Origin of the sequence: Glutamicibacter sp. 0426, from assembly GCF_001906485.1 — a bacterium.
Lineage (GTDB): Bacteria > Actinomycetota > Actinomycetes > Actinomycetales > Micrococcaceae > Glutamicibacter > Glutamicibacter nicotianae.
Map to the genome: position 1 here is coordinate 918537 of NZ_MPBI01000001.1, position 114439 is coordinate 1032975.

The following is a 114439-nucleotide window of genomic DNA, read 5'->3' on the forward strand; positions in this document are numbered from 1 at the left end:
AAGAGGTCCTCGACGATTTCCTTGAAGATCGGCAGCAGGCCTGCGTGGTGCGAGGCAAATCCGCGAACCAGTCCATCGCGCCAAGACCAGAATTCGAGAACGTCCAGGTCTTCGCTGGGGATCCGGTAGGCAACTTCATCCAGAGCCTGGGCAATCTCGGCCGCTTCTTCATTGGTCGTCAGGCGCAGGTCCGCCATGGCGCACTGCTGGACCGCCATATCGCAGCCCTTGCGCGAAAAAATGAAGAAAATCGCTGGAAGCAAAGCGGCACGGTCGAGCTTGCCGATCACCGCAGGGCGGCTGATGCGATGCCCCATCCCGGATCCACGCTGGGGTCCGCGGCCGCCACGGCCTCGGCCGCCGTTTCCGCGGCCGCGCTGCACGCGTCCTCCAGGACTGTGCGAGCGGACGAGCTTGCGCAGTTCGGGGTTGACCGAGGCTTTTGATTCGTCTTCGGCGACCTTGTCGAAGGCCACATCCTCGGCAAACAAGTCCACCACATTGGGGCCGACCATGACATGCTGGAACAGCGGCACCGGACGATGCTCGGAAACGATGATGTCGGTCTGGCCACGGACGGTATCCAGCCAGCCGCCGAATTCTTCGGCGTTGGATACGGTAGCCGAGAGCGAAATGATCTGCACGTTGGACGGCAGATGGATGATGACTTCTTCCCAGACGGCGCCGCGGAATTTATCCGCAAGGTAGTGGACCTCGTCCATGATCACGTAACCCAAGCCGTCGAGGGTCTGGGAATCCGCATAGAGCATGTTGCGCAGCACTTCGGTAGTCATCACGACGATCTGCGCCTCGGAGTTGATCGACGTGTCGCCGGTCAGCAATCCGACCTTCTGGGCACCGTAGCGGTTGACCAGTTCCGAATACTTCTGGTTGCTCAACGCCTTGATCGGCGTGGTATAGAAAGCTTTGCGGTTCTCAGCCAGCGCCTGGTAGATGGCGTATTCGCCAACTACGGTCTTGCCGGCGCCGGTGGGTGCGGCGACCAGGACGCTGTGCCCTTCTGCGACCTTCTGGCAGGCTTCGGCCTGGAACGGATCCAGGTCGAAGGAGATGCTGGCTCGGAATTCCGGAAGTGCAGTGCCGTTTTCGACCTGCCGTGCCTTGGAAATCGCGTAGCGTTCCGCGGGTGAAGTCACTTGTGGTCGTTCACTTTCTCGCCCTGGATCAGAGCTGGGATTTCGGTTCGTCAATCGGGCTTGGGGTATCAATGCCAGAAGTTTCGCCACTGGCCAAGCGCTCATTCTCGGCTTCCTGCGCCGCCAGCTTCTTCGCGCGCTTCTTGTCATTGAAGTGGCAGATCAAGGTAGCCACCGCGAAGGTGATGAACAATGGCCCAGCCAACGCGAACATCGTGATCGCATCGCCACCCGGTGCAGCCATGGCGGCCACCAGCGCAATAAGGAAGACGGTGATGCGCCAGTGCTTCAAGATGAGCTTGGCTGGCAGGATGCCCACCATGTTCAGGCCGACCATCAGCACGGGCACCAGCATGGCAAGGCCGAATGCCAGCAGCAGGCGGAAGATGAAGGGCAGGTACTCTGAAATGTTCAGCAGGTTATCGGAGTTCTCCGGCGACAGGCTGATGAAGAATTCCAGTGCGAAAGGCAGAACGAAGTACGCCATCGCGACGCCGCCAAGGAACAGCGGCACCGCAGCGGCGACGAAACTGTAGCTCAACCGGCGCTCGTTCTTCTTCAGCCCCGGGACGATAAATGCCCACAACTGGTAGAGCCATACCGGGGAGGAAACGATGAGGCCAACGAAGAGCGCTACCTTGATCATGATGTCGAAGGGCGACATCACTGCGGTGAATACTACCGAGCCGCCTGCATCTTTCACAGGTGCAATCAGCAAGGCAAGCAGCCAGTCGTAAACGAAGAAGCCGGCAACCGTACCCAAGGTCAGCGCAATGAGCGACTTGAATAACCGGTTGCGCGCTTCAATCAGATGCTCTTTAAGAGCCATCCGACCTTCGTCGTTCTTGACCCGCTTCTTCTTGCCGCGCGGGTTCTTGTCTTTATTTGTTGCCACTGAAGAGGTCTACGAGTTGTTCTTTTCGTTGGGGTTCGGTTCATTGACGGTGCCATCAACGGTTTCCGATTTAGGATCGTCGTCCTTCATCTGGCGAACCTCGGACTTGAAAATGCGCAACGACTGACCCATCGAGCGAGCCAAGCCTGGAAGCTTTGGAGCGCCGAACAGCAGAAGCGCCAGCACGATAATGATGACCAGATGCCATCCCTGTAAGCCACCCATGTGGATTCCCTTCTCTTTCTTTAAGTCTACGTCAGAACAGGCGCAGATCACGCATGTTCTGAGCTTGGCCGCGCTGTGCGCGACGTGCGACACGTCGTACTCGACGCGCCTCGATTCTTTCGGCTCTCCCCTGATCGCGAAGCGCTTTGATCATCTCCGGATCCCCATGCGTCGCATCGGTTCCGTGCGGGTAGCGACGCGGGTTCGCAGCGTATTCGACGACGCTGCCTTCTTGGCTTAAACCGGCACTGATGTGATCAGCCGCGTCGCCAAGGCCCTCAACGACCGCCATGCCTCGTTTGAATAAACGGAAGCCGGCAATCACTGCTGCAAGTACTGTTGCCAAAACGAGTACAGTCCACAAAAGGACCCAGAACCACCAAGGAAGCATCTACTTATCCTCATACATTGCGATAGCCTCGTCCAACCAACCCACTACATGTTCGCGCGTAGCGTCAGGAGAGACCACAGTCAGTTTACCGCTATGGCGAGCCACCAGCGGCGCAGCTACTTGGTGATCCGAGAACTGGACCTTGGCCAAATATCCCGCACCGATCCTTCCCGTAGACCAGGATGACGGATGGAATGCTTCGATAACCGGCAAGATTTCCGCGTCAACATGGACAATGACCTGTAGATCCTCGTCGCTGGACTCGTAGCGGATCTGGACATCCTGCTGGTCTTCATGCCGGGATTCCAGCTCGAAGTGTTCACCGATAGTTTCCACGCTTAACATCCGGTCCACCCTGAAAGTTAATACGCTGTGTCGTTTTCGGCACCATGCGCGCAGATACTGCACTGCGCCATCTTCAATGAGCCGGATCGGTTCCACATCGCGAAGCTGGTGCGTGCGCGAACTGGCCGAGTAGTAGTCGATGCGCACGACGTCCTGGGACCGTATTGCCTGGACCAGCTGCTGCGGAATGTCGTTCTCCCGCGCCTTGGAGAGCGCGAAGCCCAGCGCCCCGCTCCAGCCGTCAAAGCGGGCCACGGCGGAGTTGACCTTGGCCAGCGCGGCATCGAGCACCTGCTGGTGCTCGAACTCGGGAATGCTCGCCAGGGCATTGAGCCCGCCGAGCACGGCCACTGCCTCCAGCGGTGCCAGCTTCTGCGGCTCGGCGAGCAGTGCCGCATTGGAGATCGTCACGGTATCGGACTCGACGTCTCCGTCGTTGACGTTGATCAGCTCATCGTGCTGGCCGTTTGGCACGCCGCACATCATGATCATGGCCAATTCTTCGCGCACCTTGGCAACGCTCATGGCGTAGCGTTCGGCCAGCTCCCCGATTTCCACGACACCGTGGGCGTGCACATATTGGATCATGTCGATATTCCGCATGACCTGGGTCGTGGTGGTGCCACGGCCGGTGGCGCGATGCGGACGGAATTTCACGTCTGCAAAGTCGCCCTCGGTGCCCTGGCTGCTCTGGGCGGTGCGTGCGTCGCGCAGAATCTGCTGCACCTGCGTTACGAGTTCGGCCGGCGCCAGGACTTTGGCTGCCGGACCGTAGGCGGCCAGCTGCCGGGCAAATGAATGCGGATCCGCATAGCCGATCTGCAGCTCATCCTGGTCGCTGCGTCCATTCACTGCTTGGGCACGCAGCGGAATGGCGTCATCGCCCAGGAGCAGCACCGTTGCCATCAGCCCCGGATGCTGCAGGTCGAAGTCCTGCAGCACCCGGGTCATGTCGAAATCTGCCGGGCGGGCACGATACTGCCCGTTGGACCCAGCACCGCCATGCCGGAAGTTGGCGAACTTGCCCTGCACCCGCGAAAGGCGGAAGACGCGGGTGTCGTCCCGCGTATGGTCGTAGCCGGTGAAGTACCAGTTGCCGTAGCGCTGGCCGATCCCCCACACATCGACGATGCGGTCGCTGCGCGTTCCGTTGGAGGACGTGTAAGCGAACTTCAACGTGTTGCGGTTGAAGACGGCCAGGGCGCATTCCCGGAAGTTCGGTTCATCCATGGACAGGCGCGGAACCAGTGAGCCGGCCAACGGGGCGACCGGAGCGGCATCGCCTTCAAGCCCGGTGACCCGGGCGGCTGCGTTGAGCCCGAGCGTCTGCAGCTTGGTGTCTTTCCAGAGGCTCGCGGCCAAGGCGACGAGGCCGGCTTCCGCGGGGCTGAATTCCACCGGCGGCAAGAACCAATCGGTCGTATCGATGCTGTAGTACGTGACATCGTCGATCACTTCCTTGTCCAGCTGCAGCCCGAAGTCATTTCGGATGTCATCCTTGAGGCGATCCAGTGCCTTCTCGCGGGTTTCCTTGCTGCCTTCCGGCACCAGGTATGATCCAATGCGCTCGGCGTTGAACTTCCGTGATTTGGTAGCCAGCGCATAGATGAGGCTGGTCAGGCGTTCTGCCTTGCTGGGTCCAGGAGTTTGCTTTGTGCTCACGTGCCTACAGTAACCAATTTTCACTTGCAACGATGACTTTTAAGACAGCAACGGCCCCGATTCGTGAATCGGGGCCGTTGCCAGCACATGGAATTACTTCGTGCCCATCAAATCGACAACGAAGATCAGCGCTTCATTAGGACCGATGGCACCCGGGGCGCCACGCTCGCCGTAGGCCAGGTGCGATGGGATGTCCAGGCGGCGGCGGCCTCCGACCTTCATGCCCAGCAGGCCCTGGTCCCAGCCCTGGATGACCATTCCGACGCCCACTGGGAAGTCGAGGGTCTGCCCGCGGCCCCAGGAGGAGTCGAATTCCTCGCCGGTTGACCAGGCGACGCCTACGTAGTGCGCCTGGACGGTGGTGCCTGGGGTGACCTCAGCGCCGGTTCCCTCGATCAGGTCGGTGATGACCAGTTCTTCAGGAGCGTCGGTGCCCGGGAAATCGATCTCCGGCTTGGTGCGGTCGTAGTTGCGTTCTCCGAACGACATGCTCACGGCCTTTCTGTTACTTGCTTTCGCTTACCTTGTCTAATTCTACGTAGAAGACCAGTGGGCCTGCAGGCCGGCCCTGGGCTTCAGCGTTTTCGCCGTAGGCCAAGTCGGTCGGGATGGTCAGCAAGACCTTGCTGCCTTCCTTCAGGCCCTGGAAGCCCTGCAGCCAGCCCTCGATCACGCCTCCGGCCATATCGGCCTCGAAGCCTTCTTCGCTGTCGAAGTTGCCGTCGAACTTCTTGCCGTCTTCCCAGCGCACGCCGTGGTAGTGGGCGGTGACCTTCGAGGTTTCGCCAACGGCTGGCCCGTCTCCTTCTTCAAGGACGTCCACGGCCAGCCCTTCAGGAGCCTCGGTGTCCTTCGGGATGGTGATCTGCGGATCGCCCTTGCCGGTCTTCACGGTGGGGAGCTTGCCCTCGTCCTTGAGCTTCTTGACCTCGTCCTGGCCCAGGGTCTGGCTAGGGCTCTTGGAATCGGCGATCTTGATCACGATCAGCCGTTCGGCACGCGAGCCCTCGGCCGGTTCGGCCACGGAACCATCTGCCTGCTGCACGCCTTCAATCGCCGCATAGGCGATCCAGTCGCCAATCTGGGACTTCAACAGGGTGTCGTACAGCTCGGGCATCTGCTCCTTGAGCGTCTCGTCAACCTTCATCGGCGACGGATCGGCGGTGAAGTTCTCATTGGTCAGCAGGCCGTCAATGGTCTTGTAGAGGCCCGACTGGATCTGGATGGTGTCGCCTTCCTTGACGTCCGCTCCCTCGCCCTCCACCACGGTGACAGCTTCTGCCTTCTCGGTCAGCAACGGGGCATCGAACTTGACCTCCGGTGCGGTCTTGTCATCTGCTGCTGGCTTGACGTCGATGTCGCTCAGGGCTGACGAACCCGAACCGCAGGACGCCAGGGCAAGGATGGACGCGGTGGCGCATACTGCCAAAACTTTTCGCACGAATCTTCTTTCCGGTTGGATTAGCTGGTCTTGCATTGCGGGCTTGCCTGAAGGGCATGGCTCGAAATGGCCTGCGTCCAGCATAGATGTTTTTGCTGTGTAAATACTTGTTTCCAGCTTGCTATTGCTGCTGGCCCATCAGCTCGATGAGCTCGTCGATCTGCGGATTGCTGGCAGCGAACGGGTCCTTGCACAGCACGATGCCGCCCGGACCGTCCTCGTACTTCATGTGCACCCAGTCCGCGCTGTAGCGCCGTCCGTTGGCCCGTGCGGCACGAATGAATTTGCTGCGCAGCGCCGCGCGTGTCGTGGCCGGCGGGTTGTTCACCGCCTGCAGGATTTCGGCATCGGAGACCACCGAGCTGGCCAGGCCGCGGCGCTTGAGCAGGTGGAACAGCCCGCGCTGCGGATCGATGTCGTGATAGGTCAGGTTCAGCTGCGCGAGCCGTGGCGCCGAGAGCTTCAGCGAGTTCTTCTGCGCATAACCCATCAGCAGCTTGTGCTTGATGGCCCAGTCGATGTCCTTGTCGATCAGCGAGAAGTCCTGGCTCTCTACGGCGTTCAGGGTGCGTTCCCATAATTCCAGGACGGTGTCGACCTGGTCGTGGTGCGCGCCGTGGCGGGCGATGAATTCCTTGACCGATTCGAAGAGGATCCATTGGATCTGCAGTGCGGTGGGCTCGTCGCCTCCCATCAGCCGCACCACGGTCTGGCCGGTGAAGTCATGGGAGATCTGGCGGATCGAGCGGATCGGGTTTTCCAGCCGCAAATCGTGGTAGATCTCCCCCGATTCGATCAGCCGCAGCACCAGGTCGGTGGCGCCGATCTTGAGCAGCTGGGTGGTTTCGCTCATTGTCGAATCGCCCACGATGACATGCAGCCGGCGGTGGTACTCGGCATCCGCATGCGGCTCGTCGCGGGTGTTGATGATCGGCCTCGAGCGCGTCGTGGCCGAGGAGACCCCTTCCCACATGTGGTCGGCGCGCTGGGAGAAGACGTACTTGGTTTCCCCCTCATCGGTGATCAGATGCCCTGCACCGCACAAGAGTTGGCGGGTGACGAGGAAGGGGATGAGCATGTCGGCCAGGCGCTTGAACTCGATCTTGCGCGGGATGAGGTAATTCTCGTGGCACCCGTAGGAGTTGCCGGCGGAGTCCACATTGTTCTTGAACATGTAGATCCGGCCTTCGTGGCCTTCTTCGGCCAGCTGGTCTTCGGCCTGGTCGACGAGGTCGAGCATGAAGACTTCGCCTGCGCGGTCATGGGCGATCAACTGCTTGAGCTGGTCGCATTCGGCGGTGGCGTACTCGGGGTGCGAGCCGACATCCAGGTAGAGGCGCGAGCCGTTCTCCAGGAAGACATTCGAGCTGCGCCCCCAGCTGACCACCGGCTTGAACAGGTGCCGTGCGGCATCTTCCGGGGTGAGCCGCCGCCCATCGGACGGGACATAATTCAGTCCGAACTCAGTTTCCAGACCAAAAATTCTGCGATCCACGCGAAGCTACTTCCCCTCAACTGCGGTTCTGCGCCGGGTGGCAGAACACGACGTCCAAAGCCGAAAGCCCGCGGGGGCTTACTGGCCGCCCTTTTGCACGAATCCGCGCACGAACTCCTCGGCGTTGGATTCAAGCACCGAGTCGATCTCGTCCAGCAGGTCGTCCACGCCGGCGGACTGGCCGGTGGTGTTCACCTGGACCTGCTCGGCTTCGGCCTGCTGGTCATGGGTGTTGCGGCGGGACGAGAAGCTTTCCTGTGTCATCGTTTTCTCCTGACATAGTCGCGAATCCCGGAATTACGCACCGGGACTCATACCTATTCTGCGCCGATTAGCGGCGCCGCGCCAATTCGTCGATAAATTCCGCAATCTCCAACTCGGCCTCGAACAGCTCGCCCACCTGCGCCCGGGTTCCGGCCAGCGGCTCGGGCATGTGGAAGCGGCTGATCTTGCGCGCCCCGGGCACGGCGAAGGACAGCGCATCCCAGTTCGCCGCGACCACATACGGCGCATAGCGCTGCAGGGTCATGCCACGCAGGTAGGCGCGGGTATTCTCGGGCGGCGCGCTGACCGCCTGGTTGATCTCCTGCTGGCTGAACAGCGTCTGGATGGCTCCGCGTTCGGCCAGCCGGTAGTACAGCCCCTTGTTTGTGCGCAGATCCGCCCATTGCAGATCTAGCATCGCCACGCGCGGATCCGACAGCTCCACTCCGTGGCGCTGGGCAAACCCGTTGACCAGCTGGTATTTGGCGATCCAGTCGATCTGATCGGCAGCGTCCATCGGGTCGCGCTCGAGCAGATCCAGCATCTGCGCCCAACGGGTGAGGATCTCGGTGGTATCCGGATCCGCAATCCCCCGTGCCGCGCAGTAGCTTAACGCCGCGTGCAGGTAATGGCGCTGGATCTCGATGGCGGTCAGCTGCACCCCGCCGCGCAATCCCACCTTGGCCTTCAGCGTCGGATCGTGGCTGATCTGCTGCAAGGCCAGGACCGGCTCGGCCAGTTCCAGCTGCGGGGCCATGCCCGCTTCGATCAGCGAGAGCACCAGGTTGGTGGTGCCCACGCGCAGCAGGGTGGAGATCTGTCCGAGGTTCGCATCCCCGATGATCACGTGCAGCCGCCGGTACTTGTCCCAGTTCGCGTGCGGTTCATCGCGGGTGTTGATGATCGGGCGGTTGATCGTGGTTTCCAGCCCCACTTCGGCTTCGAAGAAGTCGGCGCGCTGGGAGATCTGGAAGGCGGCCCGTTCGTTGAGCATGCCCTGGCCTACCCGCCCGGCACCGCAGAAGATCTGGCGGCTGGCGAAGAACGGGGTGAGCCCGCTGGCAATGGCGGAGAACTCGATGCCGCGCGGCATCAGGTAGTTCTCATGAGAACCGTAGGAGACCGACTTGTTGTCGGTGTTGTTCTTGTAGAGCAGCAGTTCCCCGCTGCCCAGGCGCGCGGCGGCCTGGGCGGCGCGGCGCATCACCTCATCGCCGGCCTGATCCCAGAGCACCGCGTCGCGCGGCGTCATCGTTTCCGGGCTGGAGTATTCCGGGTGGGCGTGGTCCACGTACAGGCGTGCGCCGTTGCCCAGCACCATATTCATCACTACATCTGTGGAGTCCTTCTCCTGGTAGAGCGTGGATCCCACATGCGCGTCATTGCCATCGAGCGCAATGGACTCGGCGGTCCAGATGCCCTCGTCCTCCAGCCCCGGTTCCACGTCGGTCAGCTGGCTCGGGTGCGCCTGCGCGCGGTCCATGGCGAAGCCGCGCGCATCCTGCAGCGGGGATTCGTCGGAATAGTCCCAGCGCGCGGCCTTGGCCGCCGAGTCCTGCTCGGCCACCAGTTGCGCGTAGGCGTCGACGATCTGCGCCGAGAGCACCGTCGCGTTGGCCTTGGGCATGTTCGGGCGGATGATCCCGTATTCGGTTTCCAGGCCGACCAGCCGACGGGCGCTCATTTGCCGGCCTGCTGGTTGACCAGGGAACGGATGTTGCTGATCCGCTCGCCCTTGCGCCCGGAAATCCGCGCCCAGTCATCGGGGTTGGTGGTGTTGGGCATGTCTTCGTGCTCGGCGAATTCCTCGCGGACCGCGCGCAGCAGGTACTCGGTTTTCAGGCCGCGTTCGTTGTCCGTGATCAGCGCCTTGATGGCGTGCTTCTTGGCGCGGTCCACGATGTTGTGGATGACCGCGCCGGAGGCGAAGTCCTTGAAATACAGCACCTCGGTATCGCCGGTGACATAGGTGACTTCGAGGAATTCGTTGATCCGTTCGGTGGAGTACATGGCCTTCACCGCCTCGCGGATCATCCGGGCGATGGTGGCGGAGGCATCGCCGGCATCGGCCGCGAGCTCATCGGCGTGCAGCGGCAGCTGCGTGGTCAGGTACTTGCTGAAGATTTCCGCGGCGCCCTCGGCGTCGGGACGGCGGATCTTGATCTTGACATCCAGGCGTCCGGGCCGCAGGATCGCCGGGTCGATCATGTCCTCGCGGTTCGAGGCACCGATGACGATCACGTTGTCCAGCCGCTCCACGCCATCGATTTCGGCCAGCAGCTGCGGCACGATGGTGGTTTCGACATCCGAGGAGACGCCGGTGCCGCGGGTGCGGAACAGCGCTTCCATCTCGTCGAAGAACACCACGACCGGATCGCCGTGCAGCGCCTTTTCGCGGGCGCGGGCGAAGATCAGCCGGATGTGGCGTTCGGTTTCGCCCACGTACTTGTCCAGCAGCTCCGGGCCCTTGATGTTCAGGAAATAGCTGCGGTTGCTGGTGCCTTCCTTGCGCTCGGCGACCCGCTGGGCCAGCGAGTGGGCCACGGCCTTGGCGATCAGCGTCTTGCCGCAGCCCGGAGGGCCGTAGAGCAGGATCCCCTTGGGCGCGCTCAGCCCGTGCTCGCGGTACAGTTCCGGATGGGTGAAGGGCAGTTCCACCGAATCCTTGATGGCTTCGATCTGCGAGTTCAGCCCGCCGATATCTGAGTAGGCGATGTCCGGCACTTCTTCGAGCACCAGGGATTGCATGTCGGTGAGCTGGACGCGGGAGACCGCCATGCCCGAGCGGGAATCAATGGACAGCTGGTCGCCGACGCGCAGGTGCATCTCGCGCAGCGGTCCGGCCAGCTCGATCACGCGCTGGTCATCGGCCCGGGCCATGACCACTGCGTGGTGGTTTTCCAGCAGTTCCTTGACCGTGACCAGTTCCCCGGTTTCCTCGAAGCCCAGGGCGGCAACGATCACCAGTGCTTCGTTGAGCAGCACCTGCTGGCCGATGACCAGCTTCTCGAAGTCCAGCAGCGGGCTGACCGCCACGCGCATCTTGCGCCCGGAGTAGATCACGTCGGCCGCCTGCGCGCCGGTGGATTCGATGCCCAGGCCCGGTTCGGGATGCTTGCGCGGGTGCTTGGCCACGATGGTGCCGTGGCTGAAGGGGGTGTCGCCGTCTTTTTCCAGCGCGGCCTTCAGGTTGATGATCTGCTCGCGCGTGGTTTCCAGCAGGGCGACCAGCCGCTTGTTGTTCCCGCTGATTCCTGCCAGCTGCTTGTCGAGGTTGCGGTTCTTGTCGCGCAGCACGTTGACCTGGCGTTCGGTCATCTGCAGCCGCTCGGCCAATTGTTCTGCTTCGCGATTATCGTTCACGTTCCAACCTCCAACATCCAACGCCATCCGGGCCCGTTCTGGGAGCCTGATGAAGTTTTTCCAGTGCATGGCGCACCGGCTTGCTTCCATCCTAGGAACTGAAGGCCCCGAGTGCAGAACACCCGGGGCCTGAATCCGCATAATGAGACGTTGCGTCTCAGCATGCGGATGCTGCTCAGGCGCCGCCGGCGCCTTCGGCGTTTTCCTCAGCTGCGCGCACGCGCACCGACTGGTTGGCGTCGCGCGCGGCACGGCGCAGCTTCTTGTCCGACAGGCCGCGCTCGCCCAGGGCTTCTGCCGTCCATTCGTCCTCAGCGTGATCGCGGGTCCAGGCGCTGAGGTCCTCGTCCGAGTAGGAGTGCTCCTTGATCCGCTTGGCCTTCGGGATGCCGTCAGCCGAGTCGGCCAGCCGGCGGCAGGTGATCAGGAAGGCGGTATGCGCGACCATGCGGTGATCCGGGCGCACCGCGAGGCCGTCGACGTGCCAGCCGCGGACCAGGGTTTCGAAGCATTCGGGCTCGGTGAACTGGCCGGAGGCGCGAATCGCCTCGACCACCCGGGACATCTGGGTCACTGAGGAGACGTAGTTGGTCCACACCCCGCCCGGCGCTAGCACGGTGGCTACCGCGTCAAGGCATTCCCAGGGGCTGAGCATGTCCAGCACCACGCGGTCGATGCTGCCTGGCTCTTCGAGCTCCACAACCTTGTCCTGGAAGTCGCCGATGGAGATCTGCCAGGACGGGTGGTCTCCGCCGAAGACGGTAGAGACGTTGCCGCGGGCGATGTCGGCGAATTCCTCGCGGCGCTCGAAGGAGTGCAGGAAGCCCTCGTCGCCCACCGCGCGCAGCAGCGAGATGGACAGCGCGCCGGAGCCGACGCCTGCCTCGACCACGCGGGCACCGGGGAAGATGTCGCCGAACTGCACGATCTGCGCCGCGTCCTTCGGGTAGACCACGGTAGCTCCGCGCGGCATGGAGAGCACGAAGTCCTTGGCCAGCGGGCGCAGGGCCTGGTAGCGGAAGCCGTCGGCATTCTCGATGACCGAGCCCTCGGGCAACCCGATGATGTCCTCGTGCGGCAGCACGCCCTTGTGCGTGTGGAATTCCCCGCCGCGCTGCAGGGTGATGGTGTTGATCCGGCGCTTCTCGTCGGTCAGCTGCACGCGGTCCCCGACCCGGAAGGGGCCGCGGCGGGCTGCCGCTCCGTGGGGGGCCTGGCTGATGGCTTCGCTCACTGATGTGATCCTTTTCTTGGTGCTTTCAGTCTGTCTAGAAGTCTACTTGCGGCGTCCGGTGACGGCGTTGACGATCTGCCGCTGGTGCAGCAGGCCCACCACGTTCCCGGTGGAGCTGATCACCGCGTATTCGGCGCTCTCCACGCTGGCCAGGTAGTCGACCAGCGCGCGCCCGTCCGAATCCTCGGCGACGATCGCGCCTTGGCCCAGGGCGCGGGAGACTGCCAGCGCCGGAACCTGCGCCGCCTGGCTTCGATCCACCCGGGACAGTGCCTGCGCGTCGATGACCCCGACGGGCATCCCCTTCGGGTCCACCAGGATGATCTCTCCCCCGCGTGCCGCCTGGCGCGCCAGCACGTCGGCAACGCTGGCGTGCGAGACCATGGCCGAGGCCGGGCGCATCAGGTCGGTGGCGATTACCGTGGGCAGGTTCAGCATCATCTTGGAGTGCGCGATCAGCTGCGTGGTGGCCTGCCACATGAACATCGCCACCATGATGCCGACCACCACGGTGATGATCTGCGGCTGCTCGCCGCGAATGAGTGGATAGATGACGAAATAGCCGATGAGGCCCACGGCGATCGCCCGGCCCACCCAGGACGAGGCGATGGTGCCCTTGAACTGGGACCCGGTGGCCTTCCAGACGATGGACTCGACCAGCCGCCCGCCATCGAGCGGAAGCCCCGGCAGGGCGTTGAACGCGCCGAGCAGCAGGTTGGCATAGACGAAGAAGTCAAGCAGCAGGTTCGGGTACACGCCCAGGGTGGCGTTTTGGATCACCAGCCAGCCCAATCCGGCCAGCACGAAGTTGGACAGCGGCCCGGAAAGCGCCACCCAGAGCGACGCGCCGGGCTTGGCCTTGAAGGAGCCGAACTGGGTGTGCCCGCCCATCAGGGTCAGCACAATGTGCGCATCGGGCCATTTGAAGGCGCGCGCGGTCATCGCGTGGGCCACCTCGTGGACCAGCACCGCCACGGCGATGGCCACGGCGCAGGCCAGGCCCATCAGGTAGGCGCTCAGCGGCGGGATAATGCCGCCGCGCGCCAGCTGGATGCCCACGCTGAAGGTGATCACCGCGGTGATGATGAACCACGAGCTGGAGAGGTAGACCGGGACGCCGCCGATGCGGCCCAGCTTGATTCCGGGGGACTTTTCCTGGGTATCGCTCACGCGCTGACCTGCACCAGCCAGCGGGACATTGCGGCCACATCCACGGAGGCCAAGGAGTCGATCCGGCGCCACTTGCCCTCGCCGGGGTCGGTGGCGTTGGGAACCAGCACCGCATGCAGCCCGGCCGCGGACGCCGAGGCGATGCCCGGCACCGAATCCTCGAAGCCGATGCACTGGGAGGCGGACAGCTGCTGGCCGGTGGCTTCGCCCAGCAGCCGCAGTCCGCGCAGGTAGGGCTCGGGGTGCGGCTTGCCCTGGGCCACCTCTTCGCCGGTCACGCTGGCCTGGAAGGTGCCTTCGGGGATGGCGAGCATCAGCTCGTCGACGATGCTGCGCTCGGACATGGTCACCAAGGCCTGCGGGATCCCTGCCTGCTTGCAGGCGGCCAGCAGCTCGCGCGCTCCAGGGCGCCAGGGGATTTCGCGGCGGATGCCGGCAACCACCCGGGCCGAGAGCCAGTCGATGATCTCGCGGATTTCCAGCTGCACCCCGGCCAGCTGCAGGGCGCGGGCGCCATCGGGCAACGCGTTGCCGACCAGGGCCAGGCCCTGCTCATGGCTCCAGGTTCCGCCATGGGAGACCACCAGCTCGGCTTCGGCAGCCAGCCAATAGGGCTCGGTGTCGATCAGCGTGCCGTCCATATCCCACAACACGGCTTGCGGGGTTGCGGGCTTGGTTCCGGCGGCAAAGTCAAAACTGGTGCTTGGCATGAGTCCATTCTAGATGGAAGAGTGGGGCTAAGCCGCCTCGGCGAGCCACGCCGGGTACATCGAGTGCTGCCAAGGAGTCGTCAATGAACGAGGAATACCACGCCCCGACGCTGGACAGCTATATCGCCAAGACCCAGCATGAGATTCGCCCCACCATTGTCCTGGCCGCCTTCGAGGGGTGGAACGACGCCGGCTCGGCGGCGACGGATGCCGTGCGCCTGCTGCTCGAATCCCACGAGTACGAGCATCTGGCCACGGTGGGCGAGGACGACTTCTACGACTACCAGTTCACCAGGCCCAAGACCCGGCGCACCGAGAGTGGACGCGTGGTGGAATGGCCGCGCACCGAGCTGTTCAAGATCGCGCTGCCGCAGGCGGCCGCCGACCTGCTGGTGGTCCTCGGTGTCGAGCCGACGTTCAAGTGGCAGGCGTTCTGCTCCCGGATCATCAAGGTGGCGCAGGAGCACAATGCCCATGCGGTGCTGAGCGTGGGCGCGTTGCTGGCCGACGTGCCGCATACCCGCCCGGTGCCGACCTCGCTGGCCAGCGACGATGCGCGCTTGCAGGAGCATCTGAAGATCAGCGCCTCCAGCTATGAGGGGCCCACCGGAATCCCCTCGGTGCTCGGTGTGGAGTTCGAACGCTACGGAATCCCGAGCCTCTCGCTCTGGGCGCAGCTTTCCCACTATGTCGCCCAGTCCCCCAGCCCGCGGGTCCAGCTGGCCATCATCGAGCTGCTGGAGGAGATCCTCCCGGTCTCCGTGCGCGACCAGAAGCTGCGCGAGGATGCGCTGGCCTGGAAGCATGGGGTGGACGAGCTGGCCGCGGCGGATCCGGATGTCGCCAAGTATGTCGAGCAGCTGGAGCAGGCCACCGACACCAGCGAACTGCCCGAGGCCAGCGGCGAATCCATCGCCCGGGAGTTCGAGCGCTACCTGCGCCGCCGCGGAAAGTACCGCACGGACGGCCCGGGGTCCGACTACGATATTTGAGGCGGACCCCGGGTTGCGTGCGAAGCAGCGTGCTAGAGCTTGAGCCCGAGCAGCGCGTCGATGCCGTCGCGCAAGGCGTTGGCGCCCTCGCCATTCGAGCTGGCAGGCTGTGCGGCCCACCGGTCGATGGCATCCAGCGCGGAGGGCGCATCAAGGTCATTGGCCAGGTGCTTGCGGATCTGGGCCATCACGCTGGCCGCATCCTCGAGGCTGGCGCTGGCCAGCGCCTCACGCCAGGCCGCCACGCGCTGCTGCGCGGTGGCCAGCAGTTCATCGGTCCAGAACCAGTTGCTGCGGTAGTGCTGGGAGAGCAGCACGGCGCGGATCGCCACCGGCTCGACGCCGGCGGCGCGCAGCTTGGAGACCAGCACCAGGTTGCCCAGGGACTTGCTCATCTTCTCGCCGTCCAGGCCCACCATGCCGGTGTGCACGTAGGCCTGCGCGAGTTCGGCATGGTCGCCGGCGGCCGCGTGGGCCGCGGAGAATTCGTGGTGCGGGAAGATCAGGTCCGAGCCGCCGCCCTGGACGGTGAACGGAGCCGGCAGGGTCTTGCGGGCAATCACCGAGCATTCGATATGCCAGCCGGGGCGGCCTTCGCCCAGCGTGCCGCCATCCCACCGGGGCTCGCCCTCGCGGGCGGCACGCCACAACAGCGGATCCAGCGCGTCGCGCTTGCCTGCGCGGTCCGGGTCGCCGCCGCGTTCGGCGAAGAAGCCGAGCATGGTCTCGCGGTCGTAGTTGGAGACCGATCCCAGCGTCCAGGCATCGTTCTGCGCGGCCATGGTGTCGAAGTACACGTCGCCTTCGACCCCATCGGCACCGGCCGGCACGCGGTAGGCCAGGTCCGCGTCGAGCAGCTGCTCGACCACGGGGACCAGCCAGCCGATGGATTCCACGGCGCCGATGTAGTTCTGCGGCGGGATGACATTCAGCGCTTCCATGTCGTCGCGGAAGAGCTGGATCTGCGACTCGGCCAGTTCCCGCCAGTCGACGCCCGTGGCCGTTGCACGCTCCAGCAGCGGATCGTCCACGTCGGTGATGTTCTGGGTGTAGGCCACGGTTCGCCCGGCATCGAGCCAGGTGCGCTGCACCAGGTCGAAGGTGACATATGTGGCGGCGTGGCCCATATGGGTGGCGTCATACGGGGTGATTCCGCAAACGTACATGCTTGCCGGCGCAAGAGCCTCATCCGCTGGCGCAGTGGCCTGCTGGGTACCGGTGGCGGTGTTGAAAAGTTCCAGTGTCGGTGCTGAACCAGCCACCTGAGGTACCTCAGGGTTTTTCCACGCGTGCACTTATGAACATCCTTTCGCAGATGCGACGTATTTCTTCCTTTAAGTCCAAGTGAAGCAGGACAAGGTTTATTCCGGTTAACTGCAAGATGTCCGTGAAGCAGTCCACGGACATCTTTCATGGGATGAATCAGGCGGCCATCCAGCCCAATCCGAGAGCGACGAACAGCGCCAGGCCCAGCAGGATGCGGTACCAGACGAAGAAGCGGTAGGAGTGGGTGGAAACGAACTTCAGGAACCAGCCCACGATCAGGAAGCCGACGATGAAGGCGACGACGGTGGCGACACCAGTCTGCGCCAGGGTGTAGACCCCCGGCTCATCGAAGGACTTGGCCAGCTTGTAGAGTCCCGAGGCGAACACCGCAGGGATGGCCAGCAGGAACGAGTAGCGGGCCGCCGCCTCGCGGGTGTAGCCCATGAGCAGGCCCGCGGTGATGGTGCCGCCGGAGCGCGAGACGCCCGGAATCAGGGCCATGGCCTGCGCGAAGCCGTAGAAGATGCCGTGCTTGACGGTCAGCTTCTCCAAGGTGCGCTGCTGCTTGCCGTAGTGGTCGGCGATGGCCAGGATCAGGCCGAAGACCACCAGGGTTGTCGCCACGATCCACAGCGAACGGAAGTTCGTATCGATGTAGTCTTCCAGCAGCAGGCCCAGGATCGCGATGGGCAGGGAGCCGACGATGATCAGCCAGCCCATCTTGGCATCGGGATCCGAATGCGGGATCTTGCCAGCCAAGGCCTTGCACCACGCACCGATGATGCGCACGATGTCACGCCAGAAGAAGACGATCACCGCGGTTTCGGTACCCAGCTGGGTAATGGCGGTAAAAGCCGCCCCGGGGTCTTGGGCGTTAGGCAAAAGTTCGCCAACGATGCGCAAGTGGGCGGAGGACGAGATCGGGAGGAACTCGGTCAGGCCCTGGATCAATCCTAGGAAAGCTGCTTCAAACCAATTCACCCCTCGACATTACTTCACGGATTGCGAGTATCCGGACTCAGAAACACGTAATGCGAAAAATTCACCCCGTGGTCGTACTCACGCATCATCCGAGGGTATGGTGAAGGGCAAAAGCTCGGAATACTGTTCATAGAGGGCGTCCTCATAGTCTTCGAAGGCATCGGCCAACGCGCCAAAGGCGGCGTCGACGGAAGCCTCGGCGGCACCGCGGCTCTGCGACACAATTGCCAGATGCTGCTCCAGGCGGGCAATAAGTGCTTGCAGTGCAAAACTCGGATCAGTACTCATAGCATGAGGCTACAACGCATGGCGTTCTTTAGATAGGGGGCAGGATGCTCGAAGAAAGAATTAAGCCGCCGCTGCATCATCCCGATGACCAGCGCTTCGAATACCTGGTCATCACCTCTTTCCCCGGCGAGCCGAAGAATGTAGCCCGGGCAGCCCTTCGCGAGCATGCGGATAACGGCAAATGGGAGCTGATGCGCACCTGCCGCTACGAGGGCGGCGCCTACAAGTATTGGCTGCGCCGCCGCGTGATGCGCATTCGCAGCACGCTGGCTCCCTGAACCGCCGCTAGGCAGGCTGCGCCGGGCCTCGGCCTAGCTGTCGAGCGGGCCGACCAGCCAGGAGGCCACCGTGTTGGCAGCCGACGCCGCATTGGACGGGTGGTACCAGCTGGCTTGCACGTCGCGGTAAAGCCGTTCGAATTCCGAGCCGCGGAAATACCCGCCGCCGCCCAGCAGCTGGCCGGCAACCTGGACGTTTTCCCGTGCGGTGTCCCCTGCAATGGTTCGCAGCGTCACCAGCTTCGGGAACCAGGCGCCCTGGTGGTCCGCCTTGGCTTCCAGGTCGCCGGCCACCGAGCGCTGGAGGGCATCCAGGGACAGCAGGCGCATGGCCGCCTCCGCCAGCAGGCCGCGGGCGCGGACATCCTGCGAATACTTGGTCCCGTCCTGGTGCACTCGATCATTCAGCGCCTCCTGCGCCAGGGTCACCGCACGATCGGCGATGCCCACGTAGACGCTCGCGGTCAGGGTGAGGAAGGACGCGAAGATGCCGAAGATCAGCGGGTCCGCGTTCGGGCCGGCCGGCAGACGGCTATGCACCCAATCGCTGGGAGCCACCGCATCCTCCAGCTTCGTGGTGTGCGACTGGCTGGCCCGCATGCCCAGGGTGTTCCAGTCGTCCATCGACTGCACGCCTTCACCGCGGGCGACGAAGCCATGGACGAGCTCCCCGGAGTCCTGATCCTTGCCGAACACCCCCAAGCGGGTGAACGCCGGGGAAAGCGAGGTGAAGATCTTCACGCCGGTGAATGCCACCGAACCATCGGCAGCGGTGGCCGCACTGGTCTTGGAGTCGAAGAGCACCGCATCGTTGCCTGGTTCCGAAATCCCGAAGGCCATCACCTCGCCCTCGGCAATCCAATCGGCAACCATGTCCAAGCGCCGGTCCCCGCGGGCCTGCAGCAGATAGGCGACGCCTGCCCAGACCTGGTGCATGTTGATCGCCAGCGCCGTACCCGGCGCGGCAGTGGCAAGGCGGCGCTGCGCCAGCGCCAGGGTGTCGAAACTCCACCCCAGTCCCCCGCGATCCGCCGGCACCAGCGCCTTGAGGTAGCCGAGTTCCACCAGCTCGTTGAAGTCCTCGATGGCGAACGCGTTCGCCTCGTCATAGCCTGCGGCCCGGCCGCGGAAGCGTTCAAGCAGCTCGTTGGTCAGTACTGATTCGATGGACAAGGATTCTGCTCCTGGTTTCTCTTGTGCTCGCTGGGAGGAGGATGTTTCTAGTAGTCCTGCAAGAGCTTCTGCAGGACCCGGACGCCGAATTTGACGGAGTCCACCGGCACTCGTTCATCGACGCCGTGGAACATTCCGGTGAAGTCCAGTTCGGCGGGAAGCTGCAGCGGCGCGAATCCGTAGCCGGTGATCCCCAGCTTGGCCAGCCATTTGTTATCGGTACCGCCGGAGAGCATATAGGGCAGGACCACCGCATCCGGGTCCTCGGACAGCAGCGATTCGATCATCGAATCCACCAGCGCCCCGGCGAACGGCACCTCAAGGGAATCCTGCTCATGCACCATGGACAGCTCGACATGTTCCCCGGCCAATTCGCGCAGGGTCTGCACGGTGGCTTCGTGCTGCTCGGGCAAGGTGCGGCAGTCGATCAGGGCTTCAGCCTGGCCGGGAATGACGTTGTGCTTGTAGCCGGCGTCCAAGGCGGAAGGGTTCGCGGTATTCTGCAAGGTCGCGCCGACGAACCTCGAGACGTTGCCCATGGCCGAGAGCAGCGGGGCGGGATCTGCTTCATTGAAGTCCAGCCCGGACAGCTCGGCTACCTGTTCCAGCAGGGCGCGCGTGGTCTTGGTATAGGACAGCGGCCATTGATGCTCGCCGATGCGGTGCACGGCTCCTGCCAGATGGGTGACCGCATTGTCGCCGTTCAGCTGCGAACCGTGCCCGGCCATGCCCTGGGCGGTCAGCTTCAGCCAGGCGATGCCCTTTTCCGCGGTCTGCAGCATGTAGGCACGGCGGCCGTTGATCTCGACCGAGAACCCGCCGACTTCGCTGATCGCCTCGGTGGCGCCGGCAAAGAGCTCGGGATGGTTCTGCACCATCCAGCCTGCGCCATAGTCCCCGCCGGCTTCCTCGTCGGCAAAGAAGGCGATGACCAGGTCGCGCCGTGGGGTGATCTTTTCGCGCTGCAGATGGCGGATGGCGGCGATGATCATCGCATCCATGTTCTTCATGTCTACCGCGCCGCGTCCCCAGATCATCGAGTCGATGATCTCCGCACCGAAGGGATCCACGCTCCAGTCTTCGGCGATGGCCGGCACGACATCCAAATGGCCGTGCACCACCAGGGCCGGCAGCACCGGGTCGGCACCCGGAATACGGGTGAGCACATTGGCCCGCCCGGGAGCAGATTCGTAGATCTTGGCGTCCAGGCCAACTTCCTGGAGCAAACCGGCAACATATTCGGCGGCCTCCAGCTCACCTGCACCCTTGTTGCCGCCGTAGTTCGTCGTGTCGATCTGGATCAGTTTCCGGCAAATCTCGACGGCTTCATTTTCCATGCGTGCAATGGCGTCGGCAGTGGGCATCGCAATTGATCCTCTCGTAGCAGTGCTCTGCCATACACACTAGTCGGCCAAGGCCCCGGCCGTCTCGTACCGGCGTGCGCGAGCTTATCCGTGCAGTTCCCGGTAGGCGGTGCGCGCACCCGGGTGCAACGGCAGGCCACCGGTGCTGATCAAGGTTTCAGTGGTCAGGAATTGTATGCCGGCGCTGGAGTCCGGGACCAGCTGGTCAGCGTGGTCGACCAGGAGCTTGACGATGGCTCCGGCCAGGTCATCAGCCATATCCGCGCGCGCCATCAACAAGTTGCCCACCCCGATTGTCTGGACGGACTTGACGCCGTGGTAAGTTCCCTCCGGGATGACAACCGCGTCGTACAGGTCCGGGTACCGCTCACGCAGCTGCGGCAGGACCCCCGACACGTCGAGCAGTTCCAGATCCATGCTGGACGCGAGTTCGCTCAGCGGCATCACCGGCAGGCCGCCGAAAAGGAAGAGCGCGTCAATGCTTCCGCGGCTCAGCGCGTCCAACCCTGCCGCGTACCCGTACTGCAGCTCCGTGGGCGCATTCGCGCTGTTCTTGAGCTTCGCCGCTTCAAGGATCCGCTGGCCGGTAACCCACGTACCGGATTCCGGGGCGCCGGTTCCGATGGTGCGTCCTGCCAGATCGTGCAGCGATTCAATGCCGGTTCCAGGACGGAGGATGCAATGGAAGTAGTTCTGGTAGACGCGGCCCAGGGCCAGCGGCTGGGTCTGCGAGCCATGATCCTTCCGATACTGGTCCGCCGTATCGGCCAGCGCCAGGGCCAGCTCGGCCTCGTTGCCTGCGAGCATCGCCAGGTTCTGGGCGCTAGCTTGGGTATTCAAGGCGTGCGACTGCTCGGCGACGCCGTTGGCCACCAGCGCCCTGGAGAGCAAGGAGGCAAATTGGAAGTACATTCCCCCATCTTCACCTGACGCGATATCCAATCGGCCTGCACTGGCCCGCGAAGTGCAAGAACCCAAGGCCGGGATCGTGGCAGCCACCGGGAGCGCAAGAAGGTATTTGAGCAGTTTCCGCCGTGATGGCAATGGCTCAGGATTCATCGTGGACCTCTGATTCCTTGGTGTGCCGGGGGAGGCTTATTGTGGCTTTCAGCCCTTGGCCCGGAGAAGATTCCAGCGTGAGTCCACCGGCATTGACGCGTGCCAGGCGATCGACGATCGCCAGTCCCAACCCTGTTCCCGGGCGGTGCCGCACCTGTTCTGCACGCCAGAACCGATCTGCGGCGTTCTCCAGTTCAGCTGCGCTCATGCCGGGACCATGGTCTTGGATTTGAATCTCTATTGTTCGCTGGTGGAGCTCGAGGCCCATCACGATGCTGCTGCCGGGTGCGTATTTGAAGGCGTTCTCAACCAGTTCTGCGAGCATCTGCTGCAAATCGAAGCCGTTGCACCACGCGATGGCTTCCGGTTCCGAGGTGGCACTGGCATCGAGCACCAGCTGGTTGCCTAGCAGCCGGGCAGCTTCGGATTGCCGTTCGACTTCTTCGGCAAGCATCTGCCCGACGTCGATTTGCTGGCCGCGCACAGCTGTGTCGGGCAGCGCGTCCCCGGCCCTTTGCTCGGTCAGCCGATGCTCGGCGCTGGCCAAGCGCATGACGCCATCCAGCAGGGTCTCGACCCGATCCAGTTCGCTTTCCACGGCGTGCACCCCGGCGGGATCCGCCTGCTCGCCCAGGCGCATCTTCAGCAGATCCACGCGAAGCCTCAAGGCTGCTACCGGGTTGCGCAGCTGATGGGATGTCTCGGCGATGAGCTCTTGCTGCTGCTCCAGGCTCTCGGCCATGGTTTGGGCCATGCGGCTCAGTGACCGGGACAGCTGGCGCAGCTCGGGAGGGCCTTGCTCTTCCAGATGCACCGGTGCCTGGTGCTGCGCAATGTCGTTGACCGCGTCGTTGAGCCGGTGCACCGGGCGAAGCACCCAAGAGGTGAGGCGGTCGGCCAGGAGCAGCAGTCCGGCACCAAGGGAGATGACCATGAGCCAGAGCACGCTGGACTTTTCCAGCACCTTTGTGCGTGCAGTTTCCAGGTTCACTTGCATCGTGACCGAGCCGAGCACCTGGGCGGAATTGCCGAAAGGCTGCGAAAGCAATGCAGTGGCATCGGAGAAGGGATCGATGGGCGGAAGCTGGAGGAGCCCGAGGTTCAGTTCGGCATTGCGCACGGCCTGCGCAATCTCGGGGTCCTGCGGGTCGATGCTCCCCGAGACCAATTGCCGCTGGCCGAGATTGATCAGCAGTCCCTCGCCATACAGATCGCTATAGGTATCCATCTCCAGCTGGAGCAGCGACATGTCGCTGTTCAGGTCGGCATGGGTGGCAAGCTGGACAAAGCGGTTCAATGCCGAAATCCGGTTCAGCTGCAGGTCCGCGGTGGCATCGCGGCTCACGCTCTGCAACAGCATCGCGCTGGCGATGGCGACGATCGCCAGCAGCAGAGTGCCAAGGATTCCCAGTACGCGCAGCCTCACGGGTTTGGCGTTTCCAGCCGGTAGCCGACCCCGCGAACGTTCACGATCATCCCCGGAGCCGCGAGCTTGGAACGCAAGCCGGTGAGGTGGACATCCAAGGAACGCGACACCGCAATGAATGCGTCGCCCCAGAGACGGTCAAGGATCTGCTCCCGGGTGACTACCGATCCGGCGTGCTGGGCCAGCAACGCCAGCAAGTCGAATTCCTTGGCGGTCAAATGCAGCGCCCGCCCGTCGAGTACCGCTTCGTGCTTGCCGGTATCCACGCGCAGCCCGCCGGCGATGAGCACGCCGTCGTTGTCGTCGGCAAGCACCTTTGCCCGGCGCGCCACCGCGTCAATACGGGCAAGGAGAACTGCCAGGCCGATGGGCTTGACCAGGAAATCGTCTGCGCCCTGGCGCAGCCCCCGGACCACGCTGCGCTCGTCATTGCGAGCCGAGAGGATGACGACGGGAATGTCGCTGATTTGGCGCAGCTTGCGCAGGACCTCAAGTCCGTCCATGTCCGGCAGGCCCAGGTCCAGCAGGATCATTTGTGCGTTTCGATGCTTCAACAGCGCGTCGGCACCGCGGCTGACATGCTCTGCCAGGTGGCCGGCCGCGCTCACCGCATCAATCAGGGCGCGGGCGACGGCCTCGTCGTCTTCGACGATCAACAGCTGCACGGCATCATCCTCGGTGATCAGATCCGGGCGCGAAGCCCGCAGGTAACTGGTCAATTCTAGCAATTCGGGTACGCAGTGTTTCTCACGTCACCCTCAAACTTAAGAAAGTGTTAGTAGTTGACTGTGAGTTTGCCAGTAAGAAAGATCACTACCAAGATTGAATACGATCTCACACCCCCGTGGTCCGCATCACCGTAGATGCGCTGCCGCGGCGGCATCGCATTGCGGCAAAGGAAAATCAAATGAGTGAAAACATCGAGGCGCAACGCGCCGATCTGGACGGTGGCGGCCCACCGCGCTGGAAGGTCATTGGCCCGGGCTTGGTCGTTGCGGCGACCGGCGTTGGCGCAGCCGACATGGTAGCCACCCTGGTAGCAGGCAGCCAGTATGGCTATGCCCTGCTGTGGGCAGTGATTGTCGGCGTGATCCTGAAAATTGTTCTGGTTGAAGGCGCTGGCCGCTACACCCTGGCCACCGGAAAGACCATTTTCGAAGGCTGGAGCACCCTGGGCAAGTGGACCACCTGGTACTTCGGTCCCTACATCATCATCTGGGGCTTCGTCTACGGCGCTACCGCGATGAGCTCTGCCGCGTTGCCGCTGGCAGCCTTGATGCCGGCAGTGGACCTGAAGATCTGGGCAGTGCTCATGGGCCTGCTGGGCTTCATGATGGTCTGGTTCGGCAAGTACAACTTCTTCGAGAAGATCACCGCCGTGCTGGTAGGCATCATGTTCGTGACCGTGGTGGGCTTGGCTTTCATCGCTGTGCCGAACATTCCGGAGATGCTCAAGGGCCTGATCCCGATGATTCCGCAGGGCGGCGTGGTCTACACCCTGGCTTTGGCCGGCGGCGTCGGCGGCACCATCACCTTGGCCGCCTACGGCTACTGGCTGCGCGAAAAGGGCTGGTACACCCCTAAGTGGATGCGCGTGATGCGCATCGACAACACCATGGCCTACGTCATGACCGGCATTTTCGTGCTCGCGATGCTGATCGTCGGCGCAGAAGTTGTTCGCGCCGCTGGCGTCACCATTTCCGGTGGCGACAAGGGACTGCTGGAACTGGGCGATGTGCTGAAGGCCGAGTACGGCGATGTTGTCGGCAACGGCTTCCTGGTAGGCTTCTGGGCCGCGTCCTTCTCGTCGATCATCGGCGTGTGGAACGGCGTTTCGCTGATGTTCGCTGACTTCTGGGGCCACATGCGCAAGAAGCCTGCAAACCACCCGGACACCATGACCGGCGGCAAGTACTTCAAGTTCTACGTCTTGTGGCTGACCTTCCCGCCAATGGTGCTGTTCCTGCTGGACAAGCCGATCGCCCTGATCCTGGCCTACGGCGTCCTCGGCGCACTGTTCATGCCGTTCCTGGCAGTCACCCTCTTGGGCCTGCTCAACGGCAAGCGCATCCCGAAGGAATGGGCGAACCGCTGGCACACCAATACGGCGCTGGCGATTACCGCGGTGCTGTTCATCATCTTGGGCGTGCAGCAGCTGTTCAAGTCCCTGGCTCCGCTTTGGAGCTGACAAGCTTCCGCTAAGTTGAAGGCCGTGGTGGCATGCAATGAATTGCATGCCACCACGGCCTTCGCGTCTAGGCTGGAGCTATGAGCATCAAGCGGATTGGAATCCTGGGCGCAGGACGAGCTGGCACGGCATTGGCCCGGGCAGCGGCAGCTGCCGGCATCGAGGTACGCATCGCGGGCTCGCGGCCCCCGCGGATGATGAAATACCACTTGGCGCAGTATGCATCCCGGGCCACCGGCGTGCTGGCCGAGGAGATCGCCGAGGATGTCGACTTGGTGGTGCTCATGGTGCCGCAGGAAGAACTCGGCGACATCGATGTCTCCTCCTTGGCTGGCACCCTGCTGGTGGATGCGACCAACCGCTGGGAAGACGAGCCGCTTCCCGATTGGCTGGAAGCCTCGCTGGATGCCGGTCTGTCCAGTTCCGAGGGCATCGCGGCCCGCTTCAAGAGCTCGCGCGTAGTCAAGGCACTGAATCACATCAGCCATTGGGATATGGATGCGGATCGGGCAACTAAGCAATCTGCGCAGCGTGCCCTGGGCGTCGCCGCGGATAACGCGCAGGATGCCCAGATGGTTTCGGAACTCACCAAGGCATTGGGTTTCTCCCCGGTGCAGCTGCCCAGCTTGGCCGCCGGCCGGGTGCTGGAACCGCAGGGACCGGTCTTCAACCAGGTGCTGGATGCCGAGAGCCTGCGCCGGCTCAGCGGAACCCAAGGGTAGCTGGGCTCAAGGCACGACGGTTCCATCCAGTGGGACTGCTTCGCAGTGAATCGGCAGTGGACAGCTAATCTTCTGGATACTTTTTAGCCTATTTCGAGAGGATGCCCGCACATGTCCGAAAGCAGCTCGTTCAACATTTCAGCCAGCAGCATCAGCAACTGGGATTACGAGGCCGATGTGGTGGTTGCCGGCTACGGCATCGCCGGGGTGAGCGCCGCCATCGAGGCTGCACGCGCCGGAGCCGAGGTGCTAGTGCTCGAACGTTCCGGAGGCTGGGGCGGCGCCGCTTCCATGGCCGGCGGCTTCGTCTATCTCGGCGGCGGCACTCCGCTGCAGCGGGCCCTGGGCTTCGAAGACACCGTCGAGAACATGAAGTCCTTCATGAAGGCCGCCCTCGGCCCGGGGACCGACGATGCGAAGATCGATGCCTATTGCGAAGGCAGCGTGGATCATTACAACTGGCTGGTGGACGCGGGTGTCGCCTTCAAGCAATCGTTCTGGGGCCAGCCAGGCTGGGAACCTCCCCATGATGACGGGCTGATGTACTCCTGCGGCGAGAACGCAGCCCCGTTCAGCACCTCGATTTCCCCGGCTCCGCGCGGGCACGTTCCGCAGATGTCCGGCAAGAATACCGGCGAGCAGGGCGGCGGCTACATGCTCATGAAACCGCTGGTCGAGACCGCGCAAGCCCTGGGCGTGCGCGCCGAATACGACCTGCGGGTGCAATCGTTAGTCGTCGAGTCCGATGGACGCGTGGTGGGCATCGGCGCCACGCGCTATGGCAGGGATCTCTACGTAAAGGCACGTCGTGGCGTGGTCCTGGCCATGGGCAGCTTCGCTTTCAACGAAGAAATGGTCCGTGCCAATGCGCCGCGCATCCTGGGCCGCCCGGCGGCATCCATTGAGGCGCACGACGGGCGCGCCATCCAAATGGGCCAGTCGATTGGCGCAGCGACCGCCCACATGGACGCCACCGAGGTCGCATTCTTCTGCGATCCGCAGTTGCTGGTGCGCGGCATCCTGGTCAACGGCCGCGGCCAGCGCTACATTAATGAAGACGCCTACCCGGGCCGGCTCGGCCAGGCGACGTTGTTCCACCAGGAGAACCAGGCATTTCTGGTCATCGACGAGGCTGCATTCGAAGAAGGCTCGGCCAGCGAAACCTCCAGTCCGGAACTGTTGATGCAGCCTACCTGGGTTGCCGACAACGCCGCCGAGCTGGAAGCCGAGATGGGACTGTCTGCAGGCAGCCTCCAGGCCACCATCGAGCAGTACAACCGCTTCGCGGCCGAGGGCACCGATCCCCTGCTGGGCAAGAACCCCAAGTGGGTCAAGCCACTGCGCGGTCCGCTGGCGGCAATCGACCTGCGTGGCCGCACCGGAGGATTCACCCTGGGCGGGCTGAAGACCGATGCCGACTCACGGGTACTGCATGTTTCGGGCGCACCGATCCCGGGCTTGTTCGCGGCGGGACGCTGCACTTCGGGGGTCTGCGCCGGCGGCTACGCCAGCGGTACCAGCCTGGGCGATGGAAGCTTCTTTGGCCGCCGCGCCGGAATCAGCGCGGCACAGGAAGCAAAGTCCCCGGATGGCATCGCGATGGCGCAGGGAGCCGCGGCTCATTGATTCCGTCCCCAGCGGGCCAAGATTTCTGGCAGATGTGAAAAACCCCCGGTTGACCGAAGTCAACCGGGGGTTTTACCTGTGCGCGAAAGGGGACTTGAACCCCTACCCTCTATTCGAGGACCAGCACCTCAAGCTGGCGCGTCTACCTATTCCGCCACCCGCGCAGGTTGTTCGTTGTTCGCGTTGTTATCGCTGGCAACGAAGTAAAACTCTACCACCGCTTTCGCGTGAATTCCAATCGGCCACCAACTGCCCCAAAGTCGTCGAAACGCCCGTAAATTCGCGGAATATTCGGCCTTGAGTAGGAGGTTTCAGCATTTTCACTGCAATTTCGTGTCAAGGGTCACAAGATTTTCGACAGAATTGCAGGTTTTCGGCGACCGTGATGCCAGTTACCAGCGATTCGAGCATTCAACTGTACTCGCGCAGGTGTGCGAATGACGCGGGTGCCCACTGTCTTTCGTTGATCATTTAGGCGAAGCGACGGCTCACTGTCCTCGTGGCTTCGATCAGCGCCTGATCTCCCTACGACATTCCGGAACGAAAACTGATTGAAAATGAACATCGCTCGCCACGTGGAATCGAATTGGCAGCATGCCAGCTCTCAGATACTCCATAGCGATTCGTCGCACTTTGAGAAGTAAGCTCAGATCATCGTTAATGCTTGTCAAACAATGAAGAAAGCACAGCGGGCCATGAACCATCCGGAATCAGCACCAGGACAAGGCAAGCGCCGCAGATTGCTAGACCGAACTTTTTACATGGGCCTGATCCTCAAGGGCATCACGGGCGTTTCGGAACTCGTGGCCGGCACCATATTTCTCTTTGCCGGGCCATCTCAGATCATGGTGTTCGTAAGTGCAGTGACTCACCACGAACTTTCCGAAGATCCGCAGGATTTCATCGCCCGCTTTCTGGTCAGTTTGGCTGAACGCCTAGATGTTTCTGCAACACTCTTTGCAGCGGCTTACCTGCTATTCCATGGGATAGTAAAGGTGGTGCTGGTGTGGGCAGTGCTGAGAAACCAATTGTGGGCTTATCCGTGGCTCATTGGATTCCTGATTGCATTCATCGTGTACCAGATCTACGAGCTGTTTATCAGCTTCAGCTGGGGACTCATCGGGCTCACAGTTTTCGACGCATTCATCGTTGTACTGACATGGCGCGAGTATCAACTTCATCGACGGACAGCTTGAACTCTCCAGCCGAGCTCCCCGCATTTTCAATGATGGCCGGCCAAGGAGATCCAGAAGAGCGGAAGCAACTTTCGATGAAGCCCTCGTTGGCCCGCTTTCCCGTAAAGTGCGTACATGACTGATTTTTCCCTCGGCAGCAATCCCATCCATCACGGGCTGATGCCGACCGACGATGGCCACCAGCTGTACTGGGAAGAGTTCGGACGCCGCGACGGAATCCCGGCACTGCATCTGCACGGCGGCCCGGGAGGAACGCTCGGCGCCAGCGGCTATCGAAACCGCTGGGACCTGTCCCGTACGCGCCTCATCGGTTTCGAGCAGCGCGGTTGCGGCCGTTCCCTCCCCTCGGCTGCAGATGCAAACGTGGAGATGGAATCATTCACTACCCCGCGGCTCATTGCCGACATCGAAACGTTGCGCATCGGGCTGGGAATCGAGAAATGGATCCTCAATGGCGTGTCCTGGGGCTCGACCTTGGCGCTCGCCTACGCGCAGGCGCATCCCGAACGTGTTATCGGCATCGTGCTGTTCGCGGTGACGACAACCAGCCGTGAAGAAGTCCAATGGATCACCGAAACCGTTGGAGCGCTCTTTCCCGAGGCATGGGACCGGCTCGCGGGATTCGCCAGCAGGCATGTTCCTGCCTATGCGTCCGGAGAGTTGCGGCTGGTCGAGGCCTACGCGCAACTGCTCAGCTCCAGCGATCTTGAACTTCGCGACGCGGCCTCCTGCGAATGGGCCCTGTGGGAGGATACCCACATTTCCCTCGGCTCCGAGCAAGTGGTTCGGGATCCGCGCTGGGAAGAGCGCAGTTTTCGGCATTCGATGACCCGGATGACGACGCATTTCTGGGCCCACGACGGCTTCTGCCAGCCACCGATCCTCGAGAACATGGCCAAGATCCAGCATCTTCCGGCCGTCCTGATCCACGGACGCGCCGATGTTTCCGGCCCTGCAAGAACCGCATGGAAGCTGCACCAGCTCTGGCCGGCTTCCTCGCTGGTCATCTGCGAAAAAGACGGCCACGGAGGAGCGGACATGGTGGATCACTGGACATCCGCAAACGCGAAGATGCTCGACTTGGCTTCTTGGTAGCATCAGAGGCGGAGTTTCGAACGAAAAATTCCGTCACCAGCACAGCACCTTGGGAGTACCGATCATGCGCATAGCCATGCTTTCCCTGCATACCTCGCCAATGCAGCAACCCGGCTCCGGCGATGCAGGCGGCATGAACGTGTACATCCAGAACCTTTCCTATGCGCTGGGCGCGCTGGGCCACGAAGTGCATATGCTCACGCGCACCGCCGGGGAATCAGAGTCGCTGCAGGTCAGTGAGGGCGTATGGATGCACCAGGTGCAGGTAGCCGCGAACCGGACCCTGGCCAAGGAGCAGCTGCCCGAAATCATCGACGAAGCCGCGGAAGAAATAGCCACCCACCTGCACGGCGTGAAGATCGATGTAATCCATGGCCACTATTGGCTCTCGGGAATGGTGGGGCTGCAGCTGGCCGCACGGTGGGACGCTCCCCTGCTGGTGTCGATGCACACCTCGGCCGCGGCCAAGGAGCACGAATCGGGCATCCCCGAGCCCGGGTACCGCAAGGAAGCCGAGCAGCAGCTGCTTTCCGAATGCGCGCGCATCATCGCCAACACTCCAGTGGAAGCGAAGCAGCTCGGGCGCTTCTACGCCGTGGAATCGAAAAAGCTCGACATCGTGCTGCCCGGCGTCAACCACCGAATCTTCCATCCGGACCAGGACAAGGTGCGCCGCCCGCTGGGCGAGGATGACCTGCATCTGGTCTATGCCGGACGGATGCAACCGCTGAAGGGAGCGCATCTGCTGCTCGAAGCCATGGGCATCGCGCGCCGCGAGGACCCCAGCCTGCGCATCACCGCATCACTCTTCGGCGCCCTGTCCGGGCAAACCAACTACGACCTGCCATCGCTCGTGCAACGCCACGGCCTTCAGGACGTCGTCCGCTTCTTCGATCCGCTCTCCCCCGAGAAATTGGCACTCGTCTTCGCCAACGCCGACGTCGTTGCAGTCCCTTCGCTCTCCGAGACCTTCGGCCTGGTAGCCGCCGAAGCGCAGGCCTGCGGCACTCCGGTTCTGGCCAATGCCGTGGGCGGTTTGGCGTACGCCGTGAACGACGGCGAATCAGGGTGGCTCATGGACGAGCCCGATGCCCAGCTGTGGGCCGAAAAATTGCTTGAGCTTGCCCGGGATCCTGAACAGATTACCGCCGCCGGACACGGCGCACTGGAGCATTCGGGACTATTCACCTGGGAGCGCGCCGCTGTCGCTACATTGGCCAGCTATCGCATGGCCCAGTCCGAGCGCCACCGAGCCTAGTCAAGGACGGTGGCACCACAGTGCCCTGGCCGTCAACGCGACTGCGTCGATGACCAGGGCACTGGTGACTTCACCTAGCCGCGCACCAGCTCCATTTCGAAGTGGGGCTTGGATTTGCGCGCGTTCCACGCCTGGATGGTGTAACCGTCGGCGTTCGGCTGGAAGGCCAGGTCAACCGAAGCCGGAAGCACCACCGGAGTCTTGAACTCGATGCTCCAGCGGTAGCTTCCGCCAGCAGGCTCGATCCCCGCCAGCGCACGGGCCGCCAGGTAGATGCCGTGGGCGATGGCCGCAGGCATGCCCAATGCCTTGGCGCTGAGCGCAGCCAGGTGGATCGGGTTGTAGTCCCCGGCGACCGCGGCCCAGCGGCGTCCGGTTCCAGCATCCAGTTTCCAGCTTGCGGTGCGCTGCGGTGCGGCAAAGTCAGGGCGCGCGCTTTTCTCCGGCGTGGTCCCATCGAGCCGCACGCCTTTGGCCAAGAACGTGCTGCGCAGCAGCATCCGGTCCTGCCCATCCACCACAATGCGCATCACCAGGTCGGCGGTCACCCCGTGCGGATGGGCCGCGAGGTTCTCGCTGTGCACCTCGATGTCGAATGCCTCGTCCTCCCCCAGCGGCTGCTGGACCTCCACCTGATTGACCAAGTGGATCATTCCCAGAAGCGGCAACGGGAAATCGTCGCGCACCATCAAGGACATCGCCAGCGGGAACGCCAAGGAGTGCACGTAGAGACTCGGCAGCACGCCGTTCATCGGTGCGTCCACGGCCTTGCGGAACTCGGCAAGCTTCGCCGGATCGGCCTTCGCGCCCTGGAACACCAGCACGGTTTCGGGCAGCACCGGGTTCTTCGGCTTGCGCTTCAGGGTCTTGACGGACTGGGCATAGACCGAGGCCATCGACGGAATTCCGGTAACGATCTGCGCACCCATCTCAGGCACCTACCAGCGATTGGCCGCAGACGCGCAGCACCTGGCCGTTCAGCCCGGCCGCGGCATCCGAGCCGAGGAAGCTGATGGCTTCGGCAACATCCACCGGCAGGCCGCCCTGCATCAGCGAGGGCAGGACCATGCGGGCCACGGTGCGGGTGCCCAGCGGGATCTTTGCGGTCATCTCGGTCTCGATGAATCCCGGGGCCACCGCGGCAATGGAGCCGCCATTCTCGGCGAACAGCTTGGCGCTGGCGTGCACCATGCCGATCACCCCGCCCTTGGAAGCCGCATAATTGGTCTGCCCGCGGTTGCCGGCGATCCCGGAGGTGGACGCCAGCGACACGATGCGCAGGCCCGGCAGGTTGGCCGCCAGGAAGGCCTCGTTCATGCGCAGCTGCGAGGCGATGTTCACGGCAATCACCGAATCCCAGCGGCCGGCATCCATGTTGGCCAGCAGCTTGTCGCGGGTGATTCCGGCATTGTGGATCACCAGATCCAGCGAGCCATGCCGGCCGATCGCGTGATCCATGATCTGCTGCGCTGCATCTTCCGCGGTGACATCCAGCTGCAAGGTGGTGGCGCCGATGGAATTGGCCACCTTGGCCAGCGCTTCGCCGGCGGCCGGCATGTCTACCACGACCACCTGCGCCCCATCGCGGGACAGCGTTTTGGCGATGGCCGCGCCGATGCCGCGGGCGGCCCCGGTCACCACTGCCACCTTGCCGGCCAGCGGCTTGGCGAAGTCAGCCGGAAGCACGCCATCGTTGGTGCGCACGGTCAAGAATTGGCCGTCCACATAGGCGCTGCGCCCGGAGAAGAAGAAGCGCAAGGCGGCCAGCGCACTCGGGCTGGCCACGGTAGTGCCAGCGTCGAGCACGATGCCATTGGCGGTCGCGCCGCCGCGCATTTCGCGGCCCATCGAGCGCACCACGCCATCGATGCCCTGGCGCACGGCTGACAGCTGGGGCGCATCATCATCCCCGGCGGGCCGGGAGAATGCGACCACGCGGCCGCCGGGAAGCAGCTTGCGCAGCGCCTGGCCGGCCGCCAGCATCAGCGGCGAGAGGTCCGTGGGGCGCTCGAGCTCGTCGAGCAGCAGCACCAGGCCGCCGAGCTTGGCCTCGCCCGCATCATGCCGGCGCACATCCAGGCCCCAGGAGACCAGGGTGTCGCTCAATTCCTGCGCCTGGGCCGAAGCGCCGAGGATCAGCACCGGGCCGGGCAGCAGGGCTTCCTGCGGGTTGTAGCGGCGCAGTCGCGGCGGACGCGGCAGGCCCAGCATGGTGGCCAGCTTCTTGGTCAGGCCGGTGTTGACCAGTTCCATGTACTTGTCTGCCATTAGTTGCGAGCCTCCAGAATAGCGACGACGCCCTGGCCGCCTGCTGCGCAGACCGAAATCAGTGCGCGGCCCGAACCCTTTTCGTGCAGCATCTTCGCAGTGCTGGCGATAATGCGGCCGCCGGTGGCGGCGAAGGGATGCCCGGCAGCCAGCGAGGAGCCATTCACGTTAAGCTTCGACCGGTCGATGGCGCCCAGCGGCGCATCCAGGCCAAGCTTCTCGCGGCAGAATTCCTCGTCTTCCCACGCCTTGAGCGTGGACAGCACGGTGCCGGCGAAGGCTTCGTGGATCTCGTAGAAATCAAAGTCCTGCAAGGTGAGGTTGTTGCGCTTGAGCATGCGGGCGGTGGCGTAGGCCGGGGCCATCAGCAGGCCTTCACCGCCGTGCACGAAGTCCACCGCGGCGGCTTCGAAGTCGACGAAGTTCGCCAGCATCGGCAGGTCGTTGGCTTGGGCGTACTCTTCGCTGCCCAGCAGCACCGTCGAGGCGCCGTCGGTCAGCGGGGTGGAGTTGCCAGCGGTCATGGTCGCTTCCTCGCCCAGGTTCTTGCCGAAGGCCGGCTTGAGCTTGGCGAGCTTTTCCATGCTGGAGTCGGCGCGCAGGTTGTTGTCCTTGGCCAGGCCGTTGAATGGGGTAATCAGGTCGTTGAAGAAGCCCCGGTCGTAGGCGGCAGCCAGGTTCTTGTGGCTGGCCAAGGCCAGTTCATCCTGTGCTTCGCGGGTGATGCCCCACTTCTTGGTGGTGATCGCCTGGTGGTCGCCCATGGACAGGCCGGTGCGCGGTTCGCCAGTTCCCGGGGCCGCCGGGGCCAGGTGGCCTGGGCGCAGCTTGGACAACGCGGCCAACTTGGCTTTGGTGGAGCGGGCCCGGGAAAGTTCCATCAGGATCGCGCGCAGCGAATCGGATACGGCGATGGGCGCGTCGGAGGTGGTGTCCACACCGCCGCCGATGGCCGAGTCGAGCTGGCCGAGCTTGATCTTGTTGGCCAGCGAGCCGATGGCTTCCATGCCGGTGGCGCACGCCATCTGCACGTCGTAGGCCGGGGTGGCGTGATCCAGCGAGGAGCCGAGCACCGCTTCGCGGATCAGGTTGAAGTTCTTGGAGTGCTTGAGCACCGCGCCGCCGGAGACGGCGCCGATGCGCTGTCCCTGCAGTCCGTAGCGGGCGACCAGGCCCTCGAGTGCGGCGGTGAACATGTCCTGGTTGGACGCATTCACATAGGCGGTGTTGGAACGGGCGAAGGGAATGCGGTTGCCACCGATGATCACGGCGTTGCGCACAGAAGGCTGGCTCATGTTCGTTGAACTCCTGTAAATATTCTGGTGTGACAAGTATTACTGTAACCAAGAGTACATGATACTCTGAGTTACGTGAACAAGATCACCGAAGAATTCGACCGCGAGACCGACGGCCGGGCAGCCCGCTGGGAAGCGCATCGCACCGCGCGCCACGAGGAGCTGCTCAAGCTGGCACGCAAGGCAGTGCACGAGCTCGGCCCGCAGGTCTCGATGGAAGACATCGCCGGGCACGCACGCACCTCCAAGCCCGTCTACTACCGGTACTTCGGAGACAAGGAAGGACTACGCCAGGCGCTGAGCGCCATGGTGATCAACGACTTCCGCGAACGCGTCATCGCCGCGGGTCTGGCCAAGGAAGACGAAATCAGCGCGCTGCACGCGATGGTCTCCTCCTATCTGGGACTGGCCGACAACAGCCCCAACCTGTACTTCTTCGTGACCTCCGCCCCGCGCTCGGCCGATGACGAGTCGGCCGGGGCTCTGAACACCTTCTTCGAGGAGGCCTCCAGCTTGATGAGCGAACGCCTGCTCAAGCTCTACGACCAGCGCGCCACCGCCGCCACCCTCGATTTGTGGCCGCGTGCGGCCCTGGGCATGGTCCGCGCCGCCGGCGAGCAATGGCTGAGCCAGCCGCCCGGCGCCAACAAGCCGTCGCTGCAGTCGCTGGCCACCGAGCTGACCAACTGGCTGGCCTACGGCATCGCCTCCACCCGGAAACCGACAACCCGCTGAAGCACCACTTGGTGCACCCCAACCCGAACCACCGAAATGAAAGGCACGCCATGAGCGAGAACCGCATCAACGTCACCGCCCTCTCCGAGCAGCTGCTCGGCCCCTACGCCGAAATCCGCAAGGCCTCGCGCGCCCGCGCCGCCAATCCGCAGCTGCAGCGCGACCCGCTGCTGGGCATGGCCGAGCACCGCGAACGGGTGCTCGGCCAGCTGGGCATCCTCGTCGAGCAGGAGGCCGTGCAGCGCGCCTTCCCCAAGGAATTCGGCGGCTTCGATGACCACGGCGGCTCGCTGGCCGCCTTCGAGGAACTGGTGGCAGCCGACCCATCGCTGCAGATCAAGGCAGGGGTGCAGTGGGGCCTGTTCGCCGGAGCGATCCTGCACCTGGGCAGCGAAGAGCACCACGCCAAGTGGCTGCCGGATGCCATGAGCCTGAAGACCCCGGGCGCCTTCGCCATGACCGAGATCGGCCACGGCTCGGACGTGGCGTCGGTCGCCACCACTGCCACCTACGACGAAGCCACGGAGGAATTCGTCATCCACACCCCGTTCAAGGCCGCCTGGAAGGACTATCTGGGCAACGCCGCACTGCACGGCAAGGCAGCCACCGTCTTCGCCCAGCTGGTCACCAAGGGCGTGAACCATGGCGTGCACTGCTTCTACGTGCCGATCCGCGACGAGGACGGCAACTTCCTGGACGGCGTCGGCGGTGAGGACGACGGGCTCAAGGGCGGGCTGAACGGCATCGACAACGGCCGGCTGCACTTCACCAACGTGCGTGTTCCGCGCACCAACCTGCTCAACCGCTACGGCAACGTGGACGCCGACGGCACCTACTCCTCGCCGATCCCCTCGCCGGGCCGCCGCTTCTTCACCATGCTCGGCACCCTGGTCCAGGGCCGCGTCTCGCTGGATGGCGCCGCCACCAACGCCTCGAAGATCGCCCTGCAGATCGCCGTGACCTACGGCAACCAGCGCCGCCAGTTCAACTCCACCTCGGACACCGAGGAAACCACCCTGCTGGACTACCAGCGCCACCAGCGCCGGCTGATCACCCGGCTGGCCCGCACCTATGCCTCCTCCTTCGCCCACGACGGCCTGCTGGACAAGTTCGATGCGGTGTTCTCCGGCCGCGCCGACAGCGACGACGACCGCCAGGACCTGGAAACCCTCGCCGCCGCGCTGAAGCCGCTGAGCACCTGGGACGCACTGGACACCATCCAGGAATGCCGCGAAGCCTGCGGCGGCGCCGGCTTCATCGCCAAGAACCGCTTCACCCAGCTCTACGCGGACCTGGATGTCTACGTGACCTTCGAGGGCGACAACAATGTGCTGCTGCAGCTGGTGGGCAAGCGCCTGCTCACCGACTATGCGGCCGAGTTCCGCAAGCTCGACACCGGCGCGATGGCGCTGTACGCGGCCAAGCAGGCAGGCACCACCGCACTGCACCGCTCCGGGCTGCGCAGCGTGGGCCAGGCCTTCGCGGATATCTCCGATGAGCGCAAGAGCGCCAACTTCTTCAAGGACCCGGAGAACCAGCGAGCCTTGCTTACCGACCGCATCAATGCCAAGGTCGCCTCGGTGGCCAACGCCCTGCGCGCCGCCGGGAAGGACAAGGCCAAGGGCGCCGCCGCGTTCAACGAGAACCAGGACCTGCTGATCTCCGCGGCCCGCGATCACGGCCAGCTGCTGCGCTGGGAGGCATTCACCGCGGCCATCGAGAAGACCGGCGATCCGGCCACCACCGAGGTGCTGACCTGGCTGCGCGATGTCTTCGCGCTGTCGTTGATCGAGGACGACCTGGGCTGGTACCTGGCCAACGGCCTGCTCTCGATGCAGCGTGCCCGCACCCTGCCCGGCTACATCAACCGCCTGCTTGCCCGCCTGCGCCCGCACGCCCAGGACCTGGTGGACGCCTTCGGCTACACCCAGGACCACCTGCGTGCAGACATCTCCTCGGGCGGCGAAGCCGAACGCCAGGATGAGGCCATGGAGTACTTCCGCAAGCTGCGCGCCAGCGACAATGCGCCGATCAGCGAGAAGTCCTTGCAGAAGGCCAAGCGCTAGTACCTGCCTGAGGCCAGGTCACCGGTGCCCGGCCCCGGGGAAATTCCGCGGGGCCGAGCTCCGGCCGTTTAACAGTAGTCGCGGCTGCTGGGATTAATTGTCCAGCCGCTGGGCCAGCGCCACGGTCAGCCCTTCGGGACCGCGCACGTAGGCCATCTTCCACATGCCCTCGTATTCGCCTACCCCGCCGATCAGCCCATAGCCCTGGGTTTCAAGGCCGGTGAGCATCTCCTGGAGATCGTCGACCTCGAACGCGATCGAGCGCAGCCCGAGTTCATTGGCCATGGCGTGCGGGTTGCCCGGTTCGTGCGCGGGCTTCTCGAAGCTGGACAGCTCGATGCCGACGGAGGAATCCTCGGATTTGAGCATCACGATGTTCGTGCGCGAGTCCTTGACCCCGCACACGGTTTCCAGGAACTCGCCTTCCATCCCGTCGGCTCTCCCCTCGACATGCAGGCCCAGGCCAATGAAGAAGGCGGTCACCAGATCGAGGTCTGCAACGGTGATGCCGATATGGTCAAAACGGATTATTCGTGGCATGGTGGTGGGCACGCTTTCCTTGATCGACATCCAGTTAGCCACAGGGTACGCCCCACAGGCGCCCGGAACCAGTCCCCGAAGAAGACTTGATGGAACTAGAAATCTTGCCTGCAGATGCCTCGCGCTGGGATGGCCTGGCACTCATCTTCGGTGTGCGGGGCGATCCCTCGTGGTGCAAATGCCAGTACTTCATCGATGAGCAATGGAACCGCGGCGCGGGCAGCAATGATACTGCCCTGCGCGAACAGGTCAGCGGCTCCGGCATTCCTGCCGGCCTGCTCGCCTATGCCGATGGCCAGCCGGCAGGCTGGGTGCAGGTCGGGCCCAGCGGGCGGTACCCGCGCTTCCGCCCCCGCGGGCACCAGGCCGGCGAATCCATCTGGGTGCTGACTTGTTTCGTTATCCGCCCCGAATTCCGCCGCCAAGGCATTTCGGCCCAGCTGCTGGCCGCCGCAATCGAGCATGCCCGCGCGAACGGCGCCAGCGTGCTGCGCGCCCGCCCCACCGATACCAGCATCAATGCCAAGGACAGTGCCGGACTGTTTACCGGTGTCCTGGCAACTTTCGAAGCTGCCGGCTTCACTGTCATCAACCGCAACAGGAGCGTGGCCCTGGTGGAATTGGACCTGGCGGAACTGGATCTGGCTCCGACTTGCTAGAGACTTGCCAGCCCCAACCGGTCGAGCATCAGAGCTAGCTGGGCGCGCTGATCCGGTTTCAGCCCCTGGACCGGCAACGGCAGGCAATCGGGCGCAGCCAATCCCTGACGCTCGGCGATGGCGGCGCTGACGCGCAGGCTGCCGCACTGCCCGATCAGCTCCCACAGAGGTTGCAGGTCTTCACTGAGAGCCAGCGCCTTCGCGGGCTCACCCGCCTGCACCGCACGCGTGATCCCAAGCATCGGTACCGGGATCGTCCCGCCCACCGCGGTAAACCATGTATCGCACCCGGCGATCAGCCCGGCTGCCCCGAACGCATCGCCGGAGACGCCAATGCCGACGTGCTCGGGAAGAACCGCCCTGATCGCGGCGACATGCGCCCGCGCTTCTTCCGGATCTGCCGGAACCCCGGGAATCTTGATGGAAATGATCCCGGGCAACTGCGCGATCCGCCCGTAGAGCTGGTTGCTGAAGGTGAAATGCGTGGTTGACGGATTGTCGTAGACGACCACTGGCAGCTCGCTGCGCCCGGTGGCTGCCCGGAACAGCTCGAAGACCTCGTCATCATCCAGCCGCTGGTAGCCCACCGGGGCGAGCAGCACTCCGGCCGCGCCGGCGGCCCGGGCATCATCAATATGCGCCAGCACGTGCTCTGTGCGCATGGCGCCGACGCCGGCCAGCACCGGTATCCCGGCAGCGTGCTGCACTGCCAATCGGATGACGCGCTCACGCTCTGCACGATCAAGGTACATGTACGAACCGGTCGAGCCCAGTACGGTGATCGAATCCACCCCGGCGGCAACCAGGCGCTGCACCAGTCCGGCGAAGGCGGTCTGATCGAGCTGGCCGTCTTTCAACGGGGTGAGCGGGAAGGCGCTGAGCCCGGTCAATGCAGTCACGGGCACCGTTCCGGTGCTATCTGGCGATGTCATCATGGAAGTCCTGTTCACTATGCTGGTTCCTTGATCTTACGTCCAGCACTGCGCAGGCGATGACCACGCACCCGCCGAGTATGGTGGGCATGCCGACGTGCGTGCAGCAGCATCCCGGCCCATGGCTAGGTCCGCCGCTCCGGGAGCGCAGACTGGTCGCGCATCCATATGCGTCTGGGTCCCGGATTTCAAAAACTGCTGGCGAATGCTGCCTCCAGTAGGTTGTGCTCGACTTGCCTCGAATTGAACCTGCCGGTTGCGCCCGGCACGTTCAGCAACGTGATCGATAGCGTGCAGGATCTCATCGCTGCGCCAGAATGAGCCGAGCTTGTGTTCCTTCTTGGACTGCAAGATGCCGCAGTTCGTGAGCGCTTGAAGAGGCGGGTAGATGCTTGGCGGTTTCACGCCCGGACTCTGGCCGCGGAGGCTGCTGCAATCACTGGTTTTTGCATCAGCAGATCCAGGGTCCTCCAGGCGTTGCTGCTCACTCGCGAAAAGGAGCGGGTATTCCATGATTCGCGAATGGCGCTGATATCTTGGATCATTTCCCGGGTATTGGCCACAGCCAGACGCGAAAACCGCCACCATCACCACGCCTTAAAAGAAGACTGGGGTGAATGGCGGATCAGCTCATTCACCCCAGTCCCCCGGGAATCTTCGCGGATTAAAGCCCGTCGACCTCGACCAGGCCGCGACGGGTAGGCACCGGAGCCACATGCGTGCCGTTAGCCGCCACCCGCTGCACCGAGCGCAGCCGCGTGGCAGGTCCCTGCGCGGTCTGCAGGATCCACGGGCCGACCATCAGGTAGCCGCGGTCCTTCTCGGCTTCGGTCACCACCCCGGTCACCACGAAATCGCCGTATGGTTCCTGGCTGAAGGAAGCCACCACCAGATCGCCATGCGACAGCTCGGAAACCTCGATGTCTTCCGGAGCGAAATCGCCTTCGAAGACGGCAGGGAAGGCGCGCACGTCCTTGTCAGGCTGGCGCTGCATGATCTCGCCGCCCTCGGCGTCCTTGGCTTTCTTCTTCGCCGCGGCCGCGTTCAACCCGCCGACCATCACGTCATCGAGCACGGTCGCGTGCGCGGCCCCGGTAATCAAGAAGTTGCCGAAACGTTCGGTCTTGTAGAGCACCGATAGGACATCGCCGCCCTGGACCTCGCCGAAGGCCGCTTTCATGCCAGCTACGTCGCGCTTGGAAGGGCCTTTGATAAAGACGTCCACTAATTCTCCGTTCATGCTGTTCAACACAATTCTCGCTCCCAAGCCTAGGCGAGAAGGGCGCGCGCCCGGAAACGGACGCGCGCCCTGCTGGCGGCGGGGTTGGCGACGGGAACCAGGATCCGGCCTGCCACCGTGCTACTTCACCCGCACCACCAGCTGCTTGCTTTCGGTGGAACCGGCGGCATTCGCCACGGCCGCCCGGTATCGGTAGGTTCCCGGTGCACGGTCCTCCAGAACCGTCGTGGCCTGCTGCGCGTTCGGGGTGTCGGCGTCCAGCTGCTGCTCATCGACCAGCTTGCCGTTCTCGAATAACTGGTAGCTGGTGGCGTTGGTGCCCCACCGCAGCTCGCTGCTCACCGTGATCGTGCCAGCCTGAGCATCAACCTGGGCGCTGAGCTTCGGCGCACCCGGCGCGGCATCGGTGACCTTCACGGCCAGCACCGCGGTTTTGCGCTGGCCGGCAGCGTTGCGCAGCACGCCCTGGTACTTGTAGGTGCCGTTCGCCTTGCCGGTGATGCCGACACTGGCCTGCTGGGCTTCCTGGCCGTTCGCAGCCAGTGGTTGGCGGGCGATCTGCTCGCCGTTCTCATACAGGATGAACTCGGTGGCGTTGGCACCGTAGCGCAGGTCCATGGTGATCGTGTAGTCGCCGTCCTGCAGCCCGCTGCCCTGTCCGTTGTCGTGCGAGAGCACGGCCTTGCCCGGCTTGCCGGAGGCTTCCTCCTGTTCCTGCACCGGCAGGTCCAAGGCCGGCAGCACCAGTTCGGCCGTGGCCTGCTTGGCCCCGTTGTTCCCAGCCAGCGTTTCGGCGGCTTCAGCCAGCTTGGCCTGCTCGATATCCGAGGCTTGCAGCTGGCGGGTGACGGTGGCCGTGGCGCTCTGACCCGCGGCAAGCTCCGGGATCTCGATCCCGCCGCCGATGATGCCGGTCAGCCGCACGTTGCCGGTGTTCTGAACGGTGGCCTCATAGCTGACGGTGTCTCCGGCAGATGCGTAGCCGTCATCGTCCAGGTCGGCCAGCACCGGCTGCCCGGCGTGGGCTTCCAGGCCCGGGGCGCGGACCAGCAGGTCGACCTCGTCGCCGATGATCCGGTATTCGTTGGCGACCGTCGCGTAGTCCCCGAGCTTGCCGGATGTCCAGGTGGTCTGCGGGGTGAAGTATCCGTTGGACAGGTCCTCGGCGGTCACCGCATGGCGCGGGGTGGTGCACTGGTAGGAGGCGCCGGCAGCCAAGTTGGAGTAGCGGCAGTTGCCGGCCTCGCTGGGCTCGCCGACCGGCTTCGCGGCGAAAGGAGCGAAGTTGCCCTCGGTGGGCACCACCCATTGGTTGATGTTGCCGGTGCTCTTCACGGTGAAGCTGTACGGCACCTTCTCGCCTTCGGCATAAGGGTCGGTAGCCACGTCGCGGCCGGAGTCGGCGCGCTGACCGGTCACCTCGATGCCGGTGACCTCCTGGCCGTTGATCTGCGCGTCGACCAGCCCCTGGGACTGGGTGCCATCGGCCTCGGTGAACACCAGCTGCAGCTGCTGAGTGCCATTGGCCAGCGCCGAGATGTCCACCGGCAGGGCCACGGTGCGCGACTGCCCGAGCTCCAGCGGCTCGATGGCCAGCGGTTCGGCGGTGGCCTGGCTGCTTTCGGCCAGCGCCAAGGTGCCGCTGATGGCGCGGTCCTCCTGGTTGGCGATGGTCACCTCCAGCTCGGCCTGCTCCCCGGCTGCGGCGGTGAGTTCCGGCGCGGCCAGCGGCGCGCACACGTAATTCAGCCATTGCTCGTCGAAGCTGGCGAATTGCATGGAGTCGGTGTAGCCCCCCTCATAGAAGACACCGAACTGTCCGTCGTCCAGGGCGCTGGCCACCGAGTACGCGGAGAAGCCGCGGCGGATGGTGCGCAGCCCCGGCCAGGTTTGCCCGTCGTCGCAGGAAACCCGGGCGGAGACGTTCTGCCGGCCGGTCTTCGAGTTGGCCCCGGTGTACAGCAGCTTCTTCGCCTCGGCGCTGCCGGCCTCGGCGCCCGGATACAGCTGGGTGATGTGGGCGTTGTTCGTCGGGTCGGGCAGCTGATGGTCCGCGGAAACCTGGGAGTAGCTGTGGCCGCCGTCCTCCGATACGGCCACCTTGCGGTAGCCGCCACCTGCCGAATCGCGGGAGTTGAGCATGACCCGGCCGTCGGAGAGCTCCACGACCTTGTTCTCGTCCATCCGGCTGCCGGTGAATTCGCCGCGCTGCCAGGTGGCACCGTGGTCGTCGGAGTACACCGAATAGGCCTGGATGCTGCGGGACCCGTCGGGTTGCATGACATCCCCGGCATACTGCTGGATCAACCGGCCGGCGTACTCGCCGCGGGACAGCTGGATGCCCGCGCCGGAGGTGGCGAAGGTGCTGCGCACCGCGCCGGGCACGGCACCGTCCCCGGGCTTGACCACATCGGTGATCAGCCGCGGCTCGCTCCAGGTCAGCCCGCCGTCGGAGGATTCGACCACCGCGGCGCTGATCACCTGGCGGTTCTCGTCGTCATTGCCCCAGGCGCTGCCGTGGAAACCCTGGTCCTTGGAGTAGACGAAGAAGGCGAAGACCTTGCCGGTCTGCTGGTCGTGGACGTAGCTGGGATCGGAATAGCCGTACTTGCCTTCCTCGGCGCTGCCGGCGAACCCGGCGGCGATCGTGGTCATCGGCCCCCACGTCTTGCCGTTGTCGGTGCTGCGGCGCTGCACGATGGAGTTGGGGTTCGGCGCGTCGGCGGCGCTGCCCGGCCGGGCATCCCAGGAGGCGAGCACCACTCCGTCGCCCAGGTGCAGCAGCGCCGGGATGCGGTAGAAGAAATCGGCCTCGGTGCGGTCCGCACCGAGGTTGGTCTCGGTGAACTGCCCCGGCGCGGCGCCCGGGTCGGCTTCGGTGGCCGAACCGGCAGCCTGCGCTGGCGAGGCGGCAGACAGCGGCACCAGCAGCGCGGCTGCCACGGCCAGGGCCAGCGGCCGGCGCCGGCGTGATCGGTGGATAACAGGTTTCAAGGGCGGAGTCCTCTCACTGGGGATGGGATGATCGCGGTGATCCGCTAGAGGTATGACGTAGGACGTCACCCCCAGTGTATGTGGCGTGCATTACCTTGGCTAGTGGTTTCCGATTTAATCTGAATAATTATCTCCACGTCAAAAGTACTTTGTTTGAATAAATAGAAAAACCCCAGGGGCGGAACGCTGTGCGTTCCGCCCCTGGGGTGCCCCCGGCTTCCGGCGTCAGGAACCGCCGCCCAACGCGTCGCTGAACCAGGAGGTGATGGTGGCCGGATGGGTGATCGCGGTCCCGACCACCACGGCAAAAGCGCCGGCCTCGAGGGCTAAGCGGGCCTGGGCCGGAGTATGGATGCGGCCCTCGGCCACCAGCGGGCGTTCCAGCCCGGCCGCGGCGATCTGCTCTAGCAACTCCAGATCCGGACCGTCGGTCTTGGGACGCTCACCGGTGTAGCCGGCCAGCGTGGTACCCACCAGGTCGGCCCCGGCCTCGGCGGCAGCCAGCGCATCGTCCAGGCTGCCGCAATCGGCCATCACCAGCGCGCCGCTGAGTTCATGCACGGCTTTGATGGTCTGGGCCAGGCTCTTGCCGTCCGGTCGCTCGCGGCGGGTGCCATCCAGGGCCACGATGTGCGCCCCGGACTGGGCCACGGCCAGCGCATGGTGCACGGTCGGGGTGATGAACACGCCCTCGTGCCCGTCCTTGAACAGGCCGATGACCGGAACCTCGACGGCCGAGCGGGTGAACTGGATATCGGCCAGGCCCTGCACGCGGATGGCGGCGGCCCCGCCGATGACCGCCGAGGCGGCCACCTGGGCCATAGTCTGCGGGTGGCGCATCGGCTCGCCCGGGTAGGCCTGGGCGGAGACCACCAGCTGCCCGCGCAGTGCTTCGAGTTGCTCCTTGGACAACAGCATCAGGCGTTCTTCCCTTCCTCGTTCCAGAACAGGCTGGCCGCCCCGTAGAAGGCGGCTGCGGTGCCCAGCTGCGCCTGCACCAGGCTGGTGCTGCGCAGCGCGTCGATGGCGCTGTCCGCGTAGCCCTCGCGCAGCGCATTCCACCAGATCTCGCCGGCCCCGGCCATCCCGCCGGTAATGATGACCAGCTCCGGGTCCAGCACATTGGCCAGCGAGCCGGCGGCCATGCCAGCGGCCCGTGCCCCGGTGCGCAGGGCCTCGACGGCCCGCTCGTCCCCGTCCGCGGCACGCGCCGCGACCTGCCGGGTGTCGGCGACCTGCCGGTCCCCGCCCAGGCGAAGGTAGTGCCGGTGGATGCCCGGGCCGGAGGCGATGGCCTCCACATGCCCGGTGCGCCCGCAGGAGCAGGCCAGGCCCGCGGCCAGCGGCGAATCGATATGCCCCATGTGCCCGGCGACCCGGTGGGTGCCGTACTGCGCCCGCCCGCCGATCACGTGGGATCCTCCGACACCGGTGCCCACCGCCAGCAGCAGCACGCTCCTAGCCTGCTTGCCGGCGCCGTAGCGGGCCTCGCCCAGGCCGTGGGCGTGCACGTCGTTGACGGCCCGGGCGGCCAGGCCCGTGCGTTCGCGCAATCCGGCGGCCAGGTCGGTGCCGCCCCAGCCGGCGATGGTGTCGGTGGCCGAGAGCACCCGGGCGGTGGCCGGGTCGATGACCCCTGCTACCCCGAGTCCCACTCCGGCCACGGGCACCGCCGACTGGGCGCGCAGCTCGTCCACGAGCCTGGCCATGGCATCGAGCACCGCACCGGCACCTGCGGCGGCCGGGGTGGGCAGCTGCCCGGTGGCCAGCATCCTGCCCTCGGGCTTTAGCACCGCGCCGGCGATCTTGGTTCCGCCCACGTCCAGGGCGATGACCGCGTTGCCCTCGGTGTCCAGCATCGCGCGCGCCTAGCTGGCTACCGCGGCGAGCAGGCCGGTCTCGGCCAGGATCGCGCGGATGGCCTCGGCCTCGGCGGCATTCAGCGACTCCATTGGGGTACTCATGGTGTTGTTGCCGATGATGCCCAGCTCGACCAGGGCGGTCTTGAAGGCGCCCAGGCCGGCGGCGCCGCCGGAGACGCGGGAGGGATCAGGGGTGTAGACGATGTCGAAGACGCGGGCCAGGCGGTCTTGCTCCTTGGCGGCCTGCGCCCAGTCGCCGGCCACGGCGGCGTCGAACAGGCGGCGGTAGCCTGCCGGATCCACGTTGCCCAGGCCCGGCACCACGCCGTGCGCGCCGCCGAGCAGCGCGCCGTCCACCACGACCTCGTGCCCGGTGAAGACCGAGAAGCCCTCGATGCCGCCGGTGGCCAGCAGCAGCTGGCGGAAGGACACGTCGTCGCCGGAGGAGTCCTTCACGCCCACGATGACCCCGTCCTTGGCCAGGCGGATCGCCACATCCAGGGGCAGCTTCACGTGGGTGCGCACCGGTACGTCATAGGCGAAGATGTCCACATCCAGGGCGGCGTGGATGGCGCGGAAGTGCGCCTCGATCTCCGCGGCATTGGACAGCGCATAGTAAGGGGTGGTGACCACCAGCGCCTGGGCCCCGAGCTCGATCATGCGCCGGCCCTCCTCGATGACGCGGGCGGTGGTCTGCTCGTTGGCGCCCACGATCAGCGGCACGCGCCCGTCGTTGGCCGCAGCGATGGTGGAGACCACCAGCTCGCGCTCGGCATTGGACAGGTAGGGCACCTCGCCGGAGGAACCGAGCACGAACAGGCCGGTCACTCCCCCGGCCAGCAGGTGCTGCACCACTGCCTCCAGGCCGGCGGTGTCGATCACGCCGTCTGCGGTGCGCGGGGTGATGACCGGCGGGATCACGCCGGTGTATTTGGGGTTGTTCGCAAAAGCCACGGGACTTGGTTCTTTCTACTGGTGGTCCGGCATCGGCCGGACCGGGAATTTCTTGGATGCCTAGTGCTGCAGCAGCGCCGGTGCGGCGCCGAGCAGGGTGCGGGTGTAGTCGTTGGACGGGGTGTCGAAGACCTGGGCGGCATCGCCCTGTTCCACGATCTGCCCGGCGTTCATCACGCAAATCCGGTCCGAGACATAGCGCACGGTCTGGATGTCGTGGGAGATGAACACCATCCCCAGGTTCAGCTGCGCCTTCAGGTCGGTGAGCAGGTTCAGCACCTGGGCGCGCACCGAGACATCCAGCGCGCTGGTCGGCTCGTCGGCGACAATCACCTCCGGCTCCAGGGCCAGGGCGCGGGCGATCGCCACGCGCTGGCGCTGGCCGCCGGACACCTGGCTGGGCAGGGCCGAAGCCGCCGAGGCCGGCAGGCCCACCACGGACAGCAGCTCCAGCGCGGTGGCCCGGCGGGAGCCGGTGGTGCCGATCCCGTGCACGCGCAGCGGGTCGGTGAGCGTGTCCATGATGCTCATGCGCGGATTCAGCGCGGTGGACGGGTCCTGGAAGACCACGCCGACCGCACGCCCGAACTGCTTGCGGGCGGCGGCGTTGCGCCGTCCTGCCGGGGCGCCCTGGAACAGCACGGTGCCACGGGTGGGCTCCTGCAGGCCAACGAGCACCGAGGCCAGGGTGGACTTGCCGCAGCCGGACTCGCCCACGATGCCCACGGTCTCGCCGCGGCGCACGGTGAAGTCCACGCCGTTCACGGCCTTGACCAGCCGCGGGGAGAACAGCTTGGAGCCGCGGATCTTGTGGTGGACGTGGACGTCCTTGAGTTCGATGACCGGGGTTGAGGGGTGCTGGCTCATCGCGCTGCTCCTGACTGTTCTGGCGTGCTGGCCGCCGGTTGCGGCAGGTGGCTGGCCCAGCGGTGCTCGCTGCCCGGCGCCACCGGCACGAAGGCCAGGTGCGCTTGCGGGTCCGCGCCAACTCGCTGGGAGCGTTCGGCGAAGCGGTCCCCGTCGGCGAAATCGTACGGGCTGGGCACGGTGCCCGGGATCTGGTGCAGGCGGTCGGCCTGCGATTCGATGGAGAGCACCGCACCGAGCAGGCCGCGGGTGTACTCGTGGTGCGGAGCGATCAGCACGTCGCTGATCGGCCCTGACTCCACCACCTGGCCTGCGTACATCACCGTGACGCGGTGCGCCAGCGAGGCCACCAGGGCCAGGTCGTGGGAGACGAAGACCATCGCGAAGCCCAGCTGCTCGCGCAGTTCGTTGAGCAGGTCGACGACCTGCTTCTGCACGGTGACATCCAGCGCGGTGGTCGGCTCGTCGCAGACCACCAGCTTGGGGCTGCGCGAGAGTGCCATGGCGATCAGCACGCGCTGGCGCTGCCCGCCGGAGAGCTCATGCGGGTAGGACTTCATGGTCCGCGCCGCATCCAGCTTCACCAGGGTCAGCAGTTCCGCCGGGCTCTTGCGCCCGCCGCGGCGGGTGAGCTGGCGCAGCTGGTCGCCGATCAGCATCGAAGGATTCAAGGATGAGAGGGCGTCCTGGTAGACCATCGCGATCTGCTCGCCGCGCAGGCCTTGGTAGACCTTGTCGTCCCCGGCCAGGGTGCCGCCGTCCGCGGTGGCCGGCAGCAGCTCGCGCCCTTCGAAGCGGATAGAGCCGGAGATCTTGGCGCTCTTGCCGAGCAGGCCCATGATGGCCAGCGAGGTGATGGACTTGCCGCAGCCGGATTCGCCGACCAGCGCCATGGTCTCGCCCTCGCGCACCGCGAAGGACACGTTCTGCACGATCGGGGTGTCGCCGTAGCGCTGAGGGAAGCGGATCGAGAGGTTCTCGACCTGCAGGATAGTGCGCGGAACCCTTGAGGACGTGTCGAGCACCAGGCGGTCGGTGCGCGCAGCCTCGGTGCGGGCCAGCGCCGCGAGCTCGGCGTCCAGCCGCTCGGTCTCGGCGGTGTCGGCTGCCTGCTTGGCGACCTGCGCTTTTTCCTCCCCGGCGGCCTTCTTCTTGGCCGAGCCCTTGACGTTGACCAGCGCGTCGGTCATGCCTTCGGCCAGGATGTTCAGCGCCAGCACGGTCAGCAGGATGGTCACGCCGGCGAAGGTGGTGGCCCACCAGGCGCCGTTGAGCACCAGGGTGCGGCCGTAGGAGATCACGTTGCCCCAGCTCGGTGCCGGGTCCTGGATGCCGGCGCCGAGGAAGGACAGCGAGGCTTCGAGGATGATCGCGTCGGCGACCATCACGGTGGCGAAGACCAGCACCGGGGCGGCGCAGTTGCGCACCACGTGGGTGAGCAGGATGGTGAAGCGCCCGGCGCCGATGACCCGTTCGGCCCGCACGTAGTCCTCGCCCCACTGGGCGAGCACGTTGGCGCGCACCACGCGGGCGATCTGCGGGGTGTAGATCACCGCGATGGAGATGATGATCACCGGCAGGGTGTTGCCCAGAGAGGCCAGCAGCGCGGCAGCCAGCGCGATGCCGGGGAAGGCCATGAGCATGTCCATGATGCGCATGATGGTCTCGTTGGCCCATTTGGAACCCGTGGCCGCCAGCGAGCCGAGCAGGCCGCCGGCCACCAGGGCCAAAGCCACGGAGCCCAGGCCCACCAGCAGCGAGGACTGCGCGCCGTAGAGCAAGCGGGAGAGGATGTCGCGGCCCAGGCGGTCGGTGCCGAAAAGGTGCTCGGCACCCGGCGGCTGGGCCGGGAGGCCGGTGGCCAGCGGGTTGTGCGGGGCGATCAGCGGGGCGATCAGCGCCACGATGCCGACCAACAGCAGGAAGGCCAGGGCGATTTTGGACCCGATGGGCAGGGAGGTGAAGCGTGCGCCGGAGTCGGACAGACGCTGCACGAGCTTGTTGCGCGGTGCCATGATGGTCATTGCTACACCGTCCTAATTCGTGGGTTGATCAGCAGGTAGAGCAGGTCGACGGCGATGTTGACCAGCACGAAGGTGATGGCGATCGCCAGCACCACGCCCTGGACCAGGTTGGTGTCCTGGTTGGTGATGCCGTTCATGATCAGCTGGCCCATGCCTGGAAGCGAGAAGATCATCTCGATGACCACGGCGCCGCCGAGCAGATAGCCGATGCGCAGGCCCAGCACGGTCACCGGGGTGACCAGCGCGTTGCGCAGCACGTTGCGGCTGACCACCTCGCCGCGCGGCACACCGTTGCCGATGGCGGTGCGAACGTAGTCGCGGTCCAGTTCCTCGACCATGGAAGTGCGCACCACGCGGATCAGCGAGGCGGAGACCGGAATGGCCAACGCCAGGGCGGGCAGCGCCATATGCTGCAGCCAGGCGCCGGGACCGGATCCGGCCGGAGCGGCGCCGCCGGAGGGGAACAGCGGATTGCTGCCCAGGGCGAGCCACTGGATCAGCAGGATGCCGAGCCAGAAGGAAGGGGTGGCGATGGCGGCGATGGAGAAGATGCGCACCAGCTGATCGGGCCACTGGTCGCGGTACAGGGCGCCGAGGATGCCGAAGGCCAGGGAGATGACCACGGCGATCACCACACCGAGGAAGGTCAGCTGCAAGGTCAGCGGGAAGGCCTTGGCGATCATCCCGGTGACGGACTGGGCCGGCGGGGTGGTGGTGCCGAAGTCCAGCTGGATCAGGCGGCCGAGGAAGGAAAAGTATTGGATGAACAGGGGGTCGTTCAGCCCGCGTTCTTCGCGGTAGGCTTCTTTGGCGGCCAGGCTGGCGCCTTCGCCCAGGGCGCTGGTGGCCTCGTCGCCGGGGGCGAGCTTGAGGATGATGAAGACCAGAAGCGAAATGCCCAGGATCATCACCGGCAGCGCGGCGAGCCGGCGCAGCAGCAAGTTCAGGAAATTTCCCACGAGATGACTCCGTTGGGGTTTGGGAAGGATGGTTCTGCGGGCGGGCACGGGGCCTGAGCGCGGGTGCGGTCCGCGCCCAGGCACCGTGCCCTGGTCCCCAGGGACGGGGCGGGCGGGCCTAGGCCTTCGGGGCTACGCCGATGAAGGACACGCCGGTAGTGGGCAGCGGCTGGAAACCATCGAGCTTGGCCGAGTCCCAGGAGGTGGGCAGCTGGCGGTGCAGGATCGGGTAGAGCGGGGCCTGCTCGGCGACCAGGTTGATGGCTTTGGCCCAGGCGGCCTTGGCTCCGGATTCGTCCTTGGCCTTGACCGCGGCATCCAGTTCCTTCTGCAGCGCCGTGTACTCTGCGGTCTCGTTCCAGCGGAAGCGGGACTTGGGCCAGACGTCGCCGCGGTAGAACCAGGAGAGCAGCAGGTCCAGGTCGTTGCCGAAGACCGAAGGGTCGCCCGGAGCGGCCACCACGGTGAACTTGCCGGAGTCGACATTATCCGCATACAGCGCGCCGGACTGCAGGTTCTGCATAGTCACGTTCACGCCCGGCAGCTTGTTCCATGATTCGAGCATCAGCGGGGCGACATCCTTCACCCAGGCGGTGTCGGTGGTCAGCAGCTCGAAGTTCAGCGAGCTGACGCCAGCTTCCTTCAGCAGGGCCTCGGCCTTGGCCGGGTCGTAGGAGTAGACGGTGTCGGCCTTCATGTACTGCGGGTGGGTTTCCTGCACGTACGACGTGGCGGCCTTGGCATTGCCCAGCAGCGCGGTCTTGATGATCGACTCGGTGTCCAGGCCATAGTGCAACGCCTGGCGCACCTTGACATCGTTGAAGGGCTTTTCCTTGCAATTGAACATCAGGAACAGCAGACCGAAGGACTGCACGGATTCAACGTCGACCTTCGACTTCAGGCGGTCCATGTCCAGGTAGGGCACGTCCTCAATGGCCGCCACGCGGCCGGACTCCATGGCGGTCACGCGGGCTGCCGCGTCCGAGAGCAGGAACCAGGTCATGCCGCTGGCAGCGGCCGGGTACTGGCCGTTGTAGTCGGCGAACTTCTCGAAGACGATCTTGTCGTCCTTGGTGGCCGAGACGAACTTGTACGGGCCCGAGCCCACCGGGGCGGCATCGAAGGCTGCCTGATCCTTGGAGGCCACGGCCTTCGGGACGATCTTGACCACCGAGATGCGGGTGGGGAACAGCGGGAAGGCGTAGTTCAGGGTGAAGGACACGGTCTTCTCGTCCTTGGCCTTGGCGGCCTTGATGAACGGGATGAACTGGGCGAACAGCGAGGCGTTCTGCTTGTCCAGAACGCGCTCGAAGGAGTACACGACGTCCTGCACGGTCACCGGGTCGCCGTTGTGGAATTTCGCGCCCTCGCGGAGGGTGACTTCCCAGGTGGTGTCATCGACCTGGACCGGGTCGGCGGCGGCCAGGGCCAGATAGGGTTCACGGGTGGCCGGGTGCAAGTCGACCAGGCCTTCGAAAAGGTGCATGTTGGCGGCGTACGGGGTCGCGCCCGAGGATGTCATTGGGTCGAAGCCGGTGGACAGGGAGTAGGAGATGCCCGCCTCGATGGTGCCAGTTCCGGCGGAGGCTCCCCCGGCGGTGCTGCCCGAGGTAGACGAGCAGGCGGCGAGGCTGGCGGAAAAGGCCGCTGCCGCACCTACCATGCCGCTGTACCGGAGGAAATCTCGACGTGCGAAGGGCTTGCTGGCCAATTCATTCAGTGCCATCGGTGCCACCTTTCGTGATCAATTTTGTAACATGGGACGTAGGATGTCCTATCTATGGAGTAGACTGTAGTAGCAATCACATCCATTGGTCAACTGCGTCACACCAGCAGCTGGCCCGAACCCCCGGAAGAGGCCAGTTGAGCACACCACCAGTTCGCCGCAGCGACGCCCGTGCGCGCCTGCGCGCCCTGACCAATGACATCACCGCTCTGATCCTGGAACGCGGACTGCTGCCCGGCGACCCGCTGCCCACCGAGCAGGAGCTCATGGCCGAGCTCGGCGTGGGGCGCAACTCCCTGCGCGAAGCCATCAAGGTGCTCCAGGCCCTGGGCATCATCGACACCCGGCACGGCTTCGGCATGTTCGTCGCCGAGGACAATCTGAACGCGCTGGAGGATTCGCTGGCCTTCCGCGGCCAGATGTCGCTGCGCCACCATGGGCACGAGGCCAATGAGCTGGTCGACGTGCGCCAGGCGCTGGAAGCCGGGCTGATCGGCCAGGCCATCGCCGCGGTGGCCGCGGAGCACCTGGAAGCACTGGAGCAGTGCGTGGTCCAGATGGAGGAGCGCGCGGCCCGCGGCGAGCAATTCGTCGAGCAGGACAAGGCCTTCCACCGGATCCTCTTCGAGCCGCTGGGCAACCGGTTGCTGAGCAACCTGCTGGGGGTCTTCTGGGACGTGTACCGCTCGATCTACGACGCGGTCGACACCGACCCGCGCGCAACCCAGCCTGCGAAGACCGCCCAGGACCACCGGGACATCCTGGACGCAGTCAAGGCGAAGGACATCGCCACCGCCCGCTCGCTGATCTCCTCGCACTTCGACGGGATCCGCTCGCTGCTCGACGCGCGCCAATCACTGCAGAAATGATCGCCGGATAGGTCTCAAACGGTTCTTTCACAGCTAAGCTGGGATGGTGGACACACTTCAACGCTATGCACCCAATGAAAACCTCAGGCGCGACGAAGCGGCCTGGCGCGCACGGAATATCGAATGGCACTTCGCCGAAGTCCAGCTCGACCTGGCCAATGCCGCCGACCGCAACGCCACCAGCTTCACCTCGATCACCACGCTGAACTTCAGCTCCAGGGAACCGGCGACCTTCATCGACTTCATTCACGAATCGGTGGCCGAGGTGCTGGTCAACGGCACCGCGATCGACCTGGACACAGCCGTGCTCGATGCGCGCATCTACCTCGATAACCTGCGCACCGATGCGCCGAACACCGTGAAGATCACCGGCCAGGCCATCTACTCGCGCTCCGGCGAGGGCCTGCACCGCTTCGTGGACCCGCAGGACGGCGAAACCTACCTCTACACCCAGTTCGAGCCTTCCGAGGCGCGCCGCGTCTTCGCCTGCTTCGAGCAGCCGGATCTGAAGACCAGCTACCGCTTCACGCTCACCGGTCCGGCCGATTGGCACCTGGCCAGCAACCAGCCGATCGTCGATGAGGTCGTGAACGAGGACGGCACCAAGACCGTCGCCTGCTCCCCCACACCTAAGATCTCCTCCTACATCACCGCGGTGCTGGCCGGCCCGTACCACGTGGTGCGCGGCGAGCACGTGCAGAAGCTGGCCGACGGCGAAGAGCTGGCCATCGAGATGGCCGCCACCTGCCGCGCGTCACTGGCCGAGCACTTCGACGGCGAGGAAATCATCAAGCTGACCAGCCAGGGCCTTGACTACTACCACGAGCTGTTCGACTACCCCTACCCGTGGGGCAAGTACGACTCGGCGTTCGTCCCCGAGTACAACCTCGGCGCCATGGAGAACCCGGGCCTGGTCACCTTCACCGAACGCTACGTGTTCACCTCGCACGCCACCGAAGGCCAGTACGAGCAGCGCGGCAACACCCTGATGCACGAGATGGCGCACATGTGGTTCGGCGACCTGGTCACCATGAAGTGGTGGGATGACCTGTGGCTCAAGGAATCCTTCGCCGACTACATCGGCACCCTGGCCAACGACGAGGCCACCGACTTCACCACCGCCTGGACCACCTTCGCCGCGCGCCGCAAGGCCTGGGCCTACGTCGCGGACCAGATGCCCACCACTCACCCGATCGTCGCCGACATCCCCGATCTGCTGGCAGCGGACCAGAACTTCGACGGCATCACCTACGCCAAGGGCGCGTCCGTGCTCAAGCAGCTGGCTGCCTTCGTCGGCGCCGATGCCTTCCGCGACGCCGCCCGCGCCTACTTCCGCAAGCACGCTTACGGCAACACCTCGCTGGATGACTTCCTCGAAGCGCTGGAAGCCGCCAGCGGCCGCGACATGGGCCAGTGGGCCGACGCCTGGCTGAAGACCAGCGGCGTGCCGAAGCTGCACGTCCAGTACGACACCGACGAGTCGGGCACCATCACCTCAGCCTCGCTGATCCAGTCGGGCACCGACCCGGTTACCGCAGCGCCGATCGCCCGTCCTCATGTGCTCTCCGTGGGCGCCTATGAGCTGGAGGAGGGCAAGCTGCGGCGCACCGATTCGGTGCAGGTGGAGCTGGCAGGCGAACAGGTGGCCCTGGACTTCCTCATCGGACGCAAGGTCCCTGACCTGCTGCTGCCCAATGACGGGGACGAGACCTACGCGCTGATCGAATTCGACCCGGTCTCGCGCGCCACCTTGCTTGGCCACCTTTCGGGGCTGACCGACTCGCTGCCGCGCGCCACCTGCTGGGCCTCGCTGTGGGACGCGGTGCGCTCGGCCACGCTCGACGCGCAGAGCTATGTGCAAGCCATCCTGGATCACGCGCACGCCGTCACCGATGCCGGCGTCTTCGGGGTGCTCACCGACCAGCTGGCCACCTCGATCGCCAAGTACGTGGCTCCCGAGCTGCGCGCCGGGCTGCGCCAGCAGGCAGCCGCAACGCTCACCGGATGGCTGACCGAATTCGAGGCCGGCAGCGACCAGCAGACCACCACCGCGCGCACCCTGGTCCGCCTGGCCCGCTCCGGCGTGGCCCCCGAGGTGCTCGATGCGTTCCTCGGCGAGCAGCCCAACGCCTACCAGGTCACCGTCGACGAGCAGCTGCTCTGGGGTTCCTACATCGCGCTGGCCGCCGCCGGCCGGCTCGATGAAGCCGCCGAAGCACGCATGCACGAGGCCGCCAAGGCCAACCCCACCAGCGTGGCGCAGAACTCAGTACGCACCGCACTGGCCGCCCGCCCGGACCCGCAGGCCAAGGACACCGCCTTCGATACCGTGCTGATGGCCCGCGATGAGCAGGGCGAACTGTCCAACGACGCCCTCTCGGCTACCGCGCTGGGCTTCACCCTGGGTTCGGCCGCACTGCTGGCCCCATTCGAGGAGCGCTACTGGGCCGCGATCCTGCCGGTCTTCGAGACCATGGGCATGGAATTCGCCACCCGCGTGATCGAGGGACTGTATCCAGGCCACCAGGATCTTCAGGGCTCCATCGAGCAGAACAAGGCGCTGGCCACAGCCACCACCTGGCTCGAACGCCACGAGGGCGCCCCGGCCGCACTCAAGCGCATCCTGCTGGAGGAACGCGCCGAGCTGCAGCGCTCGCTGCAGGCCCAGGCCTACAGCCGCGCCAGCCGCTAGCCGATAGCCGCTGGCGCTCCAAGCCGGCCCGCTGCTTCATCAAGCAGAGGGCCGGCTTTTTGCCGCCTGAAACGAAGCAAGGGCCCGTTCTCGATGCGGAATCGAGAACGGGCCCTTGGATCCTGCCGTCTTATGGAACGCGTGCGGTCCACTGCTCGGTGGCGAATTTGGCGGCCGCCAGCTCCTGCGCCGCCTGGCGGGATTCGGCATCCAGCTGTGCCGGCTTGGCACCGGTGCGCTTGGCGAAGGTGTCCATCATGATCTTGATGATCTCCATGCGTTCCAGCTGGGTCTGCGACTTCAGCGGATCAACGCGCTTGACCGCCGAGGCGATGCCCTTGTCGGAAATCTTCTCGCGGCCGATCCGCAGCACCTGGGTCATCTTCTGCGCATCGATGTCGTAGCTCATCGTGACGTGGTGCAGCATCGCGCCATTGGCCAGGCGCTTCTGCGCGGCCCCGCCGATCTTTCCGGCCGGGGTGGCGATGTCGTTCAGCGGCTTGTAGTGCGCCTTCAGTCCGATGCTTTCCAGCGCTTCCATGACCCACTCATCCAGGAACGGGTAGGAATCGGCAAAGCTCATGCCGTCCACCAGTGATTCGGGGGCGTACAGCGAGTACGTGATGCAGTTGCCGGCTTCCATGAACATCGCCCCGCCTCCTGAAATGCGGCGCACCACCTTGATGCCGTGCTTTTCGGCCTGCTCGATGTCGACCTCGTTCTTCAGCGACTGGAAGGAACCAATGACCACGGCGCCTTCGCTCCAATCCCAGAAGCGGATCGTCGGCTTGCGCGTGCCCTTGGCGATTTGCCGGGTCAGCACCTCATCCAGCGCCACCTGCTCGGTGATGGGGATGATCTCCGGGCCCAGGATTTCCCACTCGTGATCTTCCCACTTGGTGGCATGGCCCAGCGCGCGACGTACTACGCGCGCAATAGCGTTTTCGTCGAAGCCGAACATCACTGCACCTTCGCGCAGGTTCTCGGTTACCGCCGTGCGAATGGTGCTGTGGCTGGCATCGGTTGGCAGTCCTCGGATCGCATCATTCAGGTCGTCGAGCGCATCGTCCGGCTCCAGGAAGAAGTCGCCATTCAACGACACTTCGGTGATCACGCCGTCGGCAGTATCCAAATCTACAACGACTAATTTGCCACCGACTACCTTGTATTCACCATGATGCATCATGAGGCGATTCTATCGCCTGAGATGGACTGACTGGTAGAGCGTCATCGGCACGGGGGACAACCCATCGCTTCTAGACCCATGCAGCCGACCTAAAGCAGATGTGTTTCGTCAGTGTCGCTCATCAGCAACACTAATGCACCAGCTTGGATTCTTGTCCCACGCGGCCAATCTTGCTCAAATTGCGCATAGTGAAGATCCGACTAATCTAGCCCTCTCAACCACCAGGCTGATCAGCTATGGGCAGCCCGGTTCATCATCGATCCGAATGCTTAAGTCGCTGTTGAACCAATGCAATGAGATTTTTGGGTTGAGGTAGCCGGAGGGAAGACCCGCGGCGGATTCCTCGCCTTCTTTGCAGCATGCAGAGGCACCCACACTTTTTGGGCAATGTTCGCCCCGTCGGGGAGAAGTCTGATAACGGGGGCAGGGTGTCTATCAAGCCTTGCACATTTCTAGTGGTGACCACCGCCAGAAACTGCTCAACGGCTTCGCGCTGCCCCGTGCGCGCCATGCTCACGCAGGGACGCCGAGCCTTCACATGAGGCTGAGCACGGCTGACGATTTAGCGCACCGTGGCCGCGGACTTTCCCACGGAATCGGCGATTTCCCCGCGGGGCACGTCGAATACTTCTCGCGGCACGATGACCGCCCGTTCCACAGGGATGAGCGGTCAGAGGATCGCGAGCATGGAAATACAGGCGTTTTTGGCCAGCACCACGTCACCTGGAACATCTGACATGGTCAGCAGTGGCTCGGGCAGCAATGGCCCGAGATTGTTATCCCGTAGTCGCGACAGAATGCGCAGGATATTGAGAGCTTGGCGGCTGATCGTGCGCACGGGATAGGCTTACGGTTTCTGCACTTCCGCGCGCATGCTGGGGACCGGCTCGCCCCAGTGGTGCCAGGCGTGCTGCACCCAGTCCTCCGCATTCGCGACGGAACCGAGCATCTGATAGGCGACGGCGACGAGCAGGAAGAAATAAGCCAGAAACAGATCACGCTGGTCTGCAGGACTAAGGTTGCGCATGGCCCTCTACTCCGTGGCCATCGCTCGACGCAGTCAGCTTCAGCTGCAGGAATTCGCGAATACCTCCAAATCGATGCCCGGGGCCATATTGCAACGGGTCGTGCGGTTGACAAAGTCGATAACGCCAGGCAGATCGATCAGCGCCGGTGCGCTTAGTTGCTCCTGCAGCAAGGTCGACAATACGTCGCTCACTGTGACGAGCGTGCGGCTCATGGCCTCGACGTAGGCCATGACATCCCGTTCCAATTGAAAATCTCGGTCCTGCGCCAACGCGGTTCTTGCTTGATTTTCCATGTCCAGATCGTAGATTTGCGCCATGAATTGGTTGAAGTTCAATGACCACAGGCGGTCTATGAGGGATGCTACGGCCATGAGGGCCAAGGACTTCAGCAACTCATCACGACTGTTCCAGCTATTCCCCTTGCCCAATTCCCAGGGATGCCTTGAGGACGGACTAGTTGCGCCACCTCATCCCAAGGGATTCCGAGACTTTGCCGAACATATCAGCGTTGAGCTGTTTGATGGATTCACCGTAGAGACCAGAAATCGCCATGGCCTGGGTTCTGGTGACCATGACATTGCTCCTGCGGGTTGGTTTCGGGTCCTACGAGATGAAGACACTGCCGCCGCCGTTCCGTGGCACTTCGACCGTGAAGCTGCTGCGTTATTGTGACCGTGGTTCCCACACACCACACCTGAGGAGCAACAATTCTCGCGGTTGACAACTCAGAATTCTTGCCCCGGTGTTTGAGCCCTATTTGATTCGCACAGATGTTCATGAACGAGGACTACCTTGGGTACCGTGCACCTAACCCAAGTCATCGTTTTCCACCCGAAATAATCAGCAATGGAGATGCGACAATTACGTAATCATGCGTAATTACTTTGATGGCCATTACGGCTATTCAAAGTCAGCCATCTAAAGGTACTCCGTCGCGCATAGATCCGAGTACTGGATTCAAACGAAAGTATTTACGTTTGCGTCATACAAAGACTTCCGGAGAAAAATTCACACGGCAGCCGGAGCATTCGAGATCACGCATATCAAGGACAACTTGCACATTGGCCATATCAACATAGGCTTACCATGTTTCCCAATCGGAGCGTTTTCAATTCTGGTCGCATACACTCAAAACTGGGAACCTCAGATTTTAGGGCCCGAATGTACCGTGATCTCTAGGACGCTTTTATTCACAACGAAAGGCGATACTAAAATGGAGGAGCACCGACCCGTTTTACTTGGAATGGCAGACCAAAATCTGACCACCCCGGCAGTGCTGAGCCTCGATAACGGGTGCTACACCCTGCGCCCCGAGCGCTGGATTGAAGAACCGCAGCAAGTGAAAATCAACAGGAGAGGAGCCGATGTCATATCTATAGAATTAGGGAATCGGCTTGGTGAAGTTGCTGATTTCCAGCCACGGGTGCTCTGGGGAGTTGACAATGGCCGACCGTTCACTGTTTTAGACGCGCGTATGACCGTTGAACTAGACTTCAATTTCGATTGGCCTAGCCAAATTTACAAAGCAAATCACATCTTGTGGGATGCCCATATTAGTGGATTCGATAGTCCCGCATTGGCGGTGCGCGTTGCCCTTCCCATTCGAGGACTCGGGTGGCCTGACCAGGAAACTTTATTAACGGACGCCGGACGGATTGGCGCTTGGTCTGACTCGAATCGACCCGGGCTGGTTTGGGAACCAGCACACTCGAATTCTGTGCGCAAACTTACACAAGAGTTCCCAAAAATCGTAACCACACTCCTCCAGCTTTGGACAGGGAAGGAAACCTCCGCTTGCTCGCTAGAGGTTCGGATCAAGAATCTCGGATGGTGCACAATCAAATCAACCGATGCTCCTGCCAACATTCTGACGCAACCGCTTCTCCCCCTAAACAAGCTCACTCTGTCAGTTGTAAGTAGATGGCTGACATTGGTGCCTATGCTTGGTCCGGTACCTTTTATGGCCATACATGATGGAGCACCTTTACAATCAGACGCTCAGATGCTTGCCACAGCATTAGAGGGTCTGCACCGACGGTTGCATCCAGATGCTAAACGGTTCCACATGTCGGTGTCTGAGGGGCTACTGAGACGAGCGCGCAGGGCGGCCAGCAAAGCTGCTGTGGAGGTCCTTTCTGACGTTGTGGAGGAAGCCGATGCACGGGCAGCCTACAACGAAGCCCTCGGCCACATGGGTGAGCTATCGTACTCTGCCCGACTCGCCGAGTTACTACCACGTATCGAGAGCGTAGCACCGGGACTGTTGGGGCCCTCGCAGTTGGCGTGGATCAAGGACATGAAGGACCTCAGGAACATTCAAAGCCACGGACTCAAGAACCACGACGAATTCGGAGATGCCGAAGTTGGGCAGTACTACGTGCTCGTCTCATCAGGACGTTGGGTCTTAAAAATCCTTCTGCTCCTCGAACTACTCGACCAAGAACAAATCTGGAGGGCCCTACGCGCCTCGGATCGTTTCATGTATTCTCTGGCAAATATTGACCGTGAAAAATACTGGAAAGATTTTTCTGCGTATGAAAAATTTCTAGCTACGGTAAAAAACGATTAAATGTCACAACTTACGGATAAAACGTCACGAACTGACAGAAATTATGGTGGGAAAGTCCAGCGAGAATAGTTCTCTAGAAGGATAGAAATCATCCGACGATTGTCTACCAATAGACAGTAATCCCGACCACGTGCAGCAAAAGAATGACCACCTTATCAGGAGGGAAGCGTAACAGTCTGTGAATAAGGATATGCGATTCATCTTTGGTAACATCCAGGCCGATGAAGAAGGCTACTATTGGTTGCTGAATGGCGTCGAGCGCAGAGATAGAAACGACTCATTCGACATCTTGGAAGACGACCTCAAAGACATCAGCGCAACACATCTGCGACAGATGTATCGAGGACTGCAAAAGCATCTTGGGGAAGATTACTCGCCCTCGGATATGGTAATTCACGAGGGAGGGGTCCCGTCAGACTTTGACCTACGTGATCTGCCCATCCTTCCGCATACCGGTGTGAAATTCATATTTGAGGAGGGTGAAATTTTGCTGGCGATCGAGTGCTTTCTATCGCTGCCTAGCTATGACAATGAAAGCCACCAAATCGGCCTAAATAAACTCAATGCTTCACCACCTGGACTCAACGTAGCAGAGTTAATCACTCCTCCTCTCGGTAGGAAACGACTATCCTTCTTGAATTTTGATACTTACAGCTACTCCGACGACGTCTGGCGGCTTGCCGTCGCGATCGGATTCAACCCACGGTCTCGCATGCTAACAGATCTCTACCGTGATGCCCTTGAGATCAAAGCCTTGATAGAGGCATCGTCCGGCGGCGTGACACACGAAACGGTCACCGAACTCATACGAGGCGGACATGTTAAAGCCTTGTTAGGCCAACCCGAGGGCGACTGGCTCGAGGCAAAACGTCAGCACGCTGACCTTGATTCCGAAGTTGGGAAGATCCGTTTGGCCCAGTGGGTGGCACAGTTTGCAAACTCTCCTGAAGGGGGAGTTGTAGTTCTAGGACTATCAACAAAAAACCAGGGCAACGGCGACGTGATTACCAAGATCACGCCATTACCCCGTGTGCCAGGTATTCGACGAAAATACGTACAAGTCCTTGACAACAAGGTGATCCCACCGATAGAAAACCTGGCTGTAGAAGTCATAGCCCACGGCGAAAGCGATCTGGTCCTCATAGAAGTGCCGCCGCAAAATGAAGAAAACAAACCTTTCCTCGTGCATGGCGCCGTCGTTGAGGGGAAAGCCCAGGGTAACTTTTTCTCAATCGTGCGCCGTCGGAACGACGAAATGGCATCCACACACCCAGCTAACGTTCATGCCAATCTGACCGTCGGACGTGCCTTTCTGCGACGTGGTGAACTACCAAGAAGTTAGCAGCGCAATGAGGCTCGCTCGTTGACGCCGGAGCAGGACAGGACGCGGAGACGTAACCGCCATTCCATATAGAAAGTCTGTGGCGAAAAACCGATTTGACCCTTGCGGCACTCAGAGAGACCTCATCGCCTTAAGTGGGATACACGAAATTTCTATTGTGTTTAGCAGAGGTATTGGGTAGCACCTGTGCGCACATCGGATGTGTAATCTCGTCACTTCGTAGACACAGAATCTCACCACTTTGTAGATAGTCAATCTCAATACTTTGCATGTCCTGTCTCAAAACTTTGCGGACACACGATCTCATAAAACCCGGGACGATTCACAGACGTTGGTCATCATGCCGAACGTCAAGCCGGCCGTATTGCGGCCTACAACTCGGTACCGACTCGCGCATGCGAGATACGCTCGCCACGCAAGGCAGAGCGACTGTGACGTATAAAAGCATCGCGATGTGTGATTCGGCCTGCGAGCTGGCAATTAAATTTGACTTCTCCTCAGGCTGCTTACAATAAAGCCTTTTCTCCGTCTTCTCGATAGCGAGTCGGATGATTAACATTTCCCCGTCGACAAGGTCGATAATGTCGGCGGAAGACTTTTTCAGTCATTGCAGGTCCGGCATCCGGTGATGGCCAGTCCGTTAAAGCACCGTTAAAGCAGCGACGGCGTGTTTCCAGAAACTGGAAACACGCCGCGAAAGCTTACTAGGGGCGAAGTATTACTTCTTGCCGCCGAAGCCCTTGAAGCGGGCGTTGAAGCGCTCGACACGACCAGCGGTGTCCATGATGCGCTGCTTGCCGGTGTAGAACGGGTGCGAAGCTGCCGAGATTTCGACGTCGATTACTGGGTAGGTGTTGCCATCTTCCCATTCGATGGTCTTGTCCGACTTAGCGGTCGAACGGGTCAGGAACTTTTCGCCGGATGCCAGGTCGTTGAAGACAACTGGGCCGTACTGTGGATGGATATCAGCCTTCATAGCTATACACCTTTTTGTTTATGGCCACTGGATTTTGCCAGCAGCTACTTACTCGGAAATTGTGTCCCGCATTCAGGGCTCCACGTAGAAACCTCAAAGCACAGACAGTCCATCCTATCGCAAAATCGATGACTGCAGAAACGTTCTCAGCGTGGCGCGGAGCACAAATGCCAGAACGCAATTGCGCTTGCGGCACCAACATTCAGTGAATCCACATCACGGTGCATCGGGATGATGACGGTCCGGTCAACGGCGGCGAGAGCTTCATCGGTGACTCCCCTGCCTTCATTGCCCAATATCATCGCGACCTTCTGCCCAGCCTTGATCTCCACTTCGTTCAACGGGGTCGCGTCATCGGTCAGTTCCATGGCGAGCATCTCATAGCCATGGTTCTTCAGCGTCTGGAGATCTTCTGGCCAGGACTGCATTCGCACCCAAGGAAGGTCGAAGACCGTACCCATCGAGACACGCGCGCTGCGCCGGTACCAAGGGTCAACGCATTTAGGAGTGAGCAGCACTGCATCTACCCCGAGGCCCGAGGCCGAGCGGATAATTGCGCCGAGATTCGTATGGTCTGCGATGTCTTCCAAGATGGCAATCCGGGAACTGGCCTCAAGCACTTCGTCCAGATCCAGCGGTTCGGGACGATTCATCGCGGCCATGGCGCCGCGGTGCAGATGGAAGCCGACCAAGTCCTGAAGCTGCCGGTCGTCCCCGATGAATATCGGCGCGTCCGGGAAGCGGTTGAATTCCTCGGCCAGCTGATCCAGATGCTTTTCAGCGAGCAGGAAGCTGCGTGGCACATGGCCTGCATTGATCGCACGCTGGACAACTTTGGTGCTCTCGGCGATGTAGAGGCCATTTTCCACATCGGTGCGCATGCGCAGATGCGCCTCCGAGAGCCTGAGGTACTCATCGAGACGGGGATCCTCCAGATCCGCCACCTGCAAGATGCGTGCAGGATTAAGAATTTCTGCCACGAAGCTACACCAGCTTGTAGAGCATGTTGCCCAAGGCAATCAGCCCCAGAATGACGATGACGGCGCGCAGCCATCCCGGCGAGAGCTTGCGTCCCACCTTGGCACCGATGAAACCGCCGATCAGCGAGCCGACAGCAATCAGCAGCACGATGAGCCAGTGGATGCGCTCGGGCGCGATGATCAGGTACATGATCGCGGCGACAAGGTTCACGATCAAGGAAAGTATCACCTTGATGGCGTTGGACTGCTGCAGGGAGGCCTGCAGGAAGATGCCGAAGACAGCCATCAGCAAGATGCCCTGCGCCGCGGTGAAGTAGCCGCCGTAGACACCGATCAGGAACACGAGGATATACAGCACCAGTGGAATCCGCGCACGGTCGGCATCGTCCGGATCGGTGCCGCCGGACGCAGCCTGGCGAGTCTTGGCCCACTTGGAAAGGCGCGGCTGGAAGATCACCAATACCAGCGCGCAAACCAGCAGCACCGGCGCTACGATGCCGAAGACCGACTCCGGCAAATTCAATAGCAGCAGTGAACCAATCAACCCGCCGGCCAAGGAGACTGGCACGAGCTTGAGCAGCGTCTTCTTGACGCTGGCGGCTTCCCGCCGGTAGCCCCAGGCGCCGGAAAAGCCTCCAGCAACCAGACCCATGGCGTTGGAGACCACGGCATTCACCGGTGCCGTGCCCAACGCCACGAGAATGGGGAAAGTGACCAAGGTGCCCGACCCGACGACGGTGTTGATAGTTCCGGCCCAGAGTCCTCCAAGGAAGATCAGGGCTTCACGCCAAAATTCGATCACGTGGAGCTTTCCCCTTTAGTTATTGTTGTTAGCTGCGTGCGAAAGCCGAATAGCGTCCACCTTCACGGCGCAGGCTCAGCGGCACGCCGTAGGTTGCTTCCAGGTTTTCTTCGTTGAGCGTGCAGTCGATCTCGCCGGCGGCGACGACTTCGCCGTCACGCATCATCAAGATGTGGGTGAATCCCGCTGGCACCTCTTCAAGGTGGTGGGTCACCAGAACCAGTGCTGGAGCATCATCGTCGGCTGCCAGTTCAGCCAGCTTGCCAACCAGGTCTTCGCGACCGGCAAGGTCCAGGCCAGCTGCCGGCTCATCGAGAATCAGCAGCTCGGGATCGGTCATCAAGGCACGGGCGATCAGCACGCGCTTGCGTTCGCCTTCGGAAAGCTTGCCGAAAGGCTGGTTCATGAAGGTCGACATGCCCCAGTTGTGCAGCAGGTGGAAAGCACGGCGCTCATCGAGCTTCTCGTACTTCTCGCGCCAGCGGCCGGTCATGCCGTAGGCGGCAGTGAGCACCACATTCAGCGCGGTCTCGTTGGCTGGAATGGAGTTGGCAACCAGGGCCGAGCTCAGGCCGATCAGCGGACGCAGATCGAAGACCGAAACCTTGCCCAAGCGTTCACCAAGAATATCCGCGGTACCGCGGGTGGGATGCAACCGAGTAGCTGCGATGTTCATCAAGGTCGACTTGCCGGCGCCATTGGGGCCGATAACAATCCACCGCTGTCCTTCTTTGACTTCCCAGGACACGTCCTTGAGCAGTTCTTTTCGCCCGCGTACAACGCTGACATCTTTGAAAGTTAGCACTTCGCTCATGGTATTCAAGATTAGACTTTCCACCCCTGTTTCACTAATCGGAAATGCCGTGCAAGTCCCAAAAATCGCCGGATTGACCTGCATCGCCTCCTGTTGCAATGCCAGTTCGCGCCCATCGGACCGGTGCCTGCACCCGGGGCCAGCACGTCATGTTTGGTCGTAATCACCGGGGCAATGAAAAATGGTTGCATGGTTTCATCATTGGTTTTCGCATCCCGCCCATCCCTTTCCCGCATCGACTTCGCCGCTGTCCTGCAGCGGGCAACGGGAGCCGGACTGATTCCGGATGCCGACGAAAGCCGGATCAAAACCAAGGAAGCGCGATTGGTTGCCAAATTCCGCATCGAGCAGGCCGATCACGCTCAGCTGCAGCAGGCTGCCAAGCAATTCGTCGATGCCCTGGTCGCCGACGGGGCACTGGATTACGCGGACTTGTGCGTAGCTGTGGTGCCTGCCGAGCTTACCGAGGCACCACAGCTCCTGCTGCTGATGGATGTCGATTCCACCTTGATCAAGCAGGAAGTCATCGAATTGCTCGCCGCCCACGCTGGACGGGAAGAAGAAGTGGCTGCGGTGACCGAGGCCGCGATGCGCGGCGAATTGGACTTCGCCCAATCGTTGTTCCAGCGCGTAGCTACATTGAAGGATCTGCCAGTTGATGTCCTCGCCGAGGTAGGCCAGCGCATTATCTTCTCCGACGGCGCCGAATCCCTGGTCAAGCGGTTCCATGCGGCCGGGCACAAGGTCGGCGTAGTTTCCGGCGGGTTCCAGCAGATTCTGGATCCGCTGGCCGCCCACCTCGGACTGGACCATGCGCTGGCCAACACGTTGGGGATCACCGGAGGAGTTCTTGACGGTACCGTTCACGGCCAGATTGTCGACCGTGAAATGAAGGAAACAATGCTGCGCGCTTGGGCGCAGGAGCACCAGATCCCGATGGCTGCAACGATCGCCGCCGGAGATGGCGCCAACGACCTCGCCATGGTTGCCGCCGCAGGGTTGGGGGTTGCTTTCAACGCGAAGCCTGCCCTGCGCGACGAAGCGGACGTGCGTCTGGACTTCTCGCGCTTGGATGCCATCGCCGACCTGGTTCTCGATGATTTGGTTTAGTGGAATCCAACAACTGCATAACGATTATGCGCTCACGGGCTTTTGATATCTGGATCGGTTGTTCCAGCAGTTAGTATTTCTATTGATGCGTGCAACGGCTTGAGGCATTAGCCCTGGCCGCGCGCCGAGCCCCCATCGCTTTCGAAAGAGCTACTAGACCAGTGCAGACCCCCTCCCCGGACAGTTCCTCATCTACGCCTACTCACTCTCAGCAAGACAAGAAAATGCAGAAGGGCAAGGCCAAGCCTTGGATCATTGCCGGTTCTTGCGTGGCAGCCGTAGCCGCAGCATATTTCGGCGGAGCAGCCTTTGTCAGCGCCCAGGTCCCGGCCAACGCCTCCATTGCGGGTGTGAATATCGGTTCCATGAATAAGGACCAGGCTCGCGCCGAGCTGGAACGCGAGGTTCTCCCCCTGGCTGAGAAGCCAGTGGATGTCACTGTCAACGGTGAAAAGTACACACTGGATCCTGCCAAGGCCGGTCTGGAACTGAACGTTGAAGACACCGTCAATGAACTGACATCCTACGAAATCAACCCTGTCAAACTCTACGAACGCCTCACCGGCGAGTTCCACGTCACCCCGGCTGTCGACGTGGACGAGGACAAGCTGGCCGCGCAGCTCGATGCACTGGCCCAAAAGGCCAACGCCGAGGTTGCCGAAGGAACCATCGAATTCGGCGATGGCACCTCCAAGCTGACCAAGCCCGTTGACGGTGTCGCGCTGAAGACCGAGGAAGCTGCGGACTTGATCAGCGACGACTGGGAAATTGCCGGCCCCGCGATCGCCCTGCCAGCCGATGTCATCAAGCCGCAGATTTCTGCCGACACCCTGCAGGCCTTCTACGACAAGGACGTCAAGGCGCTGCTGAAGGACGAAGTCACCCTGGCCTCGGGCAAGAAGAAAGCAACCATCTCGGTCGCATCCATTGCCGCGGCAGCCAGCTACGCGCCCAAGGACGGTGCTCCGGCGATCGCTTTGGACGACAAGAAGCTCTACAAGGCGGCAACGAAGAACTCCGATCTTTCCAGCACCGCCAAGGATGCGCAGATCGTCTTGAAGGACGGCAAGCCTTCGATCATCAAGTCCTCCAAGGGCATCTCGCTGGAGACCAAGGGCCTGGGTGCCAAGGTCTTGGCCGCGACGGCCGCCAAGAATCGTACTGCCGAAGTCGAGATGACCGAGACGGAAGCGGACTTCACCACCGCAAATGCGAAGAAGCTTGGCATCAAGGAACCGATCGTCACCTTCTCCACCCCGTACCCGGCCTCAGACACCGTGCGCACCAAGAACCTGCGTGCCGGTTCGGCTCGCGTCAACGGGGACATCATTAAGCCGGGCGAACGCTTCTCGCTGCTCGAAGCCCTGGGCCCGATCACCGTGGCCAACGGCTACTACAGCTCCGGCGTTGTGGAAAGCGGCTTCAGTACCGAAGCCGTTGGCGGCGGGCTCTCGCAGATCTCCACCCAGATGTACAACGTCGGCTTCCTGGCCGGCTACGACGACATCACCCACAAGCCGCATTCGCGCTGGTTCGAACGCTACCCTGCAGGACGCGAAGCTACCCTGTGGGAAGGCCAGATCGACATGATCTGGGAGAACAACACCCCCTACGGCGTGATGATCCAGGCATGGGTTTCGGGCGACAAGGTCAATACCCGCCTGTGGTCCACCAAGTACTGGGATGTCTCGCAGAAGAGCTCCGGGAAGTACAACCTGACCAACCCGGAAACCAAGTACAACCCGGCCGAGAAGTGCGTCTCGGAATCCGGCGGCAAGAAGGGCTTCAGCATCGATATCACCCGTTACCGGGAGACCATCGACGGCTCCAAGAAGCTGCCGGCCGAAACCAAGAGCTGGACCTACAGCCCATGGCATAAGATCGTCTGCGGCGAAAAGCCGAAGGACTAGATCTGCCCTAATCGCCGGGCGCCTCCTTTACGGAAGGTGCCCGGCGATTTTTCATGCCGGCTGTTGCGGCCACGGCACGAAAAAGCTGGCGGCCGGAACCCTGAAACAGGGTCCCGGCCGCCAGCTGCTGCAGGTTGCTGCGGGGCCTACTTGCCCGACTGCGTCAGGAAGTCGCCTGCGCCGCCAACCAGCTCGGTGTGGCCGGTCTCGACGTCGGCGAAGACCATCTTGGCTACCTCGGCACCGAACTCCTCAACGGAGTACAGCTTGCCGGCAGCTTCGCGGCGGGCGTCGATGGCACCTGGCTCCATGCGGTTGAGCAGGGTTGCGGTGATCGTGCCTTCGATCATGTCGCCGGAAACCACCACGAAGGTGATGTTCTTCTCGGCGAGCTCCGGGATCATTTCACGCAATGCATCTTCGCCGGCACGCTTCGACTTCGCTACGGCGTCGTAGGCATCCATGGTGCTGACTTCGTTGATGAAGTGCGCCTGGTGGCTGGTCACGAAAACCACGCGGCCGCCCTCGCTGAGCTTGGGCAGCGCAGCCTGGAGCATCGCGACCTGCGCGTCGCGGTTCAGGCGCAGCGCGTAGTTCTCGCCCATGGAGGTTTCCATGCCGCCCGAAGCGTTCAGCACGACGACGTCCAGCGAACCGAAATTCTCCACGGCAGCGTCGACCAGAGCCTGCGGACCCTCGGCCGAGGTCAGGTCTGCGCCGACGGCCACTGCCTTGCCGCCCTTTTCCTCAATGGCGGCGACAATCTTGTTGGCGCGTGGGGCCTTGGCGCGGTAGTTGACCACGACGCCAATGCCCTGCTCGGCCAGCAGCTGAGCGGTGACTGCACCGATGCCGCGGGAGGAACCGGTAACAACGGCACCCTTGAATTCACTCATGGTGGTACTCCTTTAGATCTCTTGCTTAAAACTTCTAGTGGCCCATGCCCAGGCCGCCGTCAACCGGGATTACGGCACCGGAGATGTACGCTGCTTCATCGCTGGCGATCCAGCGGACGACGTTGGCAACTTCCTCTGGTTCAGCAAAGCGGTTGGCCGGAATGCTTTCGAGGTATCCCTTCTGGGTTTCCTCTGGCAAGACGGCGGTCATCTCGGTGTTGATGAAACCCGGAGCCACGACGTTGGCGGTGATTCCGCGCGAACCCAGTTCGCGGGTCAGCGAGCGGGCGATGCCGACCAGACCGGACTTCGATGCCGCGTAGTTGATCTGGCCTGGCGAACCGTACAGGCCCACGACCGAGGAAATCAGCACGACGCGGCCGCGCTTGAGCCGGATCATGCCCTTGGAGGCGCGCTTGATAACGCGGAAGGCGCCGGTGAGGTTGGTGTCGATGACCGAGGTGAAGTCGTCTTCGCTCATGCGCAGCAGCAAGGTGTCCTTGGTGACTCCTGCATTGGCGACAAGAACTTCCACTGGACCGTGCGCAGCTTCAACTTCCTTGAAGGCTGCGTCGATGGACTCGCTGTCGGTGACATCTGCCTTGACACCCAGCAGTCCGGCGGGAACCTCGCCGCTGCGGTAGGTGATGGCCACCTTGTCGCCGTTGGCTTCGAATGCGCGTGCAATAGCAAGTCCGATTCCGCGGTTGCCGCCGGTCACGAGGACGCTGCGGCCAGTGGTTGGTTCCGTAGTCAATGTATTTCTCCGTTCATGCGCTTGCGTTCCTGGCATGGAAAACCCTCCATGGGCCAGTCGAAAGCGCACTTTGCCTAGTTAAGTAGCTACTCCGTGAACAATCCTATTAGTTACTCACCAGTTTTACCGCTTCGACAGCGCGTAGAAATTACCCTCTGGGTGATACAAGTGAGACAATGGGAGCAGATCCCGTATTGCAAAGCGAAGTCTTTTACATGTCCTCACAGCCCATGAACCACGGTTCCGGCCAACCCGAAGTTCACCGCATTACCGAAGCGCGCCAGTCGCATACCGCCGAGCGCGATACCCGTGTGCGCAAATACACGATTTCAATGACCGTGCGCCTGGTCTGCTTCGTTCTCGCCTTCTTTTTCGACGGCTGGCTTCGCTGGGTCCTGCTGGTTGGCGCGGTGGTCCTGCCCTACATCGCTGTGGTGATCGCCAATGGAGGTGCGGATCTGACCAAGCGTGAACCGCCAGCCGAGTTCTACAGGGCGCCCGATGCCCATCAACTCGACGCGCCGAAGGACACCGCACAGCGGCAGGAGCGGGAACCAGAGGTGATTGACGGCAACTTTGCCGATGACGAGGAACCAGTGCAACACCCGACAACTTCCCCCAAGGAGGACTAGTGGATCTGCTAGGTTCGCTAGGCGGCCTCCCCGCTGCCGCCGAAATCCAGTGCTCGCGAAAGGGCTGCCGGCAAGGCGCCGACTACCAGCTGCTGTGGAACAATCCGAAAATCCATACCCCGGACCGGCGCAAAATCTGGCTGGCCTGCGAAGAGCATCGCGACTGGCTCGAAAATTACCTCAAGGAACGGCTGCTCTACAAGGAAACGCTGCCAATGCAGGGCAACGAAGGAGAAGGCAAGTAGATGTATCGTTTTCTGGCGAGCACCCGCTGGGTCGGGTGGCTGATACTGGTCGCCATCTTCGCCTCCGCGTGCATTGCCTTGGGCAATTGGCAGAATGACCGCCGCGATGCCGTCCTGGAAGGCATCGAACGGGTCAACCGCAACTACTTCGCTGAGCCGGCGACCGGCAAGCAGGCTCTGGAGAACTTCCACAACCTCGACGAAGCCAAGACCTGGATGACCGCCGAGCTGACCGGCGAATACGTCGCCGAGGACACCATGATCGTGCGCAACCGGATCAAGGCAGGCCGGCCCGGCTACGAGGTACTGGTGCCGTTCAAGACCAGCGAGGGCGAAACTGTCATCGTCGACCGCGGCTACCTGCCGATCGGCAACGAGGAAAGCGGCCACCCGGATTCGGTTCCGGCACCGCCAGAGGGCAAGGTAACCGTGGATGTGCGCTTGAAGCCATCGGAAATCCGCTTGGACCGCGGCGCCCCGGAAGGCCAGTTGGCCTCCATCCAGCTCGAAGACTATGCCAAGCAGCTGGATTATGAGATCGCACAGGGCGCCTACGGCCTGATGTATGGAGAGGACCCGGCCCCGGCCGAGGCGCCTCAGCAGCTCGATCCACCGGACATGGACGAAGGCCCTCACCTCTCCTACGAGATCCAGTGGTACATCTTCGGCGTGCTGGCCTTCGTCGGCTTCTGGTACGCGGCCCGGCAGCAGAAGAAGCTGAACGCCGAGGAAGCCGAAGAGCGGGCCGAAGCCGAGGCATTGGGTTTGGAAGAGCCGATGCACAAGGTGCGCAAGATCCGGGCGAAGCAGGAGAAGAAGTTCCGCCGCGACGGCACGCTGACCGACGAGGCCATCGAGGATGCAATGCTCGATGAGGCGGAGAATACGCCAGGGGGCACCGCGAAGTAGCAGTGCGCAGCAAACGCAGACCGCGCGGCACGTGGACATAGTCCAGGTGCCGCGCGGTTTCGCGTTCCATGGCGTCTAGCTTGGCGTGGCCGGCGGGCTCCAGCGGATTCCGCCGTCGCTGCAGTTGGGGGCCTGCTGTTCTGCCCGGTTGTGGCAGGAAGCATCAATCAGGACGCGGTCCCCCACCGGTTCGCCAAGCTCAAGCGTGTACGGCACCGTCTCGTTGCCCTGGCAGTCCTGCGCCTCGCCTTCCAGCGGTTCAACTGCAATGCCGATAGCGATCTGGCCATCGGCAAACTCCACATGTGTGGCGGTGACGTCCCCGGTCTTGCCTGAAGCGCAGGCAAGGCCCATCACGCCGAGTTCCAGGCTGGTGCTCGACGCATTCACTCCAGCCGGGTCGATCAGCGCCCATTGGGCGTTGACTTCGTCGGGCACCTGGACTGCGCAACCGGCCAGCGTACTGGCAAGCAGCGCTGCGGCGCCTGCGAGCACCGGCAATCTGCGTCTTAAAACACTCATGGCTTGGCACATCCCCTTCACGGTGGTGATCTGCCAAGCCTACGAGAGTTCCTTGGTGTTGGTAAGGATCTAGGTCAGCGAGACCAATTCCAGGTAGTCCTCGCTGAACAGGTCCTCGTCGCCATCGGGCAGGATGACCACGCGCTCGGGCTTCAGCGCCATGACCGCGCCTTCATCGTGGGACACCATGACCACGGCACCCGGGAAGGTGGACAGCGCGCCGAGCACCTCGGCGCGCGAGGCAGGGTCCAGGTTGTTGGTCGGCTCATCGAGCAGCAGCACGTTGGCGCTGGAGGCCACGATGGTGGCCAGGGCCAGACGGGTCTTCTCGCCGCCGGAGAGCACACCGGCCGGCTTGGTGACGTCGTCGCCGACGAACAGGAAGGAGCCCAGGATTGAACGCACATCGGCATCGTTCAGGTGCTCCGGCGCGTTGCGGCGCATGTTCTCCAGCACGCTGGCATTCGGATCCAGGGTGTCATGCTCCTGGGCGAAGTAGCCGATCTTCAGGCCGTGGCCCGGAACGATTTTCCCGGTATCCGGTTCGGAGACGCCGGCGAGCATGCGCAGCAGGGTGGTCTTGCCGGCACCGTTCAGGCCCAGGATGACCACCTTCGAGCCGCGGTCGATGGCCAGCGAGACGTCGTTGAAGATTTCCAGCGAGCCATAGGCCTTGGACAGGCCTTCGGCCATGAGCGGGGTCTTGCCGCAGGGGGCAGGATCCGGGAAGCGCAGGGCCGCGACCTTGTCGGAGGCGCGCTCTTCCTGCAATCCCGCGAGCATGCGGTCCACGCGCTTGAGCATGGATTGCGCGGCCGAGGCGCCGGAGGCGCGGGCCTTCATCCTGTTCGCCTGGGTCAAGAGGACCGAAGCCTTCTTCTCGATGTTGGCGCGCTCGCGCTTGCGGGCGCGCTCATCGGTTTCGCGCTGGACCTTGTAGCGCTTCCAGTTCATGTTGTAGACATCGACCACGCCGCGGTTCGCGTCGAGGTTCAGCACCTTGTTCACGGTGGCTTCCATCAGCCCGGTGTCGTGGCTGATCATCAGCACGCCGCCGGGGTAGTTCTTGATGAAGTCGCGCAGCCACATGATCGAGTCGACGTCCAGGTGGTTGGTGGGCTCGTCGAGCAGCAGCGTCTCGGCATCCGAGTAGAGGATGCGGGCCAATTCCACGCGGCGGCGCTGGCCGCCAGAGAGGGTGCGCAGCGGCTGGTCCAGGATCCGGTCGGGCAGATCCAGGTTGGCGCAGATGGCCGCGGCCTCGGATTCGGCGGCGTAGCCGCCGGCGGCGATGAATTCAGCTTCCAGGCGGTCGTACTGGCGCAGGGCCTTGGCGGAGACCGCAGGATCCTCGCTGGCCATGTCCTCGCGGTTCTGGGCCAGCTTGGTGACCACCACATCCAGGCCACGGGCGCCGAGGATGCGGTTGCGCGCGAGCTGCTCCATGTCAGGGGTCTTGGGATCCTGCGGCAGGTAGCCGATGGATCCCTTGTGCGTGACTTCGCCAGCAGTTGGCTGGGTCTCTCCAGCGAGGACCTTGGTCATCGTGGTCTTTCCGGCACCGTTACGACCCACCAGTCCGATCTTGTCGCCCTTGTCGATGCGGAAGTTCACTTCGTCCATCAGCAGGCGGGCGCCGACGCGTAGCTCAAGGTTGGCTACGGAAATCATATGGTGTGGCCCTTTCACGCGGGTAATAAAGCTGTGCGGCCCAGAAATTGGGCAACTTGACTAGTCTACCGGCCAACGGCTCCGCGGCTGGCCGAACGTGCACAAACTAACAGTTCCGGGGTTGAGCTGGTTAAAGAATTCGATGCCCGGTCAGTTCCTGGCGCCCAGCTGCGAGCGGTAGTCCATCATCTGGATCAGGCGGCGGCGCAACGAGGCTTCGCGGCGCAGGTCTCCCCCGCTGGTCTTCTCAATGTGGTCCTTGCCGAAGCGCCAGAGCAGCACGTCGTCCAGCAGCCGGTCCGGGCCCGGCGAATAGCGGTGGTCCAGCGCGGCACGCACGTCGGTGACCACATTCGCGTCCAGCAGCTGCGCCAGCTGCCAGGTTTGGCCGATGCCGTGGGCGCCGAGCAGCTCCGCAGCCCAGGACCAGTCGTCATCGCGCTTGCGGTCAACATGCGGCAGCAGCGTCTGCCAGATTTCGCCGATCTTCTCCCCGGTCAGCGGCTCCGATCCGGCGCCCTGCTGATCGTGGTAGCCGTTGAGCCGGTGGTACAGCTCGTCGATGTCGGTGAAGTAGTCCTCGACCGTCTCCAGCATCGCCGCGGTCGCGGTGAAGTGGCGGTCGATCTGCGGATTCCAGGCGGCTTCGCCGGGATGCTTGAAGCGGATGTCATGTTCCATTTCGGACCAGGCATGCTGCAGCACAGTGCGGATCTGCACCTCGAAGACGAAGTTGCCGCTGGCCATCACCGGCTTGCCGAGGGCTTCCTGGAATTTGCGCACGACCGGCTCGCTGCGGGTCTTGAGCAGCAGGTGGCGCGAGGAGTAGCCGTAGGTTCCGGACTCCACCGAGCCGATGTCCTTCTCGCGGTCGCTGCGGCAGTCGAAGGAGTCGCGGTGCGACTTGATCAGGCTGGCTACCTGCTGGATCTCATGGGGCAGCATCACGATGATGCGGATGCCGACCATGTCGTGGATTTCGCGCAGCGGGTTGGGGAATTCGAGCACCGGGGCGGTCTCGGAATTCTCCTGCAGGCGGCGCGATGCCTTGGCCGCAAAGGATTGCGGGGATTTCACCCGGCCGGTAATGAACAGCGGCTGCACCTCGGAATTGGCGAAGAGCCGGCGGATCTTCGCCTTCATGGCAGACATGACGGTATTCAGTTCGCCGGTCACCGACTTGTACTGCTCAACGGCGGCCGCAATCTGCTCGGAGAACTCGTCGTGCCCCTGGCCCTGCGCCGGATCCCTCATTGATGCCTCCTGGATGCTTCAGCTTCTGTTGAAATGCTGTCCTTCAGTTCGTGTTCACGCGCCAACCGGGTGCGGCTGGGTCCTATGGACGGGACAGGCGCTTGGCCATGTCGTCGAACAATGGAGCCTTGTCCTCGCCGTTCTTCTGCGCGGCGGCCTTGGTCTCCTTGGCTGGCTGCGCATTCTGCTTGATCGGGGTGACCTTCGAGTCCGATCGGCCTGCGGCGATGCCTTCGGCGCGGGCCCGGGCCAGCGCGTCCTGGTGCTCCTGTTCCAGGGCGGCCAGGCGTTCTTCCTCGGCGGTCTTGGTGTCGGCCAAGGCCGCGTTGTAGCCATCGTCATAGGCCACGCCGTACTTCTCGGCGTTTTCCTTTTCCTCGTCATACTCCAGTTCGGCACGCAGCTTCGCGGCTTCGGACTTCTTCTGGTACATGTGCACGGTCAGGTGGGTGATGGCCAGCAGGACGATTGGCGGCATGGCGGCGACCAGCGCGGACACCAGCGGCGGCACGCCGTTCTCGATGGAGTCCACGGTCAGGATTGCATGGGTGGAGTTCGCCGCGGTGGAAACAATCGCGCCGAAGAACAGCAGCGACCACGGGTAGATCATGGCCTTGCGGTTGAAGCCGTTCAGGGCCACGATGGCCACGGTGGCAGCGACGATCATGCCGTCGATGATGATTGGCCAGATCCATGCCAGGCGCGGGCTGATGCCCGAGCGTTCTGCCAGGTCGGTCAACGCCGCGAATGAGAGCACGAATGCACCGACGGCAATGAGGACCGTCGCGCCTACGGCCGTGCCTAGGACGGCGCGGTGCGGTTCGGCCGGGACCTCTGGTTTGTTATCTTCCATGCTGCTGAGCAGACCTATCTTTTGAGATTAACGGTATGTCTTCAAACGCGAGTTGTGCTGGACCGCGCCGAAAGGCGCAGGCCACCGCGTTCCATTTTAGCTTGCACCCGGCATTGCCGGGGTGCCATGGGTCAAAGTGCGCGGCGGTCGATGAATCCGGTTCCGCTGATTTTTCCGGCCAGTCCCCGGTGATCTGCGTCGAAGATGAAGTAGAAGGCGCTGATCGCGATATAGATCACAGCAAGCATGTTCAGCAGCGGGTAGACGCTGATCTCGTCCATGCTGGTGGAAATCTGGAAAAGGAAGTTGATCCCGCCAAACCCGAGCAGGCTGCGCAGCAACGCCCTGCCTGCCGGGGACGGCCCGCCCTGCTTGCTGGCGACCATCAGCCAGGCGCAGCGCTGGCCGAGGGTGGCCCGCCCCGGGGCCAGGCTCGGCAGCCAGAAGACGAAGAAGACCACGATCAGCGGCAGCCAGAAGTTCATCCACTTTTCGCCGAATTCCATGCCGCCCAGTCGCTGAAGGAGTTCCAGCGCGGCGCTGATGACGAACAGCGCACCGGAGGTGAAGCCCGCATCGAAGACGTTGGCCAGTGCCCGGCGTGCCCGGGTGACCGGCCGCGCCGGCGCCTGGGCGGCGTCGGCTTCCACGGGGCCCGAGAGGAAACGGAACATCGGCAGGTAGGCGATGACCGCGCCGAGCAGCGCGCCGGCGGTGTTGGTGATCAGGTCATCGACATCGGCCACGCGGTAGGCGCAGGTGTACAGCCCCCAGATCCCGGTGTATTGGGTCAGCTCGATGGCCAGCGAGGCGGCGAAGCCCAGCAGCACCCCGGTGATGATGTTGCCGCGCAGCCAGCGCACGGCCAAGATCCCCAGTGGCATGAACAGGATGATGTTGAACAGCACCTGCCACAGCGTGAAGCTGGTTGCGAATCCGCTGAGCCCGCGCTCCACGATGGCCAGCTTGAAGTCGTCGAGGAACCGTCCTGGAACCAGCTGCGGGATGGCCACGCCCGGCCGGCAGAATTCGTCGCGCGAGGAGGGCAGCGGGAGCATGGTGTAGCTGAACAGCCCGAAGCCGTAGATCGCCGCGGTGGCTGTCGTTATGGTGCGGCGCCAGGACAGCCGTCCGTGGCGGCGGTATTGCACGGCCAGCAGGAAGATGCCGGCGGAGGCCAGGAAGAAGGCGCCGCCGAGGATCGCGATAGTCGCTGGCCAGAACATCGTTTGCATATTTCCATCTAAGCGGAATAATCCGTGAGGAAGCTGAGCTGCGGACTGTGAGCTTGGCTATGCTTCCGGCCCGCGCAGCACCCGCTTGGTGGCGGCATCGGCGGTGAAGAGCGCGGCGAACAGGCCCAGGACCACCACGCCGGCCAGCGACTTCATCAGCCAGGCCGAATGCCACTGCTCGATGGAAAGCTGGTCGACGAAGACCGCCACCAGGATGATGCTCGATGCGTGGATCATCAGCTTTTCCGATCCCCAGGCAACCCTGTGCGAAATGGCGAACAGCGCAATCAGCCACAGGATGTACCAGGGCTGGATGATCGGAGCGAGCAGCACCACCGCGGAAAGCGCCCAGGCCGCCAGGCGCACCGGACTGGAGGCGTCCTTGGCCAGCGCCAAGCGCGCGACGATCACCAGGGACAGCAGCTGGAAGATGGCCACCACGATGGTATTCACCAGCGAAATATCGGCACCGAACAGGCCTGCGAGGTTGCTCACCGACCAGCCAATCAGTCCGACCGGAGCATACGGGAACGCCGCGTCTCCCGCGGTGAACATGGCAGGCAGCCAGCCGAACCAGAGGTTGGTGACGGCGCCGATCAGCAGCAGCCAGGTCAGAGACATGGCCGCGACCTTGACCCAGATCTTCCAGCGTGCGCGCATCGTGCGGGTGCGGCCAAGCAGCACCAGTCCGATGAATGGCAGCACCAGCAGCACGATGGGCTTGACCGATACGGCGATGGCCAGGGCCATGGTGGCCGCCATCGGGCGGCGGTCATAGGCGTAGGCGAAGGCGCTGAAGACGCCGGCAATCATCAGCGCGTCGTTGTGGACTCCGCCGATCATGGTCAGCAGGAACAGCGGATTGCCCACGATCGCCCAGTTGGCCCAGTTGGGGCTCTGCCCCATTTTCGCTGCCAGCTTCGCGGTGTAGTGGTAGCAGCCCCAGACGCCGAGCACGGCGATGATGCGCAGCAGGCCCACGCCGACTTCGGGGATGCCGTTCGAGACGAAGTAGATGATGCGCGAGAGCACCAGGAAGAACGGCCCGTAGGGCGAGGGCGACTGCGCCCAGAGGCCGTCGGATCCCCCGTCGAACCAGCCGGGCAGCGCGGAGATGCCTTCGGCGTACGGGGACTTGTCGGCGTGCAGCATCCGGCCCTGCGCCAGATAGGAGTAGACATCGCGGCTGAGGATCGGGAAGCTGAGCATCAGCGGGGCGGACCACATGGCCAGCAGGCGGCTCAGTTCTTTCCGGGAGATCTCGCCTGCGCTCTGCACCCATGGCCGGGCGAGAATCCAGGTCCGGGTCAGCCAGACGATGCCCACGGCCATCAGCACGATGCAGATGATGACCCCCGGCGCATCGGTGCGGAACTCGATGAAGAAGCCGGTGCGGGCCAGCGGGGAAAGCTGGTTGCGCGGGAACCAGCCGATTCCCCAGGAGGCAACGGTGATCAGCGCCGAGGCGATGAACCCTTGCCAGGACAATGACCGCAGGCTTGCGCGTTGCGGTTCCAGCTTTCGCTCCTGCACTGCCACTAGGCTTTCTTGCGTTTCTTGAGCCAGTTCGTCGAGCTGAGCAGGTCGGCGCAGATGTTCTTGGTCTTCGGATCGAAGAAGACCAGGTACACGGCGCAGGCAATCGAGATGCCCCAGGAAATCAGCTGGACGCGTGGAACCAGCGACTCCTGCAGGAACTGCCAGACGAAGATCTGGTCAGCGGCCTGGTAGGCGAGGAAGAAGATGGTGGTCAGGTGCAGCCACAGCATCTGCCAGTCGTCGCGCAGCCCGGTGACGGCGAAGAACGGCAGCAGCCACAGCAGGTACCACGGCTGGATCACCGGGGAGAGCACGACAATCGCGGTGAACGCAATGGCCATGCGCTGCACCAGGTGCGAATACTTGCCGCGGAACATCAGCACGAAGGCGATCACCACGCCGATCAAGCGTCCAGCGGTCTTGACCACATCGAGCACGCCGCCGGGATCCAGGCCGAAGGAATGGAAGATGTTCTGGATGCCCACGGTCGCCAGGCCCAGCGGAGCGTAGATCGAGAATCCGGCGCCGGTGTAGTTGAGCATGACCGAGAGCCAGCCGAACCAGTAGCCGTTGAGCCAGCCCACCAGGGTCATCAGCGCGAGGAATAGCATGCCGGTGTAGAACCAGTACAGGATGCGGCGCGGCCATCTGGCGTCCGGGCCTGCCCAGAGCAGGCCGATGAACGGCAGCAGCACCAGGGTGATCGGCTTGACGCCGACCGAGGCGGCGAGCACGACCACCGCCCAGAATCCGTGGCGCTTGCAGGCCAGGTAGACGGCCCATACGGCCAGGCCGGTCATCAGCGAGTCGTTATGCGCGCTGGCCACGAAGTTGACGAGGAACAGCGGGTTGGCCACGGTCATCCAGGTTGCCTTGGCTCCGGACACCGCGTGCAGTTCGGCCAGCTTCGGAACGAAGTGCAGGCACAGCAGCACGCCGATGAACGCGATGGCGCGGAAAGCCAGGATGGCCACGTCGGTGGAGCCGCCGACAATGTTGACCACAAGCCATTCGATGCTCAGGTACAGCGGGCCATAGGGGGTGCCGTCCTGGGCCCACATCGTGTCGGTTCCCAGCTGGAACCAGTTGTTCAGCGAGGAAATGCCGTCAACGTAGGGATCCTGCCCGGCGTCGACCAAACGGCCCTGGCCGATGTAGGCGAACACGTCGCGGCTCATGATCGGCAGGGTGACGAGCATCGGGATGCTCCACAGCCAGACGGCGCGGCGGACCACCTTCAGCGAGCCTTCGCCCCAGCCCTTGAGCTTCTGTCCCAGCCGCCACCACGAGCGGAAGAGCAGCCAGCAGCCCAGGGCCAGCAGGATCACGCACGCAGTCACGCCGGCCGGTTCGGTGCGCAGCATGATGAAGAATGGGTCGCGGTTCAGCGGGGAGACGCTGGCCAGCCAGCCGGTGCCGAAGGATCCGAAGAGGATCAGGGAGGAACCGATGACGCCGCTGAGAAGGGTCCTGTTCACTCCAGCGTAGGGCGGGGAGCTCACTGCGGCTGGGTTGCTGGCTGACACGTTGGCACCTCGGGCTGTAACGGACATGAGTTCGAGAGTAATTAGGCCAGCGTCGCCTGCGCTTTGCCCTTGCGGGCGTGGCACGTCAACAGCCGGAAATCTCAGACGATTTTAGCATTCACCATGCCTTCGGGCAGGTTGAGACACTGTTCTTCCGCACCGTTAAGAGGGTGCGCTCCCCCACAGCGTTCGCTGAAGTGTAGATTGGTTGCGTGGCTAGTAATTCAGAAAAAATTGTATGGATCGATTGCGAGATGACCGGATTGGATCTGGTTAATGACGCATTGATCGAAGTAGCGGTGCTCATTACCGACTCGGATCTGGAGATCGTCGATGAGGGCATCCAGGTTGTCATCAAGCCCGAGCCGGCGGCTCTGGCGCAGATGGATGACTTCGTGCGCAATATGCATGTGGCCAGCGGCCTGCTGCCCGAGCTGGAGAACGGCATTTCCATGGCCGAAGCCCAGCGCCTGGTGGTCGACTACATCAAGAAGCACGTTCCGGAGCCGAAGAAGGCGCTGCTCGGCGGCAACTCGGTGGGAACCGACAAGAACTTCTTGGCCCGCGATATGCCCGAGGTCATCGAGCACCTGCACTACCGCATTATCGATGTGTCGACCCTGAAGGAACTGAGCCGCCGCTGGTTCCCGAAGGCCCACTATGGCGCTCCGGCCAAGACCGGCAACCACCGGGCGCTGGGCGACATCCAGGACTCGATCAATGAGCTTCGCTACTACCGCCAAGCCATCATGGTTCCGGCTCCAGGCCCAACCTCCGACGAGGCCCGGAAGATCGCCACGGGGATCAGCCAGAGCGCCGGCTAGCTGCCAGGGATGAGCCCCTGGGGCATGGGTGATGCACTGCACAGTGGCCCAGGGGCTTTCCGATTGGCGTCCAAGCGGAAAATACGTGTATAGTATTTCTCGTTGCCCGATACGGAATCGATTCGCAAAAGCGTTCTGACTAGTATCGAAGCGAACATGGTGGGTATAGCTCAGTCGGTAGAGCGTCTGGTTGTGGTCCAGAAGGTCGCGGGTTCAAACCCCGTTACTCACCCCAGCAGTAAAGGCTCGATTCGGAATGGAAATTCCGAGTCGAGTCTTTTGCTTTCCCCGCACGCCAGATTGCACCGCCGCGCAGAATCAGACCGTGCGCACCACCCTGGCTGGCGATCCGACCACCACTGCACCAGCAGGAACATCCTTGGTTACCACCGAGGCAGCAGCAACCACAGCATTGTCGCCGATCGTCACGCCGGAAAGTATCGTCGCATTCGCGCCAACCCAGACATTGCGCCCAATGCTCACCGGGGCCGGAAGCATGTCAGCTCGACGGGCAGGATCGAGATCATGGTTGAGCGTAGCCACGACGACGTTATGGCCGACCAAGCACTCGTCCCCGATGCTGATGCCGCCCTGGTCCTGGAACTTGCACCCGGCATTGATGAAGACGCGCTTGCCCAGTTTGATATTGCGTCCAAAGTCCGAGTTGAACGGCGGGAACAACATCACCGAATCGTCAACATGCCTGCCGGTCAATTGCCGGAGGAGCTCGTGCACTTCATGTGGACTGCGGTAGCCGCTATTCAATTCCGCGCAGATGCGCAACGCGTCCTGGCTCGCGCTATGCATGAGAGCATGCAGCTCAGAACCGGCGGCAATTCGCTGGCCGGAATCCAGCACTTCCAAAAGATCATCAACGTCCACGACTCCCCCATCAGCGATTCGTGCCATTAGGTCGAACTAGAGCGGCTTTCGTGCATCCTCATGGAGCCAGGTTATCCGCCTCACTTGCCATACCACTGTGGCACCAGGCGCCGCAGGCAAGGGCAACAGCATGGCACTGAACATCACCCGTTATGCCAGATCAGCAACGCACGACAGGTTCCCAATCACGAATCATGAGCATCGCGTCACAATCCCATTGGCAGCACTGGGCGAATTGGTATTTCTGGCTCGAATGCGTGTATAGTAATTTTCGTTGCCCGGTACGAAATCTTGAGCGCTATTGCTTCTGACTAGTATCGAAGTAGACATGGTGGGTATAGCTCAGTCGGTAGAGCGTCTGGTTGTGGTCCAGAAGGTCGCGGGTTCAAACCCCGTTACTCACCCCAGTTCGAAAGATCTGGTTTGGAATGGAAATTCTGAACCAGATCTTTTTTGCTTCCAGCACTGTGGAGCTCCATGACCACGGCGGCACATTTCCTGGCTCAGTGTTCGACTTCATACCGCCGACAGCCATCGCATGAACCCGTGAGATACAAGGTCATGCCCAAGACGGGCAAAACGGTTTCACTGAACAGACGAGCTCCTCGTCACGCTGCCTCGCTGCTCCCCGCCCAGAGCGACCTGCAATCCGCCTATCAACCGTCCAAATGGAGCGTCAACCACACGGGGCACCCAGACGCATCGGGCTGCGCGCCACGCAAAGTCACGAGTCCAGGCACGGGCAAGACCGGCAAGCCCAGTCCATTACCGAGGCCAGCTGCAAGCACGATACGGAAGCGCCTAGATGAACAGGAAACTCGGCCCTACCGGCGAGCGCAACGCCGCCCAAATGAGGCATTAAGTCATATTTCGGCAGGTTGAAACACTGATTCGAAAGTATGTTCGAATGCTCGGCGTTTCGAGGTCTAATCCCGTGTTTTTCGAGACTTTTTGCGTTATTTGGTGACTTGAATCGTTGTTTGCCCTGGCGAATAGGCATGAATTGGCCTGAGCAACCATAATGGATCATGTACTTCGGCAAGCCAGTGAGCTACATGCCTTCGTTCTATCCACCGAAAGGTACTCCCCTGTGAAACGCGCGCTCTTTGAAGAGGACCACGAGCAGTTCCGTGAACTGGCTATGGAGTTCAATGCCCGGGAGATTTCCGGCAAATACGCCCAGTGGGAGAAGGAGCACCAGATCCCTCGTGAGGTGTGGCAGGCCGCCGGCGAAAACGGCCTGCTGGGTCTTGCCGTGCCCGAGGAGTTCGGTGGCATGGGGATCGATGACTACCGCTTCCGTGTAGTGCTTGACGAGGAGTTCGTGCGTGCCGGGCATCTGGCCGTGGCATTGGCATTCCACCTGCATGACGATCTGGTTCTGCCTTATCTGCTGTCCTACGGTTCTGCCGAGCTCAAGGACAAGTGGCTGCCGCGCATGGTCGATGGCTCCACCATTACCTCCTGCGCGTTTACCGAGCCTGGCGCGGGGTCCGACCTGCGTGCCGTACGCACCAAGGCGGTCCGAGATGGAGATGACTGGCTGATCAGCGGGCAGAAGACTTTCATCGGCAATGCAGCCTTCGGCGATGCCGCGCTGGTGCTGGCGCGTACCGATGGCGAAAGCGGACGGGCCACCGAGCAGTCCTTCTCGTTGTTCATGGTCGAGCGTTCCGAGGGTTACACCAATGGCAGCCCCTTCGACAAGATCGGGTTGCGCGCTTCTGATACCGCTGAGCTGTTCTTCGACGATGTCCGCGTTACGGCTGCCGACCTGGTTGGCGAAGCCGGCCAGGGCCTGGCCTACGTCAAGGCGCACCTCCCCCAGGCCCGCCTGGCAATTGCCGTGGCAGCGTCGGCGATCTGCACCGCGTCCTTCGAGCAGGCGCTGGAGCATGCGCAGAACCGCTCGACCTTCGGCCAGGCGCTGACCGAGTACCAGAACACCCGTTTCGAGCTGGCCAACCTGAAGACTGAGGCGCATGTCACCCAGAGCTTCGTGGATCGGGCTGTGCTGGCGTTCAACGATGGCGAGCTGGATCCTGCAGAGGCCGCGGAGGTCAAGCTTTGGGCTAGTGAGAGCGCCAAGAAGCTTTCCGATCGGGCGTTGCAGATCCATGGCGGCTACGGCTACATCATGGAGTACCCGATCGCCCAGTCGTTCACCGCCTCGCGCTTGCTGACCATTTTCGGTGGCACAAGTGAGATCATGCGTGAAACTATTGGACGAGCACTCTAAGCACTTTTGAAAGGAACTGATCACGTGCCTATTCGGCAGATCACTGTTTACGGAGAACCTGTACTTCACCAGCGTGCGGTGGAGGTCACCGAGTTTGACGACGCCTTGCGCGAGCTCGTTGCCGATATGCACGTCACCATGGATGAGGCGCACGGTGTCGGCTTGGCCGCTCCGCAGATCGGTTTGGGCCTGCGCATGTTCACCTACGTCTTCGCGGACCAGGATGATGCTCCCGAGCGCGGTGTGGTGATCAATCCCAAGCTGACCCTTTCGAAGGTTTCGCAGGCTCCTGCCCATCCCGATGACCATTCGGAGGGCTGCTTGTCCGTACCTGGCTTGAACTACCCGTTGCAGCGCGCCGACTATGCGAAGGTGGAGGGCTTCGACGAGTTCGGCAAGCCGATCTCCTTCGAGGCGCATGGCTGGTTCGCCCGCATCATGCAGCACGAGTACGACCACTTGGACGGCCTGCTGTACGTGGACAAGCTGCAGCCGCGCTGGGAGAAGAAGTGGAAGAAGGCCAAGAAGGCTCTTGGCTGGGGCGTACCGGGCAATACCTGGTTGCCGGGTACCGATGAGGACCCCTTCGGCCACTAGGCCAGTGTCGATTGCCAGGCAGCCGCCTACCGGGCGGTCTTGAAGTCCAGATACCGCTGATGCAGCGCCGCACCGAGTCGATCGGTCGGCGCTGCTTCTGCATTCCAGAGCCTTGCCGCCCTGCCTTGTTCAAGCCAGAAGGGCAGGAACATGCCATTCTTTCCCGGCAGGATCTGCTGGGCCATCTGCTCATCGGCTGCCAGCGCCCGATCCGCATAGCCCAGGTAGTACTCGTCAAAGGGACCCAGCAGGCGCAGCGGCAACCGGGTGGACTGCGGCGTTTCAAGCTCGCGGTGGGCCAGGCTTCCGGCAATGACCCAATAGTTTTCTCCTCGCTCATCGTTGCCTGCGCTGACCAGCACGTCATCAAGGGCTTGGGCAGCAGTTCTCATGGCAGAAAGCGTCTGCCCCGCGTACCAGGCTGCGTCGCGGATGGTGGCTGGCCCATGGGAGCTGAGATAGCGGCGCAATATTTCCGCCAGCGGATCCGCCGGTTCCCGGTGCTGTGCAATCCGTTCATCGACGAGCACGAAGTCCTGGGCGGTGAGCTTTGCACCATCAGGGGTGGGCCCCAGGCAGATCAAACCGTCCAGGGCAAGGACCTGCAGCAGGTGCAAGCCGCGTTGCTTGTCCGTCTCGATTCCGTGCCGGTTCAGCACGTTGAAGAGCCCGGTTCGGCAGGCCTGTCCGGACTCCTGCAAATGCGAGCTGATGACGCCGGCAGCCTGGTCAATGACCTGTGCGTCGATCTGCAGTCCGCGCAGGCGTGCGGCCGCTGAGCGCATGGTGCGTTCACGGCTAGCCCGCACCAGCCACCGCGCGTCTTCGGCCACGCAGATGTGCAGCGTGCCTCGCATGGTCCATGACCGGACCAGTTGACCTTCGGCGAACAGCGCGTCGACTTGCTGGCGGGATTCTTGCGCTGCGGAGCGCTGGGCCAGCCCGTAGCGTCCTGCAGCGAAGTCCTGGGACTGGAAGGCGAGCATGTGCTCTGAGGCTTGCAGCGTGGATTCTGCCGGTTCCAGCAGAAGCTGGCTGGCCATGCGTGCTGCCAGTACCCTGGTCCTGTCCATCGGTCCACCTCGATCCCATCCCCGATGGCGTAGAGCCTAGCAGTCCGGCGCAGCGGATGCGCCTCCGGATCCGCAGCCTCCATGCCTCGCCTTGATGTGCAGATGGTCGTTGACGGAAGACCGCCGCAGCAACTGGCGACGCCTCACGTCAGCGGCGCGCGACTCCACTCTGCGAGTGCCTGCCTGAGCAGGGACCAGTTGGCGGCGGTTTCGAAGGAGGTTGCCAGGTGCGAATCGCCTAGCCGGTGCATGCAGTACCCAGCCCACGGCACCACGATGAGATCCGTCAACCCGCGCTCCCAGGCGGCGACCAGCACCGGCTGGACCTCCGTGCTGCGCAGCACCGGTTCTGGATTCAATCCCAACCACGGATCGAACACCTGTTCCCATTGCTCGAATACGATGAGGTCGATCCCCTCGTCGCCGTACTGCTGGGTCCAGAAATCATTGCCGGTGGCTGAACCGGTTGCCGCGGTAGTTGCCGCCAGCCCGGGGATGCGATGGGCACCCCGCGCCTTTCCCGCCCACGCGTTCGACCAGGTCTGGATCGATCGTTGCTCCGACAGGTCCCGGTCAACTTCATCCGGCAGGGCCGAGGAGCCCGTCTCGGGAACCGGGCTGAGCTGGGGCAGGGCGAGATCTCCGGCCAGGCCCCAGGCCTGCCGGATGAACAGCAGCATCTGGATAGGCTGCGCGTGATCATCCACGGGCAGCGACATGTCCGAGGGCCACCGGCCGTGGCGCGGGGCCGGATTAGTTGATCGCATCATGCCCCGAGCCTTGCACAGGACACTTCCTCTAGCAACAGGTACTGTGCGCACGGGACAAGACGGCGAGCGACGGGATACGCGCACATTCGGCTGGTTTCGGCGCCGGAACAGAACAGCCGGCACCGCGAATCGCGCACGGGACGGGTTCGGCCTCAATCCTGGCATGCAAGAAGGGACCATCCCAACGCTTGGTTCGTTGGAATGGCCCCTTCAGCTGAAACCCTTGAGGTCCTAGGCGGTGACGGCTTCTGCCTTCACTGCAGGAACTGCGGCTGGGTGGGTACCGGCCATGGTTTCGATGACGCGGACTACCTGGCAGGAGTAGCCGAATTCGTTGTCGTACCAAACGTAGACGACAGCGTTCTTGCCGGACACGATGGTGGCCAGGCCGTCAACGATGCCAGCGCGGCGCGAGCCGACGAAGTCGGTGGAAACAACCTCAGGCGAATCGATGTAGTCGATCTGCTTGTGCAGGTTCGAGGTCAGCGAGGTTTCGCGCAGGTAGGCGTTCAGCTCTTCCTTGGTGGTCTCGTTCTCAAGGTTGAGGTTCAGGATCGCCATGGAGACATCCGGGGTAGGAACGCGGATGGCGTTGCCGGTCAGCTTGCCTTCGAACTCCGGCAGGGCCTTGGCAACAGCCTTGGCGGCACCGGTTTCGGTGATCACCATGTTCAGCGCTGCCGAGCGGCCGCGGCGTTCGCCCTTGTGGAAGTTGTCGATCAGGTTCTGGTCGTTGGTGAACGAGTGAACGGTCTCGACGTGCCCGTGGGTAACGCCGAACTTCTCGTTCAGCGCCTTGAGCACAGGGGTGATGGCGTTGGTGGTGCACGATGCAGCGGTGACGATCTTGTCTTCTGCGGTGATCCACGAATCGTTGATGCCGTGGACGATGTTCTTCAGATCGCCCTTGCCGGGTGCGGTCAGCAGGACACGGGAAACGCCCTTGGCCTGCAGGTGCTGGGACAGGCCGGCCTCGTCGCGCCAGCGGCCGGTGTTGTCCACGACGATGGCGTTGTCGATGCCGTGCTCGGTGTAGTCAACGGTGGTCGGGTCATTCGAGTAGATGACCTTGATCAGGGTGCCGTTAGCGAGGATGGTGCTGTTTTCCTCGTCAACGGTGATCGAGCCGTCGAAGCGGCCGTGCACCGAGTCGCGGCGCAGCAGCGAGGCGCGCTTGACCAAGTCGTTCTCCGCGCCCTTGCGGACTACGATGGCGCGCAGGCGCAGGCCGTAGCCGCCGCGCTCGATGAGGATGCGGGCCAGCAGGCGGCCGATGCGGCCGAAGCCGTACAGCACGACATCCTGCGGTTCTGCGTCGGTTGCGCCAGCCTGGCCAACCTTCTCGCCCAATTCATCAGCCAGGAAGGCGTTCAGATCAGCGGAACCGGACTCCTTGAACTTCTTGTTCATACGGCCGAGATCAACGGAGACCGAGCCGACATTCAGGGACTCGATGGCATCGAGGATCGCCTTGGTGTCGTTCAGGTCGAGCTCTTCGCCATCGATGCGGCGCACGACGCGGTGGGCCTTGATGATGTCGATGGCGGACTGGTTGATCAGCTTGCGGCCGTAGACGGAGGTCACCACATTGTTCTTGCGGTACAGACGTCCGATCAGTGGAATCATGGCCTCGGCGAGCTCTTCGCGCCCGCTCCATTCTTGCTGGGCAACGACAGACTGCTGGGTCACAGAAAATCCTTCCAATTCAGCCGACTCGCAGATCCATGAAGTCGGTTGGCACCGTGGGAAGCACCATTGCTTTTGCGGTGGCACGAGGTAACAGGATCATCCTCGTAAGTACATGATCCATTCTAGACCGTGCGCTGAAAAAGCGCGGATCGGGAACTGTGAATCATCTCACGAGCGGGCAAGGGCCGGGCGATGCGACCAGGAATGAAGGGCTGGATGCAGCCATGGGATTAATGAATGGGATGGCCGATACGCCGGGTTTTGTCGCGCCGAAGCGGGACGGTCATCTATCTACGACTGCCGTTGCCGGCAGCCTCTAGCGGTCCACCCGACTGCATGGGGCGAACAGCCCTCATAACGCAGTCTGTCTGACCTTGCTCCGAGTGGGGTTTACCTAGCCACCCCAATCACTTGGGGTGCTGGTGGTCTCTTACACCACCGTTTCACCCTTACCAGGAAAACCTGGCGGTCTATTTTCTGTGGCACTAGCCTGCGGGTTACCCCGAGTGGGCGTTACCCACCACCCTGTTCTGCGGAGCCCGGACGTTCCTCGGGACAATTGCTTGCCACGCGACCGTCTGGCCATCCCATTCACTACCAGTCTAATCGGTTCAGGACAGCCTTCGGACCACTTTCGAACACTGGATCGCTCACAGCCGGAGTCGCCACGGCGGGGACATGGCCGGCGCAGAGCAGCAGGTGGACTCCGATAAGCTGGAGAGCGTGCTTATTTTTTTGCCGCCTTCCGAAGGCAAGACCGCCCACGCCGAAGGAGCTCCCTTCGAAATCGAAGATCTCTCTTTTCCGGAGCTCTCTGCCGAACGCCGCCTCGTGCTCGACACCCTGGCAGAAGTCTCGGCAAGGGAAGATGCCATGGACCTGCTGGGGGTCGGAGCTTCGCTGGCCAATGAGGTAGCTCGGAATATCAACCTGCACACCGAGCCGGCCGCCCAGGCTCACGACATCTACTCGGGGGTGCTCTTCGAAGCCCTGGGCTACGCGAGCCTGGATGAAGCCGCGCGGCGGCGCGCCGACGAATCCGTCATCGTGATCTCCGCGCTGTGGGGGGCCGTGCGATTTGGCGATCGCATTCCGCCCTACCGCTTGTCAATGTCGGTCAAGCTCGAGCCGCTGGGCAAGCTGGCCACCTGGTGGAAGAAGCGGCTGGCCACGGTGCTCGATGAGGCGGCCGGCAGCCAGCTGATCGTTGACGCCCGGTCGAGCACCTACGCAGCCGCCTACAAGCCAGCCAGTGGCAACACCGTTGCGGTCAATGTGTTCCAGATGCGCAACGGAACGCCGAAAGTGGTCTCGCATTTCGCCAAGCACACCCGCGGCGAGGTCGCCCGCTTCCTGGTCGAGCAGCCGGTCGAACCAAGGAATCCTGGAGAATTGCTCGACCTGGTCCAGACCAAGTGGGAAGCGTCGCTGGTGGAAGACAAGAAGGGCCTGGCCCTGAACATCCTGCTGCCAGAAGACCACCAGTTCACCACCGTGAAGCACGCCGCCTGAGAGCGTTGCGAAGGAGAATGATGCCGTGCCAGCCGGGCAATTCCGCTAGGCCTGCATGGCATCATCGCTGCGCTGCAACCAGTTCGACTTCGAATCCGGAAGCATCCTCCAAATAGGCCGCATAGTGCTGCGCTCCCCCGGCGTATGGGTGCAGTTGCGCGAACATGAGGCTGAAACCGCGCTCCAGCGCTTCGGCGGCCAACGTGTCGACGGCCTGCCTGGTGCCGGCTTGGAAGGCCAAATGGTTCAGCCCTGGAGCCAGCCGGTCATGCCGTTGCTTCTTCGCATCCGGACCTGATTCCAGGACGATATAGAAATCGCCGCAGGAATAGCTGACGCCGTTGGCCCATTGCGAATTGGCCGTGTAGCCCAGACGGGTCAGCAGCCAGCCCAGCGATGCTGTGCTGGCTGCCAAATCCTCCACCCAGATCTCTACGTGATGCAGCATGCCAAACTCCGGCTATGGAGTCAGGACAAAGTCCCAAGGATCGGAATTCACCTGGGATACCTCGATTTCCACCGCATGTCCCAGATCGTTCAGCACATTGCCCAAGGCGCGGGCACCGGCCGAGAGCCAGACCCATTCCGAAGCGAAGTGGGAAACGTCGATCAGGTAAGGGAAGCCGCCATTGGCAGCTTCGCGCGCTTCGCTTGCCGGGTGATGGCGCAGGTCGGCGGTTACGTACACATCGGCCTGATGCGAGCGCACCTCGTCAAAGAGAGAATCCCCGGCACCACCGCACAGGGCGACCTTACGGATGATTCCGCTGCGGTCTCCGGCGACACGCACTCCGCCGGCGACGGCCGGCAGCACGGTGTAGACGCGTTCCGCGAAATCTTCGAGCTTCATCGGCTTCTCCAAGAAGCCCACCCGGCCCAGGCCTTCCTCCGGCAGCCCGTCCTTGGACTCCACCAAAGGCACGCAGTCCTTGAGCCCGAAGGCATCGGCCAGCGCGTCGTTGACGCCCCCGATGGCACTGTCGGCATTGGTGTGCGCGGTCAGCAATGCGGTACCGGATTCAATCAGGCGGTGAATGGCCTCGCCCTTGAACGTCGTGCCGGCAACCTGGGTGACTCCGCGCAACAGCAGCGGGTGGTGAGTGATCAGCAGATCGGCCCCACGCGCGATTGCATCCTCGATCACCTCCAGCGTTGGATCAACAGCCATCACGATCTTGGAAATCTTCTGGCTGGTTCGTCCGGTAACCAGGCCAACGGCATCCCAATCCTCGGCCAATGACTTTGGCCAAAGCTCCTCGGCGGCTTCAAGGACGTTACCCAGGGTGGTCTGCGCAGCCGAGCTGTCTTCCACCGGCTGCTCTGGCTCTTCTTCGGTAACGGGCTTGAGCGTCGAGGCCTCCGGGGAAACGTTGCTCTTCCCCAGGTCTTGCGAGTTATTTGCCTTGCTCTGCATACCAACCAGACTACGCCGTGCCAATGAGGATGGAACAGAATGCAACGCCGCAACGTTATGAACTGTGTGAGTATTCTCAGCCTTCAGTCACCTCATCAATTCACCCCGACCCTGGATGTCCAGGACACCAAGTTGAGCACCTTCGTGCTAGCTGGCGGTTGCTTCTGGTGCTTGGATGCCGTGTACCAGCGAACGCGTGGCGTCTACGCGGTAATTTCCGGATATATCGGCGGCCACACCAAGGATCCGAACTACCGCGAAGTCTGCAGCGGCACCACCGGGCATGCCGAAGGTGTCGCGGTGATCTTCGATCCGCAAGTGGTTCCGGCCGACGTCATCCTGGACATGTTCTTCACCGTGCACGACCCGACCACGCTGAACCGCCAGGGCTACGATGTTGGAACCCAGTACCGCTCGGCGATGTTCCCGCTCGACGATGCACAGCGCGAACTTTTCGAGGCCGCCATCGACAAGTTCTCGCGTATATACCCCAATCCGATCGTCACCACGCTGGAAGAGTCGAAAGATTTCTATCCTGCCGAGCAAATTCACCAGGATTATTACTCCGAAAACCAAGAAGTCGGATATTGCCGGGTGATTATCGATCCAAAGCTCGCAAAAGTCAGGAAATATTACGCTCAATGGCTAAACGAAGCCTAGCCGCGCTTTAGGCCTATTAGGGTTAGTTGTGAACCCGATGGGTGTCCGGCGGTTACGCCAGATTCCAGCAGTTATTTCGCCGCAACTATCTGCGGCTGCATAAAGTACACGTAAGGATTGCATACAAGATGGGCAAGATCTACAACAACGTCACCGAAGTCGTCGGCAACACTCCGCTGGTGAACCTGAATCGCGTCGGCGAGGGCCTGCCAGGCAACATTGCCGTGAAGCTGGAATTCTACAACCCGGCCAACTCCGTCAAGGACCGCATCGGCGTGGCCATCGTTGATGCAGCCGAGGCATCGGGCGCGTTGAAGCCAGGTGGCACCATTGTCGAGGGCACGTCCGGCAACACCGGCATCGCGCTGGCCATGGTTGGCGCGGCTCGCGGCTACAAGGTCGTGTTGACCATGCCTGAGACCATGTCCACCGAGCGCCGCGTCATGCTGCGCGCTTTCGGTGCCGAGATCGTGCTGACTCCGGGCGCCGATGGCATGCGCGGCGCCGTGGAGAAGGCCAAGGAGATCGTTGCGACCTCCGATAACGCCATCTGGGCGCAGCAGTTCGCCAACACCGCGAACCCGCAGGTGCACGCAGACACTACCGGTCCGGAAATTTGGGCCGATACCGAAGGCAAGGTCGATATCCTGGTTGCCGGCATCGGTACCGGTGGAACGATCACCGGCGCAGGCCGCTACCTGAAGGAAAAGAATCCGAACCTGAAGATCGTGGCAGTGGAGCCGAAGGATTCCCCAATCCTCAATGGCGGAAAGCCGGGCCCGCACAAGATCCAGGGCTTGGGCGCGAACTTCATCCCAGAGGTGCTCGATACCGAACTGTACGACGAAGTCCTGGATGCCAGCATCGAGGATTCGGTGTCGACCGCTCGCGCGCTGGGCGTCAAGGAAGGCATCCTCGGCGGCATCTCCGCTGGTGCAGCCGTATGGGGCGCCGTGCAGGTCGCCGCACGCGAGGAAAATGCAGGCAAGCAGATCGTTGCGATCATCCCTGACTTCGGTGAGCGCTACATCTCCACGCTGCTCTTCGATGACATCCGCGGCTAAGCAGATTTGCAGAAGCAGAATAAATCGGCGTGAGCCACCGTTGGGTCTATTGAGAGACCTTTATCGGTGCAGCTCGCGCCGATTTGCTGTGTGACATCTGCGGATTGTCCCGCAGCGAACCGCAACCATTAAGGTAGTATTCATGAGTTTTATCTCCCGCCTGCGTGAGGATTTGGCTAACGCACGCCAGCACGATCCGGCAGCGCGAAGCGATCCCGAAAACTTCTTCGTGTATTCCGGGCTGCACGCCATCTGGATGCACCGGCTGGCCCACAAGATGTGGCAGAATCCGGCACTGAAATGGCCAGCGCGTTTGCTATCCCAGGCAAACCGCGCACTGACCGGCATCGAGATCCATCCCGGCGCGATCATCGGCCGCCGCTTCTTCATCGACCACGGCATGGGCATCGTCATCGGCGAGACCGCCGAAATCGGCGACGACGTGATGCTGTACCACGGGGTGACCCTCGGCGGCCGGTCGCTGGCCAAGGTCAAGCGCCACCCGACCATCGGGGACCGCGTGGTCATCGGCGCCGGAGCCAAGGTCCTGGGGCCGATCGTGATCGGCGCCGACTCGGCAATCGGCGCGAACGCCGTCGTCGTCAAGGATGCCCCGGCAGGATCGATCGTCACCGGAATCCCCGCGCAGAACCGTCCGCGCCGGCCCGAGGAGCACAAGCCGGCGGTGGACCCGGCCGAGTACATCGACCCGGCCATGTGGATCTAGGACTTCTGATTCCACTGCAGCGATAAACCCGCCCAGCGTCCGAACCGTTCAGGTTCGGCCGCTGGGCGGGTTTCTTCGTGGTCCGGCTTGCTTGCCGGCAGAACAAAGCATCGATGCCCGGTACCTGCGAGTCTGGTACCGGGCATCGATGCTCATGCTTGCGTGGCAAGCGGGTTAGGCCAGCTTGTGCTCCCCCGATTCGGTGCCATCTGCGAGTTCGACGATTTCGTCCTCGGGATCCTGCGGCTGGGTGCCGAGCTTGCCTCGGGTCAGCTTGTGCATGATCATGGCCAGCGCGCCGTCACCGGTCACGTTGGTTGCGGTGCCGAAGCTATCCAGTGCAATGTAGGCCGCGAACATCAGGCCGACCTCGACCTCGCCGAAGCCGAGCATCTGGGAGAGCAGGCCAGCAGCGGCCGCAATAGCGCCGCCAGGCACGCCTGGGGCGGCGATCATCATGACGCCCAGCATCAGAATGAACGGGAGGTAGGCGCCGAAGGACACGTCGCCGCCGGTCAGCAGGAGCACGGCGATGGAGAAGCAGGTGATCTTGACCATCGAGCCGGACAGGTGGATCGTGGCGCACAGCGGGATCACGAAGCCGGCCACGGCGTCGGCCACGCCATTCTTCTTGGCCGATTCCAGCGTCACCGGAATGGTTGCGGCCGACGACGAGGTGCCCAACGCGGTGAAGTACGCATTGCGCATGCCCCACAGGGCGGCCAGCGGGTTGCGCTTGTTCATCGCGCCAGCGATCGTGTACTGCACCAGCAGGACCACCAGGGTGAGCACGAAGGAAATCACTGCAACGAAGAGGAACTTCTGCACCACGATAACGGCGTCACCGGCAGCGGACAGGTCCAGGAAGATGCCGAAGATGAACAGCGGCAGCGCCGGAACGATCACGCGGCGGATGACCATTTCGATGATGCTGCGGAATTCCACCGCACCACGGAAGATCACGGTGGAGCGGAAGGCAGTCAGCCCCAGGCCCAGCATGAACGCCAGCACCAGTGCGGTCATCACACCCATCAGCGGAGTCAGCACGATTTCAGTTGCGGAATCTCCCGCCTCGCCGACCAGGGAGAAGTACGGCTCGAAACCGGATCCTTCACCTGCACCAACTTCTTCGACACCGCCGCCGGACAGCGACTTGGTGAACAGCCAGCGGCTGACGAAGTAGGCAAGCAGGCCGGACGCCAAGGTCGAGGCGTACGCGATGACCGCGGTGATGCCCAACCACTTGCCGGCACCCTTGCCAAGCTCAGCGATAGCCGGTGCGACCAAGCCGAAGATGATCAAAGGCACGATGAAGCCAAGGAATCCGGAGAAGATCGAGTTGTAGGTCAGGAATACGCTTCCCAACCAGACCGGCATGACCGGGCCAAGCAGGATGCCCAGCACGATGGCAACGAGCACCCAGCCAAGCAGTGGGATAGATTTCAGCAGCTTCATGAAAGTCCTTATAAACGGTTAGGGATCGGAGCGCCCTGCGCGACGGCCACAGGTGTGTCGTGGCGCACGCCTCAATCATGATAGACGTAATTTCCATTACACCGAAATCCTGTGATTGGTTTAAGTGTTACGGAAATTCGCGCTTCGGCCGAATAATTCCCGCCTGAAATCGCAAGGACTCCCATTGAATTCGATTGCTGGGGTATCGACCGTTCCCCAGATGAATATTCAGCGATTCAGCGGCTGAGGGCGGCTGGCCACAATTAAGCGGCATGGTGCTGGTGTGACGTCGTGGACTACTCGAAGCTTGCTTCAACCACGCCTTGTTCATGGCCCTGCCCGACAACCTGGTTTTGCACCCGCAGGTTCAGCACGGTCCCGTCTTCGGCATTTTCATAGCTCACGAACACCGACCCTGCTCCGGCGTCGTTGCTGGTTTGCGACCAATTTGGTCCACCTGCCGCCGAATGCCCGGTCAGGGACGCGACCACTTGGGCGGTGGCCAACTGCTTCATTTGAGCTTCATTCCCGTTGCCCCAGGCAACGACCAGCGCGTCAGCATACTCGGTGGCGTTTGACGGCAGCTTGCCCAGCTCCTGTCCCCCGATCGTTTCCGTTTGCTCCGATTCCTCATCGGCCGGCGTGCTTGAAGCTGCAGGCTCTGTCGGCTCGGACGAGGATTCGGTCGGGGATGCGGTTGCGGAGGCGGATTGCGTCGGGCTGGCTCCAGGATCCGTGGACGCTTCGCTTGGTGCGCCGCCGGAGGTGCTGCCGCACCCGGCGAGCGCGAGGCAGCCGGCCAGTGCTGCCGCCGAGCTGAGCTTGAGTAGTTTCCGAGGTGCATCCGGCATGGCATTCTCCGCTCTCGACGAGGAATCGACGATTCCCTGGTAATTCGATCCTCCACCGGAGGGGGCAGCAATTGCAAGCAGGCAAGCCCGGGCGAGGTGCTGGTGTGCTCATTTGTCAGTAGGCTTGGGTCATGAGCCAGCACCCTGCCGATAGCCATGACACGATCCGAGTACGCCAAGCACGGGAAAACAACCTGCGGGGCGTCGACGTCGATATTCCCAAACGCCGCATCACCGCCTTTACCGGCGTATCGGGATCAGGCAAGTCCTCGCTGGTGTTCGGCACGATTGCCGCCGAGTCCCAGCGGCTGATCAACGAAACGTACACGACCTTCATCCAGAGCTTCATGCCATCGATGCCTCGGCCTGATGTAGAGGTGCTGGAGAATCTGTCCACGGCCATCGTGGTCGACCAGGAACGCATGGGCGCGAATTCGCGTTCTACCGTGGGCACGGCTACCGATGCCTATTCGCTATTGCGCGTGCTGTATTCGCGGTACTCCACCCCGAGCGCCGGCGGCGCGGGCGCGTACTCGTTTAATCTCGGCCAGGGCGCATGCCCGGTATGCGAGGGTTTCGGCACCGAGGCGAGCATCGACCTTGATGAACTGCTGGATTGGGACAAGACGCTGAACGAGGGAGCCATCAAGGCGCCTAACTTCGCCCCGGGCGCCTGGCTGTGGCAGACGCTGACCGCCGGCACGCAGCCCGACCTGGACGTGAAGCTCAGGGACATGCCCAAGGCCATGCTGGACCGCATGCTCTATGAGGAAGCGGGCAAGGTCAAGCTCAACGGCGCAAACATGAGCTACTCCGGGTTGATCACGCGCGTCAAGAGCAATTACATCCATTCGGGCCGGGAAATCAAGCAAGCCCATATCCGCGAGTGGATCGAGCGGATCTCCACGACCGCCCCATGCTCCGCCTGCGACGGTTCCCGGCTCGGGCCGGCGGCCCGCGCGTCGAAGATCAATTCCCTGGGGATAGCGGACATGACCGCAATGCAGGTGTCCGAGCTGCTCGACGCGCTGGATCAGATCCAGATCCCGGATGCGGCGCCGCTGATCACCAATTTGACGGCCGTGCTCGAATCCATGGTGGATCTGGGGTTGGGCTACCTTTCGCTTGACCGCCCGGCCGGCACGCTCTCCGGCGGCGAAGCCCAGCGCGTGAAGATGATCCGGCATCTTGGATCAGCGCTCAGCGATGTCACCTACGTCTTCGACGAGCCCACCGTGGGGTTGCATCCCCATGACATCCAGCGGATGAACGGGTTGCTGGCCGGCCTGCGCGACAAGGGCAATACCGTGCTGGTAGTGGAGCACAAGCCAGAGGTCATCGGCATCGCCGACCACGTCATCGATCTGGGCCCCGGTGCCGGCACCCATGGCGGCACCATTTGCTACAGCGGGGCCGTCGATGGCCTGCTCGCCAGCGATACGCTCACCGGGAAGCATTTCACGACGCGTGCCGCCCTCAATACCACCCCGCGCAAGGCCACTGGTGCGATGGAAGTGCGTGGCGCCTCCCTGCACAACCTGAAGAATCTTTCCGTGGATATTCCCACCGGCGTGATGTGCGCGATCACCGGCGTTGCGGGTTCGGGCAAGTCCACGCTGATCCACTCGACGATCGCCAAGCGCGAGGATGTTGCCGTGGTGGACCAAACGGCGATCCGCGGATCGCGGCGTTCGAACCCGGCCACCTATACCGGGATCATGGATCCGATCCGTGCCGCCTTCGCGAAGGCCAACGGTGTGAAGCCTGCCCTGTTCAGCGCCAATTCGACCGGCGCCTGCCCTGCTTGCAGCGGCGTCGGGTTCACCTACACGGATTTGGCGTCCATGGCCGGAGTCGCCCTGCCGTGCGAACAGTGCCGCGGCAAGCGGTATACAGCTGAAGTGCTGGAATACACCTTGGACGGCTTGAACATCGCCGAAGTCCTGGACTTGAGCATGGAAGAAGCGTTGGAGCAGCTGAAGGTGCCCAAGGCCAAGGCCATGCTGGAACGGCTGAACCAGGTGGGCCTGGGCTACCTGAAACTGGGCCAGCGTCTTAATACGCTCTCCGGCGGCGAACGGCAGCGCATCAAGCTGGCCATCAACTTGGGCCAGGGCGCCGGCACCTACATCCTGGATGAGCCAACCACCGGGTTGCATATTGCCGATGTGCAGAAGCTGTTACGGCTGCTCGACGAGATGGTCGACGAAGGCAATACCGTCATTGTCATCGAGCATCACCTGGCAGTCGTCGCGCACAGCGACTGGGTCATCGACCTGGGCCCCGGGGCAGGCCACGAAGGCGGAAGCATCGTCTTCGAAGGGACCCCGGCGGATCTTGCCGCCTCGGGCACGCTGACCGGCGAACACCTCGCCGCCTACGTCAAGGGCTAGGCGTGGTGCAGAAACTCAGGAAACCTCTGCCGGCCGACGCGCAGGAGCTGGCCCGGCTGCATGTCGAGTGCTGGAAGGAAACCTACACGCATCTGCTGCCCGAAGGGTTCTTCGGCTCCGCGCACGATGAGCAGCGCCTGGCCATGTGGACCAGGGTGCTGGATGATCCGAAACCGCTGTTCCGGATCTGCGTGGCGGAGAGCGAGGACGGGAAGCTTGTCGGCTTCGCACTTTCGGCTCCGCCCACGGGAAATACCGAAGGCCTGCGCGAAGACGTGGCTCGGCAGCTGTACAACCTGTATGTGCTGCAGGCCTTCCATTCGGATGGCACCGGGCAGGCGCTGCTGGATGCAGTGCTGGGCGACGAGCCGGCCGTGCTCTGGGTGGCTACCCAGAATCCGCGGGCCATCAGGTTCTATGAACGCAACGGCTTCGCCTTCGACGGCACCACCAAGGATGACCCCTCCGCCCCGGAAATCACCGACGCGAGAATGTTGCGGTAGCTAGCCGTCGGCAAGAATCCTCAGGATGTCCGGGTCCGTTGGGGTGCCCAGTTTCGCATCGATCTTCGAGACCAACTGCGCTTGGCGACGCAGCGAGTCGAATTCGGCATGCGAATCGGCGTCCTTCCGAATTCCTGTGGAGTCTCGCGCACGGAATTTATCCAGTGCCAGCTGCTTTACCGCATCACGGATCAGGGCCAAGTCCTCGGGCTGCACCGTCCAGCTATCCTTGTGCTCGCGCATCCAGGATCTGCGCTGCGCGTCGTCCAGGCCTTCGGGCGGCTGGCCTGCGCCCTGCAGATGCTCGAGCATCGACGTGCCGACGTTCTGCTCGGCGATGTCCTGGGACAAGCACCGGTCAATGGCGTATTGGACGCGAAGCCACCATTGACCGGCGGTATCCACTTTCGAGCGCAGCCGCAGCGTTCGCATGGCCAGGACTACGCCTGCGCCCGCGATGAGTACAGTTAGCAGCGGGACGAGCGCGAGCACGATTCCCAGCCCAGTGCCCCAGCCGCCACCATATCCGTTCATGCTCCGATCCTAGATTGGGCCTCGGACCGGAGCAATCGCCAGGTGGCCGAGGCTAGATGCGCACGAGCATCTTGCCGGTGTTCGCTCCGCGCATCATGCCCAGGAAGGCGTCCACGGTATTCTCGATGCCGTCAACAATTGTCTCGTCGTAGGCGATCTTGCCTTCGGAGAACCACTGGCCCATGCGCTCGCCGAATTCCGGGGCGAGATCAAGGTAGCTGGAGAGGGTGAATCCCTGCAGTTTCAGTCCGCGGGTGATCAGGTTGGACATGTTCTGCGGTCCCGGTGCCGGCTCGGTGGTGTTGTAGCTGGCGATGGCGCCGCACAGGGCTGCGCGTCCGCCATCGTTGAAAGCTGCCAGGGCGGCTTCGAGGTGATCCCCGCCCACGTTGTCGAAGAAGACATCGATGCCCTCGGGAGCCACGGCGGCTAGCTGCTCGCGCACGTCGCCATCCTTGTAGTTGAAGGCTGCATCGTAGCCGTACTTGCTGGTCAGCAGTTCAACCTTCTCGGCGCTGCCGGCCGAACCGATGACGCGCTTGGCTCCCATGAGCTTGGCGATCTGCCCGGCAGCAGTGCCCACTGCACCTGCGGCGCCGGAGACGAAGACGGTCTCCCCCTCGGCAAGATTCGCGATGGCGCTAAGCCCCACATAGGCGGTCAGACCCGTCATGCCCAGGATGTGCAGGCGCAGCGATGACGATACCCCGGGCAGATCAGGCGCCGGCTTGAAGTTGGACGAACCGGCTTGCACGGTGTCCGACCAGCCCAGCTGGTGCTGGACCAGGGTGCCTGCCGGGAAGGCCGCGTCAGCGGTCTCGATGACCCGGCCGATCGCTCCGCCGAGGATCTGCTCGCCGATCTGGAATGGAGGGATGTAGGAGCGGGTGTCGTTCATGCGTCCGCGCATGTACGGGTCCACGGAAATGAACTCGTTGCGCACCCGGATTTCCCCGGTTTCCAGCTCCGGCAGTTCAACGGTCTGCACGGTGAAGTTCTCCTGGGTCGGCCAACCGGAAGGGCGGGAAGCGAGCAGGATCTGCGTGCTGGTTGCTTTGGTCATGGTTACCAGTTCTTTCAAGTCTCGGTAGCGTGTGGAATTCTCGGTGTCTTGCTAGTTGCCCAGCATCAGGCCAAGGATCAGCAGCACGATGGCCAGCAATGGCAAAATCCCTTGCTTGATGGCGAGCTTCGCTTTGCCGGGGCTGCCCAGTGCCAGGATCAGCGCGGCGGCCAGCATCGAGCCGGTTCCGGCGAAGACCAAGGTAGCGCCCACGGCCAGATGGCCCAGGCCCGAGGCGATCACGCCTGCAATTGAGGCTACGGCCAGGAAGAGGTTGTAGAACCCCTGGTTGAAGGCCATCTCCCGCGTCGCTTCGGCTTCGGCCTCGCTAGTCTTGAACACCGAACGGGTCTTCGCGGTGGTCCACGTCAGGGACTCCATCGAGAAGATGTAGATGTGCAGCAGGGCAGCTGCGGTTGCGAGGATCTGCGCGGCGATGATCATGATGCGTCCTTGGTGTGCGGGGAACAACTATTCTGTAACGACCATTTCAATATATACTGGAATGGTCGTTACGAAAAGAGGAGATGGGTGTGATGGCGCGAACATCCGCATTCGATAAGGAAAAAGTCATCCAGAGTGCCCGATCGGTCTTCTGGTCACGGGGCTTCGAGGCCACGTCCATTCCCGAGCTTGAAAATGCTACCGGCCTGAGCCGCTCCAGCATCTACAACTCGTTCGGCTCCAAGCGCGGCCTCTTCGACGCAGCGGTGGACAGCTACCTCAATGAGATCGTGCGCCCGCGATTGCGTCCACTGCTCCAGGATGCCGTACCGGCCCACGCGCTGGAAGACTACCTGCGCGGACTTGCCGCCGCCTTCGCGAAACCCGAATCCCTGCCGGCAGCCCACGGCTGCCTGCTGATCAACACCGCCAGCGCACCGATTGCCGCCGAAAACGACGTCGCTGCCATCATTTCCGCCTACCGCGAAGAACTCGATGGCGCCGTGGGCCGCGGATTGAAGGCAGTTCGCCCTGAGCTCTCCTCCGAACGCCATGCCCTGCTCAGCGATACCATTACCGGGCTCGTGGTGGCGGCCTTCGCCCTGGTGCGCATCTCCCCCGGCGAAGCAGTCCGCTTGCTGCAGTGCGCGGAGAACCTGCTGGAGGGCTAGCATCACATCTTCCTAGACGGTGCCGCTGCGCGAAGACGGGTTTACCATGGAATCCCGGCAACGGGCTCGGGACTTCCTTGCGCGGAGCGATGACCGATGGACCAGGTTCGAGAACAAATTGCCGCCAGCTACCGGCGTGATGCCGCTGCCTTGGCTGGCTTCTTGTCTGGCGCCGATCGCAGCTCGTTGGCCAAGCACAGCGAAGGCACCCGCTGGAGCAACGAGCAGCAGCTCTTCCATATGGTCTTCGGCTATATGGTGGTCCGCGCGCTCATCCCGCTGGTGCACCTGCTGATCAAATGCCCGCCGTGGATCCGTTCGGCCTTCTGCGCGGTGCTCAATTCCGGCACGCGGCTGTTCCACCCGGTGAATTACCTCGGATCCTGCGCGGCGGCTACGGTCTACAACCATCGCCGCATGCGCACACGGCTGGAGCGGACCCAAGCAGCGATCCTGGCCAAGCTGGCAACAGAAGACATCGCGGACCTGCAGCGCTGCGTCGACTTCCCGCGCCGGTGGGATCCGTTTTTCCATGAGCGCATGAGCTTGGCCGACGTCTACGCCTACCCCAGCTTGCACTTCGCTTTCCATGCCAGACAGCTGTCGCTGCCCTGAAGCCGAACCGGTACGCGACGGACAAGTACCCGCACTAGGTCGCGATCAGCGCCTGTGCGGAATACATTCCGGTGATCCATGATCATTCGAGCGCAAAAATGGCCTGCCCGAACTCCAGCGAGTTCGAGCAGGCCATTGAAGGGCATCCCGGTATTAGTGGGTATCCTCGGCTGCGATTTCGGTACGGTCACCGCTCCACTGCGTGTGGAAGGTGCCTTCCTTATCGGTGCGGCGGTAGGTATGCGCGCCGAAGTAGTCGCGCAGGCCCTGGGTCAGGGCTGCTGGCAGGCGGTCGCGGCGCAAGCCATCGTAGTAGGCCAGCGACGAGGAGAACACCGGCGCAGGGATGCCCAGCTGGACAGCAACGGAAACCACGCGGCGCCATGCTGGAACTGCCTTGTTGATGGCTTCGGCGAATGCCGGAGCGAACAGCAGGTTCGAAGGCTTCTCGCCGGCCGAGTAGGCAGCGGTGATGTCCTTGAGCAGCGCCGCACGGATAATGCAGCCCTCGCGCCACAGGCCGGCGATCTCATCGAGCTTCAGCTCCCAGTTGTATTCGCCGGCAGCCGAGGTGAGCATGTCGATGCCCTGGGCGTAGGAAACCAGCTTCGAGGCGAACAGCGCCTGGCGCACATCCTCGACGAAGTTCTCCGGCAGTGCGACCTCGGCGGTTTCGCCGGTCAGCACCTGCTGGCCCACAGCGCGGATATCGCGCTGCGAGGACAGCGAGCGGGCGAAGACCGATTCGGCAATGGCCGAAACTGGCGAGCCCATGTCCAGGCCGGACTGCACGGTCCAGCGGCCGGTGCCCTTCTGCCCTGCGGAGTCCTGGATGACATCGACCAGCGGCTTGCCGGTGGAAGCATCGACGTGGCCCAATACTTCGGCTGTGATCTCGATCAGGAAGCTGGACAGCTCGCCCTGGTTCCACTCGTTGAAGATCTCTGCCTGCTTGGCCGGCTCGATGCCTGCGGCGTTGCGCATCAGGTCGTAGGCTTCGCCGATGACCTGCATGTCGGCGTACTCGATGCCGTTGTGGACCATCTTCACGAAGTGGCCGGCACCGTCGGTGGAGATCCAGGCGCAGCACGGTGCGCCGTCGTCGGCCTTCGCGGAGATCTTCTCCAGCATTGGACCCAGCGACTTGTATGATTCGGCGGAACCGCCTGGCATGATCGATGGGCCCAGCAGCGCGCCCTCCTCGCCGCCGGAAACGCCGATGCCCACGAAGTGCAGACCTTTCTCGGCCAGGGAGGCTTCGCGGCGGCGGGTGTCGGTATAGTGCGAGTTGCCGGCGTCGATGACCACGTCGCCCTCTTCAAGCAGCGGCACCAGCTGGTCGATGACCGAGTCCACCGGAGAGCCGGCCTTGACCATGATCAGCACGCGGCGCGGGGTTTCGAGGTTTGCGACCAGTTCTTCCAGGCTTTCGGTGCGAATGAAATCGCCTTCATCGCCATGCGCTTCGAGCAGCGCGTCGGTCTTGCCGACCGAGCGGTTGTGCAGGGCGACGGTGTATCCGTTGCGAGCGAAGTTGCGGGCCAGGTTTGCGCCCATGACGGCCAGACCTGTGACACCAATCTGTGCAGGCATAAAAATAAGTCTCCATCGATTACGGGGAGTTGAACCGCCAAGCAGAGACCGGATGAGTCACGATCCCTGTTCACGGCCACGTGACCATTCCATCCTACAAGGGCGAGGGCCGTGATTTACAGCGGATCGCAAAAGTTAAAGCATATATATTTCGGCGGTCGACTCGCCTTAGTCTGATTTGACGCAGGCCATTGGCTAAACTGAACCCCATGGCAACAAGTCTGCACGCTCATGTGGTTGAGCACCTCGGCTCCCGCATTATCAGCGGGCAAATTCCGCGCGGCTCCATTATCCTCGCCGCCGACCTGGAACAGAAGCTGCAGGTCTCGCGCTCGGTGATCCGTGAAGCCATCCGGGTCCTGGCTCAATGCGGCCTAGTCAACAGCACCAAGCGGGTAGGTATTCGAGTGCTCGGCGCCGAGAGCTGGAACCCCTACGACGATCATGTCATCCGCTGGCGGCTGGCCAGCGACCAGAAGGGCGCGCAGCTGCGCTCGCTGACCGAACTGCGCATTTCCGTCGAGCCGATGGCCGCGGAACTGGCGGCCGAGTTCGCCCCCGAAGCGATGCGCAAGGAGCTGATGATGCTCTCCGCGCAGATGAACCATTACGGACGCCAAGGCGATTTGCGGCGATTCCTGGAGCTGGATATCCGATTCCATGCGGTGGTGCTGGCCGCCTCGGGCAACGAGATGTTCGCGAACCTCTCCACCCCGATCGGCGCGATCCTGCGTGGCCGCACCGAACTGGGCCTGATGCCCGAGCGCCCCCACGAAGAAGCACTGCTCTGGCACCAGTCAGTCGCCGATGCGATCTCCAATTCGGATGCCGCCAGCGCGCGGAAGAACATGGAAAGCATCATGCGCCGGACGCACAACGAAATCTGCAGCCTCTGGGACGGAGCACCGCGCTTGTTCGTGGATCCGGCCAAGAGCTCCCAGTAGCCGGGCTCCCCCGCATCGCACGAAGAATCCGCCGGGGCAGCGATCTGCATCGCTGCCCCGGCGGAGTCTTGTCACTTCAGCCGCAGCGGTTTTGGCTCTCTCTTACTGACGCACGAAGGTTCCGCAAGAGCTCAGCTCTAGAACCTGCCCCTTTTTCACAACGACAGACGGGCGACCCCCAAGCGGGTTTCCAGCCGCAATGAAGTTTTCCCCATTGCTACCTTCTTTAGTGATTCCCCAAAAGCAGTTCGTTTCCACTTCTTCCCGCGCACGATATGCACCTGGCTCGATGTCCGTTCCGACAGTGTAGACACCATCGTCAATTGACTTTGCCTTCTGCTCTTCTTCAACGAGGCCGACCGCAGTCTCCCGCTCCAGCACGGCAGCAGACTCAGCTTCAACACTCTTCTCACGTTTATCCAGGTCAGACGAACGGTTGTCCAACTCTCCAGACCGCGCGTCAAGCTCTTCGCCACGAGTTTTCACGTTGGCTTCCCGCTCGTCAATATTGCCTTTCACATCAACGAGTTGAGCTTCAGTCGCTTGAAGCGATTCCGACAGTTCGATGTACTGCTTGGAACTGGTTGGATCTGCAACTGCAAGGCCCAGTCCTGTTCCACCAGCAAGCCCCACGACCAGTGCTACTGCCACACCGATTACCAATGGCTTCTTGCTGTTGCTGGCAGCATTGTTACCTGACGCCATAATTCCCCCCATAGTCAGATTTCGCAGATCTAATGCTATTGACGCTTCCCGACACGCACGGTCCACGACGAGATTTGATGACGACGACTTCTAACCTGCACCTGTAGCTATATGTCTTCATTCCGGAATGAAGCCTCGAGCTGAGCACCAGTATTTCATTGAAGCGTCAAATTAATATTATTCTACGAGTACGACTTCACCGGTAATCTGCACGTCATCTTCGACGCATAAAAACGACCCTTGGCCTGGAAGTCAGCCCAGACCAAGGGTCGAATCGGTCAATACTAGGCCAGCGCGGTCGCCAGGCCGTAGAGCACCATGACGCAGGCGAAGCCGACCACCGAAACCAGCGCCTGGCCAACAGTCCACACCTTCAAGGTCGTGGGCACATCGAGATCCAGGAAGCGCGAGATCAGCCAGAAGCCCGAATCGTTGACGTGACCGGCGAAGACCGAGCCCGCGGCCAGGGCCAGCACCATGGCAGCGATCTGGAAGGCGCTCAGCGAGGAATCGGCCAGCACCGCAGGCTGGACGATGGCGGCCGCCGTAGTCAGCGCCACCGTGGCCGAACCCTGGGCCAGGCGGACGATGGCAGCAATCAGGAAGCCGGCGACGATCAGCGGCATGCCCACCGATTCAAGCGAGCTGGCGATGGCGTTGCCGATGCCGCTGGCCCGCAGCACGCCGCCGAACATGCCGCCTGCACCGGTGATCAGGATAATCGAGCAGACCGGGCCCAGCGCCGAGTCCACCACGGTCTCGGTCAGCGTCTTGTCCTTGCCCTTGCGGAAACCGAGCAGGAAGATACCCAGCAGCACGGTGTTGAGCAGGGCCACCGGGGTCTCGCCGAGCAAGCGCAACCAGCGCACCCATGCGGTTTCCGGATCCACGATGCCGGCGGTGCCGAGCATGTTCAGCCCGGTGTTCATGAAGATCAGCAGCAACGGAAGCAGCAACAGGCTGAACACCGTGCCCACCGACGGCGAGGACTTGAATTCGTCCTTCGATACCCCATTGCCCAGGGCCGCATCCAGGATATTCGGGACCGGGATGTCGAACTTCTTGCCGACAAGCTTTCCGAACAGATGCCCGGCAACGAACCAGGTCGGGATCGCGACGACCAGGCCGAGCACCAGCACGAGCCCGACGTTGGCTTCCAGAAGGCCGGCCGCGGCCACTGGCCCAGGGTGGGGCGGCACGAATACGTGCATCACCGAGAATGCGGTGGCCGAGGGGATTGCGTAGAGCAGCAGCGAACCGCCCAGGCGGCGGGCCACAGTGAAGATGATCGGCAGCATGACTACCAGTCCGGCATCAAAGAAGATCGGGAAGCCGAAGAGCAGCGAGGCCACCGACAAGGCCAGTGGCGCGCGCTTCTCGCCGAACTTGGAGATCAGCCAGCTGGTCATCACATCGGCACCGCCGCTGGTTTCCAGCATGCGTCCGAGCATGGCACCCAGGCCGACCAGCAGTGCCACGCTGGCCAAAGTCGATCCGAAGCCGCCGGTCAGTGTCGTGATGATCGATTCAGCGGGGATGCCCGACGCTACGGCGGTCAGCAAGCTGGTGAGAACCAGTGCCAGGAACGCATGGACGCGGAAGCGGATGATCAGCACCAGCAGCAGTGCTACCGCGGCGACCGCCAGTAGCAGCAGGCCGGGCGTGCCCAGCGTCCAGTTCAGTTCAAGTTCGTTTGTCATTGTCTTCCTTGATCAATGGGAGGCCTTTGCCTTGGGGGGTTTGCGGATTGACGTCAGCGCGCCGCACGAGGAGCGTTCGGCGAAGTGAGCTTTGCGGCCAATTGGCTGACGATCTCCTCTGGGCTATCGGCAATGTCGGCACTGAGCACCGGTTCGTCCGGGTCCGGTACTTCGAGTGTGGCCAGCTGGCTGTCGAGCAGGCTGGCCGGCATGTACTCGTGCGAACGCGCAGTCATCCGATCCCGAATCAAGTTCGGGCCACCGGCCAGGTGGATGAAAACCGTCGCCGGTGCCAGGCGCCTAATGAGATCCCGGTAGCTTCGCTTGAGTGCGGAGCAGGCGATCACCAGCGGCGCCTGGCGCTGATAGCTTTGCGCCAGCTTCGTTCCAATCAGTTCCAGCCATGGCTCGCGATCTGCGTCATCCAGCGCCTGGCCAGCAGCCATTTTTTCCTTGTTGGCCTTGGGATGCAAGCTGTCGCCATCGATGAATTCATGCTCCAGCCGGTCGGCGAGCAGTTGGCCGATGGTGGTTTTGCCGCTGCCCGAAACACCCATCACCACAATGGGCGGGACTTGCTGATTCATGCATTCACTCCGTTGCGTGCAAACTAATATATGACTTATGGATTCTCGTGTTCCATAAAATATGATTTAACTAGACTAAGAGTGAGCTGGGCTACTGTCAACAAATGTCGCGGAGAATTTGCTTGGTCCACGCAAACGCACTGGTCAGCCAGTATATTTGCAGGAAATCATGCCAATCCTTCAATCGATGCTTGAACCAAGTCTATGAAAACCCTGAATTTCGATGCGATTTTCGTAGATCACCTGCTCAAACCCATGTATTGTCTCGTTTTAAGTGGATCGAACCCGACCACTACACAGTCTGACCATTGGAGCGAATCATGGGATTCATTGGATGGATCGTATTGGGCTTGATTGCCGGAGCGATCGCAAAGGCCATTCTGCCCGGCAAGCAAGGTGGCGGCTGGATCGCTACCCTCATTCTCGGCGTCGTAGGCGCTCTGCTAGGCGGATGGATCGGAAGCGCAGTCTTCGGCGAGGGCGTGGATGAGTTCTTCTCCATCTCAAGCTGGCTTCTTGCCATTGGTGGCGCCCTCATCGTGCTAGTCATTTGGGGCTTCATCACCAAGCGACGGGCTTAACGCACTTTCTGCGGGGCATATGTCCTACCGATATAGATTTCCCGCCGGGTAACAGTTCTCGCTATTACCCGGCGGGATTTCTTTTGTCTTCGCTATTTCACCCGCACTAACAGAGCCCCAACGGATTCTCTGCGCAATTCGAGACGCAGGATACACCCATCCGAATCCATTGCCGCTTCAGGTGCCGTATGGAACACCTTATAGCTGAGTACCGATGGGCAGTTCCGCGCGAATATCTGGGCAACGACGGCTGGCCGGGATCGATGGCCCGGAGCGTCGAAAACCATCTCGGTGAATTCTTCGGGGACCCAGCGCGCACCAAGGTAGTCGTCGCCGTCCAGGGAAGTTTCCTGTTGCTTCTGCCAACGTTCAACAATCCGTTCTTCTGAGACATCCTGCGGCGCGTAAGCCTCTACGACTTGAATTTCGTATCCGGCTTCCTGCAGTTGGGCAGCCAGCTTCTGCGCTGATTCTTCAGATGCGAGGACCTTGTCAATGACGGCGTTCAGTCCTCGCGCTAGGCATGCAGCACGTAGTTTTTCACTAAGCATGGATGATTCCTCATGCACCAGGCTCGCCATGTCCATAGGGAAGAACTGCTCACCGAGTTCTTCTCGCTTCCTCACTTCAGGAGGCTTGAAAAAGCTATCGTAGGTGCCATCTTCTAGCGCTTCCCGCATCAACTTCTTCTTGAACTTGTCCGCATCGATTACTGCATAGTCGTTTTCATGCCCTCCGAGCAGGTCTCGCAACAGACTGCTCTTGCCGGCTCCCGGAGCCCCTGCAAGTACGATGGCTTGACGCTCGGCTTTGGCGTTGCCCGATACTCGCAGTTCTTCGTCGACCAGCCGCCGATGCAACAGATCACGCTCCCCGATGGCCTTCCACGTGTCCGGAGCCACTTCTTCGAACCAGTCAGTATTGCGCACGGAGATGAACGGTGAATCGTTAGCCAGCACTTCGCCGGGCTCATTGAGCTGAGCGATCGTCTTCAGGTGCTCGCTGATTTCTAACTTATCTGCCATATTCGAATCCTAATCGGGAATAAGCGCGACGCCCGTCCAGCGCGCGGGCAGCCAAGTACCGTATAGTTCGATGACGGGCCCAGCGTCCCGCGCACAATACAAAGGAGACTCATGGCTACCGCACCACTCCCCGCTCCAAGCACAGTCCGGGCAGCCCGCACTTTCGCGCACATCGGCACCGAACGCACGCGCTGGCGCGGACTCATCCACGCCTGGTCCACCCCAGGAATCATCATCATGAACCTGGTGCTGATCGTGCTGGCCGACGGGCGCTTGGCCGAATGGACCACCGCCGTCTTCGCCCTCTGCTCGATCCTGCTCTTTGGCACCTCTGCGCTATATCACCGCGGGAACTGGACGGACAAGGTTATGGGCCTCTTCCGCCGAGCCGACCATGCGAACATTTTCCTGCTCATCGCCGGCACCTATACCCCGGTCGCAGCGCTGACCTTGCCGGGCCGGCAGGCGATCATCGTCCTGTCGATCATCTGGGCCGGAGCATTGGCCGGGATCGCCATCAAGTCCTTCTGGCCAGCTGCACCGCGCTGGATAGGGGTCAGCCTCTACATCCTGCTCGGTTGGGGCGCCTTGATGCAGCTGCCAGCATTCTGGGCAGCGAACCTCGCGGTAATGATCCTGATTCTTGCAGGAGGCGTGGCATATACGGTTGGTGCGGTGTTCTACGCCACCAAGCGGCCTAATCCCCTGCCCAAGGTCTTCGGTTTCCATGAGCTCTTCCACGCCTGCACCGTCATGGCCTTCCTCTGCCATTGGACGGCAGTGCTTCTCGTGGCCCTGTAGCCGTACCGGCCAGTTGTTAAAAGCGATCGCCGCAAGCCTCGCCACAAAGCTTGCGGCATTCGCTTTTATGCATCCGCTACTGTGCTGGCTACCGCTGGCCGTAGCGCTTGCGCACGACAACCAGTCCGAGCAGCGAGATCACGGCAATCGCCATGTAGTACAGGCTGGGCGCATCCAGCGACCCGGTCACGTCAAGCAGCCAGGTCAGCACCAGCGGGGCGATGCCGCCCAAGAGGGTTACGCCCACGTTGTACGCCACCGACAGGCCCGAACCGCGGATCGCAGCCGGGAAGAGGTTTGAGAGCAACGCCGGCAGCGGGCCGAAGTAGAAGGACATGATCACACCAAGCACCGCAATCACGATCACCATCACGATGACGCTCGGCTTCGAAGTCATCAGCTTGAACAACGGGTAGGCCAGCACGAACGCTGCCACTGCCGCATAGGTCATCACCCTTGCCGGGCCGATCCGGTCGGCCAGATGGCCCACCAGCGGAACACCGCACAGCGTGATGATGCCCGCCGAGATTCCACCCAGGAAGGCTGCATCGGCGGGGATCTTCAGGTTCGTGACGGCGAAGGTCGGCATGTACAGGATCATGTACACCGAAATCGTGGCCACGCCAATGGTTGCCACCGCGGCGAGCACGCGTCCGTAGTGCTGGGCAAACAGCGTGCCCAGCGGCGATTTCTCCTTGGCCGTGGAAATGAACTCCTCGGTTTCCTCCAGCTTTGCGCGAATGTACAGGCCGACCGGCCCGATCAGCAGGCCAACGAAGAACGGCACGCGCCAGCCCCAGCTCTCCAGGGCTTCCTGGCTCAAGCCCGTGGTCAGGAAATAGCCGAAGGCCGAGGCCAGCAGCATGGACGCACCCTGGCTGGCGACTTGCCACGAAGAGTAGAACGCTTTCTTATGCGGTGCCGTTTCAATCAGGAACGCCGTGGCCGTGCCGAACTCGCCACCGGCGGAGAATCCTTGGATCAATCGCGAGAGCAGGATGATCAAGGCACCCGCCACGCCCGCCACTTCATAGGGCGGCGCCACGGCCATGATCAGCGTTCCGAGCATCATCAACCCCAGCGTCAGGGTCAGTGCGCTCTTGCGCCCCTTGCGGTCGGCATAGCTGCCCAGCACCATGCCGCCCAAGGGCCTGATCACGTAGGAAATCGCGAAGGTGGCGAAGGTGAGAATCAGCGCGAACGTGCCATCGGATTCCGGATAGAACACCTTGGCGATCGTGGTTGCAAAGGTGGCATAGACAATGATGTCAAACCATTCAAGGGCCGCGCCGATGGAACTGGAGATGACGGCCTTGCGGGCCTTGGCGATCTGTTCTGGCGTAGCCACTGCTCCGGTGCTCATGAGCTGGCCTTTGCAATCAGCGAATCAATGAAGTTCTCGCAGGCTACGATCTGCTCCAGCTCGATGTACTCGTCCGGAGCGTGTGCCTGGGCGATATCGCCGGGACCGCACACCACGGTGGGAATGCCTGCCGCCGCGAACAGCCCGGCTTCGGTGCCATAGGTGACCTTTTCATCGGTGGCAATGGCTCCGCAGGAGGCGGCGAAGGACACGATTTCTTCATCGGGTGCGGTATCCAGGCCCGGAGCTCCTGCCTGCTGGGCGAACTTCACTGAGCAGGCGGGGTTCTGCTCGCGCATTTCGACCTCCAGCTTGGCCGCTTCGTCGCGGAAGCGTCCGGTGAGCGCCTCGCGGTCCACTACCGCCAGCGAGCGGTATTCGAAGTGGACCACTGCCTGCGAAGGAATGGTGTTCACGGCGATGCCGCCGTCGAACTTGTTCACGTTCATGGTAGTGGTCGGTTCGATGAAGGATTGATCGCGCGGACCATCGCTGCGCAGCTCGGCTGATACTTCTTCGACGAAATTCGCGAAGCGCAGCGCGTAGGAAATGGCGTTGACGCCTTCGGATGGCAGCGAGGAGTGGGCGGCGACACCGTTGAACTCGGCACGGAAAACGTTCATCGACTTGTGCCCGCGGATGGCCCTCATGCTCGATGGCTCCCCCACGAAGCATCCGCGCGGTGCCAGGTTCTGGTCAACGATCTTCTGCACCAGCGACACCGCGCCGACGCAGCCGACTTCTTCGTCGTAGGACAACGCCAGGTGGATTGGCTCGGCAAGCTTGGCACTGGTGAGCTGGTCCAGCTTGGCGAGGATCACCCCGAGGTAGCCCTTCATGTCGCAGGTGCCGCGGCCATAGAGCTTGCCGTCGCGCACCTGTGCATCGAACGGATCACTGCTCCAGTCCTGGCCGTCCACCGGCACCACGTCGGTGTGCCCGGAGAGCACGATGCCGCCGGTGCGCGTCCCATCGGCCGCGGGGATGGTGGCCAGCAGGTTGGCTTTGGTGCCTTCGTCGTTGTGGATCAGCTGGGAGCTGATGCCGTAGGCGTCCAGCTTCTTCACCACATTCTCGATCAGTGGGAGGTTGCTGTCGCGGCTCGTGGTGTCCACGGCGATGAGCTCGTGGATTTCCTTCATGCTTGCTTCGCTGGGCGCGGTCATCTCAGCTCCTGGTTCTAGGCAATAACGCTATGGACTCATAGTTCCACAGTGGCCCTGCTCCGCCTAGAAAAATTTCGCAGAATGGCTTTCTGGCTAGTTGCGAATAATGCCGGCTCCACGCAGATAGGACATGACCGCAGCGATGAATGAGCGAAGCTTGCCGCGGCAGCCTCCGAAGACGGCCCGCCCAGCACAGGTCAGCGCAATTCAGGTGACCGGACTCAGCCTCTCCAGGGCCTTGTCCATTTTCACATATTCAGTAACAGGCCTATTTTGTTCTCTGCGCAGAATGATGCCCGGATATTCCGGAGAACGGCTGAGCCCACTGGCCAAGGCTTCGGCACGGGCCCGTGAACGTCATATGGGCGCATAGCGCTCTATCCTGCAGGACTGTTACCTGCTTACCGCTATTTGCGTCCGAGCACGGCCACTAGGAAATCGTCGGCCGGCAAATGGAAGTTCCAAGTCGAATAGCTTTGCTGAATTACCAACCCCGCCTCTATGGCATCGGATCCGAAGTCATCGAACTCATACCCGCGCCCGGAACCGAAGCCGATGATCATGCGCCCGTCCAACGCCAAGTGCTCACGCAGCTGCTGCAATGCTGGAAGGCGTTCGGACTCGGAAAGGAAAGTGACAACATTGCCTGCGGAGACAATCAGATCGAATTCCTGCTTCTGCCCCGCTTCAACATCGACGGTGAAGTCAGCCAGGTTCCCGACCTGCCATTGGGCCTTGGGGTAGTCCATTCGCGCAACATCGATGAGGTGCGGGTCGAGGTCGACGCCCACGACATGGTGTCCTTGCTCGGAAAGCCAGCCGCCGATGCGCCCGGTTCCGCATCCGGCATCCAGGATCCTGCTGCCGCGGGCAACCATTGCGTCAACGGCGCGTGCTTCTCCGAAAATATCCTGGCCTTCGGCGGCAAGCGTGCGCCAGCGCTGGGCGAAGTTCTGCGAGTGGTCCGGGTTCTTGCGCACGGTGGCGAGCCAAAGGTTTTCTTCTGGTGCAGTCATGAATCCAGTTTCGCACCTTCAGCGGACTTCGGCGATTCGACGGCCACGTCCAGAAAACGAGAAGAGACCGTTTCAATCACTGTGAAAAGTGATTGAAACGGTCTTCGTTGTGGTGGGCCCTACCGGGATCGAACCGATGACATTCACGGTGTAAACGTGACGCTCTACCAGCTGAGCTAAAGGCCCTCCTGCAATGGGTGAACTCGGAAATTGCTTTCTTTCATCCCTCCGCTGCAACAAGTAATAATCTACTGCATCCCGAACTGACTTGGCAAC

107 protein-coding genes, 4 tRNA genes and 1 other RNA gene (1 of these 112 running past the window's edge) are annotated in these 114439 nt (G+C 62.6%); 37 read left to right on the top strand and 75 right to left on the bottom strand.

Annotated elements, in window-relative coordinates; translation table 11 throughout:
* The 14 genes from BKX98_RS04355 to BKX98_RS04420 all read right to left on the bottom strand — a co-directional run.
* Positions 1 to 1157 carry the 5' portion of an RNA helicase gene (locus BKX98_RS04355; protein ID WP_073706245.1) on the bottom strand. It extends 1642 nt beyond the left edge of the window, so only the first 1157 of its 2799 coding nucleotides appear in the window; it begins with the start codon at positions 1155 to 1157; the stop codon falls past the left edge of the window.
* A gap of 28 nt (positions 1158 to 1185) precedes the next feature.
* Positions 1186 to 2052, bottom strand: a complete 867-nt coding sequence (gene tatC, locus BKX98_RS04360) for a twin-arginine translocase subunit TatC (RefSeq protein ID WP_038991052.1) — start codon at positions 2050 to 2052, stop codon at positions 1186 to 1188.
* 9 nt (positions 2053 to 2061) lie between these two features.
* Positions 2062 to 2277 (bottom strand): Sec-independent protein translocase subunit TatA, encoded by a 216-nt coding sequence (gene tatA / locus BKX98_RS04365; RefSeq protein WP_022875116.1) that lies wholly within the window; start codon positions 2275 to 2277, stop codon positions 2062 to 2064.
* Between the two features lie 31 nt (positions 2278 to 2308).
* Positions 2309 to 2623: a hypothetical protein gene (locus tag BKX98_RS16745; RefSeq protein ID WP_143181014.1), complete on the bottom strand. Its 315-nt coding sequence runs from the start codon at positions 2621 to 2623 to the stop codon at positions 2309 to 2311.
* Between the two features lie 45 nt (positions 2624 to 2668).
* Positions 2669 to 4675, bottom strand: coding sequence for a YafY family protein (locus BKX98_RS04375; RefSeq protein WP_066138297.1), 2007 nt, complete (start codon positions 4673 to 4675; stop codon positions 2669 to 2671).
* A gap of 93 nt (positions 4676 to 4768) precedes the next feature.
* The gene (locus BKX98_RS04380) at positions 4769 to 5164 is read right to left on the bottom strand and encodes an FKBP-type peptidyl-prolyl cis-trans isomerase (RefSeq protein WP_066138294.1); all 396 of its coding nucleotides are present in this window, start codon (positions 5162 to 5164) and stop codon (positions 4769 to 4771) included.
* Positions 5165 to 5180: 16 nt separating this feature from the next.
* Positions 5181 to 6116: an FKBP-type peptidyl-prolyl cis-trans isomerase gene (locus BKX98_RS04385; RefSeq protein ID WP_158024652.1), complete on the bottom strand. Its 936-nt coding sequence runs from the start codon at positions 6114 to 6116 to the stop codon at positions 5181 to 5183.
* A 121-nt stretch (positions 6117 to 6237) separates the two neighbouring features.
* Complete coding sequence (pafA, locus tag BKX98_RS04390; RefSeq protein WP_073706248.1) at positions 6238 to 7611, bottom strand: Pup--protein ligase; 1374 nt, start codon at positions 7609 to 7611, stop codon at positions 6238 to 6240.
* A 78-nt stretch (positions 7612 to 7689) separates the two neighbouring features.
* Positions 7690 to 7875 (bottom strand): ubiquitin-like protein Pup, encoded by a 186-nt coding sequence (locus BKX98_RS04395; protein WP_038991046.1) that lies wholly within the window; start codon positions 7873 to 7875, stop codon positions 7690 to 7692.
* A gap of 67 nt (positions 7876 to 7942) precedes the next feature.
* The gene (gene dop, locus BKX98_RS04400) at positions 7943 to 9559 is read right to left on the bottom strand and encodes a depupylase/deamidase Dop (RefSeq protein ID WP_073706249.1); all 1617 of its coding nucleotides are present in this window, start codon (positions 9557 to 9559) and stop codon (positions 7943 to 7945) included.
* Positions 9556 to 11265: a proteasome ATPase gene (gene arc, locus BKX98_RS04405; RefSeq protein WP_369826762.1), complete on the bottom strand. Its 1710-nt coding sequence runs from the start codon at positions 11263 to 11265 to the stop codon at positions 9556 to 9558. The genes dop and arc overlap by 4 nt, the downstream gene beginning before the upstream one ends.
* Positions 11266 to 11413: 148 nt before the next feature.
* Positions 11414 to 12472 carry a tRNA (adenine-N1)-methyltransferase gene (locus tag BKX98_RS04410; protein WP_038991044.1) on the bottom strand — a complete coding sequence of 353 codons (1059 nt, stop codon included), beginning with the start codon at positions 12470 to 12472 and terminating at the stop codon, positions 11414 to 11416.
* 42 nt (positions 12473 to 12514) lie between these two features.
* Positions 12515 to 13642 (bottom strand): site-2 protease family protein, encoded by a 1128-nt coding sequence (locus BKX98_RS04415; RefSeq protein ID WP_038991043.1) that lies wholly within the window; start codon positions 13640 to 13642, stop codon positions 12515 to 12517.
* Complete coding sequence (locus tag BKX98_RS04420; RefSeq protein ID WP_073706250.1) at positions 13639 to 14352, bottom strand: HAD family phosphatase; 714 nt, start codon at positions 14350 to 14352, stop codon at positions 13639 to 13641. The genes BKX98_RS04415 and BKX98_RS04420 overlap by 4 nt, the downstream gene beginning before the upstream one ends.
* An 83-nt stretch (positions 14353 to 14435) precedes the next feature.
* Between BKX98_RS04420 and BKX98_RS04425 the strand changes: the two genes are divergently transcribed.
* Positions 14436 to 15344, top strand: coding sequence for a proteasome assembly chaperone family protein (locus tag BKX98_RS04425; RefSeq protein WP_073706251.1), 909 nt, complete (start codon positions 14436 to 14438; stop codon positions 15342 to 15344).
* Positions 15345 to 15376: 32 nt separating this feature from the next.
* On the opposite strand, the gene mshC is transcribed toward BKX98_RS04425, so the two are convergent.
* The 3 genes from mshC to BKX98_RS04440 form a co-directional block, all read right to left on the bottom strand.
* Entirely contained in the window at positions 15377 to 16639 is a 1263-nt protein-coding gene (gene mshC, locus BKX98_RS04430; RefSeq protein WP_073706252.1) for a cysteine--1-D-myo-inosityl 2-amino-2-deoxy-alpha-D-glucopyranoside ligase, read from the bottom strand.
* 127 nt (positions 16640 to 16766) lie between these two features.
* Positions 16767 to 17591, bottom strand: coding sequence for an undecaprenyl-diphosphate phosphatase (locus BKX98_RS04435; protein ID WP_073706253.1), 825 nt, complete (start codon positions 17589 to 17591; stop codon positions 16767 to 16769).
* Between the two features lie 78 nt (positions 17592 to 17669).
* Entirely contained in the window at positions 17670 to 17879 is a 210-nt protein-coding gene (locus BKX98_RS04440; protein ID WP_073706254.1) for a hypothetical protein, read from the bottom strand.
* A 44-nt stretch (positions 17880 to 17923) separates the two neighbouring features.
* Between BKX98_RS04440 and BKX98_RS04445 the strand changes: the two genes are divergently transcribed.
* On the top strand, positions 17924 to 18157 hold the full coding sequence (locus BKX98_RS04445; RefSeq protein WP_038991036.1) for a DUF5703 family protein: 234 nt from the start codon (positions 17924 to 17926) through the stop codon (positions 18155 to 18157).
* Between the two features lie 33 nt (positions 18158 to 18190).
* Here the strand turns inward: BKX98_RS04445 and BKX98_RS04450 are convergent, their stop codons facing one another.
* The 5 genes from BKX98_RS04450 to BKX98_RS04470 all read right to left on the bottom strand — a co-directional run bounded on the left by BKX98_RS04450 (position 18191) and on the right by BKX98_RS04470 (position 23844).
* Positions 18191 to 19330 (bottom strand): acyl-CoA dehydrogenase family protein, encoded by a 1140-nt coding sequence (locus BKX98_RS04450; RefSeq protein WP_073706255.1) that lies wholly within the window; start codon positions 19328 to 19330, stop codon positions 18191 to 18193.
* Between the two features lie 47 nt (positions 19331 to 19377).
* Positions 19378 to 20694: a M20/M25/M40 family metallo-hydrolase gene (locus tag BKX98_RS04455; protein WP_073706256.1), complete on the bottom strand. Its 1317-nt coding sequence runs from the start codon at positions 20692 to 20694 to the stop codon at positions 19378 to 19380.
* A gap of 84 nt (positions 20695 to 20778) precedes the next feature.
* Positions 20779 to 21753, bottom strand: coding sequence for a TAXI family TRAP transporter solute-binding subunit (locus BKX98_RS04460; protein ID WP_073706257.1), 975 nt, complete (start codon positions 21751 to 21753; stop codon positions 20779 to 20781).
* A complete protein-coding gene (locus BKX98_RS04465) occupies positions 21743 to 23179 on the bottom strand; it encodes a HAMP domain-containing sensor histidine kinase (protein WP_073706258.1) in 1437 nt (478 codons plus the stop codon). The genes BKX98_RS04460 and BKX98_RS04465 overlap by 11 nt, the downstream gene beginning before the upstream one ends.
* The gene (locus tag BKX98_RS04470; protein WP_073706459.1) at positions 23176 to 23844 is read right to left on the bottom strand and encodes a response regulator transcription factor; all 669 of its coding nucleotides are present in this window, start codon (positions 23842 to 23844) and stop codon (positions 23176 to 23178) included. Before BKX98_RS04470 ends, BKX98_RS04465 begins: the two co-directional genes overlap by 4 nt.
* A 242-nt stretch (positions 23845 to 24086) precedes the next feature.
* Between BKX98_RS04470 and BKX98_RS04475 the strand changes: the two genes are divergently transcribed.
* From BKX98_RS04475 to BKX98_RS04485, 3 genes are all read left to right on the top strand, one after another.
* The gene (locus tag BKX98_RS04475; RefSeq protein ID WP_073706259.1) at positions 24087 to 25367 is read left to right on the top strand and encodes an Nramp family divalent metal transporter; all 1281 of its coding nucleotides are present in this window, start codon (positions 24087 to 24089) and stop codon (positions 25365 to 25367) included.
* Positions 25368 to 25447: 80 nt separating this feature from the next.
* A complete protein-coding gene (locus BKX98_RS04480; protein WP_038991029.1) occupies positions 25448 to 26089 on the top strand; it encodes an NADPH-dependent F420 reductase in 642 nt (213 codons plus the stop codon).
* Positions 26090 to 26200: 111 nt separating this feature from the next.
* Positions 26201 to 27715 (top strand): FAD-dependent oxidoreductase, encoded by a 1515-nt coding sequence (locus BKX98_RS04485; protein WP_073706260.1) that lies wholly within the window; start codon positions 26201 to 26203, stop codon positions 27713 to 27715.
* A 79-nt stretch (positions 27716 to 27794) separates the two neighbouring features.
* Here the strand turns inward: BKX98_RS04485 and BKX98_RS04490 are convergent.
* Positions 27795 to 27879, bottom strand: a tRNA-Leu gene (locus BKX98_RS04490).
* Between the two features lie 510 nt (positions 27880 to 28389).
* Here BKX98_RS04490 and BKX98_RS04495 point away from each other — a divergent pair.
* The 3 genes from BKX98_RS04495 (at position 28390) to BKX98_RS04505 (ending at position 31264) form a co-directional block, all read left to right on the top strand.
* Entirely contained in the window at positions 28390 to 28911 is a 522-nt protein-coding gene (locus tag BKX98_RS04495) for a DUF2127 domain-containing protein (protein ID WP_083586612.1), read from the top strand.
* A 114-nt stretch (positions 28912 to 29025) separates the two neighbouring features.
* Positions 29026 to 30006 (top strand): alpha/beta fold hydrolase, encoded by a 981-nt coding sequence (locus BKX98_RS04500; protein ID WP_073706262.1) that lies wholly within the window; start codon positions 29026 to 29028, stop codon positions 30004 to 30006.
* Positions 30007 to 30070: 64 nt separating this feature from the next.
* Positions 30071 to 31264, top strand: a complete 1194-nt coding sequence (locus tag BKX98_RS04505; RefSeq protein ID WP_073706460.1) for a glycosyltransferase — start codon at positions 30071 to 30073, stop codon at positions 31262 to 31264.
* 74 nt (positions 31265 to 31338) lie between these two features.
* Here BKX98_RS04505 and BKX98_RS04510 read toward each other — a convergent pair whose 3' ends face one another.
* From BKX98_RS04510 to BKX98_RS04520, 3 genes are read right to left on the bottom strand one after another with little or no spacing between them, the layout of a single operon-like run.
* Positions 31339 to 32193, bottom strand: coding sequence for a MaoC/PaaZ C-terminal domain-containing protein (locus BKX98_RS04510; RefSeq protein WP_073706263.1), 855 nt, complete (start codon positions 32191 to 32193; stop codon positions 31339 to 31341).
* A gap of 1 nt (position 32194) precedes the next feature.
* Positions 32195 to 33532 carry a 3-oxoacyl-ACP reductase gene (locus BKX98_RS04515; RefSeq protein ID WP_073706264.1) on the bottom strand — a complete coding sequence of 446 codons (1338 nt, stop codon included), beginning with the start codon at positions 33530 to 33532 and terminating at the stop codon, positions 32195 to 32197.
* Positions 33532 to 34827: an acetyl-CoA C-acetyltransferase gene (locus tag BKX98_RS04520; RefSeq protein ID WP_073706265.1), complete on the bottom strand. Its 1296-nt coding sequence runs from the start codon at positions 34825 to 34827 to the stop codon at positions 33532 to 33534. Before BKX98_RS04520 ends, BKX98_RS04515 begins: the two co-directional genes overlap by 1 nt.
* Positions 34828 to 34902: 75 nt before the next feature.
* Here BKX98_RS04520 and BKX98_RS04525 point away from each other — a divergent pair, with 75 nt between their 5' ends.
* On the top strand, positions 34903 to 35562 hold the full coding sequence (locus BKX98_RS04525) for a TetR/AcrR family transcriptional regulator (RefSeq protein WP_073706266.1): 660 nt from the start codon (positions 34903 to 34905) through the stop codon (positions 35560 to 35562).
* Positions 35563 to 35612: 50 nt separating this feature from the next.
* Entirely contained in the window at positions 35613 to 37628 is a 2016-nt protein-coding gene (locus BKX98_RS04530; protein ID WP_073706267.1) for an acyl-CoA dehydrogenase, read from the top strand.
* Positions 37629 to 37721: 93 nt separating this feature from the next.
* Here BKX98_RS04530 and BKX98_RS04535 read toward each other — a convergent pair whose 3' ends face one another.
* The gene (locus BKX98_RS04535; RefSeq protein ID WP_233125271.1) at positions 37722 to 38198 is read right to left on the bottom strand and encodes a VOC family protein; all 477 of its coding nucleotides are present in this window, start codon (positions 38196 to 38198) and stop codon (positions 37722 to 37724) included.
* Between the two features lie 59 nt (positions 38199 to 38257).
* Here BKX98_RS04535 and BKX98_RS04540 point away from each other — a divergent pair, with 59 nt between their 5' ends.
* On the top strand, positions 38258 to 38827 hold the full coding sequence (locus BKX98_RS04540) for a GNAT family N-acetyltransferase (protein ID WP_073706268.1): 570 nt from the start codon (positions 38258 to 38260) through the stop codon (positions 38825 to 38827).
* On the opposite strand, the gene BKX98_RS04545 is transcribed toward BKX98_RS04540, so the two are convergent.
* From BKX98_RS04545 to BKX98_RS04595, 10 genes are all read right to left on the bottom strand, one after another.
* A complete protein-coding gene (locus BKX98_RS04545) occupies positions 38824 to 39759 on the bottom strand; it encodes a dihydrodipicolinate synthase family protein (protein WP_073706462.1) in 936 nt (311 codons plus the stop codon). The two genes, BKX98_RS04540 and BKX98_RS04545, sit on opposite strands and share 4 nt — an antisense overlap.
* A 664-nt stretch (positions 39760 to 40423) precedes the next feature.
* Positions 40424 to 40999: a hypothetical protein gene (locus tag BKX98_RS04555; protein ID WP_143181015.1), complete on the bottom strand. Its 576-nt coding sequence runs from the start codon at positions 40997 to 40999 to the stop codon at positions 40424 to 40426.
* Positions 41000 to 41119: 120 nt separating this feature from the next.
* The gene (locus tag BKX98_RS04560) at positions 41120 to 43993 is read right to left on the bottom strand and encodes an exo-alpha-sialidase (RefSeq protein WP_073706271.1); all 2874 of its coding nucleotides are present in this window, start codon (positions 43991 to 43993) and stop codon (positions 41120 to 41122) included.
* Positions 43994 to 44218: 225 nt separating this feature from the next.
* Complete coding sequence (locus BKX98_RS04565; protein ID WP_073706272.1) at positions 44219 to 44911, bottom strand: N-acetylmannosamine-6-phosphate 2-epimerase; 693 nt, start codon at positions 44909 to 44911, stop codon at positions 44219 to 44221.
* Complete coding sequence (locus tag BKX98_RS04570; protein WP_073706273.1) at positions 44911 to 45852, bottom strand: ROK family protein; 942 nt, start codon at positions 45850 to 45852, stop codon at positions 44911 to 44913. Before BKX98_RS04570 ends, BKX98_RS04565 begins: the two co-directional genes overlap by 1 nt.
* 9 nt (positions 45853 to 45861) lie before the next feature.
* Positions 45862 to 46809: a dihydrodipicolinate synthase family protein gene (locus BKX98_RS04575; protein WP_073706274.1), complete on the bottom strand. Its 948-nt coding sequence runs from the start codon at positions 46807 to 46809 to the stop codon at positions 45862 to 45864.
* A gap of 60 nt (positions 46810 to 46869) precedes the next feature.
* The gene (locus tag BKX98_RS04580) at positions 46870 to 47676 is read right to left on the bottom strand and encodes an ABC transporter ATP-binding protein (RefSeq protein ID WP_073706275.1); all 807 of its coding nucleotides are present in this window, start codon (positions 47674 to 47676) and stop codon (positions 46870 to 46872) included.
* The gene (locus tag BKX98_RS04585) at positions 47673 to 49691 is read right to left on the bottom strand and encodes a dipeptide/oligopeptide/nickel ABC transporter permease/ATP-binding protein (RefSeq protein WP_073706463.1); all 2019 of its coding nucleotides are present in this window, start codon (positions 49689 to 49691) and stop codon (positions 47673 to 47675) included. The genes BKX98_RS04580 and BKX98_RS04585 overlap by 4 nt, the downstream gene beginning before the upstream one ends.
* Before the next feature lie 11 nt (positions 49692 to 49702).
* Complete coding sequence (locus BKX98_RS04590; RefSeq protein ID WP_038991012.1) at positions 49703 to 50659, bottom strand: ABC transporter permease; 957 nt, start codon at positions 50657 to 50659, stop codon at positions 49703 to 49705.
* Positions 50660 to 50777: 118 nt separating this feature from the next.
* Positions 50778 to 52385: an ABC transporter substrate-binding protein gene (locus BKX98_RS04595; RefSeq protein WP_073706276.1), complete on the bottom strand. Its 1608-nt coding sequence runs from the start codon at positions 52383 to 52385 to the stop codon at positions 50778 to 50780.
* 137 nt (positions 52386 to 52522) lie between these two features.
* Here BKX98_RS04595 and BKX98_RS04600 point away from each other — a divergent pair, with 137 nt between their 5' ends.
* Both BKX98_RS04600 and pepN read left to right on the top strand, forming a co-directional pair.
* Positions 52523 to 53254 carry a FadR/GntR family transcriptional regulator gene (locus BKX98_RS04600; protein WP_073706277.1) on the top strand — a complete coding sequence of 244 codons (732 nt, stop codon included), beginning with the start codon at positions 52523 to 52525 and terminating at the stop codon, positions 53252 to 53254.
* A 46-nt stretch (positions 53255 to 53300) separates the two neighbouring features.
* On the top strand, positions 53301 to 55946 hold the full coding sequence (gene pepN / locus BKX98_RS04605; protein WP_083586646.1) for an aminopeptidase N: 2646 nt from the start codon (positions 53301 to 53303) through the stop codon (positions 55944 to 55946).
* Between the two features lie 130 nt (positions 55947 to 56076).
* Here pepN and BKX98_RS04610 read toward each other — a convergent pair whose 3' ends face one another.
* The 4 genes from BKX98_RS04610 to BKX98_RS04620 form a co-directional block, all read right to left on the bottom strand.
* On the bottom strand, positions 56077 to 57132 hold the full coding sequence (locus tag BKX98_RS04610; protein ID WP_073706279.1) for a biotin/lipoate A/B protein ligase family protein: 1056 nt from the start codon (positions 57130 to 57132) through the stop codon (positions 56077 to 56079).
* Positions 57133 to 57802: 670 nt separating this feature from the next.
* Positions 57803 to 57970 carry a hypothetical protein gene (locus BKX98_RS16965; protein WP_158024653.1) on the bottom strand — a complete coding sequence of 56 codons (168 nt, stop codon included), beginning with the start codon at positions 57968 to 57970 and terminating at the stop codon, positions 57803 to 57805.
* 9 nt (positions 57971 to 57979) lie between these two features.
* Positions 57980 to 58159, bottom strand: a complete 180-nt coding sequence (locus BKX98_RS04615; protein ID WP_073706280.1) for a hypothetical protein — start codon at positions 58157 to 58159, stop codon at positions 57980 to 57982.
* A gap of 39 nt (positions 58160 to 58198) precedes the next feature.
* Entirely contained in the window at positions 58199 to 58588 is a 390-nt protein-coding gene (locus BKX98_RS04620; RefSeq protein ID WP_083586615.1) for a hypothetical protein, read from the bottom strand.
* A 785-nt stretch (positions 58589 to 59373) separates the two neighbouring features.
* On the opposite strand from BKX98_RS04620, the gene BKX98_RS16750 reads away from it, so the two are divergent.
* Together BKX98_RS16750 and BKX98_RS04630 are read left to right on the top strand one after the other, a co-directional pair.
* A complete protein-coding gene (locus BKX98_RS16750; protein WP_143181016.1) occupies positions 59374 to 60729 on the top strand; it encodes a HEPN domain-containing protein in 1356 nt (451 codons plus the stop codon).
* A 190-nt stretch (positions 60730 to 60919) separates the two neighbouring features.
* Positions 60920 to 62071 (top strand): hypothetical protein, encoded by a 1152-nt coding sequence (locus tag BKX98_RS04630; protein ID WP_073706282.1) that lies wholly within the window; start codon positions 60920 to 60922, stop codon positions 62069 to 62071.
* 718 nt (positions 62072 to 62789) lie between these two features.
* On the opposite strand, the gene BKX98_RS04635 is transcribed toward BKX98_RS04630, so the two are convergent.
* The 4 genes from BKX98_RS04635 to BKX98_RS04650 form a co-directional block, all read right to left on the bottom strand.
* Entirely contained in the window at positions 62790 to 63047 is a 258-nt protein-coding gene (locus tag BKX98_RS04635) for a type B 50S ribosomal protein L31 (protein WP_038991006.1), read from the bottom strand.
* A gap of 146 nt (positions 63048 to 63193) precedes the next feature.
* On the bottom strand, positions 63194 to 64027 hold the full coding sequence (locus BKX98_RS04640) for an RNA methyltransferase (protein WP_083586616.1): 834 nt from the start codon (positions 64025 to 64027) through the stop codon (positions 63194 to 63196).
* A gap of 4 nt (positions 64028 to 64031) precedes the next feature.
* Positions 64032 to 64826, bottom strand: a complete 795-nt coding sequence (locus BKX98_RS04645) for a sulfite exporter TauE/SafE family protein (RefSeq protein ID WP_066138978.1) — start codon at positions 64824 to 64826, stop codon at positions 64032 to 64034.
* 31 nt (positions 64827 to 64857) lie between these two features.
* Complete coding sequence (locus tag BKX98_RS04650; RefSeq protein WP_073706283.1) at positions 64858 to 65643, bottom strand: ABC transporter ATP-binding protein; 786 nt, start codon at positions 65641 to 65643, stop codon at positions 64858 to 64860.
* Positions 65644 to 65832: 189 nt separating this feature from the next.
* Between BKX98_RS04650 and serB the strand changes: the two genes are divergently transcribed.
* Both serB and BKX98_RS04660 read left to right on the top strand, forming a co-directional pair.
* Positions 65833 to 66753 carry a phosphoserine phosphatase SerB gene (serB, locus tag BKX98_RS04655; protein ID WP_073706284.1) on the top strand — a complete coding sequence of 307 codons (921 nt, stop codon included), beginning with the start codon at positions 65833 to 65835 and terminating at the stop codon, positions 66751 to 66753.
* A gap of 224 nt (positions 66754 to 66977) precedes the next feature.
* Entirely contained in the window at positions 66978 to 68663 is a 1686-nt protein-coding gene (locus BKX98_RS04660; RefSeq protein WP_233125272.1) for a VanW family protein, read from the top strand.
* Between the two features lie 146 nt (positions 68664 to 68809).
* Here BKX98_RS04660 and BKX98_RS04665 read toward each other — a convergent pair whose 3' ends face one another.
* Together BKX98_RS04665 and BKX98_RS04670 are read right to left on the bottom strand one after the other, a co-directional pair.
* The gene (locus BKX98_RS04665; RefSeq protein ID WP_038991001.1) at positions 68810 to 69559 is read right to left on the bottom strand and encodes an SDR family oxidoreductase; all 750 of its coding nucleotides are present in this window, start codon (positions 69557 to 69559) and stop codon (positions 68810 to 68812) included.
* A gap of 34 nt (positions 69560 to 69593) precedes the next feature.
* Positions 69594 to 70316, bottom strand: coding sequence for a beta-ketoacyl-ACP reductase (locus BKX98_RS04670; protein ID WP_038991000.1), 723 nt, complete (start codon positions 70314 to 70316; stop codon positions 69594 to 69596).
* Between the two features lie 215 nt (positions 70317 to 70531).
* On the opposite strand from BKX98_RS04670, the gene BKX98_RS04675 reads away from it, so the two are divergent.
* The 3 genes from BKX98_RS04675 to BKX98_RS04685 are packed head-to-tail and all read left to right on the top strand — an operon-like array spanning position 70532 to position 72102.
* Positions 70532 to 70948 (top strand): DUF3099 domain-containing protein, encoded by a 417-nt coding sequence (locus BKX98_RS04675; protein ID WP_158024656.1) that lies wholly within the window; start codon positions 70532 to 70534, stop codon positions 70946 to 70948.
* Positions 70948 to 71193, top strand: coding sequence for a hypothetical protein (locus tag BKX98_RS04680; protein WP_038990998.1), 246 nt, complete (start codon positions 70948 to 70950; stop codon positions 71191 to 71193). Before BKX98_RS04675 ends, BKX98_RS04680 begins: the two co-directional genes overlap by 1 nt.
* Entirely contained in the window at positions 71194 to 72102 is a 909-nt protein-coding gene (locus tag BKX98_RS04685) for an SURF1 family protein (RefSeq protein WP_073706287.1), read from the top strand. It abuts the gene before it with no gap.
* Between the two features lie 75 nt (positions 72103 to 72177).
* Here the strand turns inward: BKX98_RS04685 and BKX98_RS04690 are convergent, their stop codons facing one another.
* The 7 genes from BKX98_RS04690 to mptB (BKX98_RS04720) all read right to left on the bottom strand — a co-directional run bounded on the left by BKX98_RS04690 (position 72178) and on the right by mptB (BKX98_RS04720) (position 80702).
* Positions 72178 to 72624 (bottom strand): hypothetical protein, encoded by a 447-nt coding sequence (locus BKX98_RS04690; protein WP_143181018.1) that lies wholly within the window; start codon positions 72622 to 72624, stop codon positions 72178 to 72180.
* A 69-nt stretch (positions 72625 to 72693) separates the two neighbouring features.
* Positions 72694 to 74295 (bottom strand): ABC-F family ATP-binding cassette domain-containing protein, encoded by a 1602-nt coding sequence (locus BKX98_RS04695; protein WP_038990995.1) that lies wholly within the window; start codon positions 74293 to 74295, stop codon positions 72694 to 72696.
* 150 nt (positions 74296 to 74445) lie between these two features.
* The gene (locus BKX98_RS04700; RefSeq protein WP_073706289.1) at positions 74446 to 75549 is read right to left on the bottom strand and encodes a GTP pyrophosphokinase family protein; all 1104 of its coding nucleotides are present in this window, start codon (positions 75547 to 75549) and stop codon (positions 74446 to 74448) included.
* A gap of 82 nt (positions 75550 to 75631) precedes the next feature.
* Complete coding sequence (locus BKX98_RS04705; RefSeq protein WP_052253742.1) at positions 75632 to 76402, bottom strand: DUF2637 domain-containing protein; 771 nt, start codon at positions 76400 to 76402, stop codon at positions 75632 to 75634.
* 131 nt (positions 76403 to 76533) lie between these two features.
* Positions 76534 to 77637, bottom strand: a complete 1104-nt coding sequence (locus BKX98_RS04710) for a VanZ family protein (RefSeq protein WP_083586618.1) — start codon at positions 77635 to 77637, stop codon at positions 76534 to 76536.
* A gap of 57 nt (positions 77638 to 77694) precedes the next feature.
* Positions 77695 to 79170: a polyprenol phosphomannose-dependent alpha 1,6 mannosyltransferase MptB gene (gene mptB / locus BKX98_RS04715; protein WP_143181019.1), complete on the bottom strand. Its 1476-nt coding sequence runs from the start codon at positions 79168 to 79170 to the stop codon at positions 77695 to 77697.
* A 5-nt stretch (positions 79171 to 79175) separates the two neighbouring features.
* On the bottom strand, positions 79176 to 80702 hold the full coding sequence (gene mptB / locus BKX98_RS04720; protein ID WP_073706292.1) for a polyprenol phosphomannose-dependent alpha 1,6 mannosyltransferase MptB: 1527 nt from the start codon (positions 80700 to 80702) through the stop codon (positions 79176 to 79178).
* Positions 80703 to 80914: 212 nt separating this feature from the next.
* On the opposite strand from mptB (BKX98_RS04720), the gene orn reads away from it, so the two are divergent.
* Positions 80915 to 81526, top strand: coding sequence for an oligoribonuclease (orn, locus tag BKX98_RS04725; protein WP_073706293.1), 612 nt, complete (start codon positions 80915 to 80917; stop codon positions 81524 to 81526).
* Positions 81527 to 81685: 159 nt separating this feature from the next.
* Positions 81686 to 81761, top strand: a tRNA-His gene (locus BKX98_RS04730).
* Positions 81762 to 81844: 83 nt separating this feature from the next.
* Here the strand turns inward: BKX98_RS04730 and BKX98_RS17375 are convergent.
* Positions 81845 to 82171, bottom strand: coding sequence for a DapH/DapD/GlmU-related protein (locus BKX98_RS17375; RefSeq protein ID WP_369826763.1), 327 nt, complete (start codon positions 82169 to 82171; stop codon positions 81845 to 81847).
* Here BKX98_RS17375 and BKX98_RS17380 point away from each other — a divergent pair.
* The 4 genes from BKX98_RS17380 (at position 82052) to def (ending at position 85244) form a co-directional block, all read left to right on the top strand.
* Positions 82052 to 82438, top strand: a complete 387-nt coding sequence (locus tag BKX98_RS17380; RefSeq protein WP_369826764.1) for a hypothetical protein — start codon at positions 82052 to 82054, stop codon at positions 82436 to 82438. The two genes, BKX98_RS17375 and BKX98_RS17380, sit on opposite strands and share 120 nt — an antisense overlap.
* A 301-nt stretch (positions 82439 to 82739) precedes the next feature.
* Positions 82740 to 82815: transfer RNA gene (locus BKX98_RS04740), tRNA-His, on the top strand.
* 683 nt (positions 82816 to 83498) lie between these two features.
* A complete protein-coding gene (locus BKX98_RS04745) occupies positions 83499 to 84647 on the top strand; it encodes an acyl-CoA dehydrogenase family protein (RefSeq protein ID WP_073706294.1) in 1149 nt (382 codons plus the stop codon).
* Positions 84648 to 84671: 24 nt separating this feature from the next.
* On the top strand, positions 84672 to 85244 hold the full coding sequence (gene def, locus BKX98_RS04750) for a peptide deformylase (protein WP_066138168.1): 573 nt from the start codon (positions 84672 to 84674) through the stop codon (positions 85242 to 85244).
* A gap of 26 nt (positions 85245 to 85270) precedes the next feature.
* On the opposite strand, the gene BKX98_RS04755 is transcribed toward def, so the two are convergent.
* The 4 genes from BKX98_RS04755 to rnpB all read right to left on the bottom strand — a co-directional run bounded on the left by BKX98_RS04755 (position 85271) and on the right by rnpB (position 89366).
* Positions 85271 to 86317, bottom strand: a complete 1047-nt coding sequence (locus BKX98_RS04755; RefSeq protein WP_083586619.1) for a winged helix DNA-binding domain-containing protein — start codon at positions 86315 to 86317, stop codon at positions 85271 to 85273.
* A 143-nt stretch (positions 86318 to 86460) separates the two neighbouring features.
* Positions 86461 to 87087: a hypothetical protein gene (locus BKX98_RS04760; RefSeq protein WP_143181020.1), complete on the bottom strand. Its 627-nt coding sequence runs from the start codon at positions 87085 to 87087 to the stop codon at positions 86461 to 86463.
* Between the two features lie 231 nt (positions 87088 to 87318).
* Positions 87319 to 88776: a glyceraldehyde-3-phosphate dehydrogenase gene (locus tag BKX98_RS04765; protein ID WP_073706297.1), complete on the bottom strand. Its 1458-nt coding sequence runs from the start codon at positions 88774 to 88776 to the stop codon at positions 87319 to 87321.
* A gap of 234 nt (positions 88777 to 89010) precedes the next feature.
* Positions 89011 to 89366, bottom strand: an RNA gene (gene rnpB / locus BKX98_RS04770) — RNase P RNA component class A.
* Positions 89367 to 89499: 133 nt separating this feature from the next.
* Between rnpB and BKX98_RS04775 the strand changes: the two genes are divergently transcribed.
* Positions 89500 to 90288, top strand: coding sequence for a YaaA family protein (locus BKX98_RS04775; RefSeq protein WP_073706466.1), 789 nt, complete (start codon positions 89500 to 89502; stop codon positions 90286 to 90288).
* Between the two features lie 61 nt (positions 90289 to 90349).
* On the opposite strand, the gene BKX98_RS04780 is transcribed toward BKX98_RS04775, so the two are convergent.
* Entirely contained in the window at positions 90350 to 90736 is a 387-nt protein-coding gene (locus tag BKX98_RS04780; protein ID WP_073706298.1) for a VOC family protein, read from the bottom strand.
* Positions 90737 to 90748: 12 nt separating this feature from the next.
* Positions 90749 to 91702 carry a Nif3-like dinuclear metal center hexameric protein gene (locus tag BKX98_RS04785; RefSeq protein ID WP_143181021.1) on the bottom strand — a complete coding sequence of 318 codons (954 nt, stop codon included), beginning with the start codon at positions 91700 to 91702 and terminating at the stop codon, positions 90749 to 90751.
* A 132-nt stretch (positions 91703 to 91834) separates the two neighbouring features.
* Here BKX98_RS04785 and msrA point away from each other — a divergent pair, with 132 nt between their 5' ends.
* The 3 genes from msrA to epsC all read left to right on the top strand — a co-directional run bounded on the left by msrA (position 91835) and on the right by epsC (position 94153).
* Complete coding sequence (gene msrA / locus BKX98_RS04790) at positions 91835 to 92362, top strand: peptide-methionine (S)-S-oxide reductase MsrA (protein WP_073706299.1); 528 nt, start codon at positions 91835 to 91837, stop codon at positions 92360 to 92362.
* Positions 92363 to 92490: 128 nt separating this feature from the next.
* Positions 92491 to 93426, top strand: a complete 936-nt coding sequence (gene cysK / locus BKX98_RS04795; protein WP_038990964.1) for a cysteine synthase A — start codon at positions 92491 to 92493, stop codon at positions 93424 to 93426.
* Between the two features lie 142 nt (positions 93427 to 93568).
* On the top strand, positions 93569 to 94153 hold the full coding sequence (gene epsC, locus BKX98_RS04800; RefSeq protein ID WP_073706300.1) for a serine O-acetyltransferase EpsC: 585 nt from the start codon (positions 93569 to 93571) through the stop codon (positions 94151 to 94153).
* A 174-nt stretch (positions 94154 to 94327) separates the two neighbouring features.
* On the opposite strand, the gene BKX98_RS04805 is transcribed toward epsC, so the two are convergent.
* A complete protein-coding gene (locus BKX98_RS04805; RefSeq protein WP_073706301.1) occupies positions 94328 to 95608 on the bottom strand; it encodes a dicarboxylate/amino acid:cation symporter in 1281 nt (426 codons plus the stop codon).
* Positions 95609 to 95904: 296 nt separating this feature from the next.
* Positions 95905 to 96459 (bottom strand): hypothetical protein, encoded by a 555-nt coding sequence (locus BKX98_RS04810; protein ID WP_073706302.1) that lies wholly within the window; start codon positions 96457 to 96459, stop codon positions 95905 to 95907.
* 131 nt (positions 96460 to 96590) lie between these two features.
* Between BKX98_RS04810 and BKX98_RS04815 the strand changes: the two genes are divergently transcribed.
* Positions 96591 to 98852 (top strand): excinuclease ABC subunit UvrA, encoded by a 2262-nt coding sequence (locus BKX98_RS04815; RefSeq protein WP_073706303.1) that lies wholly within the window; start codon positions 96591 to 96593, stop codon positions 98850 to 98852.
* Between the two features lie 2 nt (positions 98853 to 98854).
* On the top strand, positions 98855 to 99355 hold the full coding sequence (locus BKX98_RS04820; protein ID WP_073706304.1) for a GNAT family N-acetyltransferase: 501 nt from the start codon (positions 98855 to 98857) through the stop codon (positions 99353 to 99355).
* Here the strand turns inward: BKX98_RS04820 and BKX98_RS04825 are convergent, their stop codons facing one another.
* The 3 genes from BKX98_RS04825 to BKX98_RS04835 are packed head-to-tail and all read right to left on the bottom strand — an operon-like array spanning position 99356 to position 101396.
* Positions 99356 to 99889 (bottom strand): hypothetical protein, encoded by a 534-nt coding sequence (locus BKX98_RS04825; protein WP_066138133.1) that lies wholly within the window; start codon positions 99887 to 99889, stop codon positions 99356 to 99358.
* Positions 99890 to 99941: 52 nt separating this feature from the next.
* Positions 99942 to 100952, bottom strand: a complete 1011-nt coding sequence (locus BKX98_RS04830; protein WP_073706305.1) for an NADP-dependent oxidoreductase — start codon at positions 100950 to 100952, stop codon at positions 99942 to 99944.
* 51 nt (positions 100953 to 101003) lie between these two features.
* Positions 101004 to 101396: a DUF1304 domain-containing protein gene (locus tag BKX98_RS04835; protein ID WP_073706306.1), complete on the bottom strand. Its 393-nt coding sequence runs from the start codon at positions 101394 to 101396 to the stop codon at positions 101004 to 101006.
* A gap of 92 nt (positions 101397 to 101488) precedes the next feature.
* Between BKX98_RS04835 and BKX98_RS04840 the strand changes: the two genes are divergently transcribed.
* Both BKX98_RS04840 and BKX98_RS04845 read left to right on the top strand, forming a co-directional pair.
* Positions 101489 to 102067, top strand: a complete 579-nt coding sequence (locus tag BKX98_RS04840) for a TetR/AcrR family transcriptional regulator (RefSeq protein WP_073706468.1) — start codon at positions 101489 to 101491, stop codon at positions 102065 to 102067.
* 96 nt (positions 102068 to 102163) lie between these two features.
* A complete protein-coding gene (locus BKX98_RS04845) occupies positions 102164 to 102682 on the top strand; it encodes a maleylpyruvate isomerase (RefSeq protein ID WP_073706307.1) in 519 nt (172 codons plus the stop codon).
* A gap of 153 nt (positions 102683 to 102835) precedes the next feature.
* Here BKX98_RS04845 and gndA read toward each other — a convergent pair whose 3' ends face one another.
* Positions 102836 to 104275, bottom strand: a complete 1440-nt coding sequence (gndA, locus tag BKX98_RS04850) for an NADP-dependent phosphogluconate dehydrogenase (protein ID WP_038990948.1) — start codon at positions 104273 to 104275, stop codon at positions 102836 to 102838.
* A gap of 209 nt (positions 104276 to 104484) precedes the next feature.
* On the opposite strand from gndA, the gene BKX98_RS04855 reads away from it, so the two are divergent.
* Positions 104485 to 105219, top strand: a complete 735-nt coding sequence (locus tag BKX98_RS04855; protein WP_038990947.1) for a FadR/GntR family transcriptional regulator — start codon at positions 104485 to 104487, stop codon at positions 105217 to 105219.
* Positions 105220 to 105321: 102 nt separating this feature from the next.
* Here BKX98_RS04855 and BKX98_RS04860 read toward each other — a convergent pair whose 3' ends face one another.
* From BKX98_RS04860 to BKX98_RS04870, 3 genes are all read right to left on the bottom strand, one after another.
* Positions 105322 to 105924, bottom strand: a complete 603-nt coding sequence (locus BKX98_RS04860) for a hypothetical protein (protein WP_143181022.1) — start codon at positions 105922 to 105924, stop codon at positions 105322 to 105324.
* A 284-nt stretch (positions 105925 to 106208) separates the two neighbouring features.
* A complete protein-coding gene (locus BKX98_RS04865; protein ID WP_073706309.1) occupies positions 106209 to 107624 on the bottom strand; it encodes a GntP family permease in 1416 nt (471 codons plus the stop codon).
* A gap of 53 nt (positions 107625 to 107677) precedes the next feature.
* Positions 107678 to 108211, bottom strand: a complete 534-nt coding sequence (locus BKX98_RS04870) for a gluconokinase (protein WP_073706310.1) — start codon at positions 108209 to 108211, stop codon at positions 107678 to 107680.
* A gap of 320 nt (positions 108212 to 108531) precedes the next feature.
* On the opposite strand from BKX98_RS04870, the gene BKX98_RS04875 reads away from it, so the two are divergent.
* The gene (locus BKX98_RS04875; protein WP_066138115.1) at positions 108532 to 108792 is read left to right on the top strand and encodes a GlsB/YeaQ/YmgE family stress response membrane protein; all 261 of its coding nucleotides are present in this window, start codon (positions 108532 to 108534) and stop codon (positions 108790 to 108792) included.
* Positions 108793 to 108884: 92 nt separating this feature from the next.
* Here BKX98_RS04875 and BKX98_RS04880 read toward each other — a convergent pair whose 3' ends face one another.
* The gene (locus BKX98_RS04880) at positions 108885 to 109817 is read right to left on the bottom strand and encodes a zeta toxin family protein (RefSeq protein WP_073706311.1); all 933 of its coding nucleotides are present in this window, start codon (positions 109815 to 109817) and stop codon (positions 108885 to 108887) included.
* Between the two features lie 111 nt (positions 109818 to 109928).
* On the opposite strand from BKX98_RS04880, the gene BKX98_RS04885 reads away from it, so the two are divergent.
* Positions 109929 to 110618 carry a hemolysin III family protein gene (locus BKX98_RS04885; RefSeq protein WP_073706312.1) on the top strand — a complete coding sequence of 230 codons (690 nt, stop codon included), beginning with the start codon at positions 109929 to 109931 and terminating at the stop codon, positions 110616 to 110618.
* 88 nt (positions 110619 to 110706) lie between these two features.
* On the opposite strand, the gene BKX98_RS04890 is transcribed toward BKX98_RS04885, so the two are convergent.
* The 4 genes from BKX98_RS04890 to BKX98_RS04905 form a co-directional block, all read right to left on the bottom strand.
* Positions 110707 to 111981: an MFS transporter gene (locus tag BKX98_RS04890; protein ID WP_038991536.1), complete on the bottom strand. Its 1275-nt coding sequence runs from the start codon at positions 111979 to 111981 to the stop codon at positions 110707 to 110709.
* Complete coding sequence (gene argE, locus BKX98_RS04895) at positions 111978 to 113147, bottom strand: acetylornithine deacetylase (RefSeq protein WP_073706313.1); 1170 nt, start codon at positions 113145 to 113147, stop codon at positions 111978 to 111980. Before argE ends, BKX98_RS04890 begins: the two co-directional genes overlap by 4 nt.
* 407 nt (positions 113148 to 113554) lie before the next feature.
* Complete coding sequence (locus tag BKX98_RS04900; protein ID WP_073706314.1) at positions 113555 to 114163, bottom strand: bifunctional 2-polyprenyl-6-hydroxyphenol methylase/3-demethylubiquinol 3-O-methyltransferase UbiG; 609 nt, start codon at positions 114161 to 114163, stop codon at positions 113555 to 113557.
* 110 nt (positions 114164 to 114273) lie between these two features.
* A tRNA-Val gene (locus tag BKX98_RS04905) sits at positions 114274 to 114349 on the bottom strand.
* Positions 114350 to 114439: the final 90 nt, after the last annotated feature.

Coding starts and splice junctions, on each gene's coding strand:
- tatA (WP_022875116.1), bottom strand. CDS start 2,277: ATGGGTGGCTTACAGGGATGGCATCTGGTCATCATTATCGTGCTGGCG.
- BKX98_RS04380 (WP_066138294.1), bottom strand. CDS start 5,164: ATGTCGTTCGGAGAACGCAACTACGACCGCACCAAGCCGGAGATCGAT.
- BKX98_RS04395 (WP_038991046.1), bottom strand. CDS start 7,875: ATGACACAGGAAAGCTTCTCGTCCCGCCGCAACACCCATGACCAGCAG.
- dop (WP_073706249.1), bottom strand. CDS start 9,559: ATGAGCGCCCGTCGGCTGGTCGGCCTGGAAACCGAATACGGGATCATC.
- arc (WP_369826762.1), bottom strand. CDS start 11,265: ATGGCGTTGGATGTTGGAGGTTGGAACGTGAACGATAATCGCGAAGCA.
- BKX98_RS04420 (WP_073706250.1), bottom strand. CDS start 14,352: ATGCCAAGCACCAGTTTTGACTTTGCCGCCGGAACCAAGCCCGCAACC.
- BKX98_RS04425 (WP_073706251.1), top strand. CDS start 14,436: ATGAACGAGGAATACCACGCCCCGACGCTGGACAGCTATATCGCCAAG.
- BKX98_RS04440 (WP_073706254.1), bottom strand. CDS start 17,879: ATGAGTACTGATCCGAGTTTTGCACTGCAAGCACTTATTGCCCGCCTG.
- BKX98_RS04445 (WP_038991036.1), top strand. CDS start 17,924: ATGCTCGAAGAAAGAATTAAGCCGCCGCTGCATCATCCCGATGACCAG.
- BKX98_RS04455 (WP_073706256.1), bottom strand. CDS start 20,694: ATGCCCACTGCCGACGCCATTGCACGCATGGAAAATGAAGCCGTCGAG.
- BKX98_RS04460 (WP_073706257.1), bottom strand. CDS start 21,753: ATGAATCCTGAGCCATTGCCATCACGGCGGAAACTGCTCAAATACCTT.
- BKX98_RS04475 (WP_073706259.1), top strand. CDS start 24,087: ATGAGTGAAAACATCGAGGCGCAACGCGCCGATCTGGACGGTGGCGGC.
- BKX98_RS04480 (WP_038991029.1), top strand. CDS start 25,448: ATGAGCATCAAGCGGATTGGAATCCTGGGCGCAGGACGAGCTGGCACG.
- BKX98_RS04485 (WP_073706260.1), top strand. CDS start 26,201: ATGTCCGAAAGCAGCTCGTTCAACATTTCAGCCAGCAGCATCAGCAAC.
- BKX98_RS04495 (WP_083586612.1), top strand. CDS start 28,390: ATGAAGAAAGCACAGCGGGCCATGAACCATCCGGAATCAGCACCAGGA.
- BKX98_RS04500 (WP_073706262.1), top strand. CDS start 29,026: ATGACTGATTTTTCCCTCGGCAGCAATCCCATCCATCACGGGCTGATG.
- BKX98_RS04505 (WP_073706460.1), top strand. CDS start 30,071: ATGCGCATAGCCATGCTTTCCCTGCATACCTCGCCAATGCAGCAACCC.
- BKX98_RS04510 (WP_073706263.1), bottom strand. CDS start 32,193: ATGGGTGCGCAGATCGTTACCGGAATTCCGTCGATGGCCTCGGTCTAT.
- BKX98_RS04515 (WP_073706264.1), bottom strand. CDS start 33,532: ATGGCAGACAAGTACATGGAACTGGTCAACACCGGCCTGACCAAGAAG.
- BKX98_RS04520 (WP_073706265.1), bottom strand. CDS start 34,827: ATGAGCCAGCCTTCTGTGCGCAACGCCGTGATCATCGGTGGCAACCGC.
- BKX98_RS04530 (WP_073706267.1), top strand. CDS start 35,613: ATGAGCGAGAACCGCATCAACGTCACCGCCCTCTCCGAGCAGCTGCTC.
- BKX98_RS04535 (WP_233125271.1), bottom strand. CDS start 38,198: ATGTCGATCAAGGAAAGCGTGCCCACCACCATGCCACGAATAATCCGT.
- BKX98_RS04540 (WP_073706268.1), top strand. CDS start 38,258: ATGGAACTAGAAATCTTGCCTGCAGATGCCTCGCGCTGGGATGGCCTG.
- BKX98_RS04545 (WP_073706462.1), bottom strand. CDS start 39,759: ATGACATCGCCAGATAGCACCGGAACGGTGCCCGTGACTGCATTGACC.
- BKX98_RS04555 (WP_143181015.1), bottom strand. CDS start 40,999: ATGAACGGAGAATTAGTGGACGTCTTTATCAAAGGCCCTTCCAAGCGC.
- BKX98_RS04565 (WP_073706272.1), bottom strand. CDS start 44,911: ATGCTGTTGTCCAAGGAGCAACTCGAAGCACTGCGCGGGCAGCTGGTG.
- BKX98_RS04570 (WP_073706273.1), bottom strand. CDS start 45,852: ATGCTGGACACCGAGGGCAACGCGGTCATCGCCCTGGACGTGGGCGGA.
- BKX98_RS04580 (WP_073706275.1), bottom strand. CDS start 47,676: ATGAGCCAGCACCCCTCAACCCCGGTCATCGAACTCAAGGACGTCCAC.
- BKX98_RS04585 (WP_073706463.1), bottom strand. CDS start 49,691: ATGGCACCGCGCAACAAGCTCGTGCAGCGTCTGTCCGACTCCGGCGCA.
- BKX98_RS04595 (WP_073706276.1), bottom strand. CDS start 52,385: ATGGCACTGAATGAATTGGCCAGCAAGCCCTTCGCACGTCGAGATTTC.
- BKX98_RS04610 (WP_073706279.1), bottom strand. CDS start 57,132: ATGATGCATCATGGTGAATACAAGGTAGTCGGTGGCAAATTAGTCGTT.
- BKX98_RS04615 (WP_073706280.1), bottom strand. CDS start 58,159: ATGCGCAACCTTAGTCCTGCAGACCAGCGTGATCTGTTTCTGGCTTAT.
- BKX98_RS16750 (WP_143181016.1), top strand. CDS start 59,374: ATGGAGGAGCACCGACCCGTTTTACTTGGAATGGCAGACCAAAATCTG.
- BKX98_RS04630 (WP_073706282.1), top strand. CDS start 60,920: ATGCGATTCATCTTTGGTAACATCCAGGCCGATGAAGAAGGCTACTAT.
- BKX98_RS04635 (WP_038991006.1), bottom strand. CDS start 63,047: ATGAAGGCTGATATCCATCCACAGTACGGCCCAGTTGTCTTCAACGAC.
- BKX98_RS04650 (WP_073706283.1), bottom strand. CDS start 65,643: ATGAGCGAAGTGCTAACTTTCAAAGATGTCAGCGTTGTACGCGGGCGA.
- serB (WP_073706284.1), top strand. CDS start 65,833: ATGGTTTCATCATTGGTTTTCGCATCCCGCCCATCCCTTTCCCGCATC.
- BKX98_RS04660 (WP_233125272.1), top strand. CDS start 66,978: ATGCAGAAGGGCAAGGCCAAGCCTTGGATCATTGCCGGTTCTTGCGTG.
- BKX98_RS04665 (WP_038991001.1), bottom strand. CDS start 69,559: ATGAGTGAATTCAAGGGTGCCGTTGTTACCGGTTCCTCCCGCGGCATC.
- BKX98_RS04675 (WP_158024656.1), top strand. CDS start 70,532: ATGTCCTCACAGCCCATGAACCACGGTTCCGGCCAACCCGAAGTTCAC.
- BKX98_RS04685 (WP_073706287.1), top strand. CDS start 71,194: ATGTATCGTTTTCTGGCGAGCACCCGCTGGGTCGGGTGGCTGATACTG.
- BKX98_RS04690 (WP_143181018.1), bottom strand. CDS start 72,624: ATGAGTGTTTTAAGACGCAGATTGCCGGTGCTCGCAGGCGCCGCAGCG.
- BKX98_RS04695 (WP_038990995.1), bottom strand. CDS start 74,295: ATGATTTCCGTAGCCAACCTTGAGCTACGCGTCGGCGCCCGCCTGCTG.
- BKX98_RS04700 (WP_073706289.1), bottom strand. CDS start 75,549: ATGAGGGATCCGGCGCAGGGCCAGGGGCACGACGAGTTCTCCGAGCAG.
- BKX98_RS04705 (WP_052253742.1), bottom strand. CDS start 76,402: ATGGAAGATAACAAACCAGAGGTCCCGGCCGAACCGCACCGCGCCGTC.
- BKX98_RS04710 (WP_083586618.1), bottom strand. CDS start 77,637: ATGCAAACGATGTTCTGGCCAGCGACTATCGCGATCCTCGGCGGCGCC.
- BKX98_RS17380 (WP_369826764.1), top strand. CDS start 82,052: ATGGTTGAGCGTAGCCACGACGACGTTATGGCCGACCAAGCACTCGTC.
- BKX98_RS04755 (WP_083586619.1), bottom strand. CDS start 86,317: ATGGACAGGACCAGGGTACTGGCAGCACGCATGGCCAGCCAGCTTCTG.
- BKX98_RS04760 (WP_143181020.1), bottom strand. CDS start 87,087: ATGATGCGATCAACTAATCCGGCCCCGCGCCACGGCCGGTGGCCCTCG.
- BKX98_RS04780 (WP_073706298.1), bottom strand. CDS start 90,736: ATGCTGCATCACGTAGAGATCTGGGTGGAGGATTTGGCAGCCAGCACA.
- BKX98_RS04785 (WP_143181021.1), bottom strand. CDS start 91,702: ATGCAGAGCAAGGCAAATAACTCGCAAGACCTGGGGAAGAGCAACGTT.
- cysK (WP_038990964.1), top strand. CDS start 92,491: ATGGGCAAGATCTACAACAACGTCACCGAAGTCGTCGGCAACACTCCG.
- epsC (WP_073706300.1), top strand. CDS start 93,569: ATGAGTTTTATCTCCCGCCTGCGTGAGGATTTGGCTAACGCACGCCAG.
- BKX98_RS04805 (WP_073706301.1), bottom strand. CDS start 95,608: ATGAAGCTGCTGAAATCTATCCCACTGCTTGGCTGGGTGCTCGTTGCC.
- BKX98_RS04810 (WP_073706302.1), bottom strand. CDS start 96,459: ATGCCGGATGCACCTCGGAAACTACTCAAGCTCAGCTCGGCGGCAGCA.
- BKX98_RS04815 (WP_073706303.1), top strand. CDS start 96,591: ATGAGCCAGCACCCTGCCGATAGCCATGACACGATCCGAGTACGCCAA.
- BKX98_RS04825 (WP_066138133.1), bottom strand. CDS start 99,889: ATGAACGGATATGGTGGCGGCTGGGGCACTGGGCTGGGAATCGTGCTC.
- BKX98_RS04830 (WP_073706305.1), bottom strand. CDS start 100,952: ATGACCAAAGCAACCAGCACGCAGATCCTGCTCGCTTCCCGCCCTTCC.
- BKX98_RS04835 (WP_073706306.1), bottom strand. CDS start 101,396: ATGATCATCGCCGCGCAGATCCTCGCAACCGCAGCTGCCCTGCTGCAC.
- BKX98_RS04840 (WP_073706468.1), top strand. CDS start 101,489: ATGGCGCGAACATCCGCATTCGATAAGGAAAAAGTCATCCAGAGTGCC.
- BKX98_RS04845 (WP_073706307.1), top strand. CDS start 102,164: ATGGACCAGGTTCGAGAACAAATTGCCGCCAGCTACCGGCGTGATGCC.
- gndA (WP_038990948.1), bottom strand. CDS start 104,275: ATGCCTGCACAGATTGGTGTCACAGGTCTGGCCGTCATGGGCGCAAAC.
- BKX98_RS04855 (WP_038990947.1), top strand. CDS start 104,485: ATGGCAACAAGTCTGCACGCTCATGTGGTTGAGCACCTCGGCTCCCGC.
- BKX98_RS04860 (WP_143181022.1), bottom strand. CDS start 105,924: ATGGCGTCAGGTAACAATGCTGCCAGCAACAGCAAGAAGCCATTGGTA.
- BKX98_RS04865 (WP_073706309.1), bottom strand. CDS start 107,624: ATGACAAACGAACTTGAACTGAACTGGACGCTGGGCACGCCCGGCCTG.
- BKX98_RS04870 (WP_073706310.1), bottom strand. CDS start 108,211: ATGAATCAGCAAGTCCCGCCCATTGTGGTGATGGGTGTTTCGGGCAGC.
- BKX98_RS04875 (WP_066138115.1), top strand. CDS start 108,532: ATGGGATTCATTGGATGGATCGTATTGGGCTTGATTGCCGGAGCGATC.
- BKX98_RS04880 (WP_073706311.1), bottom strand. CDS start 109,817: ATGGCAGATAAGTTAGAAATCAGCGAGCACCTGAAGACGATCGCTCAG.
- BKX98_RS04885 (WP_073706312.1), top strand. CDS start 109,929: ATGGCTACCGCACCACTCCCCGCTCCAAGCACAGTCCGGGCAGCCCGC.
- BKX98_RS04890 (WP_038991536.1), bottom strand. CDS start 111,981: ATGAGCACCGGAGCAGTGGCTACGCCAGAACAGATCGCCAAGGCCCGC.
- argE (WP_073706313.1), bottom strand. CDS start 113,147: ATGACCGCGCCCAGCGAAGCAAGCATGAAGGAAATCCACGAGCTCATC.
- BKX98_RS04900 (WP_073706314.1), bottom strand. CDS start 114,163: ATGACTGCACCAGAAGAAAACCTTTGGCTCGCCACCGTGCGCAAGAAC.